At 37.9% G+C, this 115,343-nt stretch carries 77 protein-coding genes (2 of these 77 running past the window's edge); 43 read left to right on the top strand and 34 right to left on the bottom strand.

Annotated features, from left to right (window positions below):
- The 9 genes from MR062_RS01035 to MR062_RS00995 form a co-directional block, all read right to left on the bottom strand.
- Positions 1–497: the 5' portion of a mevalonate kinase family protein gene (locus MR062_RS01035; protein WP_242202196.1), read on the bottom strand. Its footprint begins 433 nt before the window's first position; 497 of the gene's 930 nt are visible here — the first part of the coding sequence; its start codon is at positions 495–497; its stop codon lies beyond the left edge, outside the window.
- Positions 498–534: 37 nt separating this feature from the next.
- Positions 535–786, bottom strand: coding sequence for a four helix bundle protein (locus MR062_RS01030; protein WP_317235739.1), 252 nt, complete (start codon positions 784–786; stop codon positions 535–537).
- Between the two features lie 146 nt (positions 787–932).
- A complete protein-coding gene (gene mvaD / locus MR062_RS01025; RefSeq protein ID WP_242202195.1) occupies positions 933–2,024 on the bottom strand; it encodes a diphosphomevalonate decarboxylase in 1,092 nt (363 codons plus the stop codon).
- 82 nt (positions 2,025–2,106) lie between these two features.
- Positions 2,107–2,655, bottom strand: coding sequence for a DUF1697 domain-containing protein (locus tag MR062_RS01020; RefSeq protein ID WP_242202194.1), 549 nt, complete (start codon positions 2,653–2,655; stop codon positions 2,107–2,109).
- Positions 2,655–2,927, bottom strand: coding sequence for a hypothetical protein (locus MR062_RS01015; protein ID WP_242202193.1), 273 nt, complete (start codon positions 2,925–2,927; stop codon positions 2,655–2,657). Before MR062_RS01015 ends, MR062_RS01020 begins: the two co-directional genes overlap by 1 nt.
- Positions 2,917–3,162, bottom strand: coding sequence for a hypothetical protein (locus MR062_RS01010; RefSeq protein WP_242202192.1), 246 nt, complete (start codon positions 3,160–3,162; stop codon positions 2,917–2,919). The genes MR062_RS01015 and MR062_RS01010 overlap by 11 nt, the downstream gene beginning before the upstream one ends.
- A 140-nt stretch (positions 3,163–3,302) precedes the next feature.
- Positions 3,303–4,514, bottom strand: a complete 1,212-nt coding sequence (locus tag MR062_RS01005; protein ID WP_242202191.1) for a BaiN/RdsA family NAD(P)/FAD-dependent oxidoreductase — start codon at positions 4,512–4,514, stop codon at positions 3,303–3,305.
- Positions 4,511–5,200: a glycerophosphodiester phosphodiesterase gene (locus tag MR062_RS01000; protein ID WP_242202190.1), complete on the bottom strand. Its 690-nt coding sequence runs from the start codon at positions 5,198–5,200 to the stop codon at positions 4,511–4,513. Before MR062_RS01000 ends, MR062_RS01005 begins: the two co-directional genes overlap by 4 nt.
- Before the next feature lies 1 nt (position 5,201).
- Positions 5,202–6,065: an acyl-CoA thioesterase gene (locus MR062_RS00995; RefSeq protein ID WP_242202189.1), complete on the bottom strand. Its 864-nt coding sequence runs from the start codon at positions 6,063–6,065 to the stop codon at positions 5,202–5,204.
- Positions 6,066–6,364: 299 nt separating this feature from the next.
- Here MR062_RS00995 and MR062_RS00990 point away from each other — a divergent pair, with 299 nt between their 5' ends.
- Positions 6,365–7,174, top strand: coding sequence for an SdiA-regulated domain-containing protein (locus MR062_RS00990; protein WP_242202188.1), 810 nt, complete (start codon positions 6,365–6,367; stop codon positions 7,172–7,174).
- Between the two features lie 242 nt (positions 7,175–7,416).
- On the opposite strand, the gene MR062_RS00985 is transcribed toward MR062_RS00990, so the two are convergent.
- The 4 genes from MR062_RS00985 to msrB all read right to left on the bottom strand — a co-directional run bounded on the left by MR062_RS00985 (position 7,417) and on the right by msrB (position 13,213).
- Positions 7,417–11,232 (bottom strand): metallophosphoesterase, encoded by a 3,816-nt coding sequence (locus tag MR062_RS00985; protein WP_317235738.1) that lies wholly within the window; start codon positions 11,230–11,232, stop codon positions 7,417–7,419.
- 130 nt (positions 11,233–11,362) lie between these two features.
- Positions 11,363–11,860, bottom strand: a complete 498-nt coding sequence (locus MR062_RS00980) for a peptide-methionine (S)-S-oxide reductase (RefSeq protein ID WP_242202187.1) — start codon at positions 11,858–11,860, stop codon at positions 11,363–11,365.
- Between the two features lie 15 nt (positions 11,861–11,875).
- A complete protein-coding gene (gene msrA, locus MR062_RS00975; protein ID WP_242202186.1) occupies positions 11,876–12,421 on the bottom strand; it encodes a peptide-methionine (S)-S-oxide reductase MsrA in 546 nt (181 codons plus the stop codon).
- A gap of 339 nt (positions 12,422–12,760) precedes the next feature.
- Positions 12,761–13,213: a peptide-methionine (R)-S-oxide reductase MsrB gene (gene msrB, locus MR062_RS00970; RefSeq protein WP_242202185.1), complete on the bottom strand. Its 453-nt coding sequence runs from the start codon at positions 13,211–13,213 to the stop codon at positions 12,761–12,763.
- A gap of 278 nt (positions 13,214–13,491) precedes the next feature.
- On the opposite strand from msrB, the gene MR062_RS00965 reads away from it, so the two are divergent.
- Positions 13,492–14,688 (top strand): Pycsar system effector family protein, encoded by a 1,197-nt coding sequence (locus MR062_RS00965; protein WP_242202184.1) that lies wholly within the window; start codon positions 13,492–13,494, stop codon positions 14,686–14,688.
- 6 nt (positions 14,689–14,694) lie between these two features.
- On the opposite strand, the gene MR062_RS00960 is transcribed toward MR062_RS00965, so the two are convergent.
- A complete protein-coding gene (locus tag MR062_RS00960) occupies positions 14,695–17,067 on the bottom strand; it encodes a GAF domain-containing protein (protein WP_242202183.1) in 2,373 nt (790 codons plus the stop codon).
- Positions 17,068–17,469: 402 nt separating this feature from the next.
- On the opposite strand from MR062_RS00960, the gene MR062_RS00955 reads away from it, so the two are divergent.
- The 38 genes from MR062_RS00955 to MR062_RS00770 all read left to right on the top strand — a co-directional run bounded on the left by MR062_RS00955 (position 17,470) and on the right by MR062_RS00770 (position 74,783).
- Positions 17,470–19,716: a GH92 family glycosyl hydrolase gene (locus tag MR062_RS00955; protein ID WP_242202182.1), complete on the top strand. Its 2,247-nt coding sequence runs from the start codon at positions 17,470–17,472 to the stop codon at positions 19,714–19,716.
- A gap of 52 nt (positions 19,717–19,768) precedes the next feature.
- Complete coding sequence (locus MR062_RS00950; RefSeq protein WP_242202181.1) at positions 19,769–21,646, top strand: sodium:solute symporter family protein; 1,878 nt, start codon at positions 19,769–19,771, stop codon at positions 21,644–21,646.
- A gap of 3 nt (positions 21,647–21,649) precedes the next feature.
- Entirely contained in the window at positions 21,650–22,621 is a 972-nt protein-coding gene (locus MR062_RS00945; protein WP_242202180.1) for a glycoside hydrolase family 130 protein, read from the top strand.
- A gap of 45 nt (positions 22,622–22,666) precedes the next feature.
- Positions 22,667–23,752, top strand: coding sequence for a carbohydrate-binding family 9-like protein (locus tag MR062_RS00940; RefSeq protein ID WP_242202179.1), 1,086 nt, complete (start codon positions 22,667–22,669; stop codon positions 23,750–23,752).
- Positions 23,753–23,769: 17 nt separating this feature from the next.
- Entirely contained in the window at positions 23,770–24,936 is a 1,167-nt protein-coding gene (locus MR062_RS00935) for a glycoside hydrolase family 18 protein (RefSeq protein ID WP_242202178.1), read from the top strand.
- 11 nt (positions 24,937–24,947) lie between these two features.
- A complete protein-coding gene (locus MR062_RS00930) occupies positions 24,948–26,081 on the top strand; it encodes a putative glycoside hydrolase (protein ID WP_242202177.1) in 1,134 nt (377 codons plus the stop codon).
- A gap of 140 nt (positions 26,082–26,221) precedes the next feature.
- On the top strand, positions 26,222–28,465 hold the full coding sequence (locus MR062_RS00925; protein ID WP_242202176.1) for a GH92 family glycosyl hydrolase: 2,244 nt from the start codon (positions 26,222–26,224) through the stop codon (positions 28,463–28,465).
- A 4-nt stretch (positions 28,466–28,469) separates the two neighbouring features.
- Positions 28,470–29,492, top strand: a complete 1,023-nt coding sequence (locus MR062_RS00920; RefSeq protein ID WP_242202175.1) for a N(4)-(beta-N-acetylglucosaminyl)-L-asparaginase — start codon at positions 28,470–28,472, stop codon at positions 29,490–29,492.
- The gene (locus MR062_RS00915) at positions 29,482–31,824 is read left to right on the top strand and encodes a beta-N-acetylhexosaminidase (RefSeq protein ID WP_242202174.1); all 2,343 of its coding nucleotides are present in this window, start codon (positions 29,482–29,484) and stop codon (positions 31,822–31,824) included. The genes MR062_RS00920 and MR062_RS00915 overlap by 11 nt, the downstream gene beginning before the upstream one ends.
- Before the next feature lie 160 nt (positions 31,825–31,984).
- Entirely contained in the window at positions 31,985–34,345 is a 2,361-nt protein-coding gene (locus MR062_RS00910) for a PSD1 and planctomycete cytochrome C domain-containing protein (protein WP_242202173.1), read from the top strand.
- Positions 34,346–34,349: 4 nt separating this feature from the next.
- Positions 34,350–35,810, top strand: a complete 1,461-nt coding sequence (locus tag MR062_RS00905) for a DUF1501 domain-containing protein (protein WP_242202172.1) — start codon at positions 34,350–34,352, stop codon at positions 35,808–35,810.
- Positions 35,811–35,813: 3 nt separating this feature from the next.
- Positions 35,814–36,857 carry an NHL repeat-containing protein gene (locus MR062_RS00900; protein ID WP_242202171.1) on the top strand — a complete coding sequence of 348 codons (1,044 nt, stop codon included), beginning with the start codon at positions 35,814–35,816 and terminating at the stop codon, positions 36,855–36,857.
- Positions 36,854–37,657 (top strand): chitobiase/beta-hexosaminidase C-terminal domain-containing protein, encoded by an 804-nt coding sequence (locus MR062_RS00895; protein ID WP_242202170.1) that lies wholly within the window; start codon positions 36,854–36,856, stop codon positions 37,655–37,657. Before MR062_RS00900 ends, MR062_RS00895 begins: the two co-directional genes overlap by 4 nt.
- 8 nt (positions 37,658–37,665) lie before the next feature.
- Positions 37,666–39,780, top strand: a complete 2,115-nt coding sequence (locus tag MR062_RS00890) for a c-type cytochrome domain-containing protein (protein WP_242202169.1) — start codon at positions 37,666–37,668, stop codon at positions 39,778–39,780.
- 412 nt (positions 39,781–40,192) lie between these two features.
- On the top strand, positions 40,193–41,524 hold the full coding sequence (locus MR062_RS00885) for an alpha-L-fucosidase (protein WP_242202168.1): 1,332 nt from the start codon (positions 40,193–40,195) through the stop codon (positions 41,522–41,524).
- 2 nt (positions 41,525–41,526) lie between these two features.
- Positions 41,527–43,863 carry a GH92 family glycosyl hydrolase gene (locus MR062_RS00880; RefSeq protein WP_242202167.1) on the top strand — a complete coding sequence of 779 codons (2,337 nt, stop codon included), beginning with the start codon at positions 41,527–41,529 and terminating at the stop codon, positions 43,861–43,863.
- A 428-nt stretch (positions 43,864–44,291) separates the two neighbouring features.
- Positions 44,292–45,767 (top strand): alpha-L-fucosidase, encoded by a 1,476-nt coding sequence (locus tag MR062_RS00875; protein WP_242202166.1) that lies wholly within the window; start codon positions 44,292–44,294, stop codon positions 45,765–45,767.
- Positions 45,768–45,902: 135 nt separating this feature from the next.
- Complete coding sequence (locus MR062_RS00870; RefSeq protein WP_242202165.1) at positions 45,903–48,350, top strand: hypothetical protein; 2,448 nt, start codon at positions 45,903–45,905, stop codon at positions 48,348–48,350.
- A gap of 7 nt (positions 48,351–48,357) precedes the next feature.
- On the top strand, positions 48,358–51,054 hold the full coding sequence (locus MR062_RS00865) for a glycoside hydrolase family 3 protein (RefSeq protein WP_242202164.1): 2,697 nt from the start codon (positions 48,358–48,360) through the stop codon (positions 51,052–51,054).
- A 121-nt stretch (positions 51,055–51,175) separates the two neighbouring features.
- A complete protein-coding gene (locus MR062_RS00860) occupies positions 51,176–53,416 on the top strand; it encodes a GH92 family glycosyl hydrolase (protein WP_242202163.1) in 2,241 nt (746 codons plus the stop codon).
- Between the two features lie 5 nt (positions 53,417–53,421).
- Positions 53,422–55,620, top strand: a complete 2,199-nt coding sequence (locus tag MR062_RS00855; RefSeq protein ID WP_242202162.1) for a DUF4838 domain-containing protein — start codon at positions 53,422–53,424, stop codon at positions 55,618–55,620.
- A gap of 30 nt (positions 55,621–55,650) precedes the next feature.
- Positions 55,651–56,493 (top strand): endonuclease/exonuclease/phosphatase family protein, encoded by an 843-nt coding sequence (locus MR062_RS00850; RefSeq protein ID WP_242202161.1) that lies wholly within the window; start codon positions 55,651–55,653, stop codon positions 56,491–56,493.
- 262 nt (positions 56,494–56,755) lie between these two features.
- Complete coding sequence (locus tag MR062_RS00845; RefSeq protein WP_242202160.1) at positions 56,756–58,555, top strand: alpha-L-fucosidase; 1,800 nt, start codon at positions 56,756–56,758, stop codon at positions 58,553–58,555.
- A gap of 129 nt (positions 58,556–58,684) precedes the next feature.
- Positions 58,685–60,019: an L-fucose:H+ symporter permease gene (gene fucP / locus MR062_RS00840; RefSeq protein WP_242202159.1), complete on the top strand. Its 1,335-nt coding sequence runs from the start codon at positions 58,685–58,687 to the stop codon at positions 60,017–60,019.
- A gap of 20 nt (positions 60,020–60,039) precedes the next feature.
- Positions 60,040–61,719 carry a beta-N-acetylhexosaminidase gene (locus tag MR062_RS00835; protein ID WP_242202158.1) on the top strand — a complete coding sequence of 560 codons (1,680 nt, stop codon included), beginning with the start codon at positions 60,040–60,042 and terminating at the stop codon, positions 61,717–61,719.
- Positions 61,720–61,852: 133 nt separating this feature from the next.
- Entirely contained in the window at positions 61,853–62,725 is an 873-nt protein-coding gene (locus MR062_RS00830) for an AraC family transcriptional regulator (RefSeq protein WP_242202157.1), read from the top strand.
- Positions 62,726–62,895: 170 nt separating this feature from the next.
- Positions 62,896–64,557, top strand: a complete 1,662-nt coding sequence (locus tag MR062_RS00825; RefSeq protein WP_242202156.1) for a UxaA family hydrolase — start codon at positions 62,896–62,898, stop codon at positions 64,555–64,557.
- Positions 64,558–64,569: 12 nt separating this feature from the next.
- A complete protein-coding gene (locus MR062_RS00820; RefSeq protein WP_242202155.1) occupies positions 64,570–65,349 on the top strand; it encodes an SDR family NAD(P)-dependent oxidoreductase in 780 nt (259 codons plus the stop codon).
- A gap of 16 nt (positions 65,350–65,365) precedes the next feature.
- Positions 65,366–66,223 (top strand): fumarylacetoacetate hydrolase family protein, encoded by an 858-nt coding sequence (locus MR062_RS00815; RefSeq protein WP_242202154.1) that lies wholly within the window; start codon positions 65,366–65,368, stop codon positions 66,221–66,223.
- A 7-nt stretch (positions 66,224–66,230) separates the two neighbouring features.
- The gene (locus tag MR062_RS00810) at positions 66,231–67,208 is read left to right on the top strand and encodes a metallophosphoesterase family protein (protein ID WP_242202153.1); all 978 of its coding nucleotides are present in this window, start codon (positions 66,231–66,233) and stop codon (positions 67,206–67,208) included.
- Positions 67,208–68,668 carry a sulfatase-like hydrolase/transferase gene (locus MR062_RS00805; RefSeq protein WP_242202152.1) on the top strand — a complete coding sequence of 487 codons (1,461 nt, stop codon included), beginning with the start codon at positions 67,208–67,210 and terminating at the stop codon, positions 68,666–68,668. The genes MR062_RS00810 and MR062_RS00805 overlap by 1 nt, the downstream gene beginning before the upstream one ends.
- Entirely contained in the window at positions 68,668–69,492 is an 825-nt protein-coding gene (locus MR062_RS00800) for an amidohydrolase family protein (RefSeq protein ID WP_242202151.1), read from the top strand. The genes MR062_RS00805 and MR062_RS00800 overlap by 1 nt, the downstream gene beginning before the upstream one ends.
- 17 nt (positions 69,493–69,509) lie before the next feature.
- Positions 69,510–70,940 carry an alpha-L-fucosidase gene (locus MR062_RS00795; RefSeq protein WP_242202150.1) on the top strand — a complete coding sequence of 477 codons (1,431 nt, stop codon included), beginning with the start codon at positions 69,510–69,512 and terminating at the stop codon, positions 70,938–70,940.
- 5 nt (positions 70,941–70,945) lie between these two features.
- Complete coding sequence (locus MR062_RS00790; RefSeq protein ID WP_242202149.1) at positions 70,946–71,725, top strand: SDR family oxidoreductase; 780 nt, start codon at positions 70,946–70,948, stop codon at positions 71,723–71,725.
- 3 nt (positions 71,726–71,728) lie between these two features.
- Positions 71,729–72,058 (top strand): L-rhamnose mutarotase, encoded by a 330-nt coding sequence (locus tag MR062_RS00785; protein WP_242202148.1) that lies wholly within the window; start codon positions 71,729–71,731, stop codon positions 72,056–72,058.
- A gap of 9 nt (positions 72,059–72,067) precedes the next feature.
- A complete protein-coding gene (locus MR062_RS00780) occupies positions 72,068–72,823 on the top strand; it encodes a (Fe-S)-binding protein (RefSeq protein ID WP_242202147.1) in 756 nt (251 codons plus the stop codon).
- 2 nt (positions 72,824–72,825) lie between these two features.
- Positions 72,826–74,190 carry a lactate utilization protein B gene (locus MR062_RS00775; RefSeq protein ID WP_242202146.1) on the top strand — a complete coding sequence of 455 codons (1,365 nt, stop codon included), beginning with the start codon at positions 72,826–72,828 and terminating at the stop codon, positions 74,188–74,190.
- 5 nt (positions 74,191–74,195) lie between these two features.
- Entirely contained in the window at positions 74,196–74,783 is a 588-nt protein-coding gene (locus MR062_RS00770; RefSeq protein WP_242202145.1) for a LutC/YkgG family protein, read from the top strand.
- Positions 74,784–74,960: 177 nt separating this feature from the next.
- On the opposite strand, the gene MR062_RS00765 is transcribed toward MR062_RS00770, so the two are convergent.
- The 9 genes from MR062_RS00765 to MR062_RS00725 all read right to left on the bottom strand — a co-directional run bounded on the left by MR062_RS00765 (position 74,961) and on the right by MR062_RS00725 (position 87,343).
- On the bottom strand, positions 74,961–75,638 hold the full coding sequence (locus MR062_RS00765) for a response regulator (protein WP_242202144.1): 678 nt from the start codon (positions 75,636–75,638) through the stop codon (positions 74,961–74,963).
- A 9-nt stretch (positions 75,639–75,647) separates the two neighbouring features.
- Entirely contained in the window at positions 75,648–77,672 is a 2,025-nt protein-coding gene (locus tag MR062_RS00760) for an ATP-binding protein (protein WP_242202143.1), read from the bottom strand.
- A 78-nt stretch (positions 77,673–77,750) separates the two neighbouring features.
- Complete coding sequence (locus tag MR062_RS00755) at positions 77,751–77,924, bottom strand: hypothetical protein (RefSeq protein WP_242202142.1); 174 nt, start codon at positions 77,922–77,924, stop codon at positions 77,751–77,753.
- A gap of 237 nt (positions 77,925–78,161) precedes the next feature.
- Positions 78,162–78,914: a LytR/AlgR family response regulator transcription factor gene (locus MR062_RS00750; protein ID WP_242202141.1), complete on the bottom strand. Its 753-nt coding sequence runs from the start codon at positions 78,912–78,914 to the stop codon at positions 78,162–78,164.
- Between the two features lie 697 nt (positions 78,915–79,611).
- The gene (locus MR062_RS00745) at positions 79,612–81,195 is read right to left on the bottom strand and encodes a hydantoinase/oxoprolinase family protein (RefSeq protein WP_242202140.1); all 1,584 of its coding nucleotides are present in this window, start codon (positions 81,193–81,195) and stop codon (positions 79,612–79,614) included.
- A gap of 1 nt (position 81,196) precedes the next feature.
- The gene (locus tag MR062_RS00740; RefSeq protein ID WP_242202139.1) at positions 81,197–82,282 is read right to left on the bottom strand and encodes a DUF917 domain-containing protein; all 1,086 of its coding nucleotides are present in this window, start codon (positions 82,280–82,282) and stop codon (positions 81,197–81,199) included.
- Positions 82,266–83,477 carry a cytosine permease gene (locus tag MR062_RS00735; RefSeq protein WP_242202138.1) on the bottom strand — a complete coding sequence of 404 codons (1,212 nt, stop codon included), beginning with the start codon at positions 83,475–83,477 and terminating at the stop codon, positions 82,266–82,268. Before MR062_RS00735 ends, MR062_RS00740 begins: the two co-directional genes overlap by 17 nt.
- A gap of 118 nt (positions 83,478–83,595) precedes the next feature.
- A complete protein-coding gene (locus MR062_RS00730) occupies positions 83,596–84,951 on the bottom strand; it encodes an S-methyl thiohydantoin desulfurase domain-containing protein (RefSeq protein WP_242202137.1) in 1,356 nt (451 codons plus the stop codon).
- Between the two features lie 37 nt (positions 84,952–84,988).
- Entirely contained in the window at positions 84,989–87,343 is a 2,355-nt protein-coding gene (locus tag MR062_RS00725; protein WP_242202136.1) for a TonB-dependent receptor, read from the bottom strand.
- Between the two features lie 121 nt (positions 87,344–87,464).
- Here MR062_RS00725 and MR062_RS00720 point away from each other — a divergent pair, with 121 nt between their 5' ends.
- A complete protein-coding gene (locus tag MR062_RS00720) occupies positions 87,465–88,697 on the top strand; it encodes a hypothetical protein (protein WP_242202135.1) in 1,233 nt (410 codons plus the stop codon).
- Between the two features lie 600 nt (positions 88,698–89,297).
- Positions 89,298–90,518, top strand: a complete 1,221-nt coding sequence (locus MR062_RS00715; RefSeq protein WP_242202134.1) for a site-specific integrase — start codon at positions 89,298–89,300, stop codon at positions 90,516–90,518.
- A 411-nt stretch (positions 90,519–90,929) separates the two neighbouring features.
- On the opposite strand, the gene MR062_RS00710 is transcribed toward MR062_RS00715, so the two are convergent.
- Positions 90,930–91,385, bottom strand: coding sequence for a hypothetical protein (locus MR062_RS00710; protein WP_242202133.1), 456 nt, complete (start codon positions 91,383–91,385; stop codon positions 90,930–90,932).
- Positions 91,386–91,560: 175 nt separating this feature from the next.
- Between MR062_RS00710 and MR062_RS00705 the strand changes: the two genes are divergently transcribed.
- Positions 91,561–92,022, top strand: a complete 462-nt coding sequence (locus MR062_RS00705) for an Lrp/AsnC family transcriptional regulator (protein WP_242202132.1) — start codon at positions 91,561–91,563, stop codon at positions 92,020–92,022.
- An 8-nt stretch (positions 92,023–92,030) separates the two neighbouring features.
- Here the strand turns inward: MR062_RS00705 and MR062_RS00700 are convergent, their stop codons facing one another.
- From MR062_RS00700 to MR062_RS00655, 10 genes are all read right to left on the bottom strand, one after another.
- The gene (locus MR062_RS00700) at positions 92,031–92,984 is read right to left on the bottom strand and encodes an endonuclease/exonuclease/phosphatase family protein (RefSeq protein ID WP_242202131.1); all 954 of its coding nucleotides are present in this window, start codon (positions 92,982–92,984) and stop codon (positions 92,031–92,033) included.
- 3 nt (positions 92,985–92,987) lie between these two features.
- A complete protein-coding gene (locus MR062_RS00695; protein WP_242202130.1) occupies positions 92,988–95,579 on the bottom strand; it encodes an alkaline phosphatase D family protein in 2,592 nt (863 codons plus the stop codon).
- 17 nt (positions 95,580–95,596) lie between these two features.
- The gene (locus MR062_RS00690; RefSeq protein ID WP_242202129.1) at positions 95,597–97,024 is read right to left on the bottom strand and encodes a sulfatase; all 1,428 of its coding nucleotides are present in this window, start codon (positions 97,022–97,024) and stop codon (positions 95,597–95,599) included.
- 9 nt (positions 97,025–97,033) lie between these two features.
- Positions 97,034–97,735 carry a hypothetical protein gene (locus tag MR062_RS00685; RefSeq protein WP_242202128.1) on the bottom strand — a complete coding sequence of 234 codons (702 nt, stop codon included), beginning with the start codon at positions 97,733–97,735 and terminating at the stop codon, positions 97,034–97,036.
- Positions 97,732–102,522, bottom strand: a complete 4,791-nt coding sequence (locus tag MR062_RS00680; protein WP_242202127.1) for a PKD domain-containing protein — start codon at positions 102,520–102,522, stop codon at positions 97,732–97,734. The genes MR062_RS00685 and MR062_RS00680 overlap by 4 nt, the downstream gene beginning before the upstream one ends.
- Before the next feature lie 287 nt (positions 102,523–102,809).
- Positions 102,810–108,185 carry a PKD domain-containing protein gene (locus tag MR062_RS00675; RefSeq protein WP_242202126.1) on the bottom strand — a complete coding sequence of 1,792 codons (5,376 nt, stop codon included), beginning with the start codon at positions 108,183–108,185 and terminating at the stop codon, positions 102,810–102,812.
- A gap of 627 nt (positions 108,186–108,812) precedes the next feature.
- A complete protein-coding gene (locus MR062_RS00670) occupies positions 108,813–110,708 on the bottom strand; it encodes a LamG-like jellyroll fold domain-containing protein (RefSeq protein ID WP_242202125.1) in 1,896 nt (631 codons plus the stop codon).
- A gap of 1,350 nt (positions 110,709–112,058) precedes the next feature.
- Positions 112,059–113,384, bottom strand: coding sequence for a sulfatase family protein (locus MR062_RS00665; protein ID WP_242202124.1), 1,326 nt, complete (start codon positions 113,382–113,384; stop codon positions 112,059–112,061).
- Positions 113,385–113,485: 101 nt separating this feature from the next.
- Positions 113,486–114,577 carry a glycoside hydrolase family protein gene (locus MR062_RS00660; protein ID WP_242202123.1) on the bottom strand — a complete coding sequence of 364 codons (1,092 nt, stop codon included), beginning with the start codon at positions 114,575–114,577 and terminating at the stop codon, positions 113,486–113,488.
- 490 nt (positions 114,578–115,067) lie between these two features.
- A protein-coding gene (locus MR062_RS00655; protein ID WP_242202122.1) for an arylsulfatase crosses the window boundary here: on the bottom strand, positions 115,068–115,343 show its final stretch. It continues 1,314 nt past the right edge of the window; the window shows 276 of its 1,590 coding nt (coding positions 1,315–1,590); its start codon lies beyond the right edge, outside the window; its stop codon occupies positions 115,068–115,070.

The raw sequence follows: 115,343 nt of genomic DNA, 5'->3' as shown, positions 1-115,343 counted from the left end.
TCTATATGGTCTTTGGAATTGATAAGAATGGGGATGCTCAAATAACTGTTTAAAGGATCCAATCCTGAAGACTTACCATGAAAAAACGATTCCATAGCCGAAAAAATGGCCTTTAATTTCAACAGTTTTTCGCGGGTCAAGTTTTCCAAGACCGTAATCTTATCAAAAGCATATTTATCATAGATCGCCGCTACTAAAGCCCCGCTACTACCCACACCATAACCTTGCGGAATGGACGAGTCGAAATACATGCCCGCTTCAACATCGGCTTTTAAGGCAGAAATATCAAACCTTACTAAATTGGCATCGATAGTTTCCAAATATGCTGCAAACCGTTTTAAACTGGCATTCGATTGTTTGGCAGCATCAGAAAGGTCTTTTTCAGATTTTAATGCGCCGTTATAAAAGTTGTAAGGTATGGATAGACCCTTAGAATCTTTTATGATACCATACTCACCAAAAAGTAATATTTTAGAATAAAAAAGCGGTCCTTTCATTTTAGATAATTAACAATTTATAATGAAAAATGAACAATTATTGTTTTGATGATTTTACTATACTAACCAATAATTTCAGCATTTCGGTTGATTTTGGCTTAAACACCTCAAACTCCTCATCATCAATAAATTCTGTTGCATGCAATAAATCAATCCAATAGTCAGTTTCGTTTGCTTCTTTTAAACTTATTGACATTTTATTTGTAAAGTCCAATTTGCTTTGGGCAAACTCTGCTTCACGTACATTCGCCCCTATTGATGTACCAGACTTTAACAATTGTCTTGACATCACAAACTCTTTTTAACTGTAGGCTAATTTTTTATAAAAGTTTACGATTTCAACAGCAAAATCAAAACTTTTATCCTTGACAAGATTTGGTCTCATAATGAATAAATTAAAATTGATTTTTAAATGTAATCATTTTTAATTTTACATTATTCATTATTAATTAATTGGGCTCCAAAGCCTATCTGATCGCAAAGATAGTTTCCATTTTCACAATATGCAACTAATTCAGTGTTAATGAATTCAAGTACTTGACTAGATTCATTTTCAGGAAACAACACATGTACATTGGCTCCTGCATCGAGGGTAAAGCATATTTTAGAATTAGTCTCTGCTCTGTAGCTCCATATTTTATTGATGATTTCCAGTGTATTGGGTTTCATTAAAATAAAATAGGGCATACTGGTCATCATCATGGCATGCAAAGACAAGGCTTCACTTTCCACAATTTTTATAAATGCCTCTAAATCGCCCTGCTTTAAAACCGTTTTTAAAGCAGACATATTCCGATGCGCCTGCTTAAACCGTTCTTGAGCAAACGGATGGTCATGCATTAAATTATGCCCCACGGTACTGCTCACTTGCTTTTGGCCTTTATCGACCAACAAAATAACATCTTGATAATTGCTAAAATTGTCATGAACCTCGAACGGGTACTTTACACCAAATAAATCGGAACTCCCATCAATCTCTTGATGCGCTCCCCAAACCACCAAGGGCCCTTCTAAACTACGGCAGGCACTACCAGAACCCAATCGTGCTAAAAAGGAGGCTTTTTCATTGAAAAAAGCATCAGTCATTTTGTTTTCGTTCAATGAGCGCTCTAGACTCATTAAACATAAAGCCAAGGCACTCATCCCCGAAGCCGACGACGCAATACCGGAACTGTGAGGAAAGGTATTTTGGGTCTCTATTTTAAAATGATAGTCTTTTAAAAAAGGCACATACGTTTCTGTACGCTTGAAAAATGTTTCAATCTTAGGCTTGAACGCGTCCTTTTGTTCGCCATCCAGAAACACATCAAAAGAAAAACCGCCATCATTATCCTTCTTGGAATAACTTAACGTAGTAATGGTTTTACAATTGTTAAGCGTAAAGCTAATGGATGGATTTTCTGGAAGTTGTGGCTCCCTTTTACCCCAATATTTCACCAAAGCGATATTACTGGGAGACGACCAGGTAACACTACCTTTATTTATAGTTTTGGAATATGGTTTGGGAATAAAATCTTGTGCTGTCATAAATTAATGTACTGCAAACAAAGACTGTCTAAAGGCAGGTTTTGTTCAAGTGCTAATATTTTTTTGCAAAAGTAAACAAAATCTAATGCGCTTTTTCTGTTTCAAAAGACATTGCAATTAATTTTAGCATTGTTTTATAATTTCTGGCCGTAGCTGTTACTTTTAATTTTTGCTCAAAAAAATTGTTGCTGAACTTTGTTCTGCCATAGCCTAATGCACTGAAAAAATAAACACAATGGTTAGTAATAACAAACGATTCATTGTCATTGGACAATTCCATAACAGTCTCTACCAAACTTGCATTGGGCTGGGCATACAACAGCATAAAGTAACTGTTTTCCTTTTTTTGCCCTTCAAACGGACAGACATCAAAAATGTGCTGCAGTTCTTTTGGTGTCTTAATAAGGATAGGGACTTCAAATCCAAAATGATTTTTAATGGCTTGATGTATTTTTAATTCCAAAGTTGGAATATCTGTTTCAGACGCTTGAAATATAACGTTCCCACTTTGAATATAGGTCTGCACCTTTTGAAAGCCTAAACCAGAAAGCAACTCCCGTAATTCTGCCATGGGAACTTTTTTCTGTCCGCTAACGTTTATACCCCTTAGCAAGGCGATGTATGTTTGCATTAAAAGTCTTGTTTTTGGTTCAGAAATCTGTACACCAGAATACCATAAGGCTTAGCTATATAGTGTATTGAATAATTGAAATTGTCTAAATTAACGATTCTAACATTTTTGTAACGCACTTGGAATGCTATAGGATAAACCAGTATAAAATCAAGCTGTTTTTCAATATCAACCCAAAACTCTTCAGATTTACCATTAAACTCCATAAAACATTTTGCTTTATGGAATTCTATTTTTGCTTCTTCAGTAAATTGAATACTTTTAGCGACCATATTGGGCTTTTATGGATTCCCAAGAATAAAGCTTTAATTCTCCCTTTTCATCACGTTCAATCATATCGTCCATCATGGCTTTATATTCCTCGGAAGGCTCACTAAATCGCTTGGCTGTATCTTCCAACGTAAACTCTATATAGTTTTTTAAGGATCGCTTTTGAAGTTTGGCTTGTTTCGCTAGAATTTCAATAGCTTTATCGTCCAGTTCTATTATTTTTTTTGTTTTACCCATAATATATATACTTTATATATATCAAATATATTAAAATAATATATCACAACAGTCTTTTAAAGCAACTTATTCTCACTATTTCATTATCCTACATATTTATAGACCTGCCAGGTTTTCAAAACCTAGCAGGTCTCAACAGGTTATTTAGAAATATGCTTGGCTGCAACATAAGCCCCCGTCCATGCATTCTGAAAGTTAAACCCTCCCGTAACGGCATCGATATTTAGTACTTCTCCTGCAAAATACAGGTTCTTATGCAACTTGCTTTCAAAGGTTTTAAAATTCACTTCTTTTAAGTCTACACCACCGGCAGTTACAAATTCTTCTTTAAAGGTACTTTTCCCATCTACATTAAAAGCCGCCTTGGTAAGCTGCTGTGCTAAACTTTCTAATTGTGCTTTATTCACATCTGCCCAAATTTCATGCCCCCCTATTTGGGATGCTTTTACCAATTGTTGCCACAAGCGCTTAGGCAATTTAAACTGGGTAAACTTAATTACTTTTTTCTTAGCCAAGTCTTTTTTTAAACCTTTCAATTCGGCTAAACAATCAGCAAAGGCCATGCTAATAAAATTAATTTCTATCTGAAATTTATAATCCAACTTAGCCAATTCCAATGCACCAAATGCGGATAACTTTAAAATAGCTGGGGCACTAAATCCCACATGAGTGATGAGCAAAGGACCTTGTGATTCTAAATTTGTACCCAACACGCTTACCTCAACATTTTGGGCAACTACGCCCGGTATATCTTTTATACGTTCGTCTTTTACATTAAAGGTAAACAATGATGGTACAGGTTTAACAATAGTATGCCCCATCCCTTCTAAAAGTTTCCACAGTTTTAAACTGCTTCCCGTGGCTACAAGAATTTTATTGGCAAAAAAATCGCCTTTGGAAGTATTTACACACCATGCACCATCTTGCTTTGTAACCCCTTTAACTACATGCTCATATTTAACCTCAACCTGATGTTTCTTGGCTTCGTTTAAAAAACAGTCGATAATGGTTTGCGACGAATTACTTTCTGGAAACATTCGGCCGTCTTCTTCTATTTTTAAGGACACGCCCCGTTGTTCAAACCAAGCAATGGTATCGCCCGTCATAAATTGATGGAAGGGTCCCAGTAACTCTTTTTCTCCCCTTGGATAATTCAACACTAAATCCTGCGGAATAAATTCGGCATGAGTTACATTGCAGCGTCCGCCACCAGAAATTTTCACTTTTTGTAATCCCGCTTTGTTTCGTTCTAAAACAACCACCCTTAATTTGGGATTGAAGGTCGCTATATTTATAGCCGCAAAAAAGCCTGCCGCTCCACCTCCCACAATAACAACATCGGCTTTATTCATAACTTATCGGGGTTATCTGAAATAATACCATCCACTCCATAAGCTTTCATGCGATCGATGGTTTCTTCGTCATTTACCGTCCACGTATTTACCTTATAGCCCTTTGCTTTGGCCTGTTGTACATTTTCAGGCGTTAGGAGTGCATAGTTAGGATGTATGGCCACAGCATTAATAGTTTCGGCAAATTCTATGGCTTCGGCCACATTCGCCTTGGTCAATACTCCTAAGGGTATATTTTTATCTCTTTTAAAAACATCTTCCAACTCATGATGCTGAAAGCTGGACACAATAAAATTGCTATACTCCCATCCTTTGGTTTTTATATAATACTGGATAAGATCACAGGTTTTTGATGCCGTATGTTTTCCTTTTAATTCAATATTAACCAAATGGTTTTTACCAACCAAATCCAAAACTTCTTCTAAGGTTGGTATTTGAAACTGTCCATCAACCTTTAATTGTTTTAATTCGTTAAGCGACAGCTTACTCACCTCCCCGGTACCATTGGTCATTCTATCCAAGGTAAAGTCGTGAAACACTACCAACTCTCCCGAAGCACAAACATGCACGTCTACTTCTACACCATCCACTCCTAAATCCAAAGCCTTTTGTATGGATTCTAATGTATTTTCGGCCACATATGCCTTAGCCCCCCGATGTCCCATTTTTAAAACTGTTATATTCATTTTATGCTCTTGGTCGCATTAAACCTTCTTGCGCTACCGACGCCACCAATTGGCCTTCTCGTGTAAAAATATGGCCTCTAGCAAAACCTCTTGCGTCATGTGTACTGGGCGATTCCATTGAGAACAGCAACCAGTCATTAAAATCAAAATCCCTAAAAAACCACATGGAATGATCCAAGCTAGCCGTTTGGGTATTGCCCCAATGCGCCTTACTAGCATGGGGGTTAAACGCCGACACTAGTATATTATAATCTGAAATATAGGTTAAAATTTGCTGCTTTGTTGATAAATCCAAACGATTGACATCTCCTTTTAATTTAAACCAAACGTCATTACATGGTGGCAAATCTTTTCGCTCTACTGGATTTGCTATAACTGTTGGCTTAAAATCTACAGGACGTTCAATTTCAAAAAATGCCTTAATATGCTTAGGCAAAAAATCGTTATATTGGTGTAGAATATCTGTCCAACTTAATAAGTCTTCAGGTTGCTTTAATCCTGTCTTTATTTCTATTTGATGACTATGCCCTTGTTCTTTTTTATGAAACGATGCCGCCAATATAAAAATAACCTTATTGCCTTGATTGGCCGTAACACGTCGCACCGAAAAGCTGCCGCCATCCCTTAAAACCATCACACTGTATTGTATTGGAACTTCTAAATTTCCAGGTTCTAAAAAATAAGCATGCAAAGAATGTAAGATCCTTTTGTTGGTAATGGTTCTGTAAGCTGCATTAATGGCTTGAGCTAATACCTGACCCCCAAATACATTAGGGCTCCCAATTGGTTTGCTCAAACCAATAAATTCATTTTCATTAGCTTTATCTAAAATTAAAAGATCTAATAGATCGTTAACCGAAGTCATAATACCGTTTTTTTATTTTAAACCATAAAGCTATAAAATTCAAAAATGGGTTAGGGCTATTTTAGATAAATAGTTTTTAAATTTATATTACTTTAACCCGGTATGCATTTTGAATCAAAGCAGTAATGATTTGTCAGTTCAAGTAACCGCCAAAGGCGGGACGTATCGAAAACTAGTTTAAAAACAAAATACCAGTTCTCGATACAAATTTCAATCGTGAAATTCACTCGAATTGACAGGATTTTGTCAAAATGCACACTGGGTTACTCTTAACTAATCACAATTTTTCAACACGCTATATGCCATTACAAATCACATATTTACCCTTTTTTCTCCTTCTCTTTTTATCCTGTGACACTGGAAAACTGACCTTTGTTGCCAACCTAAGCAATGATTTAGATGAAGCATCTGCCATACAAGCCGTTAAAGGCTCCAAACTACTTTGGACTATTGAAGACGCTGGAAACAAAAATAATATTTACGGGATCGATTTAAAAGGCAACATTATTAAAGACATTGCCATTGATAATGCCAAGAATGAAGACTGGGAAGATTTAACTGCCGATCATTTAGGCAACTTGTATATTGGCGACTTTGGAAACAACAATAAAAAAAGGAAGCACTTTACCATTTATAAAATAAATGATGTAGCAAACCTTGAAAATAAAGCCCATGCTGAAATCATTCGCTTTAAACTCCCTAAAAACTTAAAGCCAAAAGATTTTGAAGCTTTCTTTTTGTTAAATAATGAATTCTATATTTTTAGCAAGGAAAATAAAAGCAGCCTCCTTTTAAAAGTACCAAACACAATTGGTGAGCACACCGCCAAGTTGGTAGATGATTTTGATTTAGAAGGAAAACACCATAAAATTACATCGGCCGCAGTGAGTCCAAATGGCAAAACCATAGTATTACTAAACCATGACAAATTATGGAAACTCACTAAATTTAAGTCTACTAATTTTTTTAAAGGCACTGTTGAACCGATAACTTTCGAGCACAACTCCCAAAAGGAAGGCATTTGTTTTAAAGACGACCAAACGGTTTACATTACAGACGAACGTAGTCATAGTGAAGGAGGCAACCTGTACGCTTTTGAAATTAACTAAGAAGCTGTTTAAATTTTGTTGTTAAGATTGATTAAGATTAATAGAATTGAAAGAACTAATAATCAAAATCCACCCTCTATCAGCTATCTTCTAATTTCTAGCCTCCAATTTCTAAGTTCTAACGTCCCGCAAAAGTGATAGGAGCGGCAGCTTTTTTAAAATCCCAAAATTTTAAAAAACTATAGCGGATAGCACGGTGGCTTGCCATTTGCCCTAAAAACCACCTACTAAATTGCTGTCTTCTAAAAACTCATTCCGAACCCAAAGGAAAGGCGCAGGCCATCCTCGCTATGAAAGGCTGAAATATTTGCCGTGATCATATTGGCTGCATTCGTAAAAAACCCTCCTCCTACGGAAGTATTCCATGTATTGGAATGCTGGTTAGCATCTTGTAAAAACAACTCTCCTACCCATACGCGACCATAGTCTACACCGCCATAAATCCCTATCTGCATTGGTAGTAGTCCCGTTTTTAGTTTTCTAAGATTTAAACGTAAATCGGTACTTTGCACAAAAGCCCGCTTCCCTGAAAATCGCTCATTTCTATAGCCTCTCAACCCATTTTTGGCTCCAATATTTGCAGCCTGATAAAACTCAAAATCATCTCCAAAATTAACATGCCCCCGCATTTTGGTCGCCAATACCAATTGTCCATTAGCCATTAATTTATATGTGAATCCTAATTCGGGTATGACATAGGTATAATTATTCGCATTATCCAAATTGGACTTATATCCTGCCGTAAGTCCTATTTGCATTCCCATAGTTGTAAATGCTCTGTTATCTGTATTTTCATAGTGGTAAGCTACCTCAGCTCCAACAAAGCTATTGTTAATATCGACATTATCTCCTATAAACTGGTTTATAAATCGGCCTTCGGTTTCTTCAACCTCAACAACTTCATAGCTCACCCCAACCTTAAGATTAGCGCCTAACCGCCCACGCCACATCAAATAAGGCGCCACACTAAAGGTCTGTAATTTTACCCGGTTGTAATTAAAGCCCACATCCAACCCATCCTCCTCATCGGCTTGGGGATTTGGTGTATTATTTCCAAAACCAAAAAAATTAATGGCGTAATTGGGACTGGTAAAAGCCGATGTAACCCCTAAATTTACATTTCGAAATATATTAGCAAACTCACTGGAATAGCCTAACTCAAAACCATTGGTTGCAAAATAATAGGCCCCTGAAAGGGTGTGCTTATAGGTAAACGGATTTCGCTCAAATCCATAACTGGTATATGTATTGGAAACACCTATTTTCAAGCCATCATCTGGATTGGCTCCTATAGTTGGAACGAATTGATTGGAGCTGTTTTTTAGCTTTTTATAATCGTAGACATTGGTTTCATAGTCATCGGTTAATTTTATGGCCCCTTTCTTAGTGGTAAATGTATTGGCTTTCGATTTATAATCGTATACCTTCACCGCCTTACCATTCTCTATTCTATAGGTATCGTTATTTTGCCCACCTATGATACGCACTTTAATAGACTTACTGCCATTTCCGGTTACACTAAACACATCCTTATCATCCAATCCATAAATCCATATTTCCTTGGTGTCGCCATTAGTATAGGTGCGCTCATGAAATACATCTGCTTTCTCCCCTTTCTTAATGCGATATGCCGTCACTTTTGTGCGTCCATTATCTAAACGTTCAATATCGAACCAATCGTCTTTGTCGGTTCCTTTTATTACAGCAAACCTATTAATATGTACATAATAACTATCTGATATCTGTTGCAAATTAGCACGTCTTCCCCTTAATTTTTGTTTAATCTGGCGAATCGTTTCAGCATTTGCTTCTTTCGGAAAATATCTAAAGGCTTCATCGATAACCGCATCTGTTAAATGTGTAGTAATATGTTTTACCTGATCGTTCCACACTTGGCGGTCCGACCGGTTAATTAAAGCCATATCCAAAGGATAAGGTTCCAGATTGAACCATTTCACACTCCTTATCTCTTCATCGTAACTTTGCATTAAACGTAGTGCAGGCACAATTCTGGTTAGAAACCCCAACAAGGCACCATCGGCCATAACAGAAAAAGCCTGGTCCCTATCACGTGGAACAGGACGGTATATGGTTTTTCCATTTTCTTTAAAAGCCGCCCAACGCCACTGATCTTCATGCCTGTCCCAATCACCAATAAGCATATCGAATAACCTAGCACGAATATAGGCCGCTTCATCCAGGACAAAATCTTCGTCTTTGTGCAGTTTTTTCAAAAGATCGTCTGTACTTATTATAGTATTGGAAAATCCAAAACTTGACTTATCGCCATGCCCTGAACTTGCCCGCTCTTCAATCATATACAAACCATCTCCAAACTCGTTGTTAAATACACCCAACCCTTTTTGTTTTGGCACATAGTACAACACTGGGTTGGTATGGTACACACCAACGGCATCGGCCAAAGTGCCAACTGTAAAAGGTGCATAGGGATGGGCACCTGCAAAAATATCCAACAACAGACTTTCGGTATAGGTATCGCTAAACTGCCCCTCGATGTATTGATCTGTGAAAGCCACGGCCTGCAAATATTGCAAGGCATCCTTCCGTAAGGCTCGCATCACATATTCCCTACCCTGCTTGTCTTGTAACCGCAACGATTTGGACTGATGTCCTCCTCCTTTTCTAACAGGGGTCAAACCTCCAAACAAGGTATCTATATCTACTGTTGGCGCCAAAACCTGCCTACTGTACTCTTCCCGATAGCGCTCTCCCCAAAACATGGTAAAGAGTTTCCCTTTCGTGGTTTCTTCTTTGTTATAAACCGACGCGGATTGCTCTGTTGGAAATGTACTTTTATAGGCTACTGGTTTTTCTGTTTTATCTGCTGGAATAACCTCTATTTCAAAAACGGACACATTAGATTCTGTGGTAAAAAAGCGCACATAGGACGAGCCGTCCAACAATAGGTCCAATCGGGCATAGCCTGGTGCTCCATATGAAAAATAGCCACCGTGGGCCAAACGGGTTCCCATGGTTTTAGAACCGGATCCACTTATAATTTGCGGTAGGTTATCCTGAACGAGATATTGTAAATTGTGGTCGTGACCGGAAACAAAAATAGTCTTGTCGTTTTCCTGAGATAATGTAATAATGCGTTTTCTGAATTCATTATACAATTTATTTTGAATGTCCACCGTGGTTACTCCACCTGTTTTCCTGATCACATTTTTTAGGGTTCCCAATACGGGTAGTGGCGACATATGGCTACCAAAGGTAAACTGTCCGCCATGGGACCCATTGGTAAACATGGGGTGGTGAATGGCCACAATGACGGTCTTGCCCCTTGCTTTTTTTATTTCGCTTTCAAACTCATCAAAAAACTTGGTTCGGGTCTTAATCTCACAATCATCGTTCATGGTAGGGTGCTTGTCCCAATCTGTTAAGTACCATTCAGAATCTACTATTAATAAGACACAGGTTTCTGAAATATTCACCTTTTCCATCGGGCAACCATCCTCAGGTAAAAAGGTATTCTTACCAAGTTTATCCTCTACATAACGCTCCTGTCTTTTTAAGCCTTTAAGACCATTGCTATACCAATCGTGATTCCCCGGAATAAAAATGGTTTCTCCCTTAAAATCTTTAACGGCGTTGGTTTGCGCATCAAGCTGATGTTCTGCAAACGCTCGTGATTCGTCATCCTTTTTAGGCACTCCTTTAGGATAGACATTATCTCCCAAAAAAATAGCGGTACTGTGCTTTGGCGCTTGCTTTAAAGCTTCCTTAAAAACTTTAAGTGCCTCCGACTCGGTTCCTAATGGAGAATTTCCAGCATCGCCTATCAAATAAAAAGAATGCACAATCTCTTTTTCCGAAATACTTCCAGAGACCTCAGCATTGGTTTTATATTGCGGCTTATAGGTAGCGCATGCCTGCAAAAGCATAACTACTAGCAATACCACTTTATACCGAAAAGCCTTCATACGTTTGTTTTTTTGCATTCCAATGGACATACTTCGACTCGGCTCAGCACAGGTACGTAACATGCTAAATAATAATTCTGCTGTAAGATTAAAGATTAATCTTGGATGTTTCATTTAGTTGGTTAATTAGCTAACATAAAGATAATGTTTATTTGCATTAACAGGAATAATGGCTAAATAAAATACAATATAGAAGCATATCTATTATTCACACGCTACTTTATTCGGCTTCATCTTGAAATCATTATTTAGAAACCACTTCTTTTGCGATGTATTTGGAAAACTGATCCTGTAATAGCTTTAATTTTGGATGGATATACATTTTACAAAACGGTTTGGAAGGATTCTTATAATAATAATCCAAAAGGGATTCACGCGAAGACTGAAAGTTTTTAAATCCATATACTTTTGTAACCAAAGGCTTTTCAAAATGAGATTGCAACCTATTTATAATCGCTTTTGATGCGTCTGCCTGATCTTTAGAGAATGCATACACAGCCGATCGGTATTTAGTTCGCATGGTATGGTTACTTGCACTTTTATGGGTGTATAAATGAATTTCAATAAGGATATCCAAAGTAATCTTACCAGGATCGAAATACACGATAACAGCTTCGGAATAAGCATCGTCTTCTACAGATGACACATAACCTTGCTTTACGTTTACAACGCCTTTTAAAGATTTAAAAACGGCTTCGGTACACCAGTGACAACCGCCACCTAATGCCACTTTCTCCCTCATTGTCGATCCCTTTTGTTAGTATCCTTTTAATTTATCGGCATGCTTTTGCCTGAACTTGGCAAGCTTGGGCGTAATTACAAAACTACAATAGCTTTGCGTTTGGTTGTTTTCATAATAGTCCTGATGATAATCTTCGGCTTCGTAAAACACATCTAAAGGAGCAACCTCTGTCACGATAGGGTCATCATAATAGGTTGCCATATCTTTCACAACGCTTTCGGCAACCTGCTTCTGTTCTTCATCGTGATAAAAAATCACCGACCGGTATTGCGTACCTCGATCGGCTCCCTGACGATTTAGTGTAGTAGGATCGTGTGTTGTCATGAAAATGGATAATATGGCTTTATAAGAGATTACCTTAGGGTTAAAGGTTATCTGTACCACTTCGGCATGTCCGGTCAACCCCGAGCAGACCTCTCTATAAGTTGGATGTCCTGGCACGCTACCTCCAGAATACCCCGAAACCACTTTTTCAACGCCCTTAACTTCCCGAAATACGGCTTCGGTACACCAAAAGCACCCACCGCCTACTGTAGCTAATTCTAAATTTTTATTTACCATTGATTATTTCTTATTGTTTTAAGCAACTGTTTCCAACTTAAATCTTTAAACTCCCAACACTCATTATCATTCAAAGCGTATACGGCAAGCAATAGATCTTCTTAAGGAAACAGATTCTTCAGTCGGCTACCACCTCCTTCTGAATGAACACAGCACATGATTATGCCTTTTAACTTTTCATCCCAAACCTCTAACCTCTAACTTCGAGCTTCCAGCTTCTAACTTCCAGCTTCAAGCTTCAAGCTTCCAACTTCCGTCTTCAAGCTTCCAACATCAAGTCACCAACTTCCAGCTTCCAACTTCCAAAGCATATCAAAAACACGTCATTCCAAACCTTAATTATTTCTCCTCTCTTTCTAATTGTATAGATTCAGAATTAACACAATATCGCAACCCACTTGGTTCGGGCCCGTCGGGGAATACATGTCCCAAATGGGCATCGCAAACATTACATAGCACCTCAACCCGCACCATTCCATAAGAGGTGTCTTTCTCGTACTTTATGGCGTTTTCTTTAATGGGCTGTGTGAAACTGGGCCAACCGGTTCCTGAACTAAATTTGATGGTAGAGTCGAACAACTGACTGTTGCAGCACACACAATTGTATTTCCCCTCATCATAGGTGGCACAAAGCGCCCCACTATGTGCGCGTTCGGTGCCTTTTAGTCTTGTAATCCTATATTGTTCGGGCGTAAGCTGCGCTTCCCACTCGGCTTCACTTTTTACGATGCGCCTGTCTGGTTTGGGGTTTCCGTTTACAGAAAAATTGATAACATCTTTCCAGGTTAACATACTTTTAATTCCTTTCTTTTTGTTAGTAACACCACTTTTTTAAGACAAAGATAGTCGAAATGGCACAGACTGCCTTACATGGTGTTATTTGTCATAAAACCAAAGAAACAATTTAAAGTACTGTCTTACTAATGAACTTACATTAATTAAAGTTTAGTATTTTTACTTGATAATCGAGATTTAAATACTTCAAGGTTTATTACGAAATCAAAATATGTCTTTTGTAAATGCCTTGTTTTTAATCCTAAAATAGTTTACCAAAAAATAGCTGTGTTGTTATGGATCATCTTATTCCTGAAGCCGAAAAATTCACCACCCGACTCTTAAACGAAGAACTCGATAATACATATGTATACCATAACCTTGCCCACACACAGCGTGTTGTTGAAAAGGCTAAGATGCTTGCCGATTTATCTAACCTTAATGATCGTGACAAAGCCCTACTTTTAATTGCAACTTGGTTTCACGATACGGGATATATTAAGGGCTTTGAAAAGCATGAAGAAGAAAGTGCCAAAATAGCGGTTTCTTTTTTAAAAGAGCACGATTGCACAGAAGACGATATAGAGATCATTAAGCGCTTAATTTTAGCCACCCGTAAAGATTATGAGCCAAAGCATCTTCTTGAAAAAATTATTCGCGATGCCGATTGCGCCCATATAGGAAGTAAAAACTACGCCATGGTTTCGGAATTACTACGCAAGGAATGGGAGCTAACTTGTGACAAAACCTTAACTGAGGAAGCATGGCTTAAAGAAAATATTGATTTCCTATCCATACACCATCGGTTTTATTCTGATGCAGCTTCGGCCAATTGGGACAAAGGTAAAGGCAGAAACCTATCGCAATTGCTAAAAGCACAAAAAAAGCTAAAGGATAACCGTGTAAAACTTAAGCATAAAAAAGAAACATTAGCCTTAAAAAAAGATAAGAAGGAGCTACCAGAACGCGGTATAGAAACCATGTTTAGAGTCACCTTAAAAAACCACATTACGTTAAGTAACATTGCAGACACCAAAGCCAACATCTTACTATCGGTTAATGCCATTATCGTGTCTTTAGTGCTTGCCAATTTAATACCTAAGTTGGATAACCCTTCCAATATTCACCTAATCTATCCAACAGCTATTTTTGTTCTGTTTACCGTAACCTCCATGATCTTATCGGTATTGGCTACACGTCCCAATGTAACCAGTGGAAAATTCACCAAAGAGGACGTTGCCAATAAAAAGGTTAACTTGTTATTCTTTGGAAATTTTCACAAAATGCAACTTAACGATTTTGAATGGGCCATGGGAGAAATGATGCAAGATCGCGATTACCTTTACTCCTCCATGAAAAAAGACCTATACTTTCTTGGATTGGTTTTAAACCGAAAATATCGTATTCTGCGTATTACCTATACCGTGTTCATGATTGGCATTATTGTAAGTGTCTTGGCGTTTACCATTGCCTTTCAATTTTCGGGGCGTTAATACAACTTAAGACTTAAGTTCCTTCATCAGGTCGTTGTAGGTGTAAAACGCTTTGTCTTCTTCATTCTTATGATACAGAACACTTACCCGTATGGCTTTAAGGCCAGTTACAGCCTGTAGGTCTTCTAATTCCACTATCTCAACATCTGTATCTACATAATGTTTCGATTGCAAGAATTTTATATACCTCAAATACTCCCGTTCGTCTTGCTTTTGGGAATACACAATGGTTATTTTTCCTTTTTCGGTAATACGTTTTTTGGTCCCTTTTATATAGGCCTTATCTACTCTCTTTTTCACGATCTCATACCGTGCATTGTAAGTCCCATCTACATCAAATTGCTTTTCGTCCATTCTAAAACTAATGGATAAGGGCTGATTAAAGACCAGGATCATGGACGCCACATCTAGTGGTACGGGAAAATTATCCTGCATTTGATAGTAAGCATTTTCCATTTCACACATAACCTGTAATTGCCATAGCCTTAAGTTATAGAGATAAACAGGATTAAAACTATCCTCCTGCGTTATGGATTCCCCAATATACATATTGTGTTCTACCCCATCGGTTTTAAAACGCTCAAAATAATGCGGATACATAGCTTGGGCCTTTATCTGCTTTTTATCTAAAAGGGACGCCATTTCCTTATTGATTAGCGCGATGCTATCGTCGTAATCTTTTCGGTGTTTATATACTAAATTAATCTTGGTGTCAATACTTTCAAAATACGCATCTATGGCCAATTTTAATTCCGCTTTTACATACAGGTGCTTGAGCACCGATTCTATATCCTGCCTAAAAAACTCAGATATTTGCTGTTCACTATCTACTTGAAAATGTTTATCAAGACCTTCCAGATAAGTGTTTATCTGAAAAATAAATTGCTCGTAAATGGGTAAATCTTCCAGACGCATGGCCTGTTCCAAAATGGACTTAACCGCATTTAACTGTAGTGTTAAATCTTTTTTTGTAGCGAGATTTCTGGCTTCTGAAGACCCCTTAATATCAATCTGACCATACAACGGATACACATCTTCAAAAGCTATCTTACTAAATGAAGCAGGTTCTCCTTTATATTCGGAATTAATAAAATTCTTTGCTTCCTTTTCGAATCGCCAGTACACACTTGGGTGAATGGATGTACATTCCTGCTGGATAACGGCTTCAATTAAATTTTCTTCCTCTTTTTTGGAGCGCTCTACCGCCGATACAATAAAGGGCATAACATCGACCAACTTATTGGCATTAACACTATTAAGCACTTCAGGTGTATCAGAAACAATTTCCATAACACCCATTAGACCATTCTCATTAGCTATGGGTGCAAAAATAACACTTTGAATGCCCTGGTCGTGCAAAATTTTAAGATGGGGCGCCTGTTGACCCGCAATGGCCAACATCTTATCTACATTAGAAATGGAAAAATACTTATTCTCCTTCATTAACCTATTATAGGACCAATCACATAAGGTATCACAACACCTAGCATCCTCAAGGCCATGCAACAAAAAACTGGTTATTCCAGCACCATATACATGCTCAAAAGTTTCTTTCTCTGCATTGTAAGCCGAAAATCCGACCCTTAGGTTATTGACGCCAAACAAGGAATTAAAGATTTGTTGAAACCCTTCATCATAATCATCATCCCGATGCTTTCCTTTCTCAATGAGATTTGACTTAATATTGGAAATGGACTGATCGTCTGTAACATCGAACATATTCGAAATCACGAAGCCTTTAAACACATAACTGTTAGGCGGGAATTTTGATCTCCACAGGTCGATATCTTCAAAATTATCGAGTAACTCCTCAAAATCTTTGCGCGTAATCTCCGGAGCGGTTTCTGTGGGCACGATCTCACAGAAATCGGCATTATACATTATTTTATAGAACCGTGTTACGCCTTTAGCATCTGGTATTTCATAATAAAACGGTCTTTTAAAATTTAAGTCATAACCATAACAAAATTTTAGAATGATTGTACAAGCGATAATATAAATATCGTCTTGAGGCATATTTTTTATATGCAATTTAAAATCATCACCCGCAGTTTTAATGATATCCTTAAATCGCTCAGACGCATTAAAAACCAAATCATGAAATGGTACTGAAGCCGTTTTAATTTCATTTTTTGTTAAAATAGGACTAAATGTGTCCCTAAGTATAGTTTGAATTTCCTTTTCCCTGGTTTTAAGCAAAGTAACATCGCTAAACCCTTCGCGTAATTCTGGAAAAGCATTAGCTATTTTTAAAATCTCCTGAGCTTTGGTCGCAACCAATCCATCTTCATCTTGAGACAAAGCTTCATATTGCTTTAGAAGCTTATTAAAGCTTATTTTTAATCTTAATGGGGATTCGATATTATCGTTAATATCCATTATGTTGATGCTTTTATATAACAAAGGTACTGATTTTGGTTTTGTCGTTTATAGATAGACTAACTAACACCTGAAAAGTTACAAGAACAGAAAGAAAAATTCCATTAATTGGGCAGGCGTTTTTTAGGGGCCGTTGGTTTTCAATACATTGTTCACATACATACCTATTATTTAAGCAATAGAGAGCAAAAATAGTACCTGCATGGGTTTTAATTTTATTAGTAAGTTTAAGGATATAAAAATAAGTTTACCAGTTGGCTCAAATACGTAGCATTGCTATACATAGGCAATTATAAAACACCAAAAACACCTATGGGTTAATAATCTCGTTGTTTGCCTTTGATATGCCGTTATTAGTCTAAAATAGTTACCTGTAAAAGTTAAAATAAAGATATTAGTATCATGATTAAAAAGTACTTTATAACAGCATTAGCTTTTTTAGCATTGATTTCATGCAAAAAAGCACAAGAATCTTCGGAAGAAGCAATAACAAAAAAGAGCAACATTACTTATGTCGACCCATTTATAGGCACAGGTGGGCATGGACATACTTACCCTGGAGCGACGGTTCCTTTTGGCATGCTACAAGTTACTCCTATTAACGGCATTAGTGAATGGGATTGGTGTTCTGGCTATCATTATTCAGACTCCATTGCTGTTGGCTTTAGCCATTTAGCTTTGAGTGGCACAGGCATAGGTGATTTAGCCGACATACTATTCATGCCCATAAACAAAGAAGTCAATTTATCCACAACAACTACTTCTAGAGATTCGTTACCTTATAAATCAAAGTACAGTCATGACAACGAAACAGCTTCTCCTGGATATTATCAAGTCTTTTTACAAGACCATAATGTCAATGCGGAACTAACGACCAACAAACGCACGGCTTACCACAAATATACGTTCAAGCCCAACGACACGCAATCTGTAGTCATCGATTTAGGCTTTGCCATTAATTGGGATAAGGCGCTTCAAACGGGGATTACCATTGAAGATGAATACACTATAAGTGGTTACCGCTTTAGTAAAGGCTGGGCTAGAAATCAAAAAGTATTTTTTGTGGCTAAGTTCTCAAAACCCATAAGTAAGCATCATATTTTTAGTGCAAATGAAACAACTGAACATAATACTTCAGAAGGAGAAAAAACATCGGCCCAGTTATTCTTTAACAGCCAGGACAATAACGAATTACTGGCTAAAGTGTCTTTGTCTTCGGTGAGCATTGCCAATGCCAAAGATAATATGGACGACGATGGCTTTGAGTTTAACACAGTTAAAGACCAGGCTGAGGCCGATTGGGAAGCTGCCTTATCAAAAATCACGGTTGAAACGCCTGTAGATTCACTAAAGACCATATTTTACACTGCCTTGTACCATGCCCAAGTCGCTCCAGTAACCTTTAGTGACAAAAACGGACAGTTTAGAAAAGAAAACGATAGTATTGTTACAGCCAATGGCTATACCGCTTACTCAACATTATCCTTATGGGACACCTTTAGAGCAGAGCACCCATTACTAACCTTAACCGCTCCAAATAAGGTTTCAGATATTATCAACTCCATGTTGGCTTATTATGAAACCAGAAATATCCTTCCCGTTTGGACACTCTATGCCAATGAGACCAATACCATGACAGGCTACCACTCCATTCCAGTAATAGCTGAAGCTTATCTTAAAGGCATCACCGGTTTCGATGCTGAAAAAGCCTACGAAGCCATGAAAACCACTATGATGCAAGACGAACGTGGTTTGAAACACTACAAAAAATACGGATACATTCCTTATACACTATTAGATGAGTCGGTTACCATTACCTTAGAATTTGCTTACGACGATTGGTGTGTTGCCCAAATGGCAAAGGCCTTAGGTAAAAATGAGGATTATGAATTCTTTTTGAATCGCTCCAAAGCCTACCAACACTTATTGGACAGCGAGACTGGTTTTATGAGAGGCAAATCTGTTGATGGTAAATCATGGCATGAACCTTTCGATCCTAAACATTCTAACCATCGTGAACATACCGATTACACTGAAGGCAACGCTTGGCAACACAGTTGGTTTGCACCTCATGCCGTTAAAGATCTAGCCCAATTGCACGGTGGCAACGAGATATTTACAAACCGATTGGAACAACTCTTTACCGAAAGTTCAGAAATAACTGGCGACAACATTTCTGCAGATATTTCCGGGCTTATTGGGCAATACGCTCACGGCAACGAACCTAGCCATCATATTGCCTATATGTTCAATAAGGCCAACAAACCTTGGCGTACACAATATTGGACCAGACATATTATGGATACCCAATACAATACAACACCTAATGGATTAAGTGGTAATGAGGATTGCGGACAAATGAGTGCGTGGTATGTTTTAAGTTCCATTGGACTTTACCCTATGAATCCAGCTTCGACTACTTACGAAATTGGAAGCCCTATTTTTGAAAAAGCCAGTATTAATATCACTAATGGTAAAACCTTTACTGTTGAAGCCGAAAATGTTTCAAATAAAAATAAATACATCCAATCGGCAACTTTAAACGGAGCCCCTTTTAACCAAACTTTCATTTCACACAAACAAATTATTGAAGGCGGAACATTGCATTTTGTTATGGGAGAACAGCCTAATGAAAATTGGGGGTTATAGATTGAAGGGAGATTGAAAAAAGATTGATAAAGATTAAACGAACCTACCAAGCATGAACATTATAGACGTTACCATAATAGCCATTTATATTATCCTTACTTTGGGTGTAGGGATTTGGATTTCAAAAAAAGCTTCTAAGGGCTTAGACTCCTACTTTCTAGGAGGAAACAGCATAAAATGGTATTATTTGGGCTTAAGTAATGGTTCTGGCATGTTTGATGTTTCGGGAACAGCATGGATGGTAGGCATCCTTTTTCTTTATGGTGCCAAAAGTTTTATGTTTATGTGGATTTGGCCCATTTGGAACCAAATCTTCATTATGGTTTTCTTAGCCGCCTGGATTCGCCGATCTAATATCATGACGGGTTCCGAATGGATCCTAACTCGCTTTGGCGACGACAAATCTGGCAGGGCTTCACATCTTATTGTAGCTATTTTTGCCATCATGGCATCCATAGGATTTATTGCTTACTTTTTTGAAGGTGTTGGTAAATTCATGACCATTATCTTACCGTGGGACCTCACACTGGCAATGGGAGATAGTATCTGGCTAACCTCAGAACAAAGCTATGCTCTCATTATTATATTCCTAACCACCATCTACACTATAAAGGGAGGGATGTTTTCGGTAGTTGCCACCGAAGTGCTACAATACGGCATCATGGTTTTAGCTGGTATATTGGTTACCATTTATGCTTTTGTAACCATTAGCGATGCGCAAATTGAAGCCATTATCCCAGCAGAATGGAATTCTATTTTATTTGGCAGCGAACTGGAAGGCTTTTGGAGTGGCAAATTACAAGCCTTTAACGACCTAATAGACTCCCAAGGCTATAAAATGTTTGGGGCATTTATCGGCATGTCGTTATTTAAAGGTTTTTTTGCCAGTATAGCAGGGCCTACACCTAGCTACGATATGCAGCGTATATTATCAACACGCTCGGTAAAGGAAGCGGCATATATGAGTGGTTTTACCAACCTTATTCTGTTCATTCCGCGTTATTTGTTAATAGGTGGTATTGTAGTGATAGGCTTGGTGTTTTTAACACCAGAAATGAGTGCTTTGGAAAGTATAAGTTCGAACGATTTGGAAATCATTCTTCCTAAAGTCATTAATTTCCATGTTCCGGTAGGTATTAAAGGGTTATTGTTAGCAGGGTTGCTAGCTGCATTCATGAGTACTTTTTCAGCTTTTGTTAATTCAGGACCGGCCTATATTGTTAATGACATTTATAAAAAATATTTTAAGCCAGAAGCATCACCAAAACACTATGTAAAGGCAAGTCATTTAGCTTCCTTTGCCATTGTAATTGTTGGTGTTATCATGGGATTTTTTGCAGAATCCATCAATTCCTTGACCTTATGGATTACCAGTGCGTTATACGGCGGTTATGTGGCAGCCAACTTTTTAAAATGGATTTGGTGGCGTTTTAATGGCTGGGGCTATTTTTGGGGTATGCTTGGCGGCTTGATCATTGCCACGCTTCAATTTTTATTAGATCAAAACAAGGCTCATTTCGAGGTAGGTTCTTGGCTATACGATTTAGCACAAATCCCTGCCATTTACATATTCCCTATCATCTTTTTCGTGTCTCTTTTAGGCTCATTTTTGGGAACCTGGTTAACCCCTGCGACCAACATGGATACTTTAAAAAGCTTTTATGCCAATGTAAGGCCTTGGGGATGGTGGAACCCAGTATATAAAGCACTTAAAAACGAAGATAGCTCAATAAGCAAGAATAACGACTTTATAAGCGATATGCTTAATTGTATAATTGGTATAGTATGGCAGTCCAGTATGATACTATTGCCAATATATTTTATGGTAAGGGACTACCCAAAAGCCTTATGGGCACTTTTGGTATTTGCCATAACTTCCTTAATTTTAAAGTTCACCTGGTTAGACAAAGTAAAACAGTATAAAAATTAACACATGCAAAATAGGCCTTTTCCTTGGCAGGACCGACCTTCTGGTTGTCAAGATGTAATGTGGCGATACGACGCCAACCCAATAATAGACAGGTATGCCATACCTACCTCAAACAGTATATTTAACAGTGCTGTTGTTCCATTTAAAGATGGCTATGCCGGTGTGTTTCGATGCGATAACAAAGCCGTGCAGATGAATATTTTTGCGGGCTTTAGTAAAGACGGTATCAACTGGGACATTAACCATGAGCCTATTGTAATGCAAGCAGGAAACACCACTATGATTGATTCCGATTACAAATATGACCCTCGTGTGGTATTTATAGAAGACCGCTATTGGATTACTTGGTGTAATGGGTACCATGGCCCTACAATAGGCATTGCTTACACCTTCGATTTTAAAGAATTTTTCCAGTGTGAAAATGCCTTTTTACCGTTTAACAGGAACGGGGTATTGTTCCCAAAGAAAATCAACGGAAAGTATGCCATGTTAAGTCGCCCTAGCGATAATGGCCATACTCCATTTGGTGATATTTACATTAGCTACAGTCCCGACATGAAATATTGGGGCGAACACCGTTGTGTTATGAAAGCTACACCATTTGAGGATAGTGCCTGGCAATGCACAAAAATTGGCGCTGGGCCTATTCCCATCCTAACCAACGAGGGTTGGCTTATGATATACCATGGAGTAATCACCACCTGTAACGGGTTCCGTTATGCTATGGGAGCAGCATTGCTGGATGAAAACGAACCTGATAAAGTTAAATACCGTACACAACCCTATATATTAGGGCCTGCAGTTGATTATGAGATGCAAGGCGATGTCCCCAATGTGGTATTTCCTTGTGCTGCATTACACGATACTGAAGAAGATAAGTTGGCCGTATACTATGGTGCTGCTGATACTGTAGTAGCTCTAGCGTTTGGTAAATTGAGTGAGGTAGTACAGTTCACAAAAGAGAATAGTTTATAATGAATTATGGCTTGTTACATCAAGCCAAGTTGAAATGCAGTCGAGATGATTTACAATATTATGAATAAATATACCATCATATTATTTTTATCCATGCTTTGCCACATAAGTTATGCTCAAAGCAGCGAAGGCATTGTTCCTCAAACCTATGTAGCACATAAAACATCTGAAACCATAACCATTGATGGGAAAGCTGATGAAAATGATTGGCAAAAAGCCAAATGGACAAACGATTTTATAGATATAGAAGGCGATAAAATACCCAAATACCGAACTCGTATAAAGATGCTTTGGGACGACAATTATTATTACATTTTGGCTAAAATTGAAGAACCTCATGTATGGGCAGATATAAAGGAACGCGATGCGGTTATTTTCTACAATAACGATTTTGAAGTATTTATAGACCCCGATGGTGACACCCATAATTATTATGAGTTAGAGATTAATGCTTTAAATACGGCTTGGGACTTATTTATTAATAAACCGTACAGAGAACGTAACAATGTAGTCTTAAATGATTGGAATTATACAGGGCTAAAATCGGCTATTCATATTGATGGTACTTTAAACAATCCCAACGATACCGACAATAGCTGGACCTTAGAAATCGCCATACCGTTTAAGGATTTGCGGACAGCTTACAGACAGGACAATGTACCCAGAGACCGATTTTATAGAGTTAACTTTTCACGGGTAAATTGGGAACACGATATTACAAACGGCAAGTATTCTCGAAAAAAAGATAAAAACGGTAAACATTTACCAGAATACAACTGGGTTTGGTCTCCAACGGGTGTTATTAATATGCACCTACCAGAAAATTGGGGCTATGTGTATTTTACTTCTGAAGCGGTAGGCAGCGATGTGACGTTTAACATCCCTCAAGATGAAAAGATAAAATGGAAACTCTATGAACTCTTTCGTGCCAATAAAGCTTATTATAGCAAAAACCAACATAGTGCCTCATCGGTTAGCGATTTGAATTTTAAAATGGTTGTTGATGGCGTCGCATTACAACCGGTTTTAGAAAACCACAGTCTAGGTTGGACGATTTCCGTAGAAAGCCCATTCACAAAGAACATATTATCTATAAAAGAAGATGGTCAGTTTTTTTATAAAAAGAAGTAACCTATAAATATATTTAAATGAAGTTTGCTGCTACATCAATACATTTAATCTTATTAAGTAGTGTTTTACTATTGGCCTGCGTTGGATGTTCACAACAAAAAGAAACCCAAAGTCTCGACAACCAAGTAAAAGATTTAAAAATAATAGGCTATGTAGCAGGATACGAAGATTTTGACCCAGCTCTAGTTGACGCTTCCAAACTAACCCATATCAATTACGCTTTTGCCAATATTGTTGATGGAAAGCCAAAGTTTGAATTAGACACCGATTCTCTTAAAATTTCAAAATTAGTAGCACACAAAAAGAACAATCCTAATCTTAAAGTTTTGTACTCCATAGGCGGATGGGTCTGGTCCAACAATTTTTCGCATGTTGCTGCCTATCCAAAAGCCAGGGAGCAATTTGCTGTAAGTTGTGTTCAGCTTATGAAAAAACATGGTTTTGATGGTGTGGACCTAGATTGGGAATATCCTGGGCAACGTGGCGAGGACAATGCATTTAGGCCTTCAGATAAAGAAAACTTCACCTTATTGCTTGCCGAAATACGTAAGGCTTTGGATAAAGCCGGGGATAGCGATAACAAACATTACCTATTAACCATTGCCACTGGCGCAGACCAAGCTTATATTGACCACACCGATTTAGGCAAAGCCCAAATCTACTTAAATTTCATCAATGTTATGTGCTACGATTTTTACCATGGCTGGCACTACCAAACAGGACATCATGCCAACCTATTCCCTTCAGATAAAGAAAAATTTACAGGAAACAGTGGACAGGAAGCTATAAATAGGCACATTAAAGCAGGTGTTCCAGCTAAAAAATTGGTTATGGGCATTCCCTTCTATGGCAGATTATGGGAAAAGGTCACTTTAGGAAACGACGGATTGTACCAAACGGCCATGTCTACAGGAGTTATTGTCCCCTATTGGGATATTCTAAAAAGGATGGCATCTGGAAATTATAAAAAGGGATACGATAGTTCGGCTAAAGCATCCTACCTATGGAATGCCACCGACAGTATTTTTGTTTCTTGGGAAACCCCTAAAGACATTCAATTAAAAGCAGACTATATCAAACAAAATGGTTTGGGAGGTGCTATGTTTTGGGAATATAGTCTGGATAAAGATCAAGAATTACTAAACACACTTTATAACAGTATAAAAATACAACCATCACCTTAAAACACTAAGACATGAGAGCCATACGTTTATTTCTATCGTTTGTATTGCTATTTAATCTTATAGCATGTCATCAAAATGAAAAAAAGCATGACCATATTGCTAACAATGATCATACTACTGAAAACAATACCAACCCTTCATTTAAATTTGGCACTTGGATAACATCCAATAAAAACAAATCCAATGAAGATTACGCCAAAGAGTTTAAACGCTATAAAGCAGGAGGCCTCGATGAAGTTTTAATCAATACAGGCACAGACCCCAAAGAGTTAGAACGTTTAGTTCCCATAGCAAAAGCAGAAGGACTAAAAGTACACGCATGGATTATGGCCGTTAACCGCCCTGGTGATACGGTAGCTTTAAAACACCCAGAATGGTATCAAGTGAGCCGTGATGGCAAATCTTGCCACGATACCCGTCCTTATGTTGGTTATTACCAATGGCTGTGTCCTACAAGGGAAGAGTCTCGCAATCATATTCTAGGCCTAGTGGAAGGTTTGGCCAAAGTAAATGGTATTGAAAGTGTACACTTAGATTATATTCGTTTCCCAGATATCTTTTTACCCATAGGCTTATTACCAAAATACAATCTGGTTCAAGACGAAGAACTGCCAGAATACGACTTTTGCTATTGTGATGTTTGTGTGAGCGAATTTGAAAAAATCCATCATAAAAACCCAAGAGAAAGCAAAAACACAGCTATAGATATGGAGTGGAAAAACTTCCGTTTGAACGCTATTAAAGCCTTGGTAGATGACGCCTATAAGATTGTTCACAAAAACAATAAAAAGTTAACGGCCGCGGTTTTCCCTTATCCCGAAATGGCAGACCATATGGTGCGCCAACGTTGGGACAAATGGGATATAGATGAAGTTTACCCCATGATTTATCATAGTTTTTATAATGAAGAAATAGATTGGATTGGCTATGCCACTAAACAAGGCGTAAGCGATGTGGAATCTGAAAATATTGGAATAAACACAGGTATTTATTTACCGCCATTTCAATCGGGCGATGAATTAAAACAAGCCATTTTGCAAGCTAAAGATAATGGTGCCAAAGGTGCCACTTTCTTTGATGGCAATGGACTAACAGATGACTATTTAAATGCCATAAAGGAGGTAAAGGAAACATTGCTTAGGTGAGAAACGTAGTGCGTGTGGCAGCCTGTTGGATTATAGCGCTAAATATTAAACGGATTACCACGTCGTTCGTGCCTCACTTCCTCGTAATGACAACATATATGTTATTGAGGGCCAATAATACTGATTAAAAACATCTAATAATGCACAAACACAGTTTCATTATAATACTTTGCCTAGTACAACTTTTTGGCTGTACCCAACAAGCAAATGAAACTAACGAAAAACTTACGGCATTTGTAAACCCTTTTATAGGCACCGATGGCCCTGGAAACACCTACCCAGGGGCAACCGTTCCGTTTGGCATGGTACAGTTAAGCCCAGATATAGGTATTCCCGGTTGGGATAGGATTGCTGGCTATTTTTACCAAGATTCCATTATTTCCGGGTTTTCGCATACCCACTTAACAGGAACGGGTGCAGGCGATTTGTACGACATCTTAGTAATGCCTACCAACAGCCGTTTCTCTAAACGCATTAAGGACAATAACTTTAAACCTTTTTCATCCTTTTCACATGATAAAGAAGAAGCATCACCAGGGTATTATGGTGTAACGCTTTTGGATTATAATATTAAAGCTGAACTTACGGCCACAGCCAGAACAGGCATCCATAAATACACCTTCCCTAAAGATTCCTTATCACAAATCCATATCGATTTAGGATACGCCCTTAATTGGGATGCCCCTACCGACACCTACTTGAAAGTGGTTAATAATACCACCATTGAAGGGTATAGAAAATCTACAGGCTGGGCAAAAGACCAACGGGCTTATTTTCAAATACAAGTATCAAAACCATTCGATACCTATCAGATTTTTAAAAATGACACCTTGGTTTCAAGTAATTCCGTTAAAGGAAAAAACACTAAAATCATCTTAAGTTATCATACTTTGGAAGGGGAAACTATCATCTTAAAAACTGGATTATCGACTGCCAATATAGAAGGCGCAAGAAAATCATTGAGCATTGAAGCTCCACATTTCAATTTTGAAACCTATAAACAGCAAGCCGATAGCATTTGGGAACAACAACTCCAAAAAATCAAGATTGAAACGGCTGACACTAATAAGAAGTCTATTTTCTATACCATGCTCTACCAAGCCATGTTAGCTCCTACGCTGTTAAGTGACCATAACGGCAACTACAAAGGCGCTAACGATACCATTATGAATGCTAATGGTTTCAACAGATACGATACCTTTTCTCTTTGGGACACCTATCGCGCTGCCCATCCGCTGTACACCATCGTGCACCCTAATAAAGTATCAGACATGATAAAATCCATGTTGGCGCATTATAACGAAACTGGACTCTTACCGGTATGGTCCATGCAAGGCAACGAAACCAATATGATGATTGGCTACCATGCCGTTCCTGTTATTGTAGATGCATATTTTAAAGGCATTGACTTTAATTACGAATTAGCTTTTAAAGCCTGTAATGCGAGCGCCATGGACGACTCTAGGCAAATAGACCAATACAAGCAACTTGGCTATGTTCCCATTGACGAACAGCATGAAAATTGGTCCGTATCCAAAACATTGGAATATGCTTACGACGATTGGTGTATTGCACAATTCGCTAAGGCTTTAGGAAAAGAGGACGATTACGACTATTTTTTAACACGCTCGGAAAACTGGAGAAATGTATTCGACCAACAAAGCTCCTTTATGCGTCCCAAGCATTTAGATGGAACCTTTGTGGAACAATTTATCCCAAAAGAGTATACGCCTTATTTCTGTGAAAGCAATGCCTGGCATTATGTATGGAATGTCCCCCAAAATGTAGAAGGGTTAATAAAAGCAGTTGGCGGCAAAGAACGCTTTGAACAAAAATTGGATTCCATGTTTACCTATGCCCCTACACCCGAAGATAAACTTCCGCTTTTTAGTACAGGTATGATAGGGCAATATGCCCACGGAAATGAGCCTAGCCATCATGTTGGATATCTATACAATTATATCGACAAGCCATACAAAACACAAAAAGTTATTAGGGAAATTTTAGAAACCCAGTACAAAAATGAACCTAACGGGCACTGTGGCAATGAAGATTGTGGCCAGATGTCGTCTTGGTACATCTTTAGCGCCTTAGGGTTTTACCCTGTCAATCCGGCGCAAGGTGTCTATAGTTTTGGGTCGCCTCTATTTGATAAGGCCACCATTAATTTAGAACATGGCAAACACTTTACCATTGAAACCATTAATAATTCAGCAGACAACAAATACATTCAATCTATTCGTTTAAACGGCGAACCAATAAACAGGAATTACATTACCCATCAAGAGATTATGGAGGGCGGCACATTAACCTTTACTATGGGCAATGCCCCAAAAACAGATATAAATCAAAATAAAAGTATTTCATCAAAAATATATCAATAAGATTATGGCAAACAGAAGGGATTTTATAAAGAAAACAGCTTTAGGAACCATTGGCGTTAGTACGGTTTTTAGCTGTAAAGAAGTAACCAAAGAAGAGCAAAATGCAGTCGCATCAACTACAAATAGCACACCCAACAAACCATTAATCATTTCAACATGGAAACACGGTTTCCCGGCAAATGAAGCCGCCTGGAAAACCCTAAATGAAGGAGGCACAGGTATTGATGCAGTAGAAGCGGGCGTTAGGATTCCCGAAGGCGACCCCAAAGAACGTAGTGTAGGTTATGGCGGTTTACCGGATAGAGAAGGCAAGGTCACTTTAGATGCCTGCATTATGGACCATAATAGCAATTGTGGTTCGGTAGCCTTCCTACAAGGTATAAAACACCCTATTTCGGTAGCCAGAAAAGTAATGGAAGACACCCCCCATGTGATGCTAACTGGAGAAGGCGCCCTTCAATTTGCCTTATCGAAAGGGTTTAAGGAAGAAAACCTATTAACTCCAGAGTCTGAAAAAGACTGGAAAAAATGGCTGGAAAAATCAAAATACAAACCTGTTATTAATATAGAAAACCACGACACCATAAGCATGTTGGCCATAGATAATAATGGAAATATTTCCGGTGCTTGTACCACCAGTGGTGCTGCTTGGAAAATGCATGGTCGTGTAGGGGATTCTCCCATTATAGGTGCTGGGTTATTTTTAGACAACGAAGTAGGTGCAGCAGCTGCAACCGGTTTGGGAGAGGCCGTAATACGTACTGCCGGTAGTGCTATGGTTGTTGAACAAATGCGTATGGGAAAATCGCCAGCCGAGGCCTGTAAAATTATTGTAGAACGTATTTACGAAAAGCACAAAAACCATAGAGACATGGAATACCTGCAAGTAGGCTTTATCGCTATCAATAAACAGGGCGAATACGGCGGATACAGTTTACGCTCTGGATTTGACTTTGCAGTTTGCGATACCGAAAAAGGAAATAGAATGGAAGATGCACAATTTAAAATGACTTGGGATGCACAATAAAAAATACATAACTCCAAAATTAATAGCCACAGCGCTAATAACCCTACTGTTTATAGGGTGTGCTAACCAACCTTCAAAAACTTTTGCTGAAGAAGATATCCAAATTATACCCAAACCTTCAGAACTAAAGCTGGGGCAAGGTAGTTTTCAATTCAATAAGGATACCAAATGCTTTGTTTCCAACGATGAACAGTTACAAGCTTTAGAAGTTTTATTGAATCCCTTTAAGACTGTATCCAATTGGGATTTGGAAGTGGTAAAAACCAAACCCTCCTCTAATTTTATTGCTTTTGAAAACAATGAAAATTTAGAGAATGAAGCATACACATTAATAGTAAGCCCAGAAGAAATTACTATTGAAGCCAACAGCTTTTCGGGGTTTTTATACGGCGTTGAAACCATTCGTCAATTATTGCCTTTAGAGATTGAAAGCAACAAACCTGTTGAAGATATTGTCTGGAACCTCCCGTGTGTAACAATTAACGACACACCACGTTTTAAATGGCGCGGATTAATGTTGGATGTATCCCGTCATTTTTTCAAAAAAGAATACATCAAAAAAACTATTGACCGCTTAGCATACCATAAAATGAATACCCTGCATTTGCACTTAGTAGACGATCAAGGGTGGCGTATCGAAATAAAAAAGTATCCTAAACTTACCGAGGTAGGTGCTTATAGAGTAGACCAAGAAGACAAACCATGGGATGCCAGACCAACAATACCAAGTGAAGGACAAAATAGGTATGGCGGTTATTACACCCAAGAGGATATTAAGGACATTGTAGCCTATGCCGAAAGCAGGGGTGTGAATGTCGTTCCCGAAATTGAAATGCCCGCTCACGTTACCAGTTCAGTGGCATCCTATCCCGAATTTTCTTGTTTAGAAAAACCCGTTCAAGTCCCTTCTGGTGGCTTATGGCCCATCACAGATATTTACTGTGCAGGAAAAGAATCTACCTTCGAATTCTTAGAAAATGTTCTTACCGAAGTTATGGCTCTGTTTCCTTCAAAATATATCCATATTGGAGGTGACGAAGCAACCAAAACCAATTGGAAAAAATGTCCACATTGCCAAAAACGCATGAAAACTGAAGGCCTTGAAAATGTAGAAGAACTACAAAGCTATTTCATTAAACGTATGGAACGTTTTATCAGTTCCAAAGGACGCATTTTAATTGGCTGGGACGAAATTTTGGAAGGCGGTTTAGCTCCAGGGGCTACAGTAATGAGCTGGCGTGGGGTAAAAGGTGGTTTGGAAGCTTCAGCAGAAGGTCATGATGTGGTTATGACTCCTGGCACACACTGTTATTTCGACCACTACCAAGGTCCAATGGATACAGAGCCGAAAGCTTGGGGAGGCTATACTCCCGTAAGCAAAGTTTATGAATTCGACCCTGTAGTTGACACCATGACTCTAGAACAAGCCAAGCACGTGTTGGGCGGACAAGCTAATTTATGGGCAGAATACGTTCCTACCGAATCCCATTCAGAATATATGATCTTCCCAAGACTAGCCGCCTTGTCTGAAACCCTTTGGAGCCCAAAAACCAACAGAGATTGGGATGAGTTTTCATCACGGTTAATCAACCTATTTCAGCGTTACGACAGTCAAGGCATTAATTACGCTAAGAGTGTGTATACCATTACCGAAGAAACTCATGTAAACGATACAACCAATGCCATTACGGTCACTCTTAAAACCGAATTCCCAGAAACGGACATACGCTATGTTTTAAATGATGCTTCCCTTGAAACTTCAGCAATCCCTTATACTAAACCTATTGATATCAATAGCACAACAACAATAAGAGCATCGCTATTTGAAAATGATAAACCTATTGGCAATGTTTTCGAAAAGACACTTAACTATCACAAAGCTGTAGGTAAAAAAGTGATTTATAACACCATGTATAGCAAAAGCTACAAAGGGAAAGAAGCAAACAACATGGTTAATATAGTTCGAGGTTCAAAAAATTTCCATGACGGACAATGGCAGGCGTGGATAGGTAATGATATGGAATTGGTTATTGATTTAGAAACCCCTACCGAAATATCGGAAGTAAAAGTAGGCACTATGGAAAACCAAGGACCTGCTATATATTTCCCAACACAAATAGAAGTTCTGCTATCTAACGACGGTAAATCCTATACCAGTGTGGGAGTAATAGATAGACCAGTAAAAGTAAACCCTAACATTGAACTGAAAGATTTTGTTATTAATTTCAAAAAACAAAAAGCAACACATGTTAAGGTTAAGGCTCAAAGCTTAAAAAAGTCACCTAGTGGTGGAGGCGCTTGGCTATTTGTAGACGAAATTACAGTCGAGTAGTTTTTTAGTTTCCAGCGAACTACAACTGTTATTCGTCGAATTTTTTTTGTTAATTTTTAACATAAAACCATCTTGAAAGGATAATTGTTAAAGTTCTAATTATATTTTAACAAAACTAGGATTTGTATTAAATTAACCCATTAATTTATATTATGTTGTAATGTTTAAACTTAAGGACATAAAATCGTTAAAATTAGCGTTGTATTTTATAATACCATTTATTTTGATATTACTGATTAAATATAAAATCAGTAAAAATGATAGTGAGTATTTAGCATTAAAAAAAGACAACCCTAACGCAAATCTTAGTTCAAATTCATCAAACCCTAATGTCAAGTTACCAGATAGCATTGATTATATTTTTCATGTTAAGCCCATACTTTCAGACCGCTGCTATTTATGTCATGGACCAGACGGAGGCACGCGCGAAGCAGGATTGAGGTTAGACACCAAAGAAGGGGCCTATGCTGCCATTGGTGAACATTTAGACAAGCATGCTATTGTTCCAGGAGATATAGAATCCAGTAGAATGGTAGCTAGAATAAACAGTACAGACCCCGAGCAGATAATGCCCCCACCAAGCTCTAACCTTAGCCTGTCCGAATACGAAAAGAAGATTTTAACAAAATGGATCGAACAAGGTGCTGTTTGGAAAGACCATTGGTCATTTATTCCGCCTGTTAAAAAACAGACACCAAAAGTTACTAACGCCAACTGGCCAAATAACGATATAGACTATTTCATATTAAAACGACTGGAAGAAAAAGGCTTGAAACCTTCCGAGAAAGCTACAAAAGAAAAATTAATACGCAAGGTTTATTTCGACCTTACCGGCCTACCTCCTACGCTTGATGCTATAGATGCTTTTGTCTCAGATACAGATGAAAGCGCCTATGAAAAAGTAGTTGATAAACTCTTAGCTTCAGAAGCCTATGGCGAACGTATGGCTTCCAACTGGCTGGACGTTGCACGCTATGCAGACACCCATGGTTATCAGGACGATTTAGAGCGCACAATGTGGCCTTGGCGCGATTGGGTTATTCATGCATTTAATAGTAATTTGCCTTACAACGAATTTATAAAATGGCAAATAGCAGGCGATTTATTACCCAATGCAACATTGGAACAAATCGTAGCTACAGGATTTAACAGAAACCATAAAATCACTCAAGAAGGCGGCGTAATAGATGAGGAGTATCGGGTGGAGTATGTTATGGATCGCACCAACACCACTTCAACGGCATTACTGGGGCTAACTATGGAATGCGCAAGATGCCATGATCATAAATACGACCCAATTTCCCAAAAAGAGTTTTATAGCATGTATGGCTTTTTCAATAAGGTAAAGGAAAAAGGAAGGATTGATTATGATGAAATTCCAGAACCCAATATCAAAATAACCGATAAAGAAATTGAAGAAAGCCTGGCTTTTATACACAAACCCGATTCCATTCCAGACATAAAGTTAATGGTTATGGCAGACGACGCCTCAGACAGACAGACTTTCATTTTAAAAAGAGGCCAATATGATGCTCCTACCGACAAAGTATCTTTAGGAACACCAAAGGCCGTTTTATCCTTCCCAGAAACCCTTCCTAAAAATAGATTAGGCTTAGTGGACTGGCTTTTCGATGATAAAAACCCCTTAACCGCAAGGGTTGCCATAAATAGAATTTGGCAACAAATTTTTGGTGCTGGCATTGTCTCGACTGTCGACGATTTTGGTAACCAGGGAGCTTTACCCTCACACCCAGAATTATTGGATTGGTTAGCCGTTACCTTTAGGGAAAAAGGGTGGGACATGAAGCAAATGATAAAACTGATGGTTATGTCCAGTACCTACCTACAAACCTCAAAAGCAACACCAGAACTTATAGAAGCAGATCCGGATAATGTACTCCTCGCACGAAGTTCAAGAAGTAAATTAACGGCAGAGATGGTTAGGGATAATGCCTTAGCTGTTAGTGGCCTATTAGTAAATAAGCTTGGTGGGCCTAGCGTAAAACCATACCAACCAGAAGGATTATGGGCAGAAACCACATCGGGGCGAGGGCTTACCAAATACATCATGGATTCTGGCGAAAACCAATACAGACGTAGTTTGTATACCTTTTGGAAACGAACCGTTCCCCCTCCTGCCATGATTACTTTCGATGCGGCAAGTAGGGACCTTTGTTCGGTTAAACGTCAAAAAACAAGCACCCCGCTTCAGGCCTTGGTAATGTTAAACGATCCCCAATTAATTGAAGCATCAGAACACTTAGCTAAAAGTATGCTTAATGCTGAAACATTGAACGATGAAGAACGCATAAAACAAATCTTTAGAAAGATAACATCACGCTTCCCAGAAGCAGATGAAACCAATAAATTATTAGACTATTTAGAATCTTCAAAAGAAAATTTTGAAGCCAATTCTGAAACATCAGAACCCCATACGGATAAGCATGACAAAGAACTATATGCCTATACCGTATTAACAAGTTTAATATTCAATCTAGATGAAGCAATCGTAAAAGGATAGTACCATGGAAGAGTTGAACAAGCATTTTATAAATAACAACAGAAGGCATTTTCTAAAAAAACTTGGGTTTGGCATTGGCGGTTTAGCCGCGGCTTCGCTATTGGACCCCTTTTCCAGCATATCCGGACAGGCACAGTTAAGTAGTGCCACAGGATTGCATTTACCCCACTTTGCTCCTAAAGCAAAACGTATCGTTTACCTATTCCAAAGTGGAGGCCCATCACAATTGGATCTATTCGATTACAAACCCTTATTGGATAAAATGAGAGGGCAAGACCTTCCCGATTCGGTAAGAAATGGCCAACGTTTAACGGGTATGACCTCTGGACAAGAGCGCTTTCCGTTGGTTGGCAGCAATTTCAAATTCAAACAATATGGCGAATCTCGAGCTTGGGTAAGCGATTTAATGCCTTATACCGCTAAAATAGTTGACGAACTATGCTTCATTAAGTCCATGCATACCGAAGCCATTAACCACGACCCTGCCATTACCTTTTTTCAAACAGGATCACAACAAACGGGCAGACCTAGTATGGGCTCTTGGTTTAGCTATGGCTTAGGAAGCCTTAATGAAAACCTTCCGGCATTTACCGTGTTACTGTCCCGCGGAACAGGACGACCATTTTCACAACCCTTATATTCACGCCTTTGGGGCAATGGTTTTTTAAGCTCCTTACACCAAGGCGTACAATTTCGCTCTGGTAAAGACCCTGTACTGTACCTTAAAGACCCTGAGGGAATGACCCGTGGCGAACGCCGAAAAATGTTGGACTACATAAGCGAATTAAATTATAAACAAGAACAAGAATTTGGTGATCCGGAAATTAATAGCCGCATTGCACAATATGAAATGGCCTACCGTATGCAAACCTCGGTACCGGAGACAATGAATATAGAGGATGAACCGGAACATATCATTAAAATGTACGGTGCCAATGCCACTACACCAGGCACTTATGCCGCTAACTGCTTATTGGCAAGACGATTGATTGAAAAGGATGTTAGGTTTGTTCAGCTGTACCACATGGGCTGGGACCAACATTTCGACTTGCCGTCTCAAATAGAACGCCAAGCCAAAGATATAGACCAAGCTACAGCGGCCTTAATATTAGATTTAAAACAAAGAGGTTTGCTGGAAGATACGCTTGTGGTTTGGGGAGGTGAATTTGGAAGGACCAATTACAGTCAAGGCACCTTAACAGACACCAATTACGGTAGGGACCACCACCCAAAATGCTTTACCATGTTTATGGCCGGAGGCGGAGTAAAACCAGGATTCACCTATGGCGAAACCGACGATTTTGGGTATAACATTGTTAAAGACCCTATGCATGTACATGATTTACAAGCAACCATAATGAACCAAATGGGTATAGACCATACCAAGTTCACGTATAAACACCAAGGTAGACGCTTTAGGCTTACCGATGTTTCTGGACATGTTGTTAACGACATTTTAGTATAATCTATGAGCCGAAGAACCTTCCTAAAACAATCGTCTTGTGCTTCGTTGGGGATTTTATTATCCCCATTGTATAGCAATGCTTTTTCATTTAGCAACAATAAAGATGTTATTATAGGGCATAATTCCCATCAATATAAAGTTAATATGAATTGGGGCAATTTAGACCCCTTAACAACTCCGGTAAAAGATTGCCATGAAATGGTTCAAGACTCCAAAGGGCGTATTGTTTTATTGACCAATCACACTAAAAATAACATTATCATTTACGATAAGTCTGGTAAGTTATTGGAAACTTGGGGCACCGATTTTCCTGGCGGACATGGTTTGACCCTGTGCAAAGAAAATGGAGAAGACTTTTTGCTGATTACAGATTATGAAAGACATCAAATTATAAAAACAACCATAGACGGTAAAATTGTTTTTGAAATAGACTACCCCAAGGACACTGGGAAATATAACAGTAAAGAAGAGTTCAAACCTACCGAAACAACCATATTGGAAAATGGCGATTTTTATGTAGCCGACGGTTATGGCAACCAGTACATTACCCATTACAACCATAAAGGCGAACTATTGAATATTTTTGGTGGTAGAGGCACAAATGATTCCGAATTTTTAAATGCCCATGGTATTTGTTATGATAACCGAGATAAGAACAACCCTAGCCTTTTAATATCGGCAAGGGAAATGAACATTCTTAAGCGCTTTAGTTTAGATGGCAAGTACCTATCTTCGATAGAAGTCCCTGGCGCATTGATTTGCAGACCAGTAATCCATAAAAAAGATATTTATTTTGCGGTATTGAAATCAAAAAAAGCACCCAATAGCGATTCGGGATTTTTGTTGATTATGGATGAAAACAACCAAGTCGTTTCCTGTCCAGGCGCAACAGCTCCAACTTATAACAATAGCAACCTAGAAGAGTTATACCAAACCATTAGGCTGTTCCAATATCCTCATGATGTCTGTATAGACGAAGATGAAAATGTATATGTAGCACAATGGAATTCTGGGCAAACCTACCCTATTAAACTAACTAGAATATGAAGCTAAAAGTAATACCCTGCCTTTTAGCAATTATAGTTTTTGGTTGTAAAAAGGGCTCTGAAAATTTGTTTTTACAACAAGATCAAATTCAGATAGTACAACCTAGATTAGAGGCTACTAATCAATTAATAGATTCTGTAGCCTATTTAACCGCAAGTTTAAAGATTGACGGCTCAAAAATATACTACACTACAAACGGCGATGATCCAACCGAGCAATCTAAAGCATATACAGCTCCCATTAAAATATTAAAACCTGGAGTCTATAAGTTTCGCGCCTATCATCCAGATTGGAAAAAAAGCGATGTCGTAGAAACAACATTTTATAAAAGTGGGCTCCCTATAGATACCATTACCTGGCATACCACTGCCAGTGACCGCTATAAAGGTGTTGGAGCAATGACACTAAACAACAACAAAAAGGGCACAGTAGACTTTAAGGACAACCAATGGTTAGGGTTTGATACCATTGCCAATGCGACCTTGTATTTAAAAAATAAAGCCTACGTTAAATCCCTAACCATAGGCTATTTAAGCGATCCTGGCTCTTGGATATTTCCTCCTAAGTCTGTTAAAATACGAACTTCGGTTAATGGTGGTCCTTTTAAGGATAAGACCATAGAATTACAGCCTTTAGAGAGTATAACAGCTCCAACCTTAAAACATATTGACATCCCCGTAAACGATACTATAAACCAGATTTTAGTTGAAGTAAAAAATGTAACATCCATTCCACAATGGCATGAAGGAAAAGGCAATAAGGCCTGGCTTTTTATGGATGAATGGGTTTTAAACTATTAACATAGCCAATGAAGCGTTTAAACACAAAGTATATATTAACCCTCTCGGTAATACTCATTACAGTAATAATTGTATTTGCAGAACCCTCAAGATTGGTTCTTTTTTTAGGGAGGTTTCATCCGGTAATACTCCATCTTCCCATTGGAGCCTTAATCCTAACCCTATTTATAGATATTGTTGGACGCATTAAAAACAATTATCCAAGCTTGGCAATTCAATATGCGCTTGGTTTTTCTTCATTTTTTGCAGTTTTGGCCTGTTTGTTGGGCTATTTTTTATCATTTGAAGGAGGATACGATAGCCCTACATTAAATAGTCATTTATGGTTAGGTGCAATATCTACCATATTGATAGTCTGCCTATTTGTATTGAGCAAGTCTAAAGCTGATTGGGCTTCAAAATTATTTTTGCCCTGTTTTGGAATAACATTCATCGGTATAACCATTACTGGACATTACGGAAGCATCCTTACCCATGGGAGTGATTTTTTAACCCAATATGCCTCAGCCCCTAAAGAAGTTAAACCCATAACTCATATAGATAGCCTTAAAATTTACGATGATGTTGTTTTTAAAATTTTGGATGCTAAATGCATACAATGCCATAACAACACAAAAAAGAAAGGCGATTTGGCTTTAAATTCGCCCGAAAACATATTAAAAGGAGGCGAACATGGTAAAGTCATAGTTAAGGGTCATGCCGAAGAGAGCCAAATGTTCAAAAGCATAATGCTGCCCTTATCCGATGAAAAACACATGCCTCCTGAAGGAAAACCACAGCTAACAAAAGACGAGCAGTGGCTTATTGCTTACTGGATAAACCATAATGCCGATTTTAAGAACAAAGTGGTTCATCTCCCTAAAAATGATACGCTTAATAAACTTCTTAAAAAATACCTGGTTTTTGAAGAACTTAAAATTGAAGAAGCTTCCATAGGTGATATTAACGATGCTAAAGAAGCTGGTTTTACCATTTTCAAATTAGTCCCCAACAAACCCGAATTAAGTGTTAAATTCCCCAAAAAGGAACTTAACAAAAAAGCTTTAAAGGCTTTAAAAAAGCTACATGAGCAAGTTGTAGAGTTGGACTTAAGCAATACAGCCTTAACAGATGAGATGGCCTCCAGTTTAAAATCGTTTAAAAATCTAAAAAAACTTTATATAAGCAATACCAAAATCTCTAATGAAGGTCTTAAAAGTTTTTACAATGCCAAAAGGCTTCAGGTGTTGAATGCATACAACACCAACATTACCAATGAAGGCCTCAACGCCTTTTTGCAACAGGTGGTTCCACAACATATTTATGTATGGCAAACAGACATAGACAAAAACGATATCGCTATGCTCGAATCTAAGTTCGACACAAAAGTATATGCCGGCACCGCTGAAGACTTTGTTGAGATAACCCAAATTGAAACCCCAACATTTCTTTCCGATAAAAATTTATTTGTAGACACCATTTCTGTTAGGTTACAATCCAAAATAAAAAATGTAAAAACCTTTTACACCCTAGATGGCACAGACCCCGATTCAACATCGTTGCCCTACAAAGACAGTATATTTTTAGATCGCCCCGTACAACTAAAAGTAAAAACATATAAAGCGGGTTGGCTACCAAGCGATGTTTTAGAAAAAAACTTTTTTAAAATCAAACACCAAGTATTAAAATACAATTTGGTAAAACAACCAGACGACCGCTATCCAGGTAGTGACAAACTTTTCGACTTAAAGGAAGGCAGTGAACTGTTTAGAGATGGTAATTGGATAGGTTTTTCAGGAGATAACGTAGATGCCACAATAGATCTCGAATCGGTTAAACAAGTAGATAAAATTTCGGTAAATTGCCTCGAAAATGTTTCCAATTGGATTCTTTTTCCCAAAAAAATAACGGTCTATTCATCAACAGAAATGAACACGGGATACCAAAAGATAGGAGAATTAAATATTACCCGAACAGGACGCTATGGTAGTGGTACAGAAATAAAAAAATATACGGTAGATATTCCCAATACAACAACCCAATATTTAAGGGTTGTTGTAGAAAATTTTAAAACGCTTCCCAGTTGGCATGAAGGTGCAGGAACAGATGCATGGCTTTTTGTAGATGAAATTTTAATTCGATAAACAAAAAATGAAACTTACATGATTAAATAACCTTTAACATATAGCAAGATGATTTTTTTAGCCACTAAATACATGAATGTTTTTTTACTTAAAAGTGTTTAGTATATGATAAAAATTGAAAATGTAGCATTAACCCAAATTATTTGTTATACAAAGATTTCATATATGTCAATGGCATTGTCCATAAATAATTGAAATGATATATTATATGGACTTAACACCTTTGCGCCTACTTGGTGTCCTTTGTGTTTAAATATAACCTCAAAGCCAGCAAAGAAGCACAAAGATCACAATGCAAAACTAATTTTGTCATGTACTTACTTAGATAAAAGTATTAAAAGCATATTTGTGAATTCGTGGCGTAAAATTTTATAATTAATTTAATACTAAATGATCGACGAAATTTAAACGAATGAAACACTTTTTAAAAATAGCAATTGGTTCCTTTTTAATTCTTTTTAGCTTAATCGCTAGAAGTCAAAACGCAGAATTACCAAAAGAAGAACGTCTCGAATGGTTTAAAGACGCCAAATTCGGAGTATTTATCCATTGGGGTATATACTCGGTTAATGGCATTGATGAATCTTGGTCTTTTTTCAATAAATACATTCCATATTCAGACTATATGAAGCAACTTGATGGCTTTACAGCAAAAAAATACGATCCAGAATATTGGGCTGAACTTATTAAGGAAAGTGGCGCCAAATACACTGTAATTACGACAAAACACCACGATGGCGTTGCCCTTTGGAATTCCAAATACGGCAACCTCAATACCGTCAAGAAAGCTAAAGCGAAAAAAGATTTACTAACGCCATTTGTTAATGCCGCTCGTAAGGAAAACTTAAAAGTAGGCTTGTATTATTCGCTATTGGATTGGTCTTATCCAGATTATCCTAATTTTTTAAGAGACCAAAAACGATATACCGAAGACCCCAAAAGATGGGAAAAATTCACTAAGTATAATTTCGGGCAAATAGAGGAATTAACAGAATACAATCCAGATTTATATTGGTTTGATGGTGATTGGGAGCAATCTGCCGAAAAATGGAAAGCCAAAGAAATTCGTCAATTATTATTAGATAAAACGCCAACAACTATTATCAATTCGAGGCTACAAGGCTATGGCGACTATGCCACTCCAGAACAAGGAGTACCAGTAGCCAAGCCCGAAAACAAGTATTGGGAATTATGTCTAACCATGAATAATTCTTGGGGCTACCAACCAAACGACAAACAATACAAATCGGTAAATCAGCTTATTCGGGTTTTAGTCGATTGTATTAGTATGGGAGGCAATTTACTGCTTGACATAGGGCCTAAACCAGATGGCACCATTCCACAGGAACAAATAGATATTTTAAAGGGTATTGGTAAATGGACCAACAAACATAAAGAAGCTATTTATGGCACTAGGGCAGGTATACCACACGGTCACTTTAATGGGTACACCGCACTATCGAAAGATAAAAATATTTTGTATTTGTATGTAGACAATAAACCAAACGGTCCATTATTGATAAAGGGACTTAAAAACAAGATCAATAGAATTTGGGTGGTTGGCAATGGCACCAAGTTATCACATAACGTTGTAGGCAAACAATATTGGAGCTCCGTTCCTGGTTTGTTGTATATAGACTTACCCGAACATGTACAAGACGAAAATGTTACCGTAATTGCCGTATTATTGGATGGTGAAGTAGATTTATACAGAGAAGAAGGTCAAAAAATTGAAAGTAATTAAATATGAAGTATCTATTAACGATTTTTAAAGGGATTATAGTTGTTGTTTTATTTTGTTTTACCTCATGTAAACAAGATGTAAATAACAATCATGCAGCCAATACCAATATAGAAAAGAGTCTAGTTAACTATGTTAACCCACTTATGGGTACCGATTCCGATTTCAGTCTATCTAACGGAAATACCTATCCGGCTATCGCTACCCCTTGGGCCATGAATTTCTGGACACCTCAAACAGCTAAAATGGGTGATGGATGGGCCTACAAATATGACGATAAGACCATAAGGGGCATCAAACAAACCCATCAACCGAGTCCTTGGATTAACGATTATGCGGCCTTCTCGTTAATGGCAGTTGCTGGTGAGCTAAAATACAAAGAAGATGAGCGCGCCTCCTATTTCTCACATAAGGCTGAAATTGTTAAACCCAACCACTACAGTGTTTACCTAGCCGATTACGATATTACTGCTGAAGTAGCGCCTACCGAACGAGCGGCCCATTTTAAGTTTACCTTTCCTAAAGCAGATGCATCGTATATCCTGCTTGATGCTTTCTTTAAAGGCTCTATGGTGAAAATCATACCAGAGGAAAGAAAAATTATTGGCTATTGCAGAAACAATAGTGGTGGCGTTCCCGAAAATTTCCACAATTATTTTGTGGCACAATTCGATAAAGATTTTGAACTGAACCACACTTGGGGTGAGGATTGGACACTTGTAGAAAACACAGTAGAAAATAGTGGTGACCATGTAGGTGCTATTATTGGTTTTAAAACCAAAAAAGGAGAACAAGTACACGTTAAAGTGGCATCCTCTTTTATTAGTCCAGAACAAGCCGAATTAAATTTAAACAAGGAAATTGGGAACGACACTTTCGAACAAACCAAAGAAAAAGCCCGCTTGGCTTGGGAAAAAGAGTTAAACCGTATAACCATAGAAGATGATAATATTGATAATATTAGAACCTTCTACTCATGCCTGTATCGCGTACTATTGTTCCCCAGAAAATTTTATGAGTTCGACAAAGACAATAAAGTCGTGCATTACAGTCCCTACAACGGTGAAGTATTACCAGGCTATATGTTTACCGACAATGGTTTTTGGGACACCTTTAGGGCCGTTTTTCCATTTTTTAATTTAATGTACCCCGAGTTGAACAGTCAGATTATGGAAGGCTTGGCCAACACCTATAGAGAATCGGGGTGGTTACCCGAATGGGCTAGTCCTGGGCATCGCGATTGTATGATAGGTTCCAATTCTGCTCCTATAATTGCCGATGCCTTTTTAAAAGGCAATGTCCAGGAAAAAGATGTTGAAACCTTACTGGAAGCCGTATTAAAGAATGCCCAAGTATCTGAAGGACGCCCGGTAAATTCTGTTGGTCGTGCCGGATTAGATTACTATAACTCCCTGGGGTATGTGCCATACAATGTAGGTATAAATGAAAATGCCGCCCGAACTTTAGAATATGCTTATGCCGATTTCACCATAGCTAAAATGGCAGAAAAATTAGGCAGAACTGATTTAGCCAACACCTTTTACAAACAATCCCACAATTATAAAAACCTATTCGATAGCTCAACCAATTTAATGCGTGGCAAAAATGAAGATGGCCATTTTCAAACCCCATTCAACCCATTAAAATGGGGCGATGCCTTTACCGAAGGCAATAGCCTACATTATACATGGTCTGTGTTCCACGACGTACAAGGACTTATTAATTTAATGGGCGGTAAAACCAATTTCATTTCAAAATTAGACGAAGTTTTCACTATGCCCCCAGATTTCGACGATTCCTATTATGGCTTTACCATTCATGAAATTCGCGAAATGCAAATTGTTAACATGGGAAATTATGCCCATGGCAACCAGCCCATACAACATATGATCTATCTGTATAATTATGCCAATGCCCCATACAAAACACAAGAAAAAATAAGAGCGGTATTAACCAAATTGTACAGTGCCACACCAGACGGTTATTGTGGTGATGAAGACAACGGGCAGACCTCGGCTTGGTATGTGTTTAGCGCATTAGGGTTCTACCCTGTAACACCAGGGGTTAATCAATACGCTATTGGTAGTCCATTGTTTAAAAAAGCGACTATCGCATTACAAAATGGAAAAACGTTTTCTATTTCAGCGCCAAACAATAATGCTAACAATGTTTACTTAACTTCTGTTAAGCTAAACGGAAACCCTTGGAACAATAGCTTTATTGAATTTGAAACCATTCAAAATGGAGGAGCATTAGATTTTAGCATGAATGATACGCCTAACAAATCTTGGGCAAACCAACCAGAAAACACACCTTTCTCTATGAGCAAAGGTTTAAATTAAACTAAGTTCGATTATTAAATGTTGCTATATTTTAGATAGTTAAATAAATTAAATGTAAAGGAATGTCATTCCGAACGAGGTACGAGGAGGAATCTCATAATTATGGGATTTAACTATGTTGAACCTTTTGGTTTCTCGTCGTTCGTTCCTCTCTCTGTCGAAATGACAATTCGTTAAAAAGACAATTGTTAATACATATTTTTAACTATAAATAATAATAATCGAACTTAGTTTAAATTAAAGTATTTGAAACAAACGCCCCTTATTCATCATGTTTCATTGGACAATCATAAGTAAAATACTTGTCCATTGAAACGCAATACCTATAATTTTTGCTTTAAAAGAAAAAAAAGTATCAGTTAGAGCTATTTAAGATGTGGCTAGTCATGAGCAAATAAAATATTTTTGGGAACAATAAAACTAAACACATGAAACGAATTTTATTATTAGCATTTTTAATGTCGACCTATTCTTTTTCACAAGCCATTTATGAAGAAGAACGTTACGTTCCTGAAACAGATCCTCTAGTTCTTGAAAAATTGGACGAATGGCAAGACTTAAAATTTGGCCTCTTAATGCATTGGGGCACATACAGTCAGTGGGGCATTGTAGAGTCGTGGTCTCTATGCCCAGAAGAATATGGATGGTGCGAACGCAAAAAAGGCAGTAATCCAGATAATTATTTTGCCTATAAAAAAGAATACGAAGCCCTTCAAACGACCTTTAACCCAGTAAAATTCGACCCTTCTAAATGGGCCAATGCCGCTAAAAATGCAGGTATGAAATATGTGGTCTTCACAACCAAACACCATGATGGGTTCTGCATGTTCGATTCTAAATACACCGATTATAAAATTACCTCTCCAAAAACCCCATTTTCATCCAATCCTAAAGCCAACATAGCCAAAGAAATATTTAATGCTTTTAGAAGTGAAGGCTTATGGGCCGGTGCTTATTTCTCTAAACCCGATTGGAATGTTAAAAGCTATTGGGACCCTTATTTCCCTCCAAAAGATAGAAATGTAAACTATTCTCCAGTTGATTATCCCGAAAAATGGAACGACTATATTGAGTTTACCCATAACCAAATTTTGGAACTAATGACCGATTATGGTAAGATGGACATCCTGTGGTTAGATGGCGGTTGGGTTGCCAAAACACCTAAATCAGAAATTACCGAATGGTACAAACATACTGTAGACAATGCCGAAGAGGGCTATTTAAAACACCGCATTGTTAACCAAGACATCAAAATGGACGAATTAGTTGTCAAAGCCCGTAAAAAGCAACCCGGTCTCATTGTTGTTGATCGTGCAGTCCATGGTAAGAATCAAAACTACCTAACACCAGAAAACAGGGTGCCAGAAAAAACCTTGCCCTACCCATGGGAATCTTGCATCATCTCTGGAGGCGGTTGGTCTTATACTCCTAATGCCAAATACATGAGCGGTAGAGAAGGCATACATATGCTGGTAGACATTGTGGCCAAAGGCGGTAATTTACTTTTAAACATAGCGCCTAGCCCAGAAGGCGAATGGCAACAAGGCGCATACAATCTATTGAAAGAATACGGCGATTGGATGAATGTTAACAATAGTGCCATCTATGCAACAAAACCCATTGCGCCCTTTAAAGAAAACAATATCTGTATGACCCAAAACAAACAGGGCAATGTATATTTATTGTATTTAGCCAAAGAAGGCGAAAACACCATGCCTTCGGAAATTGTGGTTAAATCCATAAACCCCAAAAAAGGAACCCGTATTCGCATGTTGGGCTCCAATAAAAACTTAAAATGGATAAAGCTAAAAGAAGGTTTCAAAATAATAATTCCTGAATCCTTACAAAACAACCCAACTTGCAAATATGCTTGGACGTTTAAAATTAATGAAGTTGTAAACTAAATCGGTTACCCCATTAAACTAGTATCGATTATGTCAGTTCGAGTGTCCGCTAAAGGCGGGATGTATCGAGAACACTTTAAAAAGCTAAATGCTACCTATCGTGTTTGTTAAACTTTTATAACTCTATAAATAGATATGAAACTAATCAGATTTATCAACATAACACTTCTAAGTATTGCTACCGTTTTATGTTCCTGTGACAACCAAAACCTAACGTTAACCTCTAAAAACAATGCGCTTAAATTTGAGTTTAACAAAAATGGAAGCTTTAAAAGCATTTTAGATAACGCAAAAAGCATAAACTATTTAGATACAGCTGAACCAGCTTACCTTATGTCCATTCGGGTAGATAGTGTATTTCAATACCCTAATGCCATGGAAATTAATGAAGGCATCATTACCTTACATTACCCTTCCAATACCGAGGCAAAAATTAAATACGAAACAAAAGATGATTATCTCACTTTCGAACTCATGGACATTAATAGTTCCCAACCCATAGATTTAATAACTTGGGGCCCTTACCCAACAACTATAGGCGAAACCATTGGGGAAACCGTTGGCGTTGTTCGTAATGATGCATTTGCATTAGGTATTCAGGCATTAAATCTTAAAACTTTGGGAGGTTACCCCTATAATGAAAATGATTGCATGCCCGAGTTTGATGTTTTTTCACAAGACGATATTACCAATGTTAACTCAAAAGACAAACCCCATGTTTTGTATAGAATTGAAGCTGCAAAACCAACCAAAAATGGTTCTAGCTTACAAACTTATTGCAGAAATAGAGACCAAGACCGAATAATTGAAAACCTTGGCCACGATAAGTTTCTCGCTCCCAAATACGATGACGGCGGCGTTATTGGCTCTAAAATCGCATTTTTTGGAGTGACTTCCAACAAAGCTTTGGAAACCATAGGTACTATAGAAGTCGCTGAAGGATTGCCACACCCAACCAAAGATGGCAAATGGATGAAGACCCTACCAGAAGCTGCCGCCGCATACATCATTATGAATTTTAATGAAGAAACCATCGATAATGCTATAGAGGTCACCAAAAAAGCAGGCTTAAAGCATTTATACCACTACGGAAAATCCTTTGAAAGCTGGGGGCATTTTCAACTGTACAAAGAAGCCTTTCCCAATGGTTACGAAAGCATGAAAGCCTGTGTTGAAAAAGCAAAAAAAGAAGGCATCAGTATAGGCTTGCATACACTTTCCAATTTTATTACAACTAACGACCCTTACGTTACACCAGTACCAGATAAAAGGTTGGCAGAAGTGGGGAGTTCAGAAATAACAAGTGCTATAGATGAAAAGCAAACCGAAATATCAATAGCCTCACCAGAGTTTTTCAATCAGTTTAAAAACAACAACTTACGAACCGTTAGAATTGCAGACGAGTTAATTAGGTATGGGAGTGTGTCTGAAAAAGCACCCTGGAAACTGCTCGATTGCCAACGTGGCGCATTTAATACACAAGCAAGTTCCCATAAGTCGGGAACACGCATTGCGAAACTAATAGACCATGGTTACAAAGTATTTTTGTCCAATGCAGACCTTACCAAAGAGCTATCTAAAAACATTGCAAACCTGTACAATAAAACAGGAATGAAGCAAATATCTTTTGATGGGTTGGAAGGTAACAAATCAACCGGTTTAGGAAATTATGGAGAAGGGCTCATGCCATATACATGGTATAACAATTTAGAAGATCATTTAAAAGACGGGTTAATAATCGACGCTAGTAGAACTACGCATTTCTTCTGGCACATTTACTCTCGTATGAACTGGGGTGAACCTTGGTATGCCAACTTCAGGGAAAGTCAAACAGAGTACCGCATGAAGAACCAACCCTATTTTAGACGAAACTTTATGCCCGGTATGTTAGGATGGTTTAGAATGACACCCGAAATTAGCCTCGAGGACATGGAATGGATGCTTGCAAGATCGGCTGCATTCGATGCTGGCTATGCGTTTATTACCTCTGATGAGACATTAAAAACACACGGACAATCCAATGAGGTTCTTGAATTGGTAAAGCACTGGGAACGTGCCAGATTAACTGGAGCCTTCCCATCGGCTTTGAAAAAAGAAATGGAAGATTTAAACAATGAATATCATTTAGAACCCGTTTCAGAAAATTCATGGAAATTATCCCCAATAGGGATAAACATATTTAACCATGAAAAGAAAGTGAGACAACCAGGAGAACCACTATATTCTTCATTTAATTTTGAAAACAAATATAAAAAGCAACCACTGGCTTTTACGGTTAAATTATCAGAAGAGACTTCCTGTCGTAATCTAGTTATTGAATTGGATAATTATAAAAAAGTAACCTTCCCCATAACCCTATCCAACAGTCAAATACTTCGTTATTCAGGAGATGACAAAGCAACCTTATACGACAAAAACTGGAATATTATTAAAACCATCGATTTAGATATTGAAAGTATTGAAATCGCTAAAGGTGACCATTCATTAACTGTTGACTGTGAATTTATAAGCGGTAAAAAATCTAACATTAAATTAGAGGTAAAGACCATAGGAGACCCCATGGCCTTGACCAGTAAACAATAATAAACACATGAACGCAAAACTTTTCAGAAGCAGTAATTTCCATATTGCTTTTTTGGTTTTATTAGTCACATTAAGTTCTTGTAAACAAGAAGATACATTAGATTACAAAAACCCAGACTTGCCTATTGAAAAAAGAATTGATGACTTATTGCCCAGAATGACTATCGAGGAAAAATTTGGGCAAGTATTCATGGTTCCAGGAGATTTGTCCGATGGCAAAGAAAAATATAAGGATGGTCTTTTTGGCTTTCAAATGAACACACAGTCAAAATCCGATTCACAGACCGAACAGCTATTGAATTACGCTAGTGGAGGAAAAGCAGTAGAAACTGCAAAGTCTGCTAACGACATGCAAAAGTATTTCACCGAAGAAACCCGATTGGGCATTCCCATAATCCCTTTTGATGAGGCGCTTCACGGATTGGTTCGCAAAGGCGCTACGGCTTTCCCCCAATCAATAGCTTTGGCTTCAACTTGGGACACCGCTCTTATGGGTGAGGTTGCACATGCCATTGCGATGGAAACAAAATCCAGAGGGATTCGGCAAATCTTGTCGCCAGTATTGAATATAGCACGCGATGTGCGCTGGGGAAGAACAGAAGAGACCTATGGTGAAGACCCGTTTCTTACCACTCAAATGGCCCTTTCATTCATTTCAGAATTTGAAAAGCAAGGCGTTATAACAACCCCAAAGCATTTTGTTGCCAATCTGGGTGATGGCGGTCGGGACAGTTACCCTGTCCAGTTTAACGAAAGGTTATTGGAAGAAGTTTATTTTCCAGCATTCAAAGCCGTTTTTCAAAAAGCCAATGCTTGGTCCGTTATGACCTCTTACAATTCTTTGGACGGAAGGCCCTGTTCGGCCAATGATTGGTTATTGAATAAAAAGCTTAAAGAAGAATGGGGCTTTGAAGGATTTACAATTTCTGATGCCAATGCTGTGGGAGGCGCCAACGTATTGCACTTTACATCAAAAGATTATGCCGAATCTGGAGAACAATCCATTGAAAATGGCTTGGATGTGATTTTTCAAACATCATATGACCATAAAAAACTGTTTTATCCTGCATTTGAAAACGGTGATGTTGATGAAAAAGCATTAAATGAAGCCGTTAGAAGAGTCCTTAGGGCCAAGTTTAAGCTTGGACTGTTTGAAAACCCCTATGTAGATCCTAAGGAAGCTTTAACTTGGAATGGTGGCATCAAAGCACACAGACAAATAGCTAAAAAAGCGGCCCAGGAATCCATCGTCCTATTAAAGAACCAAGCCAATACCCTACCATTAAATAAAAACCTAAAATCACTTGCAGTAATAGGCGTAGATGCCGTTGAAGCAAGGCTAGGGGGCTATTCTGGCCCAGGGAACAATCCGGTAAGCATTTTAGAAGGCATTAAAAATAAAGTAGGGCAATCATGTAACATAAACTATAGTCCGGGATGTGGAAGAACATCAACAGATTTCGTTACGGTTCCTTCCGAAAACTTTTTCCATATGGAAAATGCCGTTAAGAAATCCGGTTTAAAAGGAGAATATTTCAACAATATTACATTTGAAGGTACACCTGCACTTACCAGAACAGATCCTAAAATAGATTTTAATTGGACATTGTATTCACCCAATCAAGAACTAATTAATTACGACTACTATTCTGTAAGATGGAACGGAACGCTTGTTGCCCCAAAAACAGGACACTTTAAAATAGGTCTAAAATCAAATGATGGCTATCGTTTGTATATCAATGGCGAACTGCTTATTGACAACTGGAAAAAGCAAACATTTCAACAAATCACCACAGACTATGAGTTTGTAAAAGACAGGGAATACAATATTAAACTTGAATTTTTTGAAACTACAGGAGATGTTCGTATGAAACTGATATGGAATTTAGGAGTTGAAAATAATTGGCAAAAAGACATTCAAGAGGCAGTAGATGTAGCAAAAAACAATGATTTTTCTATTATCGTTGTTGGTATAGAAGAAGGAGAAGCCAATGATAGGGCAAGCTTATCACTTCCTGGCCATCAAGAAGAGTTGATAAAAAAAGTAGTAGCAACAGGGAAACCATGTGCCGTTGTATTGGTTGGAGGGAGTGCTATTACCATGAACCGCTGGATACATGAAGTCCCTGCCATTTTAGACGTATGGTATCCCGGTGATGAAGGCGGAAATGCCGTGGCCGATGTTTTATTTGGCGATTATAACCCTGCTGGCAGATTGCCTATAACTTTTCCTGTTTCCGAAGGGCAACTACCCTTATTCTACAACCATAAACCAACAGGAAGACTGGATGATTATACAGATCTTACAGGAAAACCATTATTTCCTTTTGGATATGGGCTAAGTTATACTACTTTTGAATACAGTAACCTCACAATCGATAAGCCTCAAATTTCTAAAAATGAGAATACTACTGTACATTTTGAAGTTACCAATACAGGAAACTTCGATGGTGACGAGGTCGTTCAATTATATATTAAAGACTTGTATGCTTCGGTAGTTCGTCCTATAATTGAATTGAAAGGATTTCAAAGAGTTCATATTAAAAAAGGGGAAACAAAAAAATTGGCCTTTGAAATCACACCTGAATTGTTAACCATGCTTGACGAGAACTTGAATGAAATTGTAGAGCCAGGGGACTTTAGAATTATGATTGGATCGGCTTCCAACAACATCAAGTTAAGAGGGATATTGCAGGTGGAGTGAGAAGGCCCTCTTTAGCAATAAATAGGATAATTAAGTATCATGAAAGCGCTATTCACGATACCAATCCTTATTTCTATTTAATTCTAAGTTAAGCCTATTAAATATAAAAACACGCAACCAAATGAAACATCCTAAAACACTTCAATTTTTAAGGTTTGTTATTGCCTTGGTAATTTTACCTTATAGTGTACATGCACAAGAGCCAGCAAATTATGTAAACCCGTTTATAGGCACCTCTAACTTTGGAGCTACCAATCCAGGGGCCATTGCTCCAAGGGGCATGGTAAGCGTATCACCGTTTAATGTTGCGGGACACCAAAATTTACCTATGGAAAAAGACAGCCGTTGGTTATCAAACCCCTATGTACACGACAACCCTTTTTTAACGGGGTTCAGCCATGTTAATTTAAGTGGTGTTGGTTGCCCAGACCTGGGCGTTATTTTAACCATGCCAACAACAGGTGAACTGGAAACAGATTACCAAAAATATGGCTCTACCTATTCCTTTGAAATTGCTAAACCGGGCTACTATGGCGCTATGCTTAACAAGTATAATGTAAAAGTAGAAACCACAGCTTCAACAAGAGCAGGCATTTCTAAATACCATTTCCCAAAAGGGCAAGCCAACATCTTAATCAATTTAGGTTTAGGATTAACCAATGAAGAAGGCGCATCGATAAAAGTGGTATCACCAACAGAAATTGAAGGTATGCGCAACGTTGGGTCGTTTTGCTATTACAAACCCGAAGAATCATACCCCGTATATTTTGTTGCTAAATTCAGTAAACCTGCCGATGATTATGGCGTTTGGAAAAAACCAAGACAGTACGATGGTTTAGAAGGACAATGGATGGGGTACAATGGCAAAACACGCTTGTACAAGCAATACAGGAAAGAGGTTATTGGCGATAGTATAGGAAGCTACTTTACCTATAATTTTAAAGAGCCAACCCAAGTTGATGTGAAAATTGGTGTGTCCTACATAAGCATAGAAAATGCCAGAAAAAACCTTGAGAAAGAAACAGAAGGAATGACGTTTCTCGATATCTACAAAAAAACGTCGACAGATTGGAACGGCCTGTTATCTAAAATTGAAGTTGAAGGAGGTACCGAAGACGACAAAACCATTTTTTATACGGCCTTGTACCACACTTTAATCCATCCCAATACTCTTAACGATGTTAATGGCGACTACCCAACCATGGCCAAGCGGGAAACAGCCAAAACCAATGGCACACGATTTACCGTGTTCTCCTTTTGGGACACCTACCGTAACTTACATGCCCTCATGTCTTTGGTTTACCCAAAACAACAGTCAGATATGGTAAAAAGCATGCTAAACATTTACGATGAAAGTGGCTGGTTGCCCAAATGGGAACTTAATGCCACCGAAACGACTACTATGGTTGGCGACCCGGCAGGTATCGTACTGGCAGACACTTATTTAAGAGGTATTCAGGATTTTGATGTTCAAAAAGCCTATGAAGCTATGAAAAAAAGTGCTGTACAATTAGAAAACAACCCACTTCGCCCCGGCATTAAGGACTATATTAAAAAAGGTTACCTAACAACAAAAACGACCAAAAGTGGATCTGTTTCGACCACACAAGAATACAATATCTCCGATTTTGCCATTGCTCAATTGGCCAATACCTTGGGTAAAAAAGAAGATTACAAATTATTCTCTAAGCGCTCGGTGTCTTATAGAAATTTATTTGATAAAGAATTCAATTTGTTGCGTCCAAAAAACGACAATGGAACATGGCACAGCCCCTTTAACCCAGATAAAGGTGCGAATTTCGAGAAAAACCTTGGGTTTATAGAGGGTAACTCCTGGCAATATACCTTTATGGTATCCCACGATATTATATGGCTAATGAAAAGTATGGGTGGACAAAAGCAATTTGTCAAAAAATTAGATGAAGTCTTTGAAAAAAAACAGTTTGATATGGCTAATGAGCCGGATATCGCCTATCCTTATTTATATAATTTCACCAATGGTTACGAGTGGAAAACCCAGGATCGTGTTTCTGCACTAATTAAAGAATACTTTACCAATAAACCTGCTGGTCTTCCTGGCAATGACGATACAGGCACCATGAGTGCCTGGTTAATCTATAGCATGATGGGGATTTACCCGGTCATGCCCGCAAAACCTTTATATACCATTACAACGCCTGTTTTTGATAAAATCACCATTCATTTAGATTCCAAATATTATAAAAACAAAACTTTGGAGATTGAAAAAGTAGGTCAAGGACGTATAGAGGCCATTAATTTAGGTGGTAAAACGCAAAAGACATTTTTTGTAAACCATAATGAGTTGGTCAATAGCGGTAAGCTTCAAATTAATTTAAAGTAAATAAAATGATTCGGTTTTGTTTCAAATTCATTTTAGTATCATTACTACTTGCATCCTGTAATAATAACACCCTTACTTTAGCAAAGGATGGGGCTTCTAATTACGAGATTGTAGTTTTAGGTTCTGCAACTAAAAGCAGTTATCAATCGGCAGAAATTCTTCAATCCTATCTAGAAAAAATTAGTGGTGTAAGCCTAAATCTTGTTGATGAAAGCTCCCAAAGTAGTAAGCATAAAATTTATGTTGGAAACAGCAATGAAGATCATTTGGCCGAACATCAAATTAAAATAATTTCAAAAGACAAAAACCTTATCATTACAGGAGGGTCGGACACCGCCATTAAACAAGCTGTTTACGAATTTTTAGAACGGTATTTAAACTGCAAATGGTACGCGCCACAAGCTGAAGACATTCCCCAGTTAAATACGGTAACACTTAATTTACCTATAAATTACAGTTATAATCCAGAAATTAAAACCCGAACTGTTCATTCCAAATTGTTTTACCAAGACACCTTGTTTGCCGAAAAACAAAAGGTCACTACAGAATCCTTTCCTTACTATGTGCCTAAGGCCAGGGTACACACCTTTAATAAATTTTTACCCGAAGAACAATTTTACAAGTCCAATCCAGAGTATTATGCCTTACGGAATGGCAAAAGATTGCCCACACAATTATGTCTCACAAACGCTAAAGTGCTGGAGATCGTAAAAGACTCCGTTCGCTCATTATTCCAACAATATCCTAAGGCTTCAGTAATATCGGTTAGCAGTAACGATAACACCCAATATTGTACCTGTGCCAATTGTAGTAAAATAGACGACGAGGAAGGCAGCCATTCTGCTACCATGATTCGGTTTGTTAATGAAGTGGCTAAGGCATTCCCCAACAAGACCATTTCTACACTAGCTTACCAGTATACTCGTAAACCTTGCAAAACAAAACCTTTAAACAATGTACTGATTACATTATGTTCCATAGAATGTGATAGAAGTGCCCCCATTACCGAAAAATGTACCGATTTTGCCAACGATATTAAAGGCTGGAGCCAGCTTACCAACAACATTCGTATTTGGGACTATACCACACAGTTCACTAACTTTTTGGCGCCATTCCCCAACCTGCATACCCTTCAGCCCAACATTCAATTTTTTAGGGACAACAACACCAAATGGGTTTTCGAGCAGCATAGTCACAACCCTAGCGAACTGTTTGAATTACGTTCATACCTTATGGCAAAACTCTTGTGGAATCCCGATTTGGATGTTGATGCTTTAATTACCGAATTCACCAATGGCTACTATCGAGAAGCAGGCGCATTTATTAAAACATTTATAGATACCATTCATGCCGAAATACAAAAACACCCCGATTTCTTTTTGTTTTTATACGGCGACCCGTCTCAAGCCTTTAACAGTTATTTGAGCCCAACGCTATTAAAACAATATATAGCCCTTTTCGAAAAAGCCGAAAATGCCGTAGCCAATAAACCTCAAATCCTAAAACGTGTAAAACAAGCTCGATTGGGTATAGACTATGCGACTTTAGAAGCCTGCAGAAAACACATTTCAGAAGATTTTGTTTTAAGTGAATCCTCTACATCCTTAGTTGAAAACTTTGTAAACACCTGCAAAGAAGCCAACATCACTTTAATGAACGAGATGGGCTATACCGTGCAGGAATATGGCGAAGCTTACTTAAAATCAATTACAGTGGCCCTACAGCCTAATAAAGCATCAGGGAAACCCGTAACCTTATTAACCAAACCTAAGAAATACGCTAATGAAGATCCACAAACATTAACCGATGGTGCTTTGGGTGGCAGTAGCTTTTATGCCAATTGGCTCGGGTTTGAAGGCAATGATATGGAAGCCATAATAGATTTAGAAAAGCTTAATCAGATTTCAAGTATTTCAACCGCTTTTTTACAGGTAACCAACCATGTAGTGTTCTTTCCTAAGGAAGTAAAATATTATGGTTCAGTAGATGGCTCATCATATATAGAACTGGGCACAGTGCACAATAAAAGGCCATTAAGTAAAACGAGTAAAGTAAACGATATTCAATATTTTAATGTCACTATTAAACCAACATCAATTCGCTATTTAAAAGTAAAGGCTATCAATTTAAAACAGGCACCCTATTGGCATCATGCAGCGGGATTACCATCTTGGATATTTGCAGACGAAGTGATTGTGAATTAGATGTTAGAAACTCTAAAGACAACAAAAACAATGACCAAAAAAACACTAACAATTGTACTTTTATGTTTTACTGTCCTAGGCTTAAATGCACAAACCTATAAAATAATGACTTACAACATTAGGTACGACAACCCTAATGATGGCGAGAACCAATGGTCTAAAAGAAAAGCAGTTTTAAGCAACCAGATCCTTTTTTACGAACCGGATATTATAGGTATCCAAGAAGGCTTGCACCATCAAGTCACCTATTTGGATAGCATGCTTGTGAACTACAAATATATTGGTGTAGGACGCGACGATGGAAAAACAAAAGGCGAATACAGTGCTATTTTTTACAATGCCAATAAACTAAAGGTGATCCAAAACCAAACCTTTTGGCTATCGGACACCCCTAAAAACATATCGGTGGGTTGGGATGCCTCAATGGAACGTATTTGTACCTATGCCCTATTTAAAGACCTAAAAACCAAACAGCATTTTTGGGTATTCAATACCCATTTCGACCATATTGGTAAAATGGCCAGGGCACAAAGCGCTAAACTTATTGTAAAAACAATTACAGACTTAAACGATAACAATCCTGTGATCCTCACCGGTGATTTCAATCTAAAACCCGAAAGTGAGCCTATTCAGTTTTTATCAAAAGCAATGAATGATGCCAAAACAGTATCCATAGCAACACCTTTTGGCCCAGAAGGAACTTACAATGGTTTTAAGTTTGAAGAACCAGTAAAAAACCGAATAGACTATATCTTTACCAGTAAAAATACTATTGAAGTGAAGAAATTTGCCATTTTAAGCAACCCAAAAAATGGTAAATATCCATCAGACCATTTACCCGTGTATATTGAAATGCTAATACAAAACAACTAAAATATTCACTTACATTAAGCCTAACAGATAAAAAAGGCAAATATAATATTGACCAAGGCATTATTAGTAGTAGAAAAGCGCCTGTTTTTCATGTTTATTTGTTTAGTACATGACAAAAAATGATTAACACATTTAAAATACTGGCTAACAAAGAATTGTTTTTCAGACCTGTCAGGTTTTTGAATTCAAGTGATTGCAATATGAAAAGTGATTTTTGTCATGCTCTCTAGTTTATTTGTCAAAATACGATTAAATGACACCTATGGTTAAGAAAATAACACTATGCCTCATATTTTTTGGGGTAACACTAACTTCAGTTGCACAGGATAACAACCCAATTGATTATTCCAAAGCCATTACAGAACGCCCTTATCCCAAATGGTTTAAAGATGCCAAGTTGGGTATTTTTATACACTGGGGCTTATATTCCGTACCAGCATATGGCGGCAAGGAATCTTATGGCGAATGGTACTTAAGAGGCTTACAGGTTAAAGATTCCTTACGTACTAATTTTATGAAGAATACCTATGGACAAAATTTTACCTATAAAGACTTTGCCCCATTGTTTAAAGCCGAATTATTCAATCCAGATGAATGGGCTAACCTATTTAAAAGAGCTGGTGCCAAATATGTTATGTTGGTCTCCAAACACCACGATGGTTATGCGCTTTGGCCAAGTAAGTATAATAGAAACTGGAACAGTGTAGATATAGGTCCCAAACGGGATATTGTTGGTGAACTGACCAAAGCCGTGAGAAAAACAGACCTTAAAATGGGATTATACTATTCCCTGGCCGAATGGAACCACCCCCTACACCGATGGTATACAGACCCGCATGATAGTATTGGAAATTATGTGGACAATTATATGATCCCACAATTCAAGGAATTAGTAAGCACCTATAAACCCACATTAATTTTTGCCGATGGCGAATGGTTCAATACTGCAAAACAATGGCACGCTGCAGAACTTATCCATTGGTATTACAATTTGGTTGGAGACGATGCTATTGTAAACAATAGATGGGGAAGCGGATTGGACGTTGGCTTTTTAACCCCCGAATATAGCGCAGGCATTAAAGTAACCAATAGACCTTGGACCGAAGTAAGGGGTCTAGGTAGGTCCTTTGGGCTAAACCGTAACGAAAACCTAGAAGCCTATGGCACCTCGAAAGATTTAATCCATCGCTTTGTTCAAGCTGTTGCCAATGGAGGCGGTATGATTTTAAATGTTGGCCCTAAGGCTGATGGACAAATACCACTTATTCAACAAGAACGATTGATTCAATTAGGAGATTGGCTTAGTATAAATGGTGATGCCATTTACGGCTCTGAACCCTATTCGATTAAAGAAGTTGAAAAAGAAGTCCATATAGAACGTACAGACAAAACCATCGATTTTAACTGGGTTAGAAATTCACCCATGAAAGGTATTAAAGAAGACCATTTTGCTGTGGAATGGAACGGGTTTATCGTTGCACCGAAAACGGGCAATTATACTTTTGAAGTAAAAGCAGATGATGAAGCAGCTGTATATATTGACGGCAAGCAAATCATCAATCTAAATTACACAGGAAAGGGCACACAATCTGAAGTCATGGGGGCTAACAACAGTTCCACTTCCAAAGGCGCTATTAAATTAAAATCTGGTGTCGCCTATCCCATCAAAATAAAATATCGGGAAAAAGATTTGAATGCCTCTATGACATTGTATTGGAGCAGCAAAGCTTTAGAAAAGCAAACTGTTCCTGCATCGGCATTCTACGTCGATAAAGCCCAGACAACACAAGGCCTGAGAGGCAACTACAGTTCGCTTAAAACCTATTTGTGCTATACCCAAAACCATGGTAAACTCTATGCCATTAGTTTTGAATGGCCCGAAGATAAATTGGTGTTGGATATCCCTAACCCTGGTAAAGATGCAAAAGTAACCCTATTAGGTATAGACAGAGCTTTAGATTGGACTTACGAGAACAACGCCATGACTATACATACAAAAGATATAAAGTATGCCGAATTACCTTCACATGATGCCTGGACATTTCAAATAAACAAACAATAGACCTATAGAATTATTATTTTATAGCCTTAATTGTTATACAGAGAGAACATAATAAGTTGTTCAGCGAAAAAAATTAACATTAACCTCGGGGTTTAGTACTTTAAACCCTTAAATATTTATGACTCATTTATGGATACATTTAGCAAAATTCCAGTAGTATCAAAAAAGGTTTTAATACCGTTTATCTTAGTAACCTCTCTTTTTGCATTATGGGGTTTTGCCAATGCCGTAACCGACCCAATGGTTCAAGCATTTAAAAAAGTTTTAGAACTATCCAATTCCCAAGCAGCATGGGTACAAATGGCTTTTTATGGAGGCTATTTTTGTATGGCCCTCCCAGCCGCTATGTTTATGCGGAAATATTCCTATAAAGTAGGGATTCTTATTGGATTGGCATTGTATGCTACAGGAGCCTTATTGTTTTATCCCGCTGCCCAATCTGAGAGCTTTATGTTTTTCTGTATTGGCCTGTATATTTTAACGTTCGGATTGGCTTTTTTAGAAACAGCCGCAAACCCATATATTTTAGCTATGGGCGCCAAAGAAACAGCAACACAGCGTTTAAATTTGGCTCAAGCTTTTAACCCAGTTGGCCTTATTGCCGGACTGGTAGTCGCACAACAATTTGTGTTAAAGAATTTGCAATCTGATGACATAACAGATTTTAGTGTTTTAGATGAAGCCTCAAAAGTAGCCATCAAAACAGCCGATTTAATGGTCATCCGTAACCCCTATGTCTTTTTAGGCCTAGTCCTTATTGGGATTTTTGTGCTGTTTGTAGTTAGCAAAATGCCCCAATCGAAAGAAGAAGGAAGTATGCCAAGTATTGGTGAAACGTTTGTTACATTAGCCAAAAATGTTAAGTATATTCTGGGCGTATTGGCCCAAATTTTATATGTAGGCGCCCAAATTATGTGCTGGACCTACATATACCAATATGCAGAAGGTATTGGCATAGACAGTGTAACTGCAGGGAGTTATCAACTTGCAGCCTTTATCTTATTTATTATTGGTAGAGCCGTGGGGACGTATATGTTGCGCTTTATAAGTTCTGGTAAACTACTCATGTACTTTGGTTTATTGGCATTGGCTTTTACGGCGGGAACTATATTCATTCAAGGAACGGTCGGGCTCTACTGCCTGGTTGCCATTTCATTCTTTATGTCACTAATGTTCCCTACCATTTATGGTATTGCCTTAGGCGATTTAACCGAAGAGCAATCTAAAATAGGTTCTGCTGGACTGGTCATGGCTATTGTTGGAGGTGCATTAATGCCCAAACTACAAGGTATCATTATAGACGCTGGTGGTAATGGCGTGGCGGACACTAAAATTATGGGCGTTTCAGAAGTTAACTTCTCTTTTATTTTACCATTACTATGTTTTGTATATATAGCCTGGTATGGCCTTAGGGTTTTTAAAAGACACGAAGCCACAGACGACATTTTACACGTATCCAATTAAATTAAAAACCATTAATAAAAATGAGATTAGTAGTTATCGTATTAATAAGTCTATTAACCGTTTCTTGTAATAAATACAAGGACATTGCAAACACAGAACAAGACTATCAAATTATACCGAAACCCACTTCTTTAGAGATTTCTAATGGTAGGTTTTTAGTAGATTCAAACACTACAATATCGGCCAGTGAAGATTTACAAAATGAAGCCAGTTACCTTGCTGAAATGTTAAGCCACGCTTCTGGTTCAACTATAAATACTGGGGACTCAGGAAATATTCAATTAAAACTTGATGACACTATTGATAATGAGGAAGGCTACACCCTATCCATCACCTACAATCAAATTGTAATTTCAGGCAAAACAGCTAAAGGCGTATTTTATGGAATTCAAACCCTAAGACAATTAATGCCTGCTTCAATTGAATCTGAAACCAACAAAATAGCAGAATTAACCATTCCGGCAGTTACTGTTAAAGACAGCCCTAGATATCAATACAGGGGTATGCATTTAGATGTAGCCCGTCATTTCTTCCCTGTAGATTTTGTTAAAAAATACATCGATTTAATTGCGCTACATAAAATGAATACTTTCCATTGGCATTTAACCGAAGACCAAGGGTGGCGTATCGAAATTAAGAAATACCCAAAATTAACCGAAATAGGTGCATGGCGAAGTGGTACCATTGTAGGACACCATCCTGGTACCGAAAACGACCAAAAACGTTATGGCGGTTTCTACACGCAAGAAGATGTTAAGGATATTGTAGCTTATGCGGCCAAGCAGCATATTACTGTTATTCCAGAAATTGAGCTACCAGGTCACAGTAGCGCTGCCATTGCTGCTTACCCTAGCTTAAGCTGCTTCCCAGAAGAACAAACCGTTGTAACCAACAACATGATATCTGAAGGCGGCAAAGCCATTCAAGCAGCTGGCACTCCAAAAATCGTTCAAGAAACCTGGGGCGTTTTTAAAGATGTGTATTGTGCCGGAAAAGATGAAACCTTTGCTTTCCTACAAGATGTGTTAGACGAAGTTATTCCTTTATTCCCTTCAGCATATATCCACATAGGAGGTGACGAATGCCCTAAAGAAAATTGGAAAGAATGTCCTAACTGTCAAAAAAGAATTAAAGACGAAGGGCTGCACGACGAGCATGAATTACAGAGTTATTTCATTACACGTATTGAAAAATACCTAAATTCTAAGGGTAAAAATATTATAGGCTGGGATGAGATTCTCGAGGGCGGTTTAGCACCAAATGCAACCGTAATGTCATGGCGTGGCACAAAAGGTGGTATTGAAGCTGCCAAGCATAAACATAATGTTATTATGACGCCTAACCATTCTTGTTATTTCGATCATTACCAAACAGAAGATAAAGCCAACGAACCTTTAGCTATAGGGGGCAAAACCACAGTAGCCGACGTTTACGCCTACGAACCTACACCAGAAGAACTAACCGAAGAAGAAAGCAAATACATCTTAGGTGCTCAAGCTAACGTTTGGACGGAGTATATGGCTACTACAGATTACGTTGAATATATGATTTTACCAAGAATGGCAGCACTTTCCGAAGTCGTTTGGTCTCCTAAATCCTCTAAAGACTGGGATGATTTCAATGCTAGGTTACAGCACTTTGCAGACAGATACAATGCTATGGGCTTAAATTACGCCAAGCACAGCATACAAGATAAATAGTTTGATTTAGTTGTTAGTTTAAGCAATAAGAGTATTTATAAACAATACTTTTATTGCTTTTTTTTGTTATTTTTACAAAAAAAACACAAATTTATACCTATATTAACGGGGTTATTTAAAATCATACTTCCATATGAAACTTCATTTATTAGACAGAAGTAGTTTAAGCAACGATTCCCTGTTGATAGGTGAAAAAAGCTATCCATACTTCCTAAAAGTATGGCACTATCATCCAGAGTTGGAATTGGTCGTTATTTTAGAAAGTAATGGTACCCGCTTTATAGGCGACAACATTGAACAGTTTAGTAAAGGCGATATCATTTTAATAGGCAAAAACCTGCCCCATATGTGGCTTAATGATAAAGAATATTTTGAAAAAGATTCAAAATTAAAAGCCAAAGCCATTTCCATTCATTTTAAGGAACACTTTGCAGGCGAAGCATTCTTAAACATGCCTGAAATGAAATCGATTAAAGAATTAATTGATCGGGCCAAACATGGCATTAAGTTTTCGGGCGATTTAAAACTGGTCACCAAATGGATAAAGGGCATTAATAAACTAGATAGTTTTGGCAAGACCATTAGGTTTTTTAAAATCCTACACCACTTATCCCAACACAAAGATTACAGGTTATTATCCAGTAGTGGTTTTATAAATTCTTTTGAAATTACTGGAAAAAAGAATTTAGAAAAAGTGTATGAGTACATCATTAAAAACTTTAAGGAAGACATCACCCTTAATGATGTAGCTGGGGTTGCCTGCATGAATCCTTCTGCATTTAGTAGGTTTTTTAAACGTGTTAACAGAAAGACATTTAGTGAATATTTAAATGAAGTACGTATTGGCTACTCTTGCAAACTGTTAATAGAAAACAAAAGTAACGTTTCAGAAATATGCTTCGAATCTGGGTTTAATAATATTTCCAATTTCAACAGGCAATTTAAAAAAACCATGAAATACTCTCCAACAGAGTACGTTAAATTACATGTCAAAAACAGTATATAGATAAAACTTAGCACAAAACCCTTTCCTCTCTTTATTTGTATATTCTAACTTCAAAACACTACACAATGGCCCAACAAGCAAAAAAAATACAAATAAAGGTAGAAATTTAGCAAGCTATTATGAAGGGTTGATTGTACTATTGTATTGAAGATATTTTCAACCAAAATTAAATGAATAACCACCAAAAAGTACTTAAAATACACGACAAAGACAATGTGCTAGTTGCTTTAACCAATTTGGAAAAAGGGACACAGATCACATTTGAAAATCAAACCTATACCATTCAAAACTACATAGCAGCGAAACACAAATTTGTTACCGAGACCTTAGAAGAAGGTGATAAAGTATATATGTATGGGGTATTGGTAGGGAAAGCCAAAAAGAAAATTGCTAAAGGTGATTTAATTAGCACCTCTAATCTAGAGCACGATACCGAACCCTACAAAACAAAAGACCTAAAAGCTTCAAAATCATGGAGCGCACCAAACGTCTCAAAATTTGTAAATAAAACATTTAATGGTTACCATAGAGCAGACGGCAAAGTAGGCACCGAAAATAATTGGCTAATTATCCCTTTGGTATTTTGTCAAAACAGAAATGTAACTGTTTTAAAAGAGGCCTTAGTAGAAAAGTTAGGGTTTGGCAAAAAACAGCATCTTAGATTGGATGTAGATACTTTAATTGCCGACTACAAATCTGGTGCATCAAACCAAGCGCTTTTGGATAAGGACATTTTAAAGGAAACCGAAGAAAGCTACAAAAGCCTTTTGTTCCCTAATGTCGACGGCATTAAGTTTTTAACCCACGAAGGGGGTTGTGGTGGAGCCACATCAGATGCTATTGCACTATGCCATTTATTAGCGGGCTATATCAATAATCCTAATGTTGCAGGTGCCACCGTTTTAAGTTTAGGTTGTCAACATGCACAAGTGAGCATTCTACAAGAAGCTTTGGAAAAAATGGCGCCTAACCTTCAAAAACCTGTATATATTTTAGAACAACAAAATTCGCCATCCGAAAAAGCCTTGTTGGCCGAAGCTGTTAAAAAAACATTTGTAGGCTTAATAGAAGCGAACAAAATAGAAAGAAAGCCAGCAAATTTAAGTAAATTGGTTATTGGTTTAGAATGTGGCGGATCTGATGGCTTTTCAGGAATTTCTGCAAATCCAACATTGGGTTATGTTTCCGATTTGATAGTGGCCCTGGGAGGCACTACTGTTTTATCTGAATTTCCAGAGCTAAATGGGGTTGAGCAAGAATTGATTAATAGATGTACAAGCGCTGAAAAGGCAGAAAAATTTTCTCAAATCATGGCTGTCTATAATGCAAAAGCGGGGGTTTTAGGAGCAGCTTTTTCAATGAATCCCTCACCGGGAAACATTAAAGACGGGTTGATTACAGATGCTATTAAATCGGCCGGAGCTGCTAAAAAAGGAGGCACCTCACCTATTGAAGACGTATTGGATTATACCGAACAAATTATAAAACCAGGACTAAACCTTTTGTGCACCCCTGGTAATGATGTTGAGTCTACCACCGCATTAGCTGGGTCTGGATGTAACGTTATTTTATTTACAACTGGATTGGGAACCCCAACTGGCAACCCAATCACTCCAGTAGTAAAGGTATCCTCAAACACGACATTGTTTAATAAAATGGAGGATATTATCGATTTTGATTCGGGAGGTATCATTGAAGGATCAACAACAATTGAAGAAACTGGTGAAGCTTTACTGGACTATGTTATTGAAGTCGCCAGTGGTAAACAAACCAAGGCAAGACAATTAAACCAAGACGATTTCATTCCCTGGAAACGAGGAATGTCACTATAAAACAAAAACAAAATGTCGAAATTTAGTTTAGAAGGAAAATCTGCAATTATTACTGGAGGAGCCAGTGGTATTGGCGAAGCCATGTCAATCACATTTGCACAACAAGGCGCACATGTGCACATTCTGGAATTTAATGCCGAAAGTGGCGAGCGAATGGCAAACAACATCATAGAAGAAGGCGGTAAAGTCAACTTTTATCAATGCGATGTATCCAATCACCAACAAGTTATGGATACCATTACTAGCATATCTAAAAACCATAACATAGATATTCTTATAAACAATGCAGGTATCGCCCACGTGGGGAATATAGAAAACACCAAAGAAGAAGATCTTGACCGCATTTATAATGTAAATGTTAAAGGCGTTTACAACTGTGCTCATGCTGTAGTTCCAATAATGAAGCAGCAAGGTGGCGGCGTTATTATTAATATGGCCTCAATAGCCTCTTCGGTAGGTATTTCAGACCGCTTTGCATATTCCATGTCTAAAGGCGCTGCACTAACCATGACCTATTCTATTGCCAAAGATTATGTAAATGATGGTATTCGATGCAACTGCATTTCACCTGCTAGGGTACACACGCCTTTTGTTGATGGATTCATTAAAAAAAATTACCCCGGCAAAGAAGACGAAATGTTTGCAAACTTATCAAAAACACAACCTATAGGACGCATGGGCAAACCAGAAGAAATTGCCAATTTAGCCTTATACCTCTGTTCGGATGAAGCATCTTTTATTACCGGAACAGACTTTCCTATCGATGGTGGATTTATTAAATTAAACGGATAAACGAAAATAATAACAAATGAAATTAATAAGATTTGGAGCCGAAGGGCAAGAAAAACCAGGAGTACAATTAGAGGAAGGAACACGCATTGACGTTTCTGGTTTTGGTCAAGATTATAATGAAGATTTTTTTGGTGGAGATGGCTTGGAACGCCTTCAGGATTGGTTAAGCAAACATCAAGACAGCTGTCCTAAAGTGGACGATTCCGTTCGCTTGGGAGTTCCGTTAACACGGCCTTCAAAAATAGTTTGTGTAGGCTTAAACTATGCAAAACATGCCGAAGAAGCAGGCATGGCAATACCAAAAGAACCCGTACTGTTCTTTAAGGCCACTTCAGCATTAGTAGGACCTAACGACGATGTTATCATCCCTAAAGGCAGTGAAAAAACAGATTGGGAAGTAGAGCTGGCTATCGTTATTGGTAAAAAAGCATCGTATGTAGAAAAAGAAGATGCCTATAACCACATAGCAGGTTATGTGCTGCACAACGATATTTCTGAACGCGCTTACCAAATAGAAAAAGAAGGCCAATGGTGTAAAGGAAAAGGTTGTGACACCTTCGCTCCTGTAGGGCCATTTATTGCTACAAAAGATGAAATCCCAAACCCAAACAACCTTAACCTATGGCTGAAAGTAAACGGTAAAGAGCTACAGAACTCTTCAACTTCCGATTTCATTTTCAATGTGGAAGAAGTTGTTTCATATATCTCGCAGTTTATGACCTTACTTCCTGGAGATATTATATCTACCGGAACACCCTTTGGCGTTGGCTTAGGGTTCAATCCACCTATCTACCTAAAACCAGGGGATGTTATGGAACTGGGCATTGAAGGATTAGGTACTTCTAAACAAGTAGCGCAAGCATATAAAGGCTAGAACAAATATGGGCAGTAAAATAAATAGAAGAACGTTTATAAAATCGACTTCACTCGCTGGGGTCGCCTTTACCCTGCCCATTGATGTTTTTTCTTTAGATTCGAAAAGAAAACCTATCGAATTTGGATTGATTGCCGATGTACATAAAGACATCATGCATGACGCCGATTACAGGTTACAGGATTTTATTACTGCTGCTTCTAAAAAAGACCTGGATTTTATTTTACAATTAGGTGACTTCTGTAGACCCTACGATTACAACAAACCCTTTTTAAATATTTGGAACAGTTATAAAGGGGACAAATACCATGTCTTGGGCAATCATGATACCGATGGGGGCTTTACCCGGGCCCAAACCAAAGCCTATTGGGGCATGCCCAAAAACTATTATGCTTTCGATAAAAAAGGAGTCCATTTTATAGTTTTAGATGGTAACGACCCAAACCCCAAACCGTGGTCTGGCTATAATCGCTATATTGGAGAGGCCCAAAAACAATGGCTTATTGATGATTTAAAACAAACGGATAAACCAACCATAATTTTTAGCCATCAAACCTTAGAATTGGAATCGGATGGTGTGGCCAATATGAAGGAAATCCGCCAAATCATTGAAAATGCAAACAAAGAAGCGGGATTTAAAAAAGTAATGTGCTGCATAAGCGGACATACCCATACCGATTATATGACCCAAATAAATGGGGTTTACTATGTTCAAATCAATAGTGCTTCCTATAGATGGGTGGGCAATAAGTATAAAACCGTAAGGTACAGTAAAGACATTGACAAAGCTTACGGGTGGATTAAGTATACCATTCCATATAAAGAGCCATTGTATACTTTTATAAAAATTAAAAAAGGCAGTATCGTTATTGCTCCCAAAAAAACAACTTTTGTTGGTCCAGGACCCAAAGAAATGGGGCTCCCACAATCTTTACCCAACGATCCCATTGTACCTACCATTTCAAACTTTAAAATGAAACTATAATGAGACGTTCATTCATTTTTAAAATAGCAATCATTATAACACTTTTAGGCTGCAAACAACAACCTAAAAATCCGTCTACACAAAATGAAAAAAACAAAAAACCCAATATTGTTTTTTTATTTACAGACGACCAAAGTTTTAAGGCCTTGAATGCCCTGGGCAATAAAGAGATTATTACACCAGCTATGGATAAATTGGTGAATGAAGGCGTTACTTTCACACATGCCTATAATATGGGTGGTTGGAACGGAGCCATATGCCAAGCCTCTAGAGCAATGATTATAAGCGGGCGTTCCATATGGCGAGCACAAAAGATTTCTGGTGAATACGCTAAAAATGAATCCTTAGACAAAACATGGCCCAGATTAATGCAAACACAGGGCTACGACACCTACATGACAGGAAAATGGCATGTCGAAGCTAAGCCTGAAAAAATATTTAATCACGTAGGACACGTCCTTAGGGGGATGCCTTTCGATACCTCCGAAGGCTATAACCGTCCGCTAAGTAAAAACGACACCCTTTGGAAACCTTGGAAAAAGGAATTTGGCGGCTATTGGAAAGGTGGCAAGCATTGGAGTGAGTTGGTAAAAGAAGATGCTGTGTCGTTTATAGATAGTGCGTCCCAAAAAGACCAACCTTTTTTCATGTACGTCGCTTTTAACGCCCCTCATGATCCTAGACAGTCCCCAAAGGAATATGTTGACATGTACCCGCTGGAAGATGTATCTGTTCCCAAAAGTTTTTTACCCGAATATCCTTATGCTGAAATTATGGGAGCGGGCAAAACCCTAAGGGATGAAAAATTAGCACCATTTCCCAGAACAGAATATGCCGTTAAAGTTAACCGTCAAGAATATTACGCTTTAACAACGCATCTTGATGACCAAATAAAGGATATTATAAATACTCTTGAAGCCAAAGGCCTAAAAAAAAATACCTATATCTTTTTCACTGCAGACCACGGATTGTCTGTAGGCGAACATGGGCTTATGGGAAAACAAAACATGTACGACCATAGCATGAGGGTTCCCTTAATGATTGTTGGCCCCAACCTCCCCAAAAACAAGAAAGTTAATGCAGACGTATATTTGCAAGACGTTATGGCTACTGCTCTAGACATTGCTGGCGTACAAAAACCCGAATATATAGAATTTAACAGCTTATTAAACTTAGCAAAAGGCGAAGAAACAACAAGTAATTACAAAAGCATCTATGGTGTATATGAAAAGGGTTCACAACGTATGATTAGAAAAGACAACTTCAAATTAATACTCTACCCCAAATCCAAGGAAATTCTATTGTACAACCTAGAAAACGACCCCTTAGAATTAAACGATATTTCATCAAACAAAGACAATGCCTCCTTAATACAATCCCTTTTCAATGAGCTTGTTGAATTACAAAAGGAAAAAGGAGATTTATTAGATTTAACATCCATTTATAAAGACCTCATCTAATGCAAATAGATAGCCATCAACATTTTTGGAAATTCGACCCCGTTCGGGATGCTTGGATAGACGATGCTATGGAAGTGATTCGAAAAGACTTTCTTCCCCAAGACCTTCAACCCATTCTTGAAAAAAATGCCATAGATGGATGTGTTGCCGTTCAGGCCGACCAATCGGAAGAAGAAACCCAATTTTTATTAAATCTGGCTAACAAAAACCCTTTTATTAAAGGCGTGGTAGGATGGATTGACTTAAGAGCCAGTAATGTAGAGGAAAGGCTTGCTTCCTATTCAAATAACAAATTACTTAAAGGAATACGCCATATCGTTCAAGCAGAACCCAACGACTTTATGTTAGGTAAAGATTTCCAGAATGGCATAAGCAAGTTAGCCCAGTTCAACCTCACTTACGACATCTTGGTTTTTCCTCCGCAGCTAAAGGCAGCTATTGCTTTGGTGAATTCATTCCCCAATCAAAAATTTGTAGTGGACCATATTGCAAAGCCTTATATAAAAGATGAAAAAATAAGCAACTGGAAGGACGATATTATGGAACTCTCAAAAGCTCCGAACGTCTATTGCAAAGTATCAGGCATGGTTACTGAAGCCGATTTTAATAACTGGACACCTTCAGACTTCAAACCTTATTTAGATGTTGTTTTTGAAGCCTTTGGAACAGATAGATTACTCTACGGTTCAGACTGGCCCGTTTGCCTGCTTGCCGCATCATATGAAGCTCAATTAGACATTATACAAGATTACTTAACGCATTTTTCTTCAGAAGACCAAAAGAAAATAATGGGAGGCAATGCCCTAGATTTCTATAACCTCTAAACACATAATTTCAAGGCATGAAAAAACTAATAAACATACCTCTAATAGCTCTTACGCTCTTAGCCATAACTGTTTCCTGTAAAAATCAGGATAAAACAGCACAAGAAGTTAAAGAAGAAAAGGTTAAAGTAGATTACTTAAACGAACCCAAAACAGATTTCGATGAAAGAATGGCTTGGTGGCGCAATGCACGCTTTGGCATGTTTATACACTGGGGCCCCTATGCCGTTCCTGCAGGCATACATCATGGCGAAAACATAAAAGGCATTGGTGAATGGATTATGTTCAACGCCAAAATACCTATAGCGGAATATGAAACGTATGCCAAACAATTTAACCCTGCAAACTTCAATGCCGATGAATGGGCTAAACTTATGAAAGATGCAGGCATGAAATACGTGGTAATCACCTCAAAACACCACGATGGCTTTGGACTATGGGACAGTAAAGTATCGCAATACGATATCGTTGATTTTTCACCTTACAAAAAAGATATCTTAAAACAACTTTCTGAAGCCTGCAAAAAATATGGTATTAAATTCGGAACCTACCATTCCATTATGGATTGGCACCACCCTAATGCACAAGGTGATACTTATACGGGAAGTAGAGACATCACCGATGAAGACAAAGCAGAATTCAAAATCTATCTTGAAGCATACCTTAAACCCCAATTAAAGGAACTCATTACCCAATACGATACCGACATCATGTGGTTTGATGGTGAATGGGTTGAGGAATTCACCCACGATCAAGGCAAAGCGCTTTACCAATATGTTCGCGAATTAAAACCAAGTATTATCATTAACAACAGGGTCGACAAGGGTCGACAAGGCATGCAAGGCATGAATAAAGCCGATGCCGATTATGCCGGTGACTTCGGAACGCCAGAACAGGAAATTCTGGAAAGTGCTGCAGCATCCGATTGGGAATCGTGCATGACCATGAACGACACTTGGGGCTTTAAATCCCAAGACCATAACTGGAAGTCTACAACCGTATTAGTTCACAACCTAATCGACATTGTAGCGAAGGGAGGCAATTACTTATTAAATGTAGGGCCAACGGCCGAAGGGCTTATCCCAGAACCTAGTGTTGAACGGCTTAAAGAAATGGGAACATGGTTATCAACCAATGGTGAAGCTATTTATAATACCGAACGGCTTAAAAACCATTTCAAACAAGGGGAAGACATTCGTTTTACCAAGAAAAAAGGAGCCAATACTATTTATGCCATAACACTAAAAAAACCAGAAACGGTATTAACTTTAAATGGCATTGAACCAGAACAAGGGTCATCAATAAAACTATTGGGTTCCCATGAAAACCTAACATGGGAATACCATAAAGAGTTAGGTTTAAAGATTTATATTCCAGAAAGTGTTTTGTCTACATGGAACGATAAAACATTGGCTTGGTCGTTTAAAATAATAGGTAAAGAAGTATAAAACACATGGATTTAAAATTAAAAGATAAAGTCATTATAGTAACAGGTGGTTCCAAAGGCATCGGTTTGGGCATTGTACAGACCTTGGTTAAGGAAAAAGCCATTCCCTTTATAGTAAGCAGAAATGAGGAAAGTGTCATAGACCTTGTGAATGCATACCAAAAAGAAGGAATCGAGCTCCATTATGCCATTGCCGAATTAACCGATAACAAACAATGTGAGGCTGCTGTAGCTTCAGCCATTAAAACCTACGGAAGGATTGATGGTTTGGTAAACAATGCTGGTGTTAATGACGGTGTGGGTTTAGAACATGGCAATTATGAAGACTTTATGAGGTCTTTAAAACGCAACTTGGTTCACTATTATTTAATGGCCCATTATGCTTTACCCGAATTGAAAAAAAGCAAAGGAGCTATTGTAAATATAGGCTCTAAAACTTCGGTTACGGGACAAGGAGGTACTTCGGCCTATGCCGCTTCTAATGGTGGTAGAAATGCACTAACGCGTGAGTGGGCCGTAGAATTATTACCTTATAACATTAGGGTAAATGCGGTTATCGTTGCCGAATGTTACACACCGCTATACGACAAGTGGATTCAAACTTTTGATAATCCCGAAGAAAAGTTAAAAGAAATAACAAAGAATATACCCTTAGAAAACAGGATGACTACTGCTGAAGAAATAGCAGATACCGTAGCCTTTTTGCTTTCAGAAAAATCAAGCCATACAACAGGTCAACTTCTTTTTGTTGACGGTGGCTATACTCATTTAGACCGATCTCTATAAAAGATGAAAAAATATTGTTTAGCACTAGATCTTAAAGACGACCCCAAGCTTATCGCCGAATACAAAGCATACCATGAAAGCGTTTGGCCAGAAATTACAGAGAGCATTAAAGCCTCTGGCATCGAAAATGCAGAAATTTATTGTGTAGGCAATCGCCTGTTTATGATATTGGAAGTTAACGAATCGTTTTCTTTTGAAAGGAAAGCAGAAATGGATGCCAACAATCCCATAGTACAAGAATGGGAAACCTTAATGTGGCATTACCAACAGGCCTTACCCATAGCCAAGAAAGGCGAAAAATGGCTGCTCATGGACAAAATATATCAACTTTAATAAAACATCGTGACTGTAGGCTTATTTATTCCCTGTTATATCAATCAATTATATCCTCAAGTGGGGATCGCAACACTCGAACTTTTAGAAAAATTGAATGTTGATGTTGTCTACCCTTCAGGACAAACCTGCTGTGGACAGCCTATGGCGAATTCCGGTTACGAGAATGAATCTGTAGGTACCTGCCAAAACTTTGTAGAAAATTTTAAAGACTTCGACTATATCGTAACACCATCTGGGAGTTGTGCCTACCATGTAAAAAAACACTATAACATTTTAGAACAAACTCCCAATGTCACAAAGGTTAGAAACAATGTGCATGAACTTTGTGAATTTATTGTAAACGTTTTAAAAGTAACAAATATAGGTGCTTATTTTCCTTATAAAGTAGGCATTCATAAAAGCTGCCATGGTTTACGAGGTTTACGCTTAGGGTCTTGTTCCGAACTTGTTGGAGACCACTATTCATATATTGAAGATTTACTTAAAGAAGTAAGCGACATTGAATTGATGCCTTTACAACGTGCCGATGAATGCTGTGGTTTTGGAGGTACCTTTGCGGTGGCCGAAGAAGCCGTTTCGGTAAAAATGGGAAAGGACAAAATTAAGGATCACCTTGAAAGTGGCGTTGAAGTAATAACCGCTACCGATACCTCTTGTTTAATGCACCTAGAGGGATTGATTAACCGAAACAAACAACCCCTAAAAGTCATGCATGTTGCCGAAATATTAAACACCAACCTAACCAAGTTAAAAAGCGATTAGAAATGAGCCATCCAAAACTAGCCAGCCTTTTTAACCAAAACGAAGCTCGGGTCGACTGGCACGACAAAGCCCTGTGGTTCGTACGTCACAAAAGGGACCTTGCTACACATCAAGTAAAAGGATGGGAAGCCTTACGCGACTTGGGACATCATATTAAGGCACATACACTTTCTAACCTAGACAACTATTTAATTGAATTTGAAAAAAACGCCCTAGAGAACGGTATTCAAGTGCACTGGGCTGCAAATGGCGACGAACACAATAAGATTGTCCATCAAATTCTGGAAGAAAACCAAGCCAAGAAAATTGTAAAAAGCAAATCAATGCTTACCGAAGAATGTCATTTGAATCCGTTTTTGGAAGCTAAAGCCATTGAAGTTATTGATACCGATTTAGGGGAACGCATTGTACAATTGGCCAAAGAACCTCCCAGTCATATTGTACTGCCAGCCATCCATAAAAACAGGCATGAAGTTGATGCACTGTTCCAAGAACACCTAAATACCCAACCCTGTGATGGTGATCCGCAGTACTTAACCCATGAAGCCAGAAAACACCTTCGTGAAAAATTCATTAAGGCCGATGCTGCGATAACGGGGGTCAATTTTGCCATTGCAGAAACTGGCGGATTTGTGGTATGCACCAACGAAGGCAATGCCGATATGGGAGCTCACATAGCCCCCGTCCACATCGCCTGTATGGGCATAGAAAAGCTCATTCCTAAACAGGAACATTTGGGCGTGTTTTTACGTCTATTGGCTCGTTCTGCAACAGGACAACCCATAACCACCTACTCTTCGCATTTTAAACGCCCTGCTAAAGGCCATAAAATGCATATTGTAATAGTAGATAACGGCCGTTCCGAGCAGTTGGGCCGACCCGATTTTAGAGCATCGCTGCACTGCATTCGCTGTGGTGCCTGTATGAACACTTGCCCTATTTATAGACGTAGTGGCGGACACAGTTACGATGCTACCATACCAGGCCCCATTGGCTCCATTCTATCTCCTGGAAAAGATTTGACCAAGCACAGCTCCCTGCCCTTTGCATCTACGCTATGTGGGTCTTGTTCTGATGTATGCCCGGTTAAAATAGATATCCATTCCCAACTCTATAAATGGCGACAAATTATCACACAAAACACTAAACAACCATTTATAAAAAAGAAATCCATGGTGTTTATGGGCAAATTATTTACCAAACCAACACAATTTGCCCGAATTGGTAAAATAGCACGATGGTCTTTAAGATATTTACCTAAAAGTATAATTAATGCCAGACCCAATATTTGGGGTAAATCGCGGGATCTGCCCAATGGCCCAAAGCAAAGTTTTGATGAGTGGTATAAAGAACGTACAAAAAAGTAAAAATCATGGGAAGTAGAACCGAGATATTAGCTAAAATAAAAACCAACAAACCTAACCTAATTGAGACACCCATCATTGAGCCTCAAGTTTTCGATGAAGGCCTGAACCTTATTGAAGAATTCACCAAAAAGGTTGAAGCCGTTGGTGGACAGGTGGTTCCCATTACTTATGAAATGGACATTCATACAGAAATAAAAACGTTGTTTCCTGATACTGCATTGAATTTTTCAACCCTAGAAAAGGCCATATCATTTAACACCTTATCGCTAGACAACATTGAAAAACCCCAAGAACTGGAAGATTTAGATGTGTTGGTGTTAGAAAGTCCGCTTGGCGTTGCCGAAAATGGCGCAGTATGGGTTAACGACACTTCTTTTCCAATACGTGTTCTGCCTTTTATAACAAAGCACTTGGTATTGGTATTGGGGAAAAACGATATTGTTCCCTATATGCACCAAGCCTATGACACACTAAATGACTTTAATTTTGGCGTTTTTATTTCTGGCCCATCCAAAACCGCCGATATTGAACAATCCTTGGTTATAGGTGCCCACGGGGCTTTAAGTTTGACGATACTTTTAAAAAACGATTAGCATGTATAGAAATGCCTTGAAAAAACTAAGGCAAATCCCTAACCAATTAAAAATGAAACCTTATACTTTTACTTCGCTATTAATTATTTTACAATTTAAAGCGAAATAATTATTTCTAAAGCTAAAGCTCTAGGTATTGAGAGGCCTAGGGCTTTTCTTTTTAAACACATTAGTAATCTAAATAAAGCCGGCTTCCTCGGCAGCTGTAAGCAACTCCCTATCCCCTTTGCCGTCAACATTAAATTCTTCTTTTAGGATACGCTTTCTACGTTCTATTGCTGCTATCGACAGATTTAAAATCTCTGGCATCTCCCCCATTTTTGTACCGCGGGAAAGCTCGTAAAGCATTCTTCTATCAATTCTATCGATTACAAAATCCTTTGAAGATTTTTTTCTTAAAAATTTTAAGACAGCCTTCCCATAATAAGGCGGATCTACAATGACAGTCTCTATGGCCTCCGTTAAAATTTCTGGTGTCAAGTCGTTTTTTATGAGAAAACCATCTGGATTTACACTTCTTAAAATACTGTTTAGCCTAACATTTTTGGTATAGGTTGTCGATACCATAATTTTGGTCTCCGGTAAAAGCTCCCGCATTACGACACCCAAATCTTCTCCAGAAACTATTTCACCATCGTTTGTTGGTGGCAAACTAATATCTAAAAAAACCAAATCTATACCTTCACCTTTAGAAGCCTGTTGAATTTTTGCATAAGCCTGTTCACAATCATTTGCCGTACTAATATTGAAACTGTATTCAGGTTTAATCTTGTTAAAATGGTTAAGAGCCCCTTGGTAGGCTTTTACAATTAACGGATGGTCATCAACAATTAAAACATTAAGCGTTTGTGTCATATCTTAGTATTATATTAAAACCGTAACGGTCAATGTGGTCCCAGAACCTATTTTAGAGTTAACCTGAAGCTTCCCGTTATGCTTTAAAATCCTGGATTCCATATTTTTAATCCCAATGCCTTTTTTACTTTTCTTATTATCGAATCCCTCTCCATCATCTTCAATCTTTAGCTGTAATGTGTCTTGCGACAAGCTAAAAGCAATGGCTATGTTATTGGCCTTGGCATGTTTAACGACATTCTGAACCGCTTCCTGGATAATTCTATATAAGGTTACTTTGAGCTTATAATCAATCGCATCCCAAGAAATCTGTTCATCGTTATCTATCCTGTAGCCAAATTTATGAATCTTAGCCAAATTACCAACATAGTCTTCGATTACGGTTATAAAACCACTTTCTGCACTCAACACATGGTCCTTAAGGGCATGCGAAATATCCCTGATCTCTTTTTCTATGGTTTGCAGTTCTCCAATGTACGATTTATAATCTTTTACATCGTTATCTTCTCCACTTAAGGCTAAATACCCGAGCCCCACTCTAGTGCCAAATAATTTCCCCAGCACTCCATCGTGCAGTTCTTCCGAGATACGATGGCGCTCTTCGGTACGTCCTTCATCCAGTTTGGCCTGTTGCTTTAACATTAAGGCAAAAATTTCCTCATTGGCTTTTTGCTGTTCCTGTTCAAACAAAAGCTCTTTGTTTTTGGCACGTTGTTGACGTATAAAGTAGAGCAGGATTAAAACCAAAAACGCTATACCTCCAATAACCGAAATTAGTATGTTTTGGGTGGTTAATCGCTTGGTTTCTTCTATATACTCGTCGGTTTCGTATTCTATTCTGGTGAATTTATTTCTAATGGCCCGGTCTTGGGCTTGCAGGCTATCGCTTAAACTAACATAAGCCTCTAAATACCCTGTAGTATGTGATCTATCTAATTGGGAAAGCAGTTTTAAAGCAGCCAAACGATCTCTATGGTTGTTTACCGTTTTGGCTAACCTCCCAGCTTCTTTGGCATATGAAATTGCTTTTGTGGTATCCCCTTTAACTCCATAATATTCGGCCAAACGCAAATCACTAATCACGACACCTGAAACATAATGTATGCTGTCCCTTATTTTTAATGCCTCATTAAACTTTTCTTCAATATTGAGTGTCTCACCATTTAAAAACCGACTATAGGTTAAATTATCCAATACAGCTGTATAAAAACGAGTATCTGTTTTCCTTAAATCATGGTTCTCAAGTGCTTCTTTAAATGAATTAATAGCCAAATTATAGTTCTTCATTTGCAAATAAACCAATCCAATACTATTTAAACTTAACTCCTTGTAATTTGACTTATATTTTAAACTTTTTAGATATTCTATAGCTTTTTCATGATAAAAAAGCGCTTTTTCATATTCCTTTAAATCATAGAAATTGGCACCTAAAAGATGATAACATAAATAAAGTGTTGTATTCTTTTTTAGAGACTTTAATTTCTTTATGGCTTGAAATGCCAATATCTCACTCCCGGTATAATCCCTTAAATCCTGTTTTATAATAGCCATTCCATAAAGCATCGAACCAGAACCATAATCATACTCTATATCTTCAAAAATTTTATTAGCCTCATGGTAAGCGTAATAAGTGCTATCTAAATCTTCTGTAGCTAAATAGAAATTTCCATACCTCCAATAACATTCCCCTATACCCATAGAATCTTTTAACTGTAGCACAATTTGAAACCGGTCTTTATTGGCGATCTTAAATAAATCAAAACTCCTAATCCGCAAAGCTTCAATTGTTATTTTAGATAAAGCTTTACTTTTTAAACTATCGTCTTCCAGTATTCTACTATTGTGATATGCTTTTAATAAATACTCGTTTTGTTTATTTACATCTTGCAGTGTTTTGGACTGATCAATTAAATAATAAATACTGTCCATCTCTTTTATAGACTGTACCCCTTCAATAGGTTTTACTTTGGATGTACAGCTAGATACGAGAAGAATAATTAATAAAACAACAATACTATTAATTCGATTTGCCAATGGGTTTCAGATTCGTTTATACTCTTTTGTTACAAATATATAAAAGGCCTTAAACATTGTTTAAGGCCTTTTATATATTTAATTCCCATCTGGATCTGACTCCGGCGGTGGTGGTGGCAATGGTTTTTCTCCAGTTGCATACACGGTAGTATTATCATTTAATTGTTCATCTTCGTTCAAATCCTGTTTTGTACAAGACTGTGTAATTATAGAGCAAAGCATAAGCCCCAAAAAAAAGCGTGTTAATCGCATGGCATTTCGTTTAAATTAGACATTGGTTTGAGAGCCAGATGCTAGCTGAAACTCGAAATGCGCGCATGTAACTGAGTCAAAATGCCCGTTTTAACACCTTGATAATCAGTAAAGAAATTTCTGTTAAGTCAAATTTATGGTGAGATGTTCTGTTACAAAAACATTCTAACAGACCTTTAGTGAACGTATGGGTTCTATGAGTGAAATGATGGTTTTTACGAGGCAAAGGAAATTGCCCTAAACAGCAAAAGCAGGTGCCAAGGAGTTAACCATATGCTCTACATTATCTTTGTAGAATTTGGTAAAGGGTACATTTTTATTGTGCTTCTTTAAGGAACATTTAGAATTACCATAATTAACCCGCGACACGTAATGTGAGTTAATGATGTAGCTTTTATGGACCCTTAAAAAGTTTTTGGGTAAAATAGATTCGTAGGTTTTCAGGGTTTTAAACGAATTTATAACACTACCATCTATCATATGGAAATCGGTAGTATTGTTATCGGCCCTTAAAAAAAGGATTTCATCGGTATCTAAATACCTGTAATCTTTATAGGATTTTAGACAAATGGTCTTATTCGCTTTCGCTGGTCGTTTTTTTTTAAACCTCAATACGGTTTTTCTAATGTCTAAATCGGTCATTGGCATGAGCAGATAATCAAAAAAGCCGGCCTTAATCGATTCATAGGTTTTTTCCTTGGTAAAAGAGAGGGCAATAAATTCTGGTTTGTCCTTTAAATATTCATTAACCTCTTTGGTAAAATCGAACGGATTTTCATCGTTGTTATCTATATTTATAAAAATCAAATCGGGAGCCTCTTTAAGAACAGTATTCATCGCTTGCTGAAAATCGCAAGAGACACCAATAGAGTTAAGCTCCGGAATTTCTTCCAGCACCTTAACTAAAACATTGTTTAGCAGAGAATCCTTATTATCTATTATAAAATAATTATACACTTGCTTGGTATGAAAACGTAAAATTATATACAACCACTTAGTTTTAGTTAGGGATTTCCATTATAAAAACTAGGGTGTTTCTCTAACCCTTCAAAAACCAATACCCAAAACTTAACCTAAAAAGACATTCCATAAACTCCATTGAAAGTATACCTTTCCTTTTCTAAGAGGGCTTAAAATAGTACTGCACTAAGCTTCAAAATGATATCTATTGGAAACAAAAATAATTGTAAGAATAAACTATCAATAACTATACCGATATGTAGAAACAAAAAAAGCTCCCCACAATTGAGAAGCTATACCTTTTTTAGTGCGAACGTAGAGATCCCCTTCGGCTTCGCTCCTTTAGATTAGCATTTTCATTAAAGGACTAAATTTTGAAAGATAAAAATCTGTAAAACAAAACTATTACAATCACTCTAGAGTTTAAAACCCAATAACAAAAAGGCTGTTCAATTAAATTTCATTTACACTGCTCACTTTCATCCGGCACGGGTGGTTCACTTTAACCGAATTTTCCAATATAGTATGTGAACTTACTGTAAATAGCTGGCTTAATTTCTTTGAAGAAAATTATTTCATTTCAGATATCAGAAACCCATTGTTTATTGCTTTTTTTCTTAGTTTCAATAGTGCTGATTTGGATACCGCGACACCTTGGGATAGTCCTATCATATAGTTAAGATTAAATAGTTATTATTGTACATTTTCACTAATCTAAGAGTAAAATCTAATGAATCAAGTTACCACAAAGTTTTACTTTTAGTTTAACAGCACCTGGTAAATAGGCGAGAGGAATTGATTCTTTAATTAATGTATTTATACTCTCTTGTTTTGCTCCATTATGCACTAATTTATCTCTTAATTTAGATAATAATTTTTCCATTTCAGATTGTTCATCTACTTGCATGGTGTTAATTACCATTTCTTCTTCACTACTAATTTGAGCAATACAAGCTCCAAAAGCATTAGCAACTTCTAGATGCTGAGGGAATAATACTTCTGACGCTCCTTCAATTTCTTTTGGTAGTAAAAATGCACCTCCACCACATGCTACTACCGGAATTTCTTTAGAGTCTGTTTTTAATTTATCTACTAATTTTTCTATTGCAATACGAATTTGTTCTTTAACTAAATCTAAAGCTTTATTGTAGTCCATTTTCGCAATTACTTTTATGCGTTCTTTTATATCTGAATTACTTAATGAGCCATCAATATGTAACTGTTTGTCAGCAATAAAAAAATCAGAAAGGGTCATGGTTGTGCCTTTAAAAGCAATTGATTTATCCTTGATTCTGTATCCAACTGAATCTGGACCTAACTTACATTCGTCATTTTCAATCCTAACAATTGTACCGCCACCAATACCTACTGCTACAACATCAGGCATTCTAAAATTGGTAAGAACACCTCCAATTTGAGCTACTTGTGTACTTTCTCTAGGAAAATAATTAACTAAAACGCCTCCATCTGATGTAGTTCCTCCAACATCGATTACTATACCGTTATCGATTTGAGATAATGCTCCAGCTCCACGAATACTATTTGTTGGTCCTGAAGAAATTGTAAGTACTGGAAAATCTTGTACTTGCTCGAGAGACATTAATGTACCATCGTTTTGTCCAATAAATAATTGTGATGACAAACCTAACCGGGCAACAGTACCTTCAAATGCTTGAACCATCTTTGAAGCAACACCTTGTAAAGCTGCATTAAGTATTGCTGCATTTTCACGTTCTAATAACCCTAATCCTCCTACTTGATGAGAACAACTTAATCGAACTTCATCACCTAAAACTTCTCTTGCCCAATTAGCAACTTGTAACTCTTGGTCTGGTAATGTTTTCGAAAAAATTCCAGTAATTGCCAAAGACTCTATATCTCCTTTCATTTTGTGAAGATATTCTTTTACTTCTTTTTCATCTAATGGGGTTATTGGCCTACCATCAAACTCAAAACCTCCATGAACCATATATATATGTTTACCTAGAAGGTTTTTTAAATCTTCTGGAAAATCGGACATGGTTGGTATAGCGCTACTTGCTGGAAGTCCTATTCTAATTGCACCTATTTTACTTAGTTTTTTTCTTTCTACTAATGCATTGGTACAATGTGTAGTCCCTAACATAATGTACTTAATCTCATTTTTTTGTACCTCACTATATTCAAGAACTTTTTTAATTGCATTTTCAATTCCACTACTAACGTCAAGGGTTGTAGTTTCTTTGGTCTTTGCTAAAATTTTATTGTCATGAGTAACTAATACAGCATCTGTATTTGTTCCTCCAACATCTACTCCTATTTTATAAAACATTTTATTTCTGTGTATTTAATTTTTCTACTGGGATGTATTTTTCTTTATATCCAAACTTTTTAGGCCCACCCAATTCAATACCTCCTGATGTTCGCCATTGTTCATCTGCTTTCATTGCTAAAACCACTACTCTTGTACCATATTGAATTGTTTCAGCTGTAATGGGTTGTGCATTTTCTGCATCAATTAAAACAATTAAATCTGGTGTAATAGCAACAGGTTTACCATCTTTTTTTGCCATTAAAAATTCATTTTGAAAATCTAATTGCATAGTAGAGCACTCATAATCATTTATACCCAATATTTCACAAACTCCTTTATTCCATCTACCTTCTGTTTTAATAGTAACATTACTAATCTTGCCATAAAAGAGCTTAATTGCTTTAGCAGTTTCTATTAGTGAGTTTAATGGGTTTTTACCTTGCTTTTTTGCATCAATTATCGCTTTACCTAAAGTCTCGGCATATGAAACTATTCCATGAACCGCAGACTCTTTAACCTGCTTTCCAGTCATTGGATAACAGCCAATTGCGCAACTACCACCCATTTGAATTGTAGTTGCACCTACCAGGGTTTCTCCCCAAACATTATTTATTGCATGGTAGACATTTTTATTGCCTTTCTCGTCTGCTTGAATAATTGGTGATACAGGAATATCATGTAAGGTAAATGTTACCATTTCTAACCTAGGAAATGCTCTCCCCATGCCATCTGCATCTACCAGGGGTATTTGCTTTTCTGCGGCTACAGAAAACGGGATTACACCGTTGAGTCCGCCTGCTTCTGCGGGCATTACTGCATCAATCTTTTTTCCTAAGTATTCTTCCATCATTTCGAAAGCACTTATAAATTCTTTTCCCGAAAACAACTTTTCTACTAAAATCATAGGGGCTCCAAAAGCAGCTATTGGAACGACAAGTGCATCATCTGGTAATTCTTCAGCCTTTATTAAACTTACTTTTCCATTTTTATTAATGGCTTCTTTAGCTAATAGCTTTCCTATGTATGGGTCGCCACCGCCACCAGTTCCTAGAACAGTAGAGCCCATTGCTATATAATCAATCTCTTGTTTACTGATTTTTCTCATTATAATTTTCAACTATTTTATTTATTATTAGAAATACTATTCCAGCTGTCACTAATCCTATTATGTATTTTAAGTTAGAGTTTGTCAATAACATTAAAGCTACACCTATTAGCCATGAAATAATTCCTGCCCAATTGAACTTTTTTGAGGTGTATTTTCCCGAATTTCCTGCTAATTGTGCTGCAATGATTACACCTGCTATTGGGGTAATTGTCACAGTTAAAAGGGTTATAAAACCAATAAAATGGTTTAGAATACCTATTACTGATAATGAAACTCCTAATAACCCTAAAGCAAGCGTAACTTTAGCTCTAGAGTGACTTTTTAAATTCAAAAGGTTTGTAAATGCCAAACCTGAAGAGTAGATGTTCATAACGTTAGAAGTCCAGGTAGCGAGAATAAGAATGGACATTGCAAAGAATGGAAAACCCAAAGACGAGAAAACTTCGACGATATCATGAGTATCTTGGGTTAATGCTAAAATTGCACCAATAACTAAAAGTAACATTGCTGGTATTATTACCCCAATTATAGAGCCTAAAACTGCATCTTTTTTTGATTTGGCAAACCTGTTATAATCAGGCGATATTACGCCACCTACAACTATAAACCCTATGGTAACTCCCATAGCTTGTAGAATGGATATTTTTTCTTTAGGATTATATTTAATTATTTCGCTAAAATCGTGACTCTTAAATGTAATTACCAAACCATAGACAAGAAGTAAAACAATGGCAGGAACCGCTATATAATTTAACCATTTTAAATATTTAAAACCAAACACAGCTGTAAGAACCATGATAGTTCCCCAGAATATTGAAGACAGCCAAATTGGAATATCAATCCCGTTCATTTCTGCAAAAATTCTTGAAAAAGATGCTCCTGCTATACTAGTTTGAACGCCAAACCAACCTAATGTAGAAAGTCCTATTACCAAACCAACAATATAATTGGCTCCTAACTGTCCAAAACCTTTTGATGATAATGACACTGTGGCCATTCTTTTTTGAAACGAGAACACACTTAATATGCACATAAAGGCTACAACAAAACTAAAACCTAAAAAACCTGCAAGAATAGCATTGTAAAAAGACAAAGAATTAATTAATACACTGCCTACCAATAAAGCAGGCACACTTACAATACCGCCAAACCAAATACCCGCCAAACTGTGCCATTTAACATTATTTTCCATTTCTTAATTGTTTTGATAAAAAAACCACTAACGGAAGCATTAGTGGTTTTTTGGTTAACTCGACTAACTCAAATATTGGACGACGTTTTTTTTAAATTAAAAGCATTAAATAATTTTCTTATTCTGGCGGAGCAGGTGGAATAACAGGCCCATCATATCCGAAAACATCTTTTAAAGTTTTAAGAAAAGTGTCACCAAACTGGTAAAGCCTACCATTAGCATATGAACAAACTATATGAATTTGTTTTCCGACTAAGGATTTCATTAATGCTGCATCTCCATTATTAAGAGGGATATATTGTTTAGGTCTAACCTCAATCAGATAGCTAATAAGATTGGGTGCGGTTACAATACTACCTGTTGAAGAAGTTAAAAGTAAATTCTCATTAAGTGCTTTTATTGTGATAGTTTCATTATTACTTAAACCGACTTTTAGTGTAGTAATATCAAAGCCCCCTTGTGTTTTTTCTTCAAAGCTTTGTAAGGTTCCATCATATGCCGCAACCAATTTACTTTCAGATTCAAAATAATTGTCTATTGCCTTTATATTGCTGTACATTGCTATTTCTGTTGCCGCTCCCAATTCAAAAGCATCACTATATGTATTTTTAATAATTTTTGAATTTTTTAATTGTAAACCTGTTTGAGCCCATAGAGCAAGACCTGCTATTTGTCCAAATCCTGGTTTGGAAATAATTGCCCTAATTAGTTTTTCTGCATCATCGGCATCTTTAGGGTGTAGTACTTCTACTATAGCTGCATCTCCTGGTTTTGGTACAGAAGTTAAAACAGTTGGAGCAATTGAATAACTTTCATGTGCATAGCTTAAATTGCTTAATTCTGGAACTGAACGACCAGCACCATCCGCATTTATAAGTGGTATACTCATCTTTTTACTTAACAGCATAGCAATAGTAGCATTTGCCGACCCGGATTCTACCGAAAGCACCCCTCCTACGGGCTTATTTAGGTCATTGGCAAGAGTAAAAACTGAGGATTCAATAGATTCTATTAATGCGTCTAAATTTGCTTTGAGAGCAGTTGGAGCGCCAATTCCTCCAGCGACGATATAAAGTTTATCATTTTGTACTGTTGAAATGTCATAGATATCAATTTTGTCAATTTTGTTAATAATATCAATACCATCAATAAAGCTACCTCCACCACCACTGCCCTTGATGGAAAGGCCTAAATATGTTTGAATAATCTGTGGCTTATCTAAATGCCATACAGACGGCAGAGATTTGCTTGTCGAAAAATTCAAATTCTTTGATGAATTTTTTGAATTTACTTCGAAGCCCATTAAATTATTGACTTTTTTCAAGCTTTCATTAATTAACGATTCATCAACTTTGGAATTGTTTTCGTTTAATTTAATTTCTGGTTCTACATCATTACTGCACGAATAAAGTCCAACAATTAAAATTGTCAGAAAGACATTTTTTTTACATTTAAAAAAAGGATTCTGTTTCATGATATATAATTTTGGGGGTTATAATTCTTCCTTTGGATTAAAATTTAAACGAAAGATTCACTCCATAAGCCATAGGTTGCCCTAGCCAAGCTAAATCTGAACCTCCGTTTGAAAAGGTCTGGTCAACAAACTCAGTAATGTATTTCGTGTCCATAAGGTTGGTCCCCCATAACCCCAAGGTGAACTTGTTAAATGTGAAATTTATCCTAGCGTTTAAAAGACTATATCTTGGTGACACTGCCGCATTATCTTCATGCCAGTACATTTCACCAGTGCCTTCGAGATTTATATTACCGTTAAAAGCAATTTTATCGGAAATGTCAAAACTTGATTCAAGCCCCAAACTATAACTATCTTGTGGGACTAAAGGCGTGGCTTTTCCAGAAACATCAATAGTTGCATTCGCCCCAATACTTTCTGTTGATGTTCCTCTTTCAATCTTAGATTTGCTAACACCGTAGCTAGCCAAAATATCCAACCAATTTGAGGCTCTTAAGCGCATATCAGCCTCAAAACCAACAGACCTGCTCTTAGGAACATTAAAGTTTCCTATCAGGATTTGACCTGCTCCTCCATCTAAAACTAAAGCATACAATTGTTGGTCAGTAAAATCAATATAATAACCTGACAAATTAAGAATAAAACGATTATCCCAATATGTATTTTTAATTCCAATCTCATAATTATCTGTAGTTTCTGCACTAAAATCTGTGCCGTAACGAACTGTTTGACCTTGGTTAAAGCCCCCAGTTCTATATCCTTTTCCATAGTTTGCGTACATTAACATATTATCTGTTGCTTGAAACGCCAATGATACTTTAGGTTGTACTTGTGTGTCAACTCTTTTAGGGTTTGTTCCTTCACTTCTATTATTTTGACTAATATTATCATTATCATAACGTAGACCCGCCGATAATGTAAGTTTGTCCGACACTTTATAATCTACAAAACCAAATACAGCAAAAGTTTTATAAGTATTAGTAAAATTGCCAACAGCCAGTTGACTTTGAGTGTCAGTAGGCATAAACGGAGGCGCAAAGAAACCAAAATCGGCCGATGCCCTTGTTATAAGTGTTTTGTCTAGCTTTTGATAAAATGCTCCCAAATCCCAATTTACTATACTATTGGTGCCTGATGCAGAGCCTAACCGTATTTCTTGGTTAAAAGTTTTGGTATTGCTGTCTTGGTCTTGTCGTAGCACATCAGCAGAAGTAAAATCCAAATCTCCAAAAGCGTTCCGTTCTGCTTTATTGTAAGTGGTTAATGAGGTTAGTTTTACTTTGTCAAAATCGAAATCTAATTTTAGGTTACTGTAAATGTTATCAAGTGTTCCAACGCCCCTTTGGTCTGCTTGAATGGCCAAGTTTCCATAATCGTCTGGGGCTATTTTAGGATTTCCAGTAGTTGGGCCTGCATAATATACAGCCCCAGCTTCTGCGTCTATTATTTGTCCTGTTAAAGTAGCAGATATATTGGATGACAACCCAGCTTTCAATTGTGCACGTAGTGTTAAATCCTCAATAAAATCTGGTGCATCGTTAAAAGTTATGTTGTTCAATAAACCATCACCTTTTTTATAAGACCCAGAAATACGATAAAACAATTTATCTTTTACCAAAGGACCTGTTGAAGATATTTGGGTTTGTAAAAGATTTCCATTTCCATAGCCTAATTGGACTTTGTTTCTAAAATTGTTCGTTGGTTTATTGGTCACAATATTAATGGCACCTGCGATTGCATTTTTACCATACAATGCACCTTGTGGGCCTTTTACTACCTCAATTAGAGCTACATCAAATAACTCTTGGTTTAATAAGTTTGCATCAGGTAGCGTTACGCCATCAATTACAAAAGCAATTGGGGCATCACCATTTCTTATCTGGGAAATTCCTCTGACTGTAATAAAATTATTGCCTATATTTTGTGAGGTGGTAAAATTTACATTTGGAATTTGGTCTGCAAATGTCTGCACATTAGAAATTCCTTTTGTCTCAATATCTTTTGCGGTAAAGGTAACCACTGATTCGGGTATTGATTGCACTGATTCAGCCCTTCTTCTAGCTTGCCCGATTACATTATCGAAACCTTTTATAATAACCTCTTCTAATTGTGAAGCATCTTCCTCTAATGTTATATTAATAGTTTTTTTGCCGTTTAGAGCTACCTCTATGGTTTTATACCCTAGATAAGAAAATACAAGAGTTGCCCCTTGATTTACAGAGATTGAATAATTACCATCTATACCTGTTGTTGTACCATTGGATGTGTTCTTTTCAATTATACTAACGCCCAGTAGTGTCTCGGATGACGATTTAACGGTTCCAGTAACAGTCATTTTTTGTGAAACTGCCAATAATGGAATAAAAAAAAGTACCAGTAATATATTTCTCATTTTTTTGTGTGATTTTTTGAAAATATTCATGTAGTAAATGTACACATGTGAACATTCTATATTTTTCCTTCCTAATTTTTTTTTATAAATTAGTAATTCCTGTATTTTAATTTGGAATGGAATGGAAAATAAAACTATAAACTCTCAAGAAACTCTTATACTTTCTAATTACGTGTTTGTAAAAATGCTTGATAAAATTGTAACTCAATTTAAAGTCAAATACAAAGTAGAATCCCATATAAACGACACACAACTATTTGGTTTTGGTAATTTTGACACCACAAAACCTTGTTTAAAAGAAGAATTTCAAACAATAGTACGTCAATATGTTAATGGAAAGTATTTATACAATAAGCATCGCGAAGCCACCACAGGAAAACCATTAATTAAAATTAGTAAAAGCTATAAGTATGTATTTTTCAAATATCTTGGTTTTAGTAATGTCTACGATTTTATCGACCAAGATTTTATACCAAAAAAACAAAAAAAGAAGCAGTTAGAACTTTTAAATAAAGAGAACACCTCTAAAGATTACTATTTTGTTAGTTATTATCTAGGTGAAGACCGTCATATGAACAAAGGACAAGTCCTAATTTATAATGACTGGAAAACTGTAGAAATGAAATATGCTTACGAGGAAGGTGATGCTTCTATACAGATTTACAGCTTTTTTGGTAATATAATAAAAAGTGAGAATTTAATACACTTTAATACTAAATTCTTTGCTGGTGATAAAAAAATTGAAGGAGCCAAATTCATATTTTTCGTGGGTAAATCTGCTCCAACTGAACGCCACTATTTAATTGGAACTTATGCAGGATTTGATAAATACGACCAAACCGTTGCAGGAAAGATGATTTTGAAAAAAATGGATTCTAAAACTGAAATGGAAGATGAAGCATTAAGTAATGATTTTAATCCACTAATGTCACAAGAATTAATAGGGAACAGAATAGTGGTAGAAAGTAATATTAGAAAAAACCCATTGCTGTTCTCTAAAAAAAGCCCCTATGCCGAAGTATTGACAAGAATTACGGGGAGTTATGAGTTTACCTTTCAAACAAACGATGAAGAGTACGTTTTAGGTAGTCGAATCCAACCAAAACATTATGGCATAGTGAGTTTACAAGAATCAATTATTTTAGAAGATGAGAAAGTAAGTGTATTGAACAAAGGGCAGATATTAAATTTAGATTTCACTATCTCTGGAATGTTTTATTTGCAAAAAGTATCCATTTATATTGCTACTTATTATTTTATAGACTCCTCATTAGAACCGCAAGGTAAATTTACAGGGGTTGATATTAACAATAATATTGTGACGGGTACTATTAAAATGAAAAATCTAGATTGATGTGTATCAGCAAGAAAATTTATTAGTCATTCTTTTCTAACATCAACTTCGCCTCCCTAAAAACCCTCGCAAAACAAAGGGTAAACTCGTGCTCAGGATAAACATTTCGACAAACTCTATGCATCGCTTCTCCTCTCCCCTAGACTATCTATATGCAAACATGATATAACAAAAAAAAGCTCCCCACAATTGAGAAGCTTTACCTTTTATAGTGCGGGCGGGGAGACTCCCTTCGGCTTCGCTCAGGATAAACCTCTCCTCTCCCCTAGACTATATGTATACAAACCTGCTATAACAAAAAAAGCTCCCCACAATTGAGAAGCTTTGCCTTTTATAGTGCGGGCGGGGAGACTCGAACTCCCACACCTCGCGGCACTAGATCCTAAGTTAAGCGTATTTTTGACCAAAGAAAGACAAAACACATCATTTTCAACTAGTTACATTTTTATTGATTTGATTTAAAATCAATAAAAACCTACAAAAATCAATAAATGTTGTACCTATGTTGTACCTAAATCAATTAGATTTTTAGTATTTTTACAACACATTCTTCGTTGAATTGTTGTACCTGATTTGGCTTTCTTAAAAACCAGGACAATAATGGCATCCAGTGTACAAATAACATTAAGGAGAAAACCCAATAAAAATGGACAATATCCATTGGCTATAAGAATTACCAAAGATCGTAGATCAACTTACAAGCTTATTGGGCATTATATTGATATTGAAGATTGGGATAATAACAATAAATTGGTTAAGGAATCACATCCAAATTCTGAAAAACTAAACCAACTGATATCTTCAAAAATTCATGATGCAAATAAAAGATTGATCACCTTACAATCCAAAAATGATGATTTAACAGCTACATTTATTAAAAAGGAAATATACAAGTCTAAGAAAAAACTAAGCTTCTTTGAACTCGCACAAGAACACCTAGAAGAATTGGAAGTTTACAATAAACACAATAGATTATCCAGTGATTCTGCCTATGTAAACTATATTCAAAGATTTAACAAATCTAAAGAACTATCATTCGATGAAATTGATGAACGGTTCTTAAGAAAATTGAAAATTTACCTGATTAAAGAACATTCACTTTGTTTAACCTCTATCATGAATGTTTTTGTCTTTATTCGACTATTATTCAACAAAGCCATTAAGGATAAAATTGTAAAACAGAAACAATATCCATTTGGAGGCAATAAAATTAAAATCAAGTTTCCTGAAACCGAAAAGATTGGTTTGAACGCTGATGAAATTATACGTATTGAAACTCTAAGTAACCTATCACATAGTGAAATGCATACAAGGAATATTTGGCTATACAGTTTTAATTTTGCAGGCATTAGGGTATCAGATGCACTAAGAACCAAATGGAGCGATATTAAAGATGATAGACTTTACTATAGAATGGGTAAAAACTCCAAAATATTATCCCTAAAAATATCAGATAAAGTTAAAAACATCCTCAATTTCTATATTAAAGATAAAAGACATGATGATGACTTTATTTTTCCTGAATTAAAAAAAGCCAACCTAAAAGATTCAAAGGATGTTTTTAATAAAATCAAAACAGCCAATAAAAAATTTAACTACTATTTAAAGTCTATCGCTGAAAAGGCTAAAATTAATAAAAAACTGACAATGCATATTGCCAGACATAGCTTCGGAAACGTTGCAGGAGATACAATTCACCCTCTAATGCTACAGAAACTTTATCGCCACAGTGATTTAAAGACTACAATTAATTACCAAGCCAATTTCATTCATAAACCAGCAGATGAAGCTTTGGAAAGCGTTATAAGAAAGGTAGGATAGTTAAAACATCTCAAAAACAATCTGAAAAGGACTTCTTTTATATTTTGAGTGGTGGCAGACTTATCTTAAAACTGGCTTAACCCCTTATTATTACTGTTATTCTATAACTTTCATTTTCTGCGAACACCTTATTGCACACCAAAACTTTAAAAAGAACTTGGAAAATATAACTTAATCTTCTTTGGTTTTATAAAAGTACAAATTAATTGATAGAATATTGCTTTTCTATCATACATTCCTAATTAACTGCTTTTTTATACCAATTAGAAACAGACAAATCCCTTACCAAAAATATGAAATTCCCATTACACTCATCTTAAACCGATTCCCTTGTATTGGAAAGCTAATTTGTTTTAAAGGAGATCTTGCATACCACGGAATAAAACATCTAGCTCTAGCTGTTATAATTCTTTAAAACACAAAATCAACACTATCACTATTAACCGTAAAGCCTTTTTGTTCCTGCCATAGGTTTTTATCTGGTTCACCTACTTTTATCGTATAACTGGCACTATCATCGAAAACCTTAGCGACAAATGACTGTCCATTAATACGGATAGCATACTCCATATTCATAGTTTTTTCATTAGTAATTTGAAACACTGGATTTTCAATACCCTTAACCGTTATTTCTGGCAAATAGCCATTAGCCTTGCGCGCATAGTTTGCCTCTTGTAAAACCGTTTGCGGCCACCCCGGATACTGCGACCCCGCTTCTAACGGATCATCAAAACGTCTATAACATTCCGTTTTTATCGTCCTGTCCTTTTTATTAAAAGTTACCACACCGTAACCTACTGCCCTATTATGAAGTATAGCGGGTTCCTTATGTATATTGTGCGGATTGGCAACCGCCCTTACCGTCATTTTGTTACTAACTTTAATTATTTAGTACAAATTTAATAAATAAAGCAATTAACTAGTGTTTATACCTTTAATATGATTTATAATAAGCATTTTTACCTTTAATTACTAAAAATAAAAGCTTTTTTACCTTTTTCAAATTTTAAAAGATATTCGTTTGAAGTAAAATTATCTTTATATGGAAAGGCTAGACACAACCGATTTAGACATTTTAAGAATCCTACAAAACAATTCCAAGAAAACAACCAAGGAAATTGCTGACACACTGAACCTTACACCCTCACCAGTTTATGAGCGGATTAGAAGGCTAGAAAAGAAAGGTTACATTAAAAAATATGTGGCTCTCTTAGATAAAAAATTGGTAAAAAAACCCATAACAGCGGTGTGTATGGTATCTCTACGCTATCACAACGAGGGGTTCATCGAAAAGTTCGAAAAACAGATAAGGACCTTAAGTGAAGTACAAGAGTGCTACCATATGGCCGGAAAAGTGGATTTTTTCCTGAAGATCAACGTAGAAAGCCTTGACGGCTACCACCAATTTGTAAGACTAAAATTGTCTAAAATTGAAAACATAGGCATTTTAGAAAGCTACTTTGTTTTAAAGGAGATTTTGCATACCACAGAATATAACATTTAACTTTTTTTCTAGTTGCTAAACTTCAACTCAACCATTATTGGGTTATGATCTGAAGGCATTTTCTCTACCCCTTCTTTTTTATAGGTATCCCATACAATTGAATGGCTATTAACCTTGTCTTTCCATTGTTTGGTTAAAAAGATATAATCTATTCTTCTATCTCCTCTAGTTACATCTGTAGCATTTACATCTATTTGCCAATTGTTAAATGTATGGTGTCTTAAAGTATCCTTTGGTTCGTTTATTCTAGCCCAGTTATAGGAATCCTCCAATAGTTCTGAATCATTAAGAATTTTATAGGCTTTAGAATATGGATTTAAATTTAAATCTCCCATAAAAATTGCAGGAAAATCACAAGCAATTGACTTTATTTGCTCAAGTATTAAGCTTGCACTGTTATTTCTAACTTCTTCATTTTCATAAAAAAAGTGCGTATTGAACAAATAAAAAACGTGACCTGCAACTTTGTCCTTAAACTTTCCCCAAGTACACACTTTTGCTTTCCCTCCCCAAGCGGCTTGATATAAATTCTCTGGTGCCGTGGTAGGTACACCGGGTGACAACCAAAAACTACCATTATCTAACAAGTCAAATAAAGCAGTTTTGTAAAATATATCGTGGTGGTGGTTGGTTTTACTATTTAGTTGTTCGTCATCACTCGTACCAAACCTTTGATACCCTTTCAAACTACCAAGCAAATCATTAACTTGATTAAAAAAAGGCTCTTGTACTCCAAAAATATCAAAATCATACTTAGTAACTACTCTTGTTATAAACCCCTTTCTTTCATTCCATGCATGTCCACTAATATCATCCCGTTTATTTTGGTATCGCAAATTATAAGTGGCCACCTTATATATTTTTTCCTTACTATATTTTTTTTCCGAACTGGACTTACAGCCCAAACACAGTACAACAAAACTTATTACTGCTAAAACAAATCCTTTTTCCCTACTATTCATAATTTAAAATATAAAATCAACACTATCACTATTAACCGTAAGACCTTTTTGTTCTTGCCACAGGTCTTTATCTGGATCGCCTATTTTTACCGTATAGCTAGATGCTCCATCAAAGACCTTTGCCTCAAATGCTTGCCCGTTAATGCGAATAGCGTATTCCAATGCCTTGGCCTTTTCATTGATAATTTGAACTACTGGGTTCTTAATACCCTGGACCCTAATTTCCGGTAAATACCCCTTGGCCTTACGTCCATAGTTTGCCTCTTGTAAAACTGTTTGTGGCCATCCTGGATACTGTGCCCCTTCTTTTAGAGGATCATCAAAACGTCTGTAGCATTCCGTTTTTATCGTTCTGTCGACTTTATTAAACGTCACAATACCGTAGCCTACCGCCCTATTGTGCAGTATGGCTGGTTCCTTGTGCATATTATGCGGATTGGAAACAGCCCTTACCGTTATTTTGTTACCAAAGCCATCTTCGTGGTTTCCTGTATAGGCCGGATTATCATAAGTATGGTTCGTGCTGTCTACAGATGGCCAAAACCTTTTGGGCCAGATATTATTCAACGCAGGCCCCGCAAAAGCATATCCACTATCTCCAAATTCATCCACCCCATATTGAATAAATGACCCCAGATGTTGATCTCCGGCTATATGAAACGCAAATCCCTTTCTAATAATCTCTATTGCTTCATCTCTTTTTTTAGCCGGCCAACCGTTAGAGTCCATATCTAGGGTAGGTTTATCGCCTTGGATATACTCGCCCACTTCCGGAATGTAAAGTTTTGGTATAACAGCTCCTGTTTTGGCCTCTGCTGGCAACGTGGCTACAGTAGCAAAATTAGTTTGCGACAATACCGCCTTCATCTGCGCACCATAAGACCAATCGCCTACCCAAGATTCCAAAAACGCTTCTTGCCTAGCTCCCAATAATTCTGCGTCTAAATCCCTGTACTGTTTTATATCAAAATCATTGGCCAAAATCCAGCCATTATCCACTTTAGCTTCTTTGGGCAGCACATGGGATGGAGCCGATTTAAACTTTCTATCTTCTAAAATGGCAAAGCTTACGCCTCCATAGTTCCAATGGGTATAATATACCCCAATGTTATTCTTAACCGGTGTAGCATCGTAAGGATCTGGCAAATGACTGGTCTGTGTAAACTGTACCATGTTCACCCATTCTGGGGTCATTTTGTACCCACCGCTGTCTTGTGATGACTTTCCAAATCCATGACTGTTATCAGCCAGCTTACCTCCTTCGCCCCACACGTTTCCATGATACACATCGTGGTCGTCTGGTATGATAGCACATGGTATATGCCTAAATATCTCACGATAGGACCATCCAAACATCATCCATTTCCTTAGGTAATCCAAACAGGTTTTATCAAAATCGCCTGAATATTGAGCTCCAAAACCTCCGGTGCCTTCATAAAACTGATCGCCCAGGAACATACAAATATCTGGATTGAGCTTGGACACACTTTCATAGATATCGGCATCTGGAAAGCCAAAATCAAAATTACAGCTAAAAACAGCCGCTTTTAAATCGGTTTTATTTATTGGCTCTGCTTGAACTGTGCCATTATAATCGTATTGGTGCATGCCTTCCTTTAATGGAATTTGCAAACGTATTCTATACGGCACGTTTGATGTGGCCTCCCAATTACTCACAGAAAAGTTAACCGAGCGCCCTGCTTCTTTAATGGTTTGCTCTTCCTGCGTAACCCATTTGCCGTCTTTTTCAAACTGCAACAATACTTTATGTCCTTGGATCTCTTCAACGGGAGATAACTGTGCCGTTAATTTTAGTTTCCCTCGATGCAGGGTGTACTGGGCAAAACATACCGGTCCAAAAATATTATCATCATTGGAATACAGTGCTTTAGAGTCTATGGACCAATCCTTAAATCCAACCAATGGCCAATGTTCATCCCCTCCTTTTATTTCGATATCTGATAATAAAGCAAAATTCCCAACAAGCTTTTCCTGTGCAATCTCAATATCTTTTGCTATATATATAATAGCCTCAGATGCTGTATCTATAATATTAATGTTGAGCGTTTGATGGTTCTCGTCCTTATTATTTACACCTATTTGCAATGTAAATTGCTCTGGCAATGCATCGAAACTCGTTTTCAAAACTTGATCACCCACTACCAAATCGCCTTCCAGGTTCAATCCTACATCCAGACCTTTGCCAAATACAGCAGCCGAACGGTAATCGTCCACATGCCCCTTTGCTCCTAACCGCAATCCAAAACAACCGCCTTTTGCACCCTCTAACTGTTGGTCCAAAACAGTTATCGACACCTTTATATCGTAAACCGCATCTCCTTTAGGGTTTTGAAGGGTGAGCAAGTGCAGGTTCCTGTTTTTACCTTTATACGTACATACGGCTTGCCCGTTTTTTAAAACCCAGTCCTGTAGCCTGTTGCCCCAATACTGTGGGCCTACCCATTTCATATCGTGCCATAGATGCCATTCACTCCTAAAAGCAACTGTTTTTTTGTTGGAAAAAGGGTTATAACATGAGGTTATGGGCAATACCGAACCCAATAAAATTGTTTTGATGTAATCTCTGCGATGCATACAGTGTTTTTTGGTTTTTAATTAGGTTTATAATCTGGATTTAATGTTTTAGGTATTGGCGCATTGGTTTTGATTCGCCATGCCTGAAGTTCAGTATATAATTCTTCGACTATTTTTGGATAATCCTGGGACAGATCATTTTGTTCCTTTATATCGATATCTAAATCGTATAACTCCAAACAACCATCCTCAAAATATTCATGGAGCTTCCATTTTCCTTTTCTAATAACGCTTCCTGGCCGTGTTCTAAACAACGCATCTCTTGCTTCTTCTTTTTTGGAATTGCTTGCCTCCAAATAAATAGGAAAATGCCAAAACAATGCCCGTTCTTCCAAAGGCTTATCATTAGTTAACAATGGTAAGATGGAATTCCCATCTAAATTATAATCTTGACCATCTTGGATCGCATCCATGAGTGTTGGAAAAATATCAAGCCCCGTAACAGGCACCTCTTCTTTCCTAATATGCTTTATACCTTCTGGCCACCTAATAGCTAATGGCACCCTAATACCGCCTTCATAATAGGAGCCTTTGCCTCCCCTTAAGGGAAATTGGGACGACACACTAGCCAAACCACCATTATCTGACATAAGAATTACGATAGTGCTTTCTGCAATATTAAGCATTTGTAAGGTATTCAAAATTTTACCCACATTAGTGTCCATATTTTCTACCATGGCCCCAAACTTAGCATTAAATCGTTCATCGCCTTTTATTATCGTCTTATACTTTTCCGTAAGATCCTTTTTGCCCTGCAATGGGGTATGAACTGTAAAATACGGAAGATACAGGAAAAACGGTTTGTTTTTATTAGTGCTTATAAAATCAATGGCCTCATTGGTTAACCTATCGGTTAAATACTCCCCTTGCTCTCCATCTTTTAATGCTTTGTTCTTATATGGACTAAAATACGATTTTGGGTGCCCTGCATGAGAGCCCGCTATATTAATATCGAAGCCCTGCGTTAAAGGTTCGTCACTTAAATGCCATTTCCCAATAGTCCCTGTTGTATAGCCATGGGGCTTTAAAGCCTCTGCTATAGTCACAAAACGCTCCGCTAAGGTTTCATTATTAACGGTAGGCACAAGTTTTCTATTCTCAGACTTACCACGTTCTGAAGACCCCACCGTATAGATGCCATGCCTAGGGGTGTTTTTTCCTGTTAAGATGCATGCCCTACTTGGCGCACAATTGGCCGCAGGCGCATAGGCATTACTAAACACTACACTTTCCATGGAGAATTTATCCAAATTAGGCGTCTCGTATACTGGGTTTCCCATAAAACCTACATCTGCCCAACCTAAGTCATCAACTAAAATGAACAATATGTTTGGTTTACTTCCCTCTTCTGCCTTTTTTTTATCATTTTGACATGATACCATTGCCCATACAATAACCAACACCAACAGGATACTTAACCTGAATAAATTCGACCTAACCTTCATATTATTGAATTAATTTACATTAAATTTAAAAAGCTCTGATGTTGAGCTGTTACCTTGCTCATCATTGGTAACCACATACCAATAATAGGCAGTTCCTGAAGTTACCGAAACATTAACCAATGAACTTGCCGTAATTCCTGAATTAAGAAGGGCTGGTGACTCTGTAGTTCCAAAATATACATCGTATGATGCGATGTCGTTATCTACATCGCTTCCCGACCATTCCAACGTTACTGTAGTAGTCGAAGCCATACTGCTTTCGTGCGCTGGAGCCACTACTGCAGCAGGAAAAGGTGCATAGTTTACATTGCCTTCACCAGCGTTATAAAACTTCCATGTTGCACTCGTTGCTGTATCGGTAACCGAATTGGATTTTGAAGTCACAAACCAAGAATACGGTGTTGCCCTAAAAAGTTCAATGCTTATTTCTGTATTGGTGGCACTATGCTTTGTTATCTCTCCAGAAACCAAATTTTTTAAAGTCAATTCATAAGAATCTGTATCGCTACCTGCAGTCCAATCAAAGGTTATAGTACTATTGTTAGTTGTAATATTTGTGCCTTCGGTACATTCTGAATTTTGCTCGGGAAAGACCAAACTTGCTGCAGTTGGTTTTTTGGGTATAACGACTTCCTTTACCTCTTCATCACTACCTCCACTACAATTAAGCAATACTAAACTTAAAAACGTATATATTAGGATCTTTTTCATTGTTTTATCATTTTATGATTTGTTATAATACCTCCAGCCTCTACGGTAATAATATATAGTCCCTTAGGGAAAGAAGTTATATTTAGCGGCACTTTGGATTGGTAGGTGTCTAATGTTTTTTGGTATACCTGTTTTCCTAAACTTGAGTAAATTGATACATTTACCGTTTTACTGTTTCGTGTGGACTCCCTTAATAACAGCGTTACAATGTCGTGTGCTGGGTTAGGATAAAACTTATCTGTTTGGTTTAAAACAATCGTTTCTTTATAAACCCCTTGACATGTTTTGTTCGTGCTTACTTCAAGTAGATTTATTGTATTGGGTTCCAAATTGACCGTAACTTGTTGCTTTGTAGTCTCAAAACTTTTTCCGTTTATACTTATATTATATGATGATGCTCCTGAAAGACTTAAATCTACAGATGTTTTTGAATCATCCACTTTTGAATAAACTGATAGATTCTCTGGCTCAGAAACCGAAACGGTAAAGCATTGCTCGTAGTAAGGTGCACCTTCTATGGTGATACATACAATGTAAGCTCCTGCTGAAAGATTGGTTACATTTAAGGTTGAGCTCACACCAAAATTTACGGTTTGGCTGAAAGCACTTCCAGTTATGACTGCGGTATAGGGGTAATCAGCCGTTGGAGTAATCTGGATTTTACCATTGTTACTGTTTCTGCAGGTCTCTGCAACTACAGCAACACTATAGTTGTTGATTGTTAGGTTAGGGATAACCGGTTTTTTAACCGTTATATAACCTACCACATCTTTGGTATTAGACCCTTGCAAGTTACTGGCCGTTAGGGATACGGTATAAACCCCTTCGGTACTGTAAGTCACCAACGGGTTCTGTTCTGTGCTTGTCGTTGGTGTTCCACCATCAAAAGTCCAATCCCACAATGTTGGAGCATCTGTTGAGGTATCTGTAAACGCCACTTGTTCACCTTCCCAAACTTCAGTTTTATCAGACGTAAAATTAGCTGTTGGCGCGGGGGGCATCGTAACGGTAACATAAGCATCTATTGTTTTTATATCGGTCCCCAAATCATTAGTAACGGCCAAACTAACAGCATAAGTGCCCGGATAATCATACGTTACCGTAGGATTTTGTTCGGTACTTGTATTGGGGGTTCCCCCATCAAAAGTCCATTCCCAGGTTTTTGGAGCCCCAGATGACATATCAGAAAATGTAATTTCCCCACCTACTAAAATGTTTGTTTGATCTGAAGAGAAATTTGCAACCGGTGCCATTTCAGGGGTATCATTCATAACATTTACAATTTCTTCAGCTGTTAATGCTTTGGAATAGATACGCACATCGTCAAGTTCTCCTCTCCAGTAATAATTAGAATTATAAGCAGAATTCCCAATTTGAAGGTTGTTTACCGTATTACTGGTATTTATAACCGTAGCTTCAGAATTATAGGAATCTCCTGAATCTGGCTGGTTGGCATAATACACCCCATCAATATAGAGTTTGATATCTGACATTTTATCGCCATCAGCTGGGTTATAGGTTACTGCAATATGGCGCCAAGTGTCTGTATCCAAACGTTCAACTGTAGCATCGTCATTTTGCACATTACACGCCCCTCCTTCTACCCTAATATTACCATTTGCAACCATCACATTAAACATACTTCCTCCCGTATTTTCTCCCCAGGACACAATGGTTTTTCTGGTTCCTACATTGGTTGTTTTAATCCAAGCCGTTACGGTACGTTCTCCATTTCCTCCAATGCCTTTATATGTATTTGTTAAGTATTGCCCACTGGTGCCAGGCACCTGATAGGCGCTTTCTGTATTTCCATCTTTATCATTAACATAAACAGGAGTATAACCACCAACAACTGCTAAATCTCTCTTATAGGACGAATCATCCATAAGGTTCCCTTGAAAATTATAATGTCCTTGTAATGGTCCAGACCCAGTATTTTCCACAACGGTGATATAATCAATCACTTCCTTGGTATCTGACCCTGTACTATTGGTCACTTGAAGACTTACTCTATACGTTCCCAGTGTATTATATACCACTGAAGGGTTTTGGCTCGTGCTAGTACCAGGGATCCCGCCTTCAAAAGTCCAATTCCATGATGTTGGGTTGTTTTGGGATGTATCGGTAAAATTAACCGCATTTCCTTGAAAAACGGTTTGTGTGCTTGCTATAAAATCGGCCACTGGTGCAGGCAATGCCGTTACATTTATATAATTGGCCACAGACTTTGTTTCAGTTCCCGAATCTGTTATATATGTTAATGTAACAGCATAAGTCCCTGGTGTATTATAGGTTACCAATGGGTCTTTATCGATACTTGTTGAAGGTGTTCCTCCTTCAAAAGTCCACATAAACGACCCCAAATCACCACCTATAGTCTCATTGGTAAACTGTACTTTATCCTCTGTAAAAATATCTGTCTTATCCGATGAAAAACCAACCGTTGGTGCCGGCATTGTCACATCATTAAGAGCCGTTCTCCAAAAGCCCCTCCCATCGGTCGAGACCGTTAAAAAGCTATCTGCCCGGGTAGCGCCATAGTATATACCCATGCCCGATACACGTATGGCCGGCAAGCCGTTCGAGTAATCGATCCAACTGCCCAAGGCCGCATCCTTGTAATACACCCCTATATCGGTCCCTACATAGATCCCTTCGTTACTGGACTTATCGTATACCATTTCCAATAGAGCCACTCCGGGAAGGCCCGTAGATATGTCTGTCCAGTTACTTCCCTTATCGACCGATTTATAGATCTTGCTCCCCTGTAAAATGTACACTATATTGGCATCGGTGGGATGGGTGGCTATATCGGTAACCGTACCCGTAGAAGGCAGACTACCCGTTAGGTTTGTCCATGTTGGGCTGGCCCCGCGTACATCGTCCGACCTGTAAAAGTTACCGCTCCCCCTGGACGCATACATGATATTATGGTCGGCATCACATTGCTCGATCTTCTTGATCTTGGTACTGCCCCCAAAAGATGATATTTTATCCCATACGGTCGATGATGTTGCCGTACGTGCATTGTTGATGCGCTCCACTTCAAACAACCCGACAAACAAGGTGTTTACATCGCTCTTATCGAGCACGCCCGTCCCGGTATACTCTCCTCTGTCTGCCGTAGAGGGGTTAATACGTTGGAAGGACATCCCACCATTGGTAGACCGGGAGATCTTCTCATATTTAAAGTGGTAGGCATAGGTATCGTCCGAATAATCGAATATCACCGTGGCCTCATCGCCCCCCCAGGGGCTGTACCAAACACCGTCCCTGTTGAGCTTGATACCACAATGGAACGTACCCCCGGCCACCACCTCGGGATTGACCTGGCTTTGGGCACACTCCCAGACTTCTGCTACCGGTAAGCCATCGGTGATCTGTTGGAATTTGCCGTTTCCGTTCAGGTAATAGATCCCGCCATCGTTAACAGCAAACAATACATGGGTATGGGGGGAATAGGCCCAGGTTAGCTGGTCCAAGTGCAGACCGCCACCATCGACCGTGACATTATTGAACACCTGTGTCCACGTTACCCCACCATCGGCCGACTTCCAGGACTTTACCCCGCCGGCATATACCATATCGGCATTGGTGGGATCGGCCACTATGAACAGGTTGTAATTGGGCTGCCCCCTGGAGATCGACCCATCGTCCTTATACCCTGTGATACAAGGTGTTCCTCCAGATTGCTTGGTGAATGACGCCCCTGAATCTGTAGATCGATACACCCCTTCAAAAGAATCGTCTCCCAAATGGTCCCTCGAGTTGATCACATAGACCGTATTGGGCGCCGCTGGGGTCACCGCAATTTTCATAAAGGCACCTTGACCAAAATCACTGGTGTTCTCCGTCCAGGTAAGGCCACCATCGGTAGAGCGAAAAAACTGTGAGGTCACTCCTTCCGTGCCTGCGTACATGATATCCGGATTGCTGGGGTGCAACCTTAACTCCTCAACTTTAGAAGCTGATTTTACCAATGCAAATGTAGTTCCGCCATCGGTAGAGCGATAGATACCGTTGTCGTTGCCCACAACAATCACCGTGGCCTGGTCCGGTTTTATCAACAGGGCATTGGTATTGCTGGAGGTCAAACCCGTGGCGCCCCAACTGAGGCCGCCATCGGTAGACTTTAGAACGCCCAAATTCGTCCCTATGTAAATGGTATTGGCATTGGTTGGGTCAACCTTCGAAATATATACATCTTCCACCAAGGGGTCGGTTAACGGGATCCAGCTGTTTCCCGCATCGGTAGTCTTGAAAAGCCCTCCCTTAAAGGTAGACACGCAATAAGTGTTGGCATCGGTAGGATGAAATTCAATATCCTTTACACGGCCACCGTCCTTCTTCACGCCGTTTCTGGGCCCCACATTAATGGGGCCATAGTTGAACCACTGCCCTTGCTGCTGGAACATGGCACTGGTCCTAAAACGCTGCAATTCCCGCTTTACCTGAGCCGCAGGGATCACATTGCCCAGACCGTCCAAACGCTTCGAATTGATCGCGTACCAATGCTCAAATTTTTCAATGTTTTCTTCTTCCATCCCTTCTTCTTCCCAACCATCACCCTCTCGGAGCTTCTGATGGGACAAATAAGAGTCAAAGGCTTCCTTTACCTCTTCCATGTTCACTCCCGGCTCTTCCATCATCTCTATCCAAACCGGATAATCTTCCGTTTCGGTAATATAAAGCTCTTGAGATTGTTGCTGCTTCCAAAGCATGGTCACGAATACTGCCAATAGAATTAACAATAGAAAGCTAAGGCCTAAAAATATCTGTCTTTTCATAATTCCCGATTAAGTTGTTCCTTTTTTAACTTTAATTAATTTATTGAGTGGTCAAACATATTGAATACCAAAATTATTAGGAAACACTAAAAACAACCGTTGGTTTTTTCGGTTAAAAAAGGGGGGATATTTTTAATATAGAACATATTCTAGACAAAACACTAAAAGTAACCCTATGGTTTTAAGAACAATAGTCACTTTCCCATAATAAAAATTCCCAAACTCGGTGTTATAAAACACCAAATTTGGGAATACCGCCATTAATCCTAAAAAGGTTCTTTAAACGCTTATTGCTTTACTACTTTAAAATATTTCATTGTTCCAGAGACATTAACCGCAACCATGTATATTCCACGTGCAAAGCGGCTTGTATCAAGCTCAATTTTATCATTAGCATTTAATACCTTATCCACTTTAATTTGTTTTCCAGACAAGGTATAAACCACAACTAAAACATCGCTGTTTAAATCGGTTGCTCCCTGTAAAGAAATGATCAATCTATCTGACACAGGATTAGGATACAGTTTTATTTTTGTTGTTTGCATATCATTATTGTCTTGGCCGATAGCAACTATACTAGTTTTATTTCCTCCCGATTTAGCCGATGAACCCGAGCAGTCTTGGATTAAAACATCATCAATATAAACCGACTCATTACTTTGGGAAAACGTTGAGCGCAATCTAAATACCGTAGTTGCACTAAAAGTATTTGTTATATCAAAAGCATCATTCAACCGTACTCCATCATTAAAATCTGTTCCCTCTATCCAGGTTTTTACATTGCTATATGTTCCTCCTCCGTTAGTTGACATTTCCAATACTACACTTTCTCCATTATCCACTTTATCAGAAACAAACGACAGACTAAACGAAACTGTACTATACGATGATAAATCCAAATTATTGGAATACATATTAGAGCTACTATTACCCCCTTTCAACCTAATACTATATATTCCTGAATTAGCATTGCCACTATCTAAAGAAGCATTTTGTCCTCCATCATTCCAATTTCCAAATCCGCCTTCAAAATCATCGGATATGACATTACTACACGTGGGCGCTGGAACCATATTTGCTATATCTTGGGCCGTCAAGGCCTCAGAATACAAACGTATATCACTCATTTGACCAATAAACTTTCTTAGATTTTGATCATCCCCTATTTTCACATCACCACCATCGGTTGTATTTACCGCAACAGCACCAACCAATGAATTGACTTCAAGCTGTCCATCTACATATAATCTCGCATCCTGGATATTTGGTGTGCCATCATCAGCAAATGTACAGGCCACATGATGCCACTGTCCATCGGCCACATTAGTAGACCCCACAATATATCCTCCACCAATTTCAACTCGAAGAAGACCAGATGTATTTTGCATAAACACCCATTTTGTAGAGGTAGCTGCTGCACCCCAGGACATTATAGCCTTATTTGTTGTTGTGGTTTTAATCCACCCCGTAATGCTGCGATCTCCAACCCCTAATACACCAGAATATTGTGGTATAGAAACCCTATCGGTTCCATCAAAATCGGCTACGCTTCCCTTTGTTGCATCCGTTACAAAGGTTACTCCAGAATTAACTCCATCTCTTGCATAGGGTGAGCTATCGGTAAAATTACCATCAAATAAATAGTGAGCCTGTAGAGTTCCCGAAGCAGAAGTTGTTACAGTTATAAATCCTACTTTTGTCATAACATCGCTTCCTTCTGCATTGGTCGCCGTAAGCGCTACATCGTAGGTTCCGGCAGTATTGTAAACTACACTTGGGTTTTGGACCGTACTGGTACTTGGGGTACCCCCTGAAAAAGTCCAGGACCATGAGGTTGGTGTATTGGTAGAACTATCGGTAAAATTAACCGTTCCTCCTTCTGTCACCGTAGTCACATCGGATGTAAAATTGGCCACCGGTGCTGGAACCGTTACTGTAATATAGCCCATTTTGGTAATTACATCATTTCCTGCTGCATTGGTTGCCGTAAGTGTCACATCGTAGGTTCCTGAAGTATTATACACTACACTTGGATTTTGAGCTGTACTTGTACCTGGTGTACCTCCCGCAAAAGTCCAGGACCATGAGGTTGGTGTATTGGTAGAGTTATCGGTAAAATTAACCGTTCCTCCTTCTGTCACCGTAGTCACATCGGATGTAAAATTGGCCACCGGTGCTGGAACCGTTACTGTAATATAGCCCGTTTTGGTAATTACATCATTTCCTGCTGCATTGGTTGCCGTAAGTGTCACATCGTAGGTTCCTGAAGTATTATACACCACACTTGGATTTTGAGCTGTACTTGTACCTGGTGTACCTCCCGCAAAAGTCCAGGACCATGAGGTTGGTGTATTAGTAGAGCTATCGGTAAAATTAACCGTTCCGCCTTCGGTCACTGAGGTTACATTGGATGTAAAATCTGCAGTAGGCAAAGTTCCCGAATTTTCATTCATCACAGCACTAACTTCCTGAGCTGTTAAAACCTTAGAATAAATGCGCACATCATCTAAAGTACCCACAAACCCTCTTGATCCCACACTAAACTTCTCATTACCCACTACAACAGAAGAAGGGTCTGTTGAGATGCCTCCCCACGTTGTATTACTAGCCATAGCATCCTCAACACCATCTACATATAACTTTATGGTTCCATTACCAGAACCAGAATCGTAACCATATGTTACAGCCACATGGTGCCATGTACCATCGGCTACGGTAGTAGCACCAGATAAACCTGTACCCGCCACTTCAGTTCTTAATAGCCCTGCTCCATTTATTATCACTGAAAACTTATGATAATTAGGCGTGGTTTCCCCCAAGCATACAATGCCTTGATAAGCCAAGGTAGAGCTCTTTACCCAAGCCATAACCGTACGATCCGTATTTCCAGAAATAGGGAAATTTTGGGTATTACTCAAATAACTTGACGCTCCTCCTGTTATTACCGCACTAGACACATTACCGTTATGATCTGCCTCATAAGTTCCTGGATAGGATGTTGAACCGCTATCGGTTAAGTCTACCCCATAGACCGAAGCATCCGTTAGCCCTCCATCGAATTTATAATGTGCCTTTAGATCGTTAGGCGGAAAAACCGTGATATAATTTGTTTTAGTTACTATATCACTGCCTTGCGCATTGGTAGCCGTTAATGTTACACTATAGGTACCTGCCGTTGCATAGCTTACCGAGGGGTTTTGTATCGTACTTGTACTTGGGGTACCTCCAGGGAATGACCACGACCATGATGTAGGCGCTCCTGATGATGCATCTGAAAAATTTACTGCACCACCTTCTTCAACATTAGTTATGTTAGACGTTAAGTTTGCTACTGGGGCTTGTGGCACAAAGTTATTCAATAACACTTTCCATACACCTCTACCCCAAGTAGCCACATATAGGTATCCTGTATTATGCTGGATCTCCAAATCGGTAACTGTACAATTTGGCAATCCAATACCATAAAGCGACCAACTGCTAGTAACATTATCCCGGTAATACACCCCTACATCTGTTCCGACATATAGTCCATCTTCTGCAACGTTCTCAAACACCACATCATGAGTGGTTAAATTAGGCAAACCAGTAGATATATTAGCCCAACTGCTACCACCATTGCTTGTTTCAAAAACTTTATCGCCATCTGAATAGCCTGCATGGCAAACTACCACATGGTCTGGATTATTATAATCGATGGCTATCCCTTTAATTACTAGGTTAGGTAAAGTCCCTGTAATCTCCGTCCAATTGGTACCCCCGTTGGCAGTTTTCCAAATTCGGTTCTTCACCGAGGTATAAAGCACTTGCCCGTCGGAAGGCGCCACAGCCAATTCATCTATTACATCGGCTACCCCTAAATTTGCTATAGTAGTCCAAGCTCCCCCTTTGTTTGTTGACTTCCAAACTTGGCCACTACCTTCTCCCAAAAATAGGGTATTGGGGTCTGTAGGGTGCTGTACCAATGGAGGCAAAGTACCTGGCTTGGTATCGCCTAAATCTGTTCCAATACCTGTAGCAGCAGCATTATCTGTACGTTTAAAATCGCCATTATAAAGTGAGCAATAAAACACGTTGATATTAGAATAGTCTGCTACACTGGTACCTCCATCGCCACCCCTCCAATGACGCCATACACCATCGTACAAAATACTGGTACCATTATCTTGTGTTCCTACTACCAGTGTATTATCATCTGCTTGAGATACTCCCAAACCATGCTCATAAATCTCATGATTGCCCATATTAAATGTCAATACACTATAATTAAGGCCTCCATCAACACTCTTTACCAACCAACCATCGGTACCCATATAGATATTACCATTTACAACCACAACTTGCCTATTATCGGCATGCACAAAGTTACCACCAATCCCGGTAGAATTGCCATAAACCCAATTGGTGACTTTAGTAAAACTTGTTCCCCCATTAGTGGATCGGTAAGTATCCAAACTTCCATTAATAATTAAATTTGCATCGGTATCTGAAACTCCAAACCCTCCATACTGTCCAGTACCTCCATCGGGTGATCCGCCTTGCGTAAAACTAGTTCCACTATTTGTCGATTTAGTAAAATAGTTTTTAGCGGACACATATACATTATTAGGTGCTGCAGGGGTTATAGCTATTTGCATTTTGGCGGGTGTTGTTAGTCCTGTACTCGTAAAACTTGCACCTCCATTGGTACTTTTATACAAAGTTTTATCTGTATCATTAGAAGCATAAACTGTATTACTATCCCCTGGTTTAAACTCAACATCATTTATTTGCCCTGTAAGCACCGTAGAATAGGTTTGAAATCCATCTACTGTTCTTATTAACCCATTTGAAGTTGCTGCAAATAAAATTTGAGGGTTTGACGGATCAATAATTACTTTATGGACTTTCGTTAAATCTGTAACTATATCCAAGGTATAGCCTGTGGCGCTCCAGGTATCTCCTCCATTGGTAGATTTAAAAATCCCCATACTATAAAAGGTGCTCAATGAACCTATATTCGTAGATATATATACTTCATTCACGTTGGAGGGATTTACCGCTATACTTCTTACTCCTGTAATCCCCAGTTGATCGGTCTTAGGAGTCCAATTAAGCCCGCCATCGGTAGTTTTCCAAAAACCTCCACCTCGGCAGCCTATATAGATATGATTTTCATCGGAGGGGTTTACCCAAATGGCATCGACCCTACCATTACCATTTCGAGTATTATTATACAACATCTTAAGTTCTACATTTGGTCCCATTTCTCCCCAACTGTTTGCTACCATGGTTGCGGTTGTGGCCCCTTCGAATGTTGGACGACTAGCTGGTGTTACGTTTTCCAATCCGTACTGCCCTCTAATCTCAAAAGGCAAGAAAGGGTTATATCGCGTACGATCACCACTGGGGTAAAACTGATCTTCGTTGAGCATGACCCACCTACGGAACTGCTTATAACCAGTTCCCTTACCTTTATCCTTGTCTTTAAAATACGCCTCACCGGCAGCTATAACATCATAAACGTTACAGGACAGATCCTCCATCATATCTAAATAATGAGGATGCTGGACACCCTCCCCAATTCTAGCATGGGATGCACCAAATGTACTTAATGGTTTCTGCCATAACAGAAGTGCCGCTATGAGCAACACGAAGCTAACACTTAAAAATAACTGTTTTTTCATAATCTTTGATTTACTTTGTTTTTTTTGCTATTAATTAATTTACTGAGTGGTTACTTTTATTATTTAATATTTTAAATGTTAAAACTATAACGAAATCTTAAAATAAAAAGCTGGTTTTTTCAGTTAAAAGAGGGGGGATATTTTGTTAGAAAGCAGATCTCGTAGATAAAGTCGTGCAAAAAAGAAATAAAAATCAAAAACTCTTACTTATCCAAGTCCCACCTTAATTTGGCTAAGCCCTAAACTGACACAAATGACTATCTTTTAAGGAAATAGCCTTGTATCTTATAAACTCGTTGTGCTTTTTGAAAAAGTTCTGTCAACCAGTCCGTCCGATAGGCTGGTTCGAATGAAGTTTACTTTTGAAATGAGTGAAATTTGTACTTCGATAAACTTAGCAGAACTATCGAGAACCTGCCAGCCGATAGACAGACAAGGGTTTTAATTATTGAAATTGATCTCGATACGATTTTTTTATCAAAAAATCACTCGAACTGACATTTTTAGAATGAGTTGGCCACAAAATGTACAACGTGTATCTTAAAAAAAATATTCCCAAATTCAGTACTATAACATACTGAAAATGGGAATAACGCTATTAACCCAAGAAGGTTCTTTAAAAGCAGTTTACTGCTTTATTACTTTTACTGTTGAAGCTTGAACTCCAGATGTCACTTTAACAATATATAATCCTGTAGCAAGAGCAGACACATCTAATGCTGTCTCGTTTTGATTAATTACCTTTTCTATTACCAAACGACCAAGCATATTATAAACCTCAACACCTAAAGCATTGTTGGTTTTAGCTTTTACGTTTAAAAGCCTTGATATACGCGTTGGATATACACTAATCGTACTAACTTCAACATTCCCTTTTACCGATAAGGTTTGTCTGTTATAAACCGAAGTAACCTCCCCAGCAGTAAGCGCATTGGAATACATACGTACATCATCCAAAGCGCCGTCAAATGCATAAGTACTATACACTGTAGAAGCTACTTTTAAAAAGTTGGTTGTAATGTCTGTATTTATAACCACGGTTTCTGAATTATATGATGTTCCAGCATCTGCCTCATTGGTACTTAACGCACCATCGACATAAATCTTGCAGTTTGCTAATTTATCCCCGTCATTAGGATCAAAGGTCACCGCTATATGGTGCCAGGTCCCATCATTCAACCCAGTATCCGATGTTTTTAATGATGAGGTTCCCCCTTCTATTCTGGGCACTCCATTATCAATCATGACATTGAACATTTTTCCTGGAGCATCGATTCCACAAGATACTATAGGTTCCCTACCAGTTCCAGTAGTTTTAAACCAAGCCGTTACCGAGCGGGCATTACCTGCACCTATACCTGGATAACCTGTTATTAGATGGTCTGCATATACCCCAGATGTCGTCAAGGCACTGGAAGCATTAGCATTGGCGTCGGCTTCATAGCTGGGCACAAAAGATCCTGTAACCGTTAAATTCCTGCCATACGAAGAAGCATCGTTTGTATTACCATCAAAATTATAGTGCGCTTGTAAATCTCCTGTTCCGGAACCAGCCGATACCGTTATATAGTCTGTCTTAACCTCATCGTCACTTCCTCCTGCATTACTTGCCGTTAATGTAACCGTATAAGCCCCTGCTGTGGGATAAGATACTACCGGATTTTGAGCCGTTCGATCGCCAACAGCATCGGCCGATCCAAAATCCCAAGTCCATGACGTGGCAGCATCCCCAGTAGAAGCATCTGTAAACTCAACCATTTCCCCCTCACTAGGTGAAGTATTGCTTACACTAAAATTTGCAACCGGTGCGGTTACAGTCACGCCAGCTAAAGTCGCTATTTCAGTATTCGTTAAGGCTCCCGAATAAATAACCACATCATTTAATTCCCCTCTATAAAAGTGACCTGTCCCATAAACAGCCTCTCCTATTCGAACATCGTTGGTAGCTGTATCGGTATTTAATACCGTAGTTCCATTATAATTACTTCCTTCAACTTGTAAGACTCCATCGATGTACATCTTACAAGAAGACAATTGTCCTCCATTATCATTAGGGTCGAAGGTCACGGCCACATGGTGCCATGAACTATTGGGCACCGTCCCTGCACTTAAAAGACTTGATGTACCACCTTCAACACGTATTTTCCCCACCTCTATCATGACGTTAAACATTTGTCCCGATGCATTAACACCCCATGAAGCAATAGTTCTTCTGTTTGTTCCTGCTCTTAGGTTTATCCAAGCCGCTACTGTTCTAGCTCCATTGCCTGCAATACCCTTATAACCTGTAGCCACCAGGTATTCACCTGTAGCATCTTGCGCATCGAAAGCACTCTCTACATTACTATCGTTGTCCGTTACAAAAGTTTTAAGAGCACTACCCATTTTGGTAAGGGTTCTTCCATTACCTGAGGCGTCTGTTAAATCACCATTGGTCCCAAATTCATATTTAGCTTCTATAGTTTGACCAAACACTATGGTACCTGTAAATAAAGCTAATACTAAAAGTAATTTTGTTTTCATTGTTTATGGTTTTTAGAATAGTTAGATTGCTTAAAATTACTTAGCGAAAAGAAGAAATAGAGTCGATTTTTTCGGTTAAAACAGGGGATATATTTACGACAAACCCTTATGTTACAGATAAAAAGCCAAAACAAGGGATAAAAGGATTGCACAACCATTCTTATCGTTAAAACGTTACTTTTTTAAACTCAAAATGAGCAAGAAAAACTTATTAAAACCAGGTGTTCGTTTTAATATTAATTAACATGAATCTAGGATAAGAAAATGTATTTTAGTTTAAGTGTTTATTTAAAAAACCATATCGAAAGCAAGTAATTTTTTGACTAAACAAGCTTCTCGATACAAAATCCTTCCAGAATTTCACACGAAGTGACACCCAGAATCCTTAAACAAGATTTACGTTAATTAGAATCTGAAATAACACTTCGCTTCGACTACGCTCTGACAAGGCTACAAACTCAAATGGTATTGGGTTTGTACTACAAAAAAAACCAACACTACTTTGTATCAGGCTTCTTTTGCAATCGCGACAGGCCTGACTTAAACCGCTCCTACCCCTTATTTTTACTACTATTATATAACTTTCATTTGTTTATGCACACCTAATTGCACACCATAACCACAAAAAGAACTTCGAAGATATAATTTAATCTTCTATGGTATTATAAAGCACAAATTAATCCAAAGTTTATTGGTTTTTAAATTTGAAAATTCCAAATATTATACTCCCCTGCTCAAACAAGACTATCTTTCAACCTTTTTTTTATACAAAAGGGATCTGTCCCTCCACGGTAGGCAAAATAGTCAAGATTTGAGAACAATTATATAATGGAAACTTTAAGAAAAAGTTGTTGTACATTACACATTCGGATATTGCTCTTTTTTAATATTAACAATACAATTTAATAACACACCTTTGCACACTTGTACCATATTTTTCCCTTTTTATACTAATAAAGAAAATTAATTAAGAATGATCAATCATACTTTCTTCTTTAAACCATAAATCCTCGAGACTGGAACTTAAGGTCATTGTATGGTAATTTTCCTTTATCACTCCATTGCTTACCTGTGCCTTTTGACCATAAGAATAACCAATGTCTAAACTTATAGCACATATACAAAGACAGAAGCCATACAAATTTAAACAGGCTTTAAAAAAGACCATCAGATTCCAATATAGGAAACTGCTTTTTATTAGGGAGTATTTTTTACCTGTTTGTGTTTTTGAAGGCTCTTCCAACCTTTGTTTGGCCTTAGTGATAAGTGCCGCAAATGGCCTGTAAGGCATCGCTTGAGTAGCAAAGCCATGACGAGAACCATGAGAAGTTGACCGCTGTTCTATATTACTTAAAGGTTTCCTACCTTTCTCCTTTCTGTTGCTAATAAAGAATCTATTCTTTTCATTTTTTCTTTAAGCATGATTACTTTATCCGGATCTGTATCGGCCAAATTATAGACCTCTGATATATCGCTCTCAACATCGAAAAGAAATATGTCTTCATCTAGTAATAAAAGCTTGTATTTTCCATCTCTTATCCCTTCAAGCTTTCCATTTTTAGAATAATACAAAAACGGATAGTCATCCAATTGTTCGTCAACTTCTATAAGTATTCTGGAAACATTGCGCCCGTCAACCTTCTTCTCTGAAAGTTCGGCTCCACAGAAACTCGCAACAGTAGGCAGTATATCCATATTGGTAATAACTTGGCGCTGCATGGTTCCAGCTGGAATTTTTCCCGGCCATCTAACAATGCACGGCACCCTTTGTCCACCTTCCCATGTAGTCCCTTTAGCTCCTCTTAATGGACCAGAGGCCCCCCCTTCAGTCTTATTGATTTTCCAAGGGCCATTGTCTGAAGTAAAGATAACAAGCGTATTGTTATCAATTCCTTGCTCCTTTAATGTTTTCAAAATTTGTCCCACACTCCAGTCAATCTCCTCTATGGTATCTCCATAAGGTCCCCTTACGCTAGTGTTCTTGAACTTATCTGAAGCATAAATGGGAATATGTGGCATGGGATGCGCCAAATACAGAAAGAATGGGGTTTTCTTTCCTTTCTTTATAAAGCTCACCGCTTTTTCCGTCAGCCTCTTCGTTAGCGTGGTCTGGTCAGGATCCAGTTCCAGTGTGTCCGATTGGGATAACAGGGGCAAGCGCCACTTATAATTATTCCTCCCCATATACTCCTGCTCTTTTTTGCTCATATCATTGCTAAATGGAATCCCGAAAAACTCATCGAAACCTTGGTTATGTGGCAGGAATTTTTCCTGGTGCCCCAGATGCCATTTGCCAATACAGGCTGTTAAATAGTTCTTTTCCTTTAAAATCTCGGCCAAAGTCTGTTCTTCTGGGTTAAGCCCAGTCGTAGACGAAGGGTACAGAACACCTTTTTCAAGGCCTACCCGCTTTGGGTAAGATCCAGTCATTAGTGCAGCCCTGGAAGGAGTACACACGGGCGCAGCCACATAGAACTGGGAAAGCTTTATCCCTTCTGTGGCCATTTTATCCAAATGGGGAGTATGAATAGTAGGATTGCCAAAGCAGCTTAAGTCTCCATAGCCCATATCATCCGTATAGATAATAATGACATTTGGGGTTTGGATATCCTTTTGGCCACAGGCACTAAAAATGATAAAGCCATTAAGGGCGATAAAAAATTTGAATATTTTCATTTTTTGTTTTTTAATTGAGACTACTTCACTAATCATTTCAGATACAATAGTTAGCATTATATATATTTTTTTAAACCTGTCTTAGAGGCAGTTTTGTTAATTCAATTTGTTTTAATCGGAATGTGCACGTTAAACGATAGGTTAACATCGCTTTCGGTTTTTTTAAATTGAGCAGCGCAAAAAAGCATAGCGGGTTTGCCTTCTTTATTGAACCATACCTGAGGCCTTTCTAAATACTTCAATTCACTTACAGTACCATCTTCCCAAGTGATTTTAGGTTCCATAACATTTGGGGTTTCTGCTGCTTGCCAATTCTCACCATCTTCTGAAATAAACAGGGCTAACCCATGGCTTCCAGTATAGAGCCCTCGTTGGTCATCTAATATGGCATAATACATTTTATCCTGAAACCACAAAAAGGGATCTTCAGCCTCTTTATCTGTAAGGATGGGATTCTCTGCAATGGTAAAAGGACCGTCTGGGCTTAAGGAAGTTGCCATGCATTGAATCATTCGGTCTTTAAGCTCCGGGGTATTCGATCGGGTTTTAAAAATCATTAGAAAGGAACCATCTGGTTTTTGGCAAACACTAGGGTTCACCATATACCCTTCTGCCCCTTTTCCTTCCTGATATTCGATTAGCGGAGATTTACTAACCGCCCACGGTCCATTAGGGTCGTCTGCAACGGCTACACCTATTCGTTGCCCCCAACGATGGTTCTCTTTTTTTGAGCCTTTCCCAAAATCTTCATTTACATGGGAAATAAAGTATAGGTAATACTTGTTGCCAAACTTTTTAATATGAGGGTTATGCGCGGATTGTTCGTTCCAGTGCCCCTTGCTAAACCCCTTCAATATCACCTCTTTGTGTTTATAGGGGCCTTCCGGAGCATCGGCAATCGCATGTGCAATTACAGAATGGTCCAGCCACCCTCCAAATCCTTCAGACTTAGGCCATGTTGAATAGTAAATATGGTATTTTTGGTCTTCTCCTTCTACCATGGAAGCTCCCCATACATAATTGTTAGGATCTTTAAGTACAGAATGGAAAGGCACGGGCTGGATAAGTTTGCTTAAATCCAATCCCTTAGTTATATTGCTTATGGAAGCCTGCTTTACTATTTTCTTTTTTTTCCCACATGACAACAACACCAAACCTAAAAGAAAGGCCAATATTAGACTTTGTTTATTCATTTGCTCGTTTTATAGAATTTATATGTTTATCCCTATTTTTAAAATATGCCTTACCTTCTTCAATAACATCATAGACATTGTATTTAACGTCGTCCATCATGTCTTTGTATTTTTGTGCCGACCCAAAAGAGGCCCAAAAACACAAAATAATTAAAAGTGAGATTTTAAAAAACTTTGTAGTAGTGGTTAGCATAATTTAGAAATTATTTGATTAGTGATGTCCAAAATACTACTTACGCTCTGAAAATATCGGGTAATTTTTAATCAAAAAATGGGGAGGGGATTTTTTAAGCAAAACACCAATATTCGTTATTTAAAGCTACAGATATCGTACTTTTTTAACAAAACTATTGAATAATAATATTTTTTAGATCTTCCTTGATAGATATAGAAACAATTGTCTATAAAAATTTAAAACTCTTACTATGTGTTTCTTAATCATTTATTTAAACTTAATCACCATAAACTTTAGAAAAAAAAATCCATGTTTTTAAGGATTGCTTGTTAAACCATTTTCAATAAGCGGAATTCTAAAACGTTCTACTTCTGCATTTTGATGCTCGTTAGCAAAAATAGCTTCAGCCTTTTTGATGATTTCTGGGTGTTTATCGGCAATATTATTGGTTTCAGAAGGGTCTTCCTTAAGGTTATACAGCTCTAAGGTTGGTTCTTTCTTTTTGTTTTTTAGGTTATGGCGCACCACTTTCCAATCTCCCATTCTAATCGCTACCTGCCCTCCATATTCTGGATATTCCCAGAATAGAAA

It is taken from the genome of Aestuariivivens insulae (genome assembly GCF_022662195.1).
Lineage (GTDB): Bacteria > Bacteroidota > Bacteroidia > Flavobacteriales > Flavobacteriaceae > Aestuariivivens > Aestuariivivens insulae.
Note: the sequence above shows the minus strand (reverse complement) of the source record. Positions and strands in the feature narration are given on the sequence as shown.

What these genes read in the sequence shown, in the direction of transcription:
- MR062_RS01030 (WP_317235739.1), bottom strand. Translation starts at nt 786, where the DNA reads ATGTCAAGACAATTGTTAAAGTCTGGTACATCAATAGGGGCGAATGTA.
- mvaD (WP_242202195.1), bottom strand. Translation starts at nt 2,024, where the DNA reads ATGACAGCACAAGATTTTATTCCCAAACCATATTCCAAAACTATAAAT.
- MR062_RS01020 (WP_242202194.1), bottom strand. Translation starts at nt 2,655, where the DNA reads ATGCAAACATACATCGCCTTGCTAAGGGGTATAAACGTTAGCGGACAG.
- MR062_RS01015 (WP_242202193.1), bottom strand. Translation starts at nt 2,927, where the DNA reads ATGGTCGCTAAAAGTATTCAATTTACTGAAGAAGCAAAAATAGAATTC.
- MR062_RS01010 (WP_242202192.1), bottom strand. Translation starts at nt 3,162, where the DNA reads ATGGGTAAAACAAAAAAAATAATAGAACTGGACGATAAAGCTATTGAA.
- MR062_RS01005 (WP_242202191.1), bottom strand. Translation starts at nt 4,514, where the DNA reads ATGAATAAAGCCGATGTTGTTATTGTGGGAGGTGGAGCGGCAGGCTTT.
- MR062_RS01000 (WP_242202190.1), bottom strand. Translation starts at nt 5,200, where the DNA reads ATGAATATAACAGTTTTAAAAATGGGACATCGGGGGGCTAAGGCATAT.
- MR062_RS00995 (WP_242202189.1), bottom strand. Translation starts at nt 6,065, where the DNA reads ATGACTTCGGTTAACGATCTATTAGATCTTTTAATTTTAGATAAAGCT.
- MR062_RS00990 (WP_242202188.1), top strand. Translation starts at nt 6,365, where the DNA reads ATGCCATTACAAATCACATATTTACCCTTTTTTCTCCTTCTCTTTTTA.
- MR062_RS00985 (WP_317235738.1), bottom strand. Translation starts at nt 11,232, where the DNA reads ATGAAACATCCAAGATTAATCTTTAATCTTACAGCAGAATTATTATTT.
- MR062_RS00980 (WP_242202187.1), bottom strand. Translation starts at nt 11,860, where the DNA reads ATGAGGGAGAAAGTGGCATTAGGTGGCGGTTGTCACTGGTGTACCGAA.
- msrA (WP_242202186.1), bottom strand. Translation starts at nt 12,421, where the DNA reads ATGGTAAATAAAAATTTAGAATTAGCTACAGTAGGCGGTGGGTGCTTT.
- msrB (WP_242202185.1), bottom strand. Translation starts at nt 13,213, where the DNA reads ATGTTAACCTGGAAAGATGTTATCAATTTTTCTGTAAACGGAAACCCC.
- MR062_RS00965 (WP_242202184.1), top strand. Translation starts at nt 13,492, where the DNA reads ATGGATCATCTTATTCCTGAAGCCGAAAAATTCACCACCCGACTCTTA.
- MR062_RS00960 (WP_242202183.1), bottom strand. Translation starts at nt 17,067, where the DNA reads ATGGATATTAACGATAATATCGAATCCCCATTAAGATTAAAAATAAGC.
- MR062_RS00955 (WP_242202182.1), top strand. Translation starts at nt 17,470, where the DNA reads ATGATTAAAAAGTACTTTATAACAGCATTAGCTTTTTTAGCATTGATT.
- MR062_RS00950 (WP_242202181.1), top strand. Translation starts at nt 19,769, where the DNA reads ATGAACATTATAGACGTTACCATAATAGCCATTTATATTATCCTTACT.
- MR062_RS00945 (WP_242202180.1), top strand. Translation starts at nt 21,650, where the DNA reads ATGCAAAATAGGCCTTTTCCTTGGCAGGACCGACCTTCTGGTTGTCAA.
- MR062_RS00940 (WP_242202179.1), top strand. Translation starts at nt 22,667, where the DNA reads ATGATTTACAATATTATGAATAAATATACCATCATATTATTTTTATCC.
- MR062_RS00935 (WP_242202178.1), top strand. Translation starts at nt 23,770, where the DNA reads ATGAAGTTTGCTGCTACATCAATACATTTAATCTTATTAAGTAGTGTT.
- MR062_RS00930 (WP_242202177.1), top strand. Translation starts at nt 24,948, where the DNA reads ATGAGAGCCATACGTTTATTTCTATCGTTTGTATTGCTATTTAATCTT.
- MR062_RS00925 (WP_242202176.1), top strand. Translation starts at nt 26,222, where the DNA reads ATGCACAAACACAGTTTCATTATAATACTTTGCCTAGTACAACTTTTT.
- MR062_RS00920 (WP_242202175.1), top strand. Translation starts at nt 28,470, where the DNA reads ATGGCAAACAGAAGGGATTTTATAAAGAAAACAGCTTTAGGAACCATT.
- MR062_RS00915 (WP_242202174.1), top strand. Translation starts at nt 29,482, where the DNA reads ATGCACAATAAAAAATACATAACTCCAAAATTAATAGCCACAGCGCTA.
- MR062_RS00910 (WP_242202173.1), top strand. Translation starts at nt 31,985, where the DNA reads ATGTTTAAACTTAAGGACATAAAATCGTTAAAATTAGCGTTGTATTTT.
- MR062_RS00905 (WP_242202172.1), top strand. Translation starts at nt 34,350, where the DNA reads ATGGAAGAGTTGAACAAGCATTTTATAAATAACAACAGAAGGCATTTT.
- MR062_RS00900 (WP_242202171.1), top strand. Translation starts at nt 35,814, where the DNA reads ATGAGCCGAAGAACCTTCCTAAAACAATCGTCTTGTGCTTCGTTGGGG.
- MR062_RS00895 (WP_242202170.1), top strand. Translation starts at nt 36,854, where the DNA reads ATGAAGCTAAAAGTAATACCCTGCCTTTTAGCAATTATAGTTTTTGGT.
- MR062_RS00890 (WP_242202169.1), top strand. Translation starts at nt 37,666, where the DNA reads ATGAAGCGTTTAAACACAAAGTATATATTAACCCTCTCGGTAATACTC.
- MR062_RS00885 (WP_242202168.1), top strand. Translation starts at nt 40,193, where the DNA reads ATGAAACACTTTTTAAAAATAGCAATTGGTTCCTTTTTAATTCTTTTT.
- MR062_RS00880 (WP_242202167.1), top strand. Translation starts at nt 41,527, where the DNA reads ATGAAGTATCTATTAACGATTTTTAAAGGGATTATAGTTGTTGTTTTA.
- MR062_RS00875 (WP_242202166.1), top strand. Translation starts at nt 44,292, where the DNA reads ATGAAACGAATTTTATTATTAGCATTTTTAATGTCGACCTATTCTTTT.
- MR062_RS00870 (WP_242202165.1), top strand. Translation starts at nt 45,903, where the DNA reads ATGAAACTAATCAGATTTATCAACATAACACTTCTAAGTATTGCTACC.
- MR062_RS00865 (WP_242202164.1), top strand. Translation starts at nt 48,358, where the DNA reads ATGAACGCAAAACTTTTCAGAAGCAGTAATTTCCATATTGCTTTTTTG.
- MR062_RS00860 (WP_242202163.1), top strand. Translation starts at nt 51,176, where the DNA reads ATGAAACATCCTAAAACACTTCAATTTTTAAGGTTTGTTATTGCCTTG.
- MR062_RS00855 (WP_242202162.1), top strand. Translation starts at nt 53,422, where the DNA reads ATGATTCGGTTTTGTTTCAAATTCATTTTAGTATCATTACTACTTGCA.
- MR062_RS00850 (WP_242202161.1), top strand. Translation starts at nt 55,651, where the DNA reads ATGACCAAAAAAACACTAACAATTGTACTTTTATGTTTTACTGTCCTA.
- MR062_RS00845 (WP_242202160.1), top strand. Translation starts at nt 56,756, where the DNA reads ATGGTTAAGAAAATAACACTATGCCTCATATTTTTTGGGGTAACACTA.
- fucP (WP_242202159.1), top strand. Translation starts at nt 58,685, where the DNA reads ATGGATACATTTAGCAAAATTCCAGTAGTATCAAAAAAGGTTTTAATA.
- MR062_RS00835 (WP_242202158.1), top strand. Translation starts at nt 60,040, where the DNA reads ATGAGATTAGTAGTTATCGTATTAATAAGTCTATTAACCGTTTCTTGT.
- MR062_RS00830 (WP_242202157.1), top strand. Translation starts at nt 61,853, where the DNA reads ATGAAACTTCATTTATTAGACAGAAGTAGTTTAAGCAACGATTCCCTG.
- MR062_RS00825 (WP_242202156.1), top strand. Translation starts at nt 62,896, where the DNA reads ATGAATAACCACCAAAAAGTACTTAAAATACACGACAAAGACAATGTG.
- MR062_RS00820 (WP_242202155.1), top strand. Translation starts at nt 64,570, where the DNA reads ATGTCGAAATTTAGTTTAGAAGGAAAATCTGCAATTATTACTGGAGGA.
- MR062_RS00815 (WP_242202154.1), top strand. Translation starts at nt 65,366, where the DNA reads ATGAAATTAATAAGATTTGGAGCCGAAGGGCAAGAAAAACCAGGAGTA.
- MR062_RS00810 (WP_242202153.1), top strand. Translation starts at nt 66,231, where the DNA reads ATGGGCAGTAAAATAAATAGAAGAACGTTTATAAAATCGACTTCACTC.
- MR062_RS00805 (WP_242202152.1), top strand. Translation starts at nt 67,208, where the DNA reads ATGAGACGTTCATTCATTTTTAAAATAGCAATCATTATAACACTTTTA.
- MR062_RS00800 (WP_242202151.1), top strand. Translation starts at nt 68,668, where the DNA reads ATGCAAATAGATAGCCATCAACATTTTTGGAAATTCGACCCCGTTCGG.
- MR062_RS00795 (WP_242202150.1), top strand. Translation starts at nt 69,510, where the DNA reads ATGAAAAAACTAATAAACATACCTCTAATAGCTCTTACGCTCTTAGCC.
- MR062_RS00790 (WP_242202149.1), top strand. Translation starts at nt 70,946, where the DNA reads ATGGATTTAAAATTAAAAGATAAAGTCATTATAGTAACAGGTGGTTCC.
- MR062_RS00785 (WP_242202148.1), top strand. Translation starts at nt 71,729, where the DNA reads ATGAAAAAATATTGTTTAGCACTAGATCTTAAAGACGACCCCAAGCTT.
- MR062_RS00775 (WP_242202146.1), top strand. Translation starts at nt 72,826, where the DNA reads ATGAGCCATCCAAAACTAGCCAGCCTTTTTAACCAAAACGAAGCTCGG.
- MR062_RS00770 (WP_242202145.1), top strand. Translation starts at nt 74,196, where the DNA reads ATGGGAAGTAGAACCGAGATATTAGCTAAAATAAAAACCAACAAACCT.
- MR062_RS00765 (WP_242202144.1), bottom strand. Translation starts at nt 75,638, where the DNA reads ATGACACAAACGCTTAATGTTTTAATTGTTGATGACCATCCGTTAATT.
- MR062_RS00755 (WP_242202142.1), bottom strand. Translation starts at nt 77,924, where the DNA reads ATGCGATTAACACGCTTTTTTTTGGGGCTTATGCTTTGCTCTATAATT.
- MR062_RS00745 (WP_242202140.1), bottom strand. Translation starts at nt 81,195, where the DNA reads ATGTTTTATAAAATAGGAGTAGATGTTGGAGGAACAAATACAGATGCT.
- MR062_RS00740 (WP_242202139.1), bottom strand. Translation starts at nt 82,282, where the DNA reads ATGAGAAAAATCAGTAAACAAGAGATTGATTATATAGCAATGGGCTCT.
- MR062_RS00735 (WP_242202138.1), bottom strand. Translation starts at nt 83,477, where the DNA reads ATGGAAAATAATGTTAAATGGCACAGTTTGGCGGGTATTTGGTTTGGC.
- MR062_RS00730 (WP_242202137.1), bottom strand. Translation starts at nt 84,951, where the DNA reads ATGAAACAGAATCCTTTTTTTAAATGTAAAAAAAATGTCTTTCTGACA.
- MR062_RS00725 (WP_242202136.1), bottom strand. Translation starts at nt 87,343, where the DNA reads ATGAGAAATATATTACTGGTACTTTTTTTTATTCCATTATTGGCAGTT.
- MR062_RS00720 (WP_242202135.1), top strand. Translation starts at nt 87,465, where the DNA reads ATGGAAAATAAAACTATAAACTCTCAAGAAACTCTTATACTTTCTAAT.
- MR062_RS00715 (WP_242202134.1), top strand. Translation starts at nt 89,298, where the DNA reads ATGGCATCCAGTGTACAAATAACATTAAGGAGAAAACCCAATAAAAAT.
- MR062_RS00710 (WP_242202133.1), bottom strand. Translation starts at nt 91,385, where the DNA reads ATGACGGTAAGGGCGGTTGCCAATCCGCACAATATACATAAGGAACCC.
- MR062_RS00705 (WP_242202132.1), top strand. Translation starts at nt 91,561, where the DNA reads ATGGAAAGGCTAGACACAACCGATTTAGACATTTTAAGAATCCTACAA.
- MR062_RS00700 (WP_242202131.1), bottom strand. Translation starts at nt 92,984, where the DNA reads ATGAATAGTAGGGAAAAAGGATTTGTTTTAGCAGTAATAAGTTTTGTT.
- MR062_RS00695 (WP_242202130.1), bottom strand. Translation starts at nt 95,579, where the DNA reads ATGCATCGCAGAGATTACATCAAAACAATTTTATTGGGTTCGGTATTG.
- MR062_RS00690 (WP_242202129.1), bottom strand. Translation starts at nt 97,024, where the DNA reads ATGAAGGTTAGGTCGAATTTATTCAGGTTAAGTATCCTGTTGGTGTTG.
- MR062_RS00685 (WP_242202128.1), bottom strand. Translation starts at nt 97,735, where the DNA reads ATGAAAAAGATCCTAATATATACGTTTTTAAGTTTAGTATTGCTTAAT.
- MR062_RS00680 (WP_242202127.1), bottom strand. Translation starts at nt 102,522, where the DNA reads ATGAAAAGACAGATATTTTTAGGCCTTAGCTTTCTATTGTTAATTCTA.
- MR062_RS00675 (WP_242202126.1), bottom strand. Translation starts at nt 108,185, where the DNA reads ATGAAAAAACAGTTATTTTTAAGTGTTAGCTTCGTGTTGCTCATAGCG.
- MR062_RS00670 (WP_242202125.1), bottom strand. Translation starts at nt 110,708, where the DNA reads ATGAAAACAAAATTACTTTTAGTATTAGCTTTATTTACAGGTACCATA.
- MR062_RS00665 (WP_242202124.1), bottom strand. Translation starts at nt 113,384, where the DNA reads ATGAAAATATTCAAATTTTTTATCGCCCTTAATGGCTTTATCATTTTT.
- MR062_RS00660 (WP_242202123.1), bottom strand. Translation starts at nt 114,577, where the DNA reads ATGAATAAACAAAGTCTAATATTGGCCTTTCTTTTAGGTTTGGTGTTG.